At 70.3% G+C, this 85,234-nt stretch carries 82 protein-coding genes, 1 tRNA gene and 1 riboswitch; of the genes, 15 read left to right on the top strand and 68 right to left on the bottom strand.

The genetic code is table 11. The features are described from left to right. Nucleotides 1-411: 411 nt before the first annotated feature. From tyrS to argC, 7 genes are all read right to left on the bottom strand, one after another. A complete protein-coding gene (gene tyrS, locus PROPJV5_RS10335; protein ID WP_119716282.1) occupies nucleotides 412-1,677 on the bottom strand; it encodes a tyrosine--tRNA ligase in 1,266 nt (421 codons plus the stop codon). A 192-nt stretch (nucleotides 1,678-1,869) separates the two neighbouring features. Beyond that, entirely contained in the window at nucleotides 1,870-3,291 is a 1,422-nt protein-coding gene (gene argH, locus PROPJV5_RS10340; RefSeq protein ID WP_119716283.1) for an argininosuccinate lyase, read from the bottom strand. Nucleotides 3,292-3,382: 91 nt separating this feature from the next. Continuing rightward, nucleotides 3,383-3,907 carry an arginine repressor gene (locus PROPJV5_RS10345; RefSeq protein WP_119716284.1) on the bottom strand — a complete coding sequence of 175 codons (525 nt, stop codon included), beginning with the start codon at nucleotides 3,905-3,907 and terminating at the stop codon, nucleotides 3,383-3,385. Further along, nucleotides 3,904-5,115 carry an acetylornithine transaminase gene (locus PROPJV5_RS10350; protein ID WP_275403713.1) on the bottom strand — a complete coding sequence of 404 codons (1,212 nt, stop codon included), beginning with the start codon at nucleotides 5,113-5,115 and terminating at the stop codon, nucleotides 3,904-3,906. The genes PROPJV5_RS10345 and PROPJV5_RS10350 overlap by 4 nt, the downstream gene beginning before the upstream one ends. Next, on the bottom strand, nucleotides 5,112-6,017 hold the full coding sequence (gene argB, locus PROPJV5_RS10355) for an acetylglutamate kinase (protein WP_119716285.1): 906 nt from the start codon (nucleotides 6,015-6,017) through the stop codon (nucleotides 5,112-5,114). The genes PROPJV5_RS10350 and argB overlap by 4 nt, the downstream gene beginning before the upstream one ends. After that, nucleotides 6,014-7,165 carry a bifunctional glutamate N-acetyltransferase/amino-acid acetyltransferase ArgJ gene (gene argJ / locus PROPJV5_RS10360; RefSeq protein WP_119716286.1) on the bottom strand — a complete coding sequence of 384 codons (1,152 nt, stop codon included), beginning with the start codon at nucleotides 7,163-7,165 and terminating at the stop codon, nucleotides 6,014-6,016. The genes argB and argJ overlap by 4 nt, the downstream gene beginning before the upstream one ends. Further along, nucleotides 7,162-8,193, bottom strand: coding sequence for an N-acetyl-gamma-glutamyl-phosphate reductase (gene argC / locus PROPJV5_RS10365; protein WP_119716345.1), 1,032 nt, complete (start codon nucleotides 8,191-8,193; stop codon nucleotides 7,162-7,164). Before argC ends, argJ begins: the two co-directional genes overlap by 4 nt. Nucleotides 8,194-8,294: 101 nt before the next feature. Here argC and PROPJV5_RS10370 point away from each other — a divergent pair, with 101 nt between their 5' ends. Then, complete coding sequence (locus PROPJV5_RS10370) at nucleotides 8,295-9,509, top strand: pyridoxal phosphate-dependent aminotransferase (protein WP_119716287.1); 1,215 nt, start codon at nucleotides 8,295-8,297, stop codon at nucleotides 9,507-9,509. 12 nt (nucleotides 9,510-9,521) lie between these two features. Here PROPJV5_RS10370 and PROPJV5_RS10375 read toward each other — a convergent pair whose 3' ends face one another. From PROPJV5_RS10375 to infC, 13 genes are all read right to left on the bottom strand, one after another. Further along, on the bottom strand, nucleotides 9,522-10,904 hold the full coding sequence (locus tag PROPJV5_RS10375; protein WP_119716288.1) for an MATE family efflux transporter: 1,383 nt from the start codon (nucleotides 10,902-10,904) through the stop codon (nucleotides 9,522-9,524). Continuing rightward, the gene (locus tag PROPJV5_RS10380; RefSeq protein WP_119716289.1) at nucleotides 10,904-11,833 is read right to left on the bottom strand and encodes an ABC transporter ATP-binding protein; all 930 of its coding nucleotides are present in this window, start codon (nucleotides 11,831-11,833) and stop codon (nucleotides 10,904-10,906) included. Before PROPJV5_RS10380 ends, PROPJV5_RS10375 begins: the two co-directional genes overlap by 1 nt. A 10-nt stretch (nucleotides 11,834-11,843) precedes the next feature. After that, nucleotides 11,844-12,674: an ABC transporter ATP-binding protein gene (locus tag PROPJV5_RS10385; protein ID WP_119716290.1), complete on the bottom strand. Its 831-nt coding sequence runs from the start codon at nucleotides 12,672-12,674 to the stop codon at nucleotides 11,844-11,846. Between the two features lie 13 nt (nucleotides 12,675-12,687). Next, nucleotides 12,688-14,292 (bottom strand): ABC transporter substrate-binding protein, encoded by a 1,605-nt coding sequence (locus PROPJV5_RS10390; protein WP_119716291.1) that lies wholly within the window; start codon nucleotides 14,290-14,292, stop codon nucleotides 12,688-12,690. Between the two features lie 49 nt (nucleotides 14,293-14,341). Next, nucleotides 14,342-15,235 (bottom strand): nickel transporter permease, encoded by an 894-nt coding sequence (nikC, locus tag PROPJV5_RS10395; RefSeq protein ID WP_119716292.1) that lies wholly within the window; start codon nucleotides 15,233-15,235, stop codon nucleotides 14,342-14,344. Further along, nucleotides 15,232-16,176: a nickel ABC transporter permease gene (gene nikB, locus PROPJV5_RS10400; RefSeq protein WP_119716293.1), complete on the bottom strand. Its 945-nt coding sequence runs from the start codon at nucleotides 16,174-16,176 to the stop codon at nucleotides 15,232-15,234. Before nikB ends, nikC begins: the two co-directional genes overlap by 4 nt. Nucleotides 16,177-16,272: 96 nt before the next feature. Beyond that, a riboswitch (cobalamin riboswitch) is annotated at nucleotides 16,273-16,487 on the bottom strand. A 185-nt stretch (nucleotides 16,488-16,672) separates the two neighbouring features. Then, nucleotides 16,673-19,201 carry a phenylalanine--tRNA ligase subunit beta gene (gene pheT, locus PROPJV5_RS10405; protein ID WP_119716294.1) on the bottom strand — a complete coding sequence of 843 codons (2,529 nt, stop codon included), beginning with the start codon at nucleotides 19,199-19,201 and terminating at the stop codon, nucleotides 16,673-16,675. Then, nucleotides 19,198-20,292, bottom strand: coding sequence for a phenylalanine--tRNA ligase subunit alpha (pheS, locus tag PROPJV5_RS10410; protein ID WP_119716295.1), 1,095 nt, complete (start codon nucleotides 20,290-20,292; stop codon nucleotides 19,198-19,200). Before pheS ends, pheT begins: the two co-directional genes overlap by 4 nt. A 139-nt stretch (nucleotides 20,293-20,431) precedes the next feature. Then, nucleotides 20,432-20,554 (bottom strand): hypothetical protein, encoded by a 123-nt coding sequence (locus PROPJV5_RS13055; protein ID WP_275403714.1) that lies wholly within the window; start codon nucleotides 20,552-20,554, stop codon nucleotides 20,432-20,434. After that, nucleotides 20,551-21,363 carry a TrmH family RNA methyltransferase gene (locus tag PROPJV5_RS10415; RefSeq protein WP_119716296.1) on the bottom strand — a complete coding sequence of 271 codons (813 nt, stop codon included), beginning with the start codon at nucleotides 21,361-21,363 and terminating at the stop codon, nucleotides 20,551-20,553. Before PROPJV5_RS10415 ends, PROPJV5_RS13055 begins: the two co-directional genes overlap by 4 nt. A gap of 19 nt (nucleotides 21,364-21,382) precedes the next feature. Then, entirely contained in the window at nucleotides 21,383-21,754 is a 372-nt protein-coding gene (gene rplT / locus PROPJV5_RS10420; protein ID WP_119716297.1) for a 50S ribosomal protein L20, read from the bottom strand. 45 nt (nucleotides 21,755-21,799) lie between these two features. Next, nucleotides 21,800-21,994 (bottom strand): 50S ribosomal protein L35, encoded by a 195-nt coding sequence (rpmI, locus tag PROPJV5_RS10425; RefSeq protein ID WP_119716298.1) that lies wholly within the window; start codon nucleotides 21,992-21,994, stop codon nucleotides 21,800-21,802. Between the two features lie 72 nt (nucleotides 21,995-22,066). Next, nucleotides 22,067-22,765, bottom strand: coding sequence for a translation initiation factor IF-3 (gene infC / locus PROPJV5_RS10430; RefSeq protein WP_119716299.1), 699 nt, complete (start codon nucleotides 22,763-22,765; stop codon nucleotides 22,067-22,069). Nucleotides 22,766-23,076: 311 nt separating this feature from the next. On the opposite strand from infC, the gene PROPJV5_RS10435 reads away from it, so the two are divergent. Continuing rightward, nucleotides 23,077-23,559 carry a hypothetical protein gene (locus tag PROPJV5_RS10435; protein ID WP_119716300.1) on the top strand — a complete coding sequence of 161 codons (483 nt, stop codon included), beginning with the start codon at nucleotides 23,077-23,079 and terminating at the stop codon, nucleotides 23,557-23,559. 45 nt (nucleotides 23,560-23,604) lie between these two features. On the opposite strand, the gene hisG is transcribed toward PROPJV5_RS10435, so the two are convergent. Both hisG and PROPJV5_RS10445 read right to left on the bottom strand, forming a co-directional pair. Continuing rightward, entirely contained in the window at nucleotides 23,605-24,483 is an 879-nt protein-coding gene (hisG, locus tag PROPJV5_RS10440; protein ID WP_119716301.1) for an ATP phosphoribosyltransferase, read from the bottom strand. A 49-nt stretch (nucleotides 24,484-24,532) separates the two neighbouring features. Beyond that, a complete protein-coding gene (locus PROPJV5_RS10445; RefSeq protein ID WP_119716302.1) occupies nucleotides 24,533-24,799 on the bottom strand; it encodes a phosphoribosyl-ATP diphosphatase in 267 nt (88 codons plus the stop codon). A 113-nt stretch (nucleotides 24,800-24,912) separates the two neighbouring features. On the opposite strand from PROPJV5_RS10445, the gene ftsH reads away from it, so the two are divergent. After that, complete coding sequence (ftsH, locus tag PROPJV5_RS10450; RefSeq protein WP_119716303.1) at nucleotides 24,913-27,078, top strand: ATP-dependent zinc metalloprotease FtsH; 2,166 nt, start codon at nucleotides 24,913-24,915, stop codon at nucleotides 27,076-27,078. Between the two features lie 124 nt (nucleotides 27,079-27,202). Here the strand turns inward: ftsH and mshC are convergent, their stop codons facing one another. Beyond that, on the bottom strand, nucleotides 27,203-28,465 hold the full coding sequence (gene mshC / locus PROPJV5_RS10455) for a cysteine--1-D-myo-inosityl 2-amino-2-deoxy-alpha-D-glucopyranoside ligase (RefSeq protein ID WP_119716304.1): 1,263 nt from the start codon (nucleotides 28,463-28,465) through the stop codon (nucleotides 27,203-27,205). Between the two features lie 80 nt (nucleotides 28,466-28,545). Here mshC and PROPJV5_RS10460 point away from each other — a divergent pair, with 80 nt between their 5' ends. Then, nucleotides 28,546-29,532 (top strand): aldo/keto reductase, encoded by a 987-nt coding sequence (locus PROPJV5_RS10460; protein WP_119716346.1) that lies wholly within the window; start codon nucleotides 28,546-28,548, stop codon nucleotides 29,530-29,532. A 56-nt stretch (nucleotides 29,533-29,588) separates the two neighbouring features. On the opposite strand, the gene PROPJV5_RS10465 is transcribed toward PROPJV5_RS10460, so the two are convergent. Next, the gene (locus PROPJV5_RS10465) at nucleotides 29,589-29,837 is read right to left on the bottom strand and encodes a DUF5703 family protein (protein ID WP_275403715.1); all 249 of its coding nucleotides are present in this window, start codon (nucleotides 29,835-29,837) and stop codon (nucleotides 29,589-29,591) included. Between the two features lie 164 nt (nucleotides 29,838-30,001). On the opposite strand from PROPJV5_RS10465, the gene PROPJV5_RS10470 reads away from it, so the two are divergent. Beyond that, nucleotides 30,002-30,088: transfer RNA gene (locus PROPJV5_RS10470), tRNA-Leu, on the top strand. A gap of 1,229 nt (nucleotides 30,089-31,317) precedes the next feature. Next, a complete protein-coding gene (locus PROPJV5_RS10475; RefSeq protein WP_119716305.1) occupies nucleotides 31,318-32,172 on the top strand; it encodes an undecaprenyl-diphosphate phosphatase in 855 nt (284 codons plus the stop codon). Nucleotides 32,173-32,245: 73 nt separating this feature from the next. Here PROPJV5_RS10475 and PROPJV5_RS10480 read toward each other — a convergent pair whose 3' ends face one another. The 5 genes from PROPJV5_RS10480 to PROPJV5_RS10500 all read right to left on the bottom strand — a co-directional run bounded on the left by PROPJV5_RS10480 (nucleotide 32,246) and on the right by PROPJV5_RS10500 (nucleotide 37,240). After that, complete coding sequence (locus PROPJV5_RS10480; RefSeq protein WP_182858689.1) at nucleotides 32,246-32,614, bottom strand: NifB/NifX family molybdenum-iron cluster-binding protein; 369 nt, start codon at nucleotides 32,612-32,614, stop codon at nucleotides 32,246-32,248. A 2-nt stretch (nucleotides 32,615-32,616) separates the two neighbouring features. After that, complete coding sequence (locus PROPJV5_RS10485) at nucleotides 32,617-33,939, bottom strand: TrpB-like pyridoxal phosphate-dependent enzyme (RefSeq protein WP_119716349.1); 1,323 nt, start codon at nucleotides 33,937-33,939, stop codon at nucleotides 32,617-32,619. A 228-nt stretch (nucleotides 33,940-34,167) separates the two neighbouring features. Further along, entirely contained in the window at nucleotides 34,168-35,328 is a 1,161-nt protein-coding gene (dprA, locus tag PROPJV5_RS10490) for a DNA-processing protein DprA (protein ID WP_119716306.1), read from the bottom strand. Continuing rightward, entirely contained in the window at nucleotides 35,325-36,860 is a 1,536-nt protein-coding gene (locus PROPJV5_RS10495) for a YifB family Mg chelatase-like AAA ATPase (protein ID WP_119716307.1), read from the bottom strand. The genes dprA and PROPJV5_RS10495 overlap by 4 nt, the downstream gene beginning before the upstream one ends. Then, complete coding sequence (locus tag PROPJV5_RS10500) at nucleotides 36,857-37,240, bottom strand: YraN family protein (protein WP_119716350.1); 384 nt, start codon at nucleotides 37,238-37,240, stop codon at nucleotides 36,857-36,859. Before PROPJV5_RS10500 ends, PROPJV5_RS10495 begins: the two co-directional genes overlap by 4 nt. 95 nt (nucleotides 37,241-37,335) lie before the next feature. Here PROPJV5_RS10500 and PROPJV5_RS10505 point away from each other — a divergent pair, with 95 nt between their 5' ends. The 4 genes from PROPJV5_RS10505 (at nucleotide 37,336) to PROPJV5_RS10520 (ending at nucleotide 41,528) form a co-directional block, all read left to right on the top strand. Next, a complete protein-coding gene (locus tag PROPJV5_RS10505) occupies nucleotides 37,336-38,325 on the top strand; it encodes an ABC transporter substrate-binding protein (protein WP_239018471.1) in 990 nt (329 codons plus the stop codon). A 35-nt stretch (nucleotides 38,326-38,360) separates the two neighbouring features. Next, on the top strand, nucleotides 38,361-39,392 hold the full coding sequence (locus tag PROPJV5_RS10510; protein ID WP_239018472.1) for a FecCD family ABC transporter permease: 1,032 nt from the start codon (nucleotides 38,361-38,363) through the stop codon (nucleotides 39,390-39,392). A gap of 74 nt (nucleotides 39,393-39,466) precedes the next feature. Further along, on the top strand, nucleotides 39,467-40,213 hold the full coding sequence (locus PROPJV5_RS10515) for a heme ABC transporter ATP-binding protein (RefSeq protein WP_239018473.1): 747 nt from the start codon (nucleotides 39,467-39,469) through the stop codon (nucleotides 40,211-40,213). A 40-nt stretch (nucleotides 40,214-40,253) separates the two neighbouring features. Then, entirely contained in the window at nucleotides 40,254-41,528 is a 1,275-nt protein-coding gene (locus tag PROPJV5_RS10520; RefSeq protein ID WP_182858690.1) for an alpha/beta hydrolase-fold protein, read from the top strand. Nucleotides 41,529-41,550: 22 nt separating this feature from the next. Here PROPJV5_RS10520 and PROPJV5_RS10525 read toward each other — a convergent pair whose 3' ends face one another. The 21 genes from PROPJV5_RS10525 to rsmD form a co-directional block, all read right to left on the bottom strand. After that, on the bottom strand, nucleotides 41,551-41,865 hold the full coding sequence (locus tag PROPJV5_RS10525; RefSeq protein ID WP_119716310.1) for a DUF2469 domain-containing protein: 315 nt from the start codon (nucleotides 41,863-41,865) through the stop codon (nucleotides 41,551-41,553). Further along, a complete protein-coding gene (locus PROPJV5_RS10530; RefSeq protein WP_119716311.1) occupies nucleotides 41,862-42,491 on the bottom strand; it encodes a ribonuclease HII in 630 nt (209 codons plus the stop codon). Before PROPJV5_RS10530 ends, PROPJV5_RS10525 begins: the two co-directional genes overlap by 4 nt. Then, nucleotides 42,488-43,294, bottom strand: coding sequence for a signal peptidase I (lepB, locus tag PROPJV5_RS10535; RefSeq protein ID WP_239018474.1), 807 nt, complete (start codon nucleotides 43,292-43,294; stop codon nucleotides 42,488-42,490). Before lepB ends, PROPJV5_RS10530 begins: the two co-directional genes overlap by 4 nt. Next, a complete protein-coding gene (rplS, locus tag PROPJV5_RS10540; RefSeq protein WP_119716312.1) occupies nucleotides 43,291-43,647 on the bottom strand; it encodes a 50S ribosomal protein L19 in 357 nt (118 codons plus the stop codon). Before rplS ends, lepB begins: the two co-directional genes overlap by 4 nt. Before the next feature lie 178 nt (nucleotides 43,648-43,825). Continuing rightward, nucleotides 43,826-44,584 carry a tRNA (guanosine(37)-N1)-methyltransferase TrmD gene (gene trmD / locus PROPJV5_RS10545; RefSeq protein WP_239018475.1) on the bottom strand — a complete coding sequence of 253 codons (759 nt, stop codon included), beginning with the start codon at nucleotides 44,582-44,584 and terminating at the stop codon, nucleotides 43,826-43,828. Beyond that, nucleotides 44,581-45,132, bottom strand: a complete 552-nt coding sequence (gene rimM, locus PROPJV5_RS10550) for a ribosome maturation factor RimM (protein ID WP_119716313.1) — start codon at nucleotides 45,130-45,132, stop codon at nucleotides 44,581-44,583. Before rimM ends, trmD begins: the two co-directional genes overlap by 4 nt. Next, a complete protein-coding gene (locus PROPJV5_RS10555; protein WP_119716314.1) occupies nucleotides 45,132-45,386 on the bottom strand; it encodes an RNA-binding protein in 255 nt (84 codons plus the stop codon). The genes rimM and PROPJV5_RS10555 overlap by 1 nt, the downstream gene beginning before the upstream one ends. 2 nt (nucleotides 45,387-45,388) lie before the next feature. After that, the gene (gene rpsP, locus PROPJV5_RS10560) at nucleotides 45,389-45,835 is read right to left on the bottom strand and encodes a 30S ribosomal protein S16 (protein ID WP_119716315.1); all 447 of its coding nucleotides are present in this window, start codon (nucleotides 45,833-45,835) and stop codon (nucleotides 45,389-45,391) included. A gap of 209 nt (nucleotides 45,836-46,044) precedes the next feature. Next, the gene (locus PROPJV5_RS10565; protein ID WP_119716316.1) at nucleotides 46,045-46,920 is read right to left on the bottom strand and encodes a hypothetical protein; all 876 of its coding nucleotides are present in this window, start codon (nucleotides 46,918-46,920) and stop codon (nucleotides 46,045-46,047) included. A 60-nt stretch (nucleotides 46,921-46,980) separates the two neighbouring features. Beyond that, nucleotides 46,981-48,093 (bottom strand): amidohydrolase family protein, encoded by a 1,113-nt coding sequence (locus tag PROPJV5_RS10570; RefSeq protein ID WP_239018476.1) that lies wholly within the window; start codon nucleotides 48,091-48,093, stop codon nucleotides 46,981-46,983. A gap of 10 nt (nucleotides 48,094-48,103) precedes the next feature. Next, entirely contained in the window at nucleotides 48,104-49,669 is a 1,566-nt protein-coding gene (ffh, locus tag PROPJV5_RS10575; protein ID WP_119716317.1) for a signal recognition particle protein, read from the bottom strand. A 57-nt stretch (nucleotides 49,670-49,726) separates the two neighbouring features. Then, the gene (ftsY, locus tag PROPJV5_RS10580; protein WP_420812731.1) at nucleotides 49,727-50,884 is read right to left on the bottom strand and encodes a signal recognition particle-docking protein FtsY; all 1,158 of its coding nucleotides are present in this window, start codon (nucleotides 50,882-50,884) and stop codon (nucleotides 49,727-49,729) included. Nucleotides 50,885-50,929: 45 nt separating this feature from the next. Then, on the bottom strand, nucleotides 50,930-51,103 hold the full coding sequence (locus PROPJV5_RS12580; RefSeq protein ID WP_182858691.1) for a hypothetical protein: 174 nt from the start codon (nucleotides 51,101-51,103) through the stop codon (nucleotides 50,930-50,932). Nucleotides 51,104-51,192: 89 nt separating this feature from the next. Then, a complete protein-coding gene (smc, locus tag PROPJV5_RS10585) occupies nucleotides 51,193-54,738 on the bottom strand; it encodes a chromosome segregation protein SMC (protein ID WP_119716318.1) in 3,546 nt (1,181 codons plus the stop codon). Nucleotides 54,739-54,805: 67 nt separating this feature from the next. Continuing rightward, complete coding sequence (locus PROPJV5_RS10590; RefSeq protein WP_119716319.1) at nucleotides 54,806-55,429, bottom strand: GtrA family protein; 624 nt, start codon at nucleotides 55,427-55,429, stop codon at nucleotides 54,806-54,808. An 11-nt stretch (nucleotides 55,430-55,440) separates the two neighbouring features. After that, the gene (gene mutM, locus PROPJV5_RS10595) at nucleotides 55,441-56,337 is read right to left on the bottom strand and encodes a bifunctional DNA-formamidopyrimidine glycosylase/DNA-(apurinic or apyrimidinic site) lyase (protein WP_119716320.1); all 897 of its coding nucleotides are present in this window, start codon (nucleotides 56,335-56,337) and stop codon (nucleotides 55,441-55,443) included. Beyond that, nucleotides 56,337-57,083: a ribonuclease III gene (rnc, locus tag PROPJV5_RS10600; RefSeq protein ID WP_119716321.1), complete on the bottom strand. Its 747-nt coding sequence runs from the start codon at nucleotides 57,081-57,083 to the stop codon at nucleotides 56,337-56,339. The genes mutM and rnc overlap by 1 nt, the downstream gene beginning before the upstream one ends. Further along, nucleotides 57,070-57,282, bottom strand: coding sequence for a 50S ribosomal protein L32 (rpmF, locus tag PROPJV5_RS10605; RefSeq protein WP_119716322.1), 213 nt, complete (start codon nucleotides 57,280-57,282; stop codon nucleotides 57,070-57,072). The genes rnc and rpmF overlap by 14 nt, the downstream gene beginning before the upstream one ends. 83 nt (nucleotides 57,283-57,365) lie before the next feature. Beyond that, entirely contained in the window at nucleotides 57,366-57,926 is a 561-nt protein-coding gene (locus PROPJV5_RS10610; protein ID WP_119716323.1) for a YceD family protein, read from the bottom strand. Nucleotides 57,927-58,013: 87 nt separating this feature from the next. Next, entirely contained in the window at nucleotides 58,014-58,499 is a 486-nt protein-coding gene (gene coaD, locus PROPJV5_RS10615) for a pantetheine-phosphate adenylyltransferase (protein WP_119716324.1), read from the bottom strand. Between the two features lie 5 nt (nucleotides 58,500-58,504). Continuing rightward, the gene (gene rsmD / locus PROPJV5_RS10620; protein ID WP_119716325.1) at nucleotides 58,505-59,092 is read right to left on the bottom strand and encodes a 16S rRNA (guanine(966)-N(2))-methyltransferase RsmD; all 588 of its coding nucleotides are present in this window, start codon (nucleotides 59,090-59,092) and stop codon (nucleotides 58,505-58,507) included. Nucleotides 59,093-59,170: 78 nt separating this feature from the next. Here rsmD and PROPJV5_RS10625 point away from each other — a divergent pair, with 78 nt between their 5' ends. Further along, nucleotides 59,171-59,596 carry a pyridoxamine 5'-phosphate oxidase family protein gene (locus PROPJV5_RS10625; protein WP_119716326.1) on the top strand — a complete coding sequence of 142 codons (426 nt, stop codon included), beginning with the start codon at nucleotides 59,171-59,173 and terminating at the stop codon, nucleotides 59,594-59,596. Between the two features lie 85 nt (nucleotides 59,597-59,681). Here the strand turns inward: PROPJV5_RS10625 and PROPJV5_RS10630 are convergent, their stop codons facing one another. From PROPJV5_RS10630 to PROPJV5_RS10640, 3 genes are all read right to left on the bottom strand, one after another. After that, nucleotides 59,682-61,949 carry an ATP-dependent DNA helicase RecG gene (locus tag PROPJV5_RS10630; protein WP_239018477.1) on the bottom strand — a complete coding sequence of 756 codons (2,268 nt, stop codon included), beginning with the start codon at nucleotides 61,947-61,949 and terminating at the stop codon, nucleotides 59,682-59,684. A gap of 125 nt (nucleotides 61,950-62,074) precedes the next feature. After that, entirely contained in the window at nucleotides 62,075-62,260 is a 186-nt protein-coding gene (rpmB, locus tag PROPJV5_RS10635; RefSeq protein ID WP_119716328.1) for a 50S ribosomal protein L28, read from the bottom strand. Between the two features lie 106 nt (nucleotides 62,261-62,366). Then, nucleotides 62,367-64,052 carry a ribonuclease J gene (locus PROPJV5_RS10640; RefSeq protein ID WP_119716329.1) on the bottom strand — a complete coding sequence of 562 codons (1,686 nt, stop codon included), beginning with the start codon at nucleotides 64,050-64,052 and terminating at the stop codon, nucleotides 62,367-62,369. Nucleotides 64,053-64,115: 63 nt separating this feature from the next. On the opposite strand from PROPJV5_RS10640, the gene PROPJV5_RS10645 reads away from it, so the two are divergent. Together PROPJV5_RS10645 and PROPJV5_RS10650 are read left to right on the top strand one after the other, a co-directional pair. Then, nucleotides 64,116-64,673: a GNAT family N-acetyltransferase gene (locus PROPJV5_RS10645; RefSeq protein ID WP_239018478.1), complete on the top strand. Its 558-nt coding sequence runs from the start codon at nucleotides 64,116-64,118 to the stop codon at nucleotides 64,671-64,673. 380 nt (nucleotides 64,674-65,053) lie between these two features. Then, a complete protein-coding gene (locus PROPJV5_RS10650) occupies nucleotides 65,054-66,529 on the top strand; it encodes an MFS transporter (RefSeq protein ID WP_182858692.1) in 1,476 nt (491 codons plus the stop codon). A 386-nt stretch (nucleotides 66,530-66,915) separates the two neighbouring features. Here the strand turns inward: PROPJV5_RS10650 and PROPJV5_RS10655 are convergent, their stop codons facing one another. The 10 genes from PROPJV5_RS10655 to PROPJV5_RS10700 form a co-directional block, all read right to left on the bottom strand. Beyond that, nucleotides 66,916-68,352, bottom strand: coding sequence for a mannitol dehydrogenase family protein (locus PROPJV5_RS10655; RefSeq protein WP_119716331.1), 1,437 nt, complete (start codon nucleotides 68,350-68,352; stop codon nucleotides 66,916-66,918). Between the two features lie 200 nt (nucleotides 68,353-68,552). Continuing rightward, nucleotides 68,553-69,476, bottom strand: a complete 924-nt coding sequence (gene xerD / locus PROPJV5_RS10660; RefSeq protein WP_239018480.1) for a site-specific tyrosine recombinase XerD — start codon at nucleotides 69,474-69,476, stop codon at nucleotides 68,553-68,555. A 19-nt stretch (nucleotides 69,477-69,495) separates the two neighbouring features. Then, complete coding sequence (locus PROPJV5_RS10665; protein ID WP_119716333.1) at nucleotides 69,496-70,158, bottom strand: NUDIX domain-containing protein; 663 nt, start codon at nucleotides 70,156-70,158, stop codon at nucleotides 69,496-69,498. Continuing rightward, nucleotides 70,155-71,828 (bottom strand): CTP synthase, encoded by a 1,674-nt coding sequence (locus PROPJV5_RS10670; protein WP_119716334.1) that lies wholly within the window; start codon nucleotides 71,826-71,828, stop codon nucleotides 70,155-70,157. Before PROPJV5_RS10670 ends, PROPJV5_RS10665 begins: the two co-directional genes overlap by 4 nt. A gap of 65 nt (nucleotides 71,829-71,893) precedes the next feature. Further along, complete coding sequence (recN, locus tag PROPJV5_RS10675; protein ID WP_119716335.1) at nucleotides 71,894-73,582, bottom strand: DNA repair protein RecN; 1,689 nt, start codon at nucleotides 73,580-73,582, stop codon at nucleotides 71,894-71,896. 1 nt (nucleotide 73,583) lies between these two features. Continuing rightward, entirely contained in the window at nucleotides 73,584-74,492 is a 909-nt protein-coding gene (locus PROPJV5_RS10680; RefSeq protein ID WP_119716336.1) for an NAD kinase, read from the bottom strand. Between the two features lie 60 nt (nucleotides 74,493-74,552). Beyond that, nucleotides 74,553-75,296 (bottom strand): TlyA family RNA methyltransferase, encoded by a 744-nt coding sequence (locus tag PROPJV5_RS10685; protein WP_119716337.1) that lies wholly within the window; start codon nucleotides 75,294-75,296, stop codon nucleotides 74,553-74,555. Further along, the gene (locus tag PROPJV5_RS10690; RefSeq protein WP_119716338.1) at nucleotides 75,293-75,541 is read right to left on the bottom strand and encodes a hypothetical protein; all 249 of its coding nucleotides are present in this window, start codon (nucleotides 75,539-75,541) and stop codon (nucleotides 75,293-75,295) included. Before PROPJV5_RS10690 ends, PROPJV5_RS10685 begins: the two co-directional genes overlap by 4 nt. A 61-nt stretch (nucleotides 75,542-75,602) precedes the next feature. Continuing rightward, nucleotides 75,603-76,130: a DNA-binding protein gene (locus tag PROPJV5_RS10695; RefSeq protein WP_119716339.1), complete on the bottom strand. Its 528-nt coding sequence runs from the start codon at nucleotides 76,128-76,130 to the stop codon at nucleotides 75,603-75,605. Between the two features lie 63 nt (nucleotides 76,131-76,193). Continuing rightward, nucleotides 76,194-77,420 (bottom strand): serine/threonine-protein kinase, encoded by a 1,227-nt coding sequence (locus PROPJV5_RS10700; RefSeq protein ID WP_119716340.1) that lies wholly within the window; start codon nucleotides 77,418-77,420, stop codon nucleotides 76,194-76,196. 118 nt (nucleotides 77,421-77,538) lie between these two features. Between PROPJV5_RS10700 and PROPJV5_RS10705 the strand changes: the two genes are divergently transcribed. Then, the gene (locus PROPJV5_RS10705; protein ID WP_119716341.1) at nucleotides 77,539-79,428 is read left to right on the top strand and encodes a vWA domain-containing protein; all 1,890 of its coding nucleotides are present in this window, start codon (nucleotides 77,539-77,541) and stop codon (nucleotides 79,426-79,428) included. A gap of 28 nt (nucleotides 79,429-79,456) precedes the next feature. Here PROPJV5_RS10705 and PROPJV5_RS10710 read toward each other — a convergent pair whose 3' ends face one another. From PROPJV5_RS10710 to PROPJV5_RS10730, 5 genes are all read right to left on the bottom strand, one after another. Then, nucleotides 79,457-80,047: a CbiQ family ECF transporter T component gene (locus PROPJV5_RS10710; protein WP_119716358.1), complete on the bottom strand. Its 591-nt coding sequence runs from the start codon at nucleotides 80,045-80,047 to the stop codon at nucleotides 79,457-79,459. 44 nt (nucleotides 80,048-80,091) lie between these two features. Then, nucleotides 80,092-80,823, bottom strand: coding sequence for an energy-coupling factor ABC transporter ATP-binding protein (locus tag PROPJV5_RS10715; RefSeq protein WP_119716342.1), 732 nt, complete (start codon nucleotides 80,821-80,823; stop codon nucleotides 80,092-80,094). A gap of 7 nt (nucleotides 80,824-80,830) precedes the next feature. Further along, on the bottom strand, nucleotides 80,831-81,439 hold the full coding sequence (locus PROPJV5_RS10720; RefSeq protein WP_119716343.1) for a biotin transporter BioY: 609 nt from the start codon (nucleotides 81,437-81,439) through the stop codon (nucleotides 80,831-80,833). A gap of 219 nt (nucleotides 81,440-81,658) precedes the next feature. Continuing rightward, complete coding sequence (locus tag PROPJV5_RS10725; RefSeq protein WP_119716359.1) at nucleotides 81,659-82,663, bottom strand: HAD-IIA family hydrolase; 1,005 nt, start codon at nucleotides 82,661-82,663, stop codon at nucleotides 81,659-81,661. Nucleotides 82,664-82,671: 8 nt separating this feature from the next. Continuing rightward, nucleotides 82,672-83,718: a hypothetical protein gene (locus PROPJV5_RS10730; RefSeq protein ID WP_182858693.1), complete on the bottom strand. Its 1,047-nt coding sequence runs from the start codon at nucleotides 83,716-83,718 to the stop codon at nucleotides 82,672-82,674. A gap of 30 nt (nucleotides 83,719-83,748) precedes the next feature. Here PROPJV5_RS10730 and PROPJV5_RS12585 point away from each other — a divergent pair, with 30 nt between their 5' ends. Further along, a complete protein-coding gene (locus PROPJV5_RS12585) occupies nucleotides 83,749-84,609 on the top strand; it encodes a hypothetical protein (protein ID WP_220474417.1) in 861 nt (286 codons plus the stop codon). Nucleotides 84,610-85,234: the final 625 nt, after the last annotated feature.

Genomic DNA, 85,234 nt, shown 5'->3' on the forward strand with positions numbered 1-85,234 from the left:
CAAAAAGATTGGCACCCAATCAAAACAAAAAACTAGAAGCACGCTGTTGAGTTATCAAGAAACAACCACACACCACAACACCAGCACAAAACCAGCACCACGGCGGCAGCAGGTTCAGACGGTCACCGGAGACACTCAGTCGAACTGGGTGAGACCAAGGTCAACCATCTGTCGCCACCTTGCGGCAGCTCGATCAACTCTAGTGAGCTGATCGGTGGAAGTCAAATCGACTTCCCATCCTCTCGGCTGGGATCCGTCGTGGCGACGGGCACCCCTTCGATCAGATGACCCCGGTCTCACCGGCCCCTTTCGGAGCCGCCTCGTCCGGAGGCGAGAAAGAACAATACCCCCGGACCGGCCACCGCGCAAGCCCGGGGGTCCTGACCGTCCGCAGAAGGACGTCCAGGCTTGTCAGGGGAGGATCACGCCGCCGACGGTGCGCTTGCCCCGACGTACCAGGGCGTAGCGGCCGGCGAGGAGGTCATCCTCGTCCAAGCGGGCTTCGGTGTCGGTGACCTTCTGGTTGTTCAGGTATGCGCCGCCCTCGGCGATGGCGCGACGGGCCGCGGACTTCGACGGCACGGCCCCGCTGGCGACGAGCGCATCGACGACGAGCGGGAGTCGACCGTCGTCCCTGGGCAGTTCGGCCGCGCCGACCTCGGTCATGACCGCGGTGAGCGTCCGCTCGTCCAGGGCACGCAGATCGCCCCGGCCGAACAGTGCCGCAGCGGCGTCCTCGGCGCTCCTGCGCGCCTCGACGCCGTGGACGAGATCGGTGACGTCGTTGGCCAGGGCCCGCTGGGCCGCCCTCTTGGCCGGCGCCTCGCGGGTCTGGGCCGCGAGATCGTCGATCTCGTCCCGGGTACGGTCGGAGAAGATCTTGAGGTAGTCGATCACCTTGGCGTCCTCGGCGTTCAACCAGAACTGGTGGAAGGCGTAGGGCGAGGTGCGTTCGGGGTCGATCCAGACGGCGCCGCCCTCGGTCTTCCCGAACTTCGTGCCGTCGGTCTTGGTCAGCAGGGGCGTCACCAGGCCGTGGACGACGTCCCCGGTGGTCCGGCGGATGTAGTCGATGCCTGCGGTGATGTTGCCCCACTGGTCCTGGGCGCCGGTCTGGAGGGTGCAGCCGTAGCGCTCGTGCAGAGCCGCGTAGTCGAGGGACTGGAGCAGGACGTAGCTGAACTCGGTGTAGCTGATGCCCTCGTTCAGGCGCCTGGCGACGACGTCGCGGGCCAGCATCCTGTTGACGCTGAAGTGCTTGCCGATGTCGCGCAGGAAGTCGAGGGCCGACAGTGAGGCCGTCCAGTCGAGGTTGTTGACGACCTGGGAGGCGTTCTCGCCCTCGAAGCTCACGAACCGGCTCACCTGGGCCCGCAGCGACTCGACCCAGGCGGCCACGGTCTCCTTGGTGTTCATGACGCGTTCGCCGGTCATCTTGGGGTCGCCGATGAGACCCGTGGCGCCCCCCACGAGCAGGAGCGGCCGGTGACCGGCCTGCTGGAGACGCCGGGCCAGGATGAGCTGCATGAGATGCCCGATGTGAAGGCTCGGGGCCGTGGGGTCGAAGCCCACATAGCTCGTGACCATGCCCTCGTCGAGGTGGGCGGCGAGTGCCGCTTGGTCGGTGGTCGTCGAGATGAAACCACGCCATGTCAGGTCATCGAGCAGTGCATTCATCCGGCCAGTGTAAGGCAGCCGCCGGTAGCGGGCGTGCGGGGAACACGGGGCGAGAGATCCGGCCGGATACCGGGCCCCGCCCCGGAACGCCTCGCGGGTGCCGTGCCCGCCTGAGGTTCGGGTGCCACGGCCCCGACCGCATCGCCGGCGGCCGGGCGCCGGCCGCCTCCCGGCCTGCCCGATGAGCAGGGATCAGGAACGACCACCCCACTGTGCGGCGGCCGTCACCGCGGCCTCGACCGCGGCGAGCTGCTCGGCGACCCGCTCCGGGGCGGTGCCGCCCCGGCCGGTGCGGGAGGCGACCGAACCGGTGACCGTCAGCACGTCGCGGACGCCGGGGGCAAGATGCTCGTCGATGGTCGCGAGCTGCTCGTCGCTCAGATCGGACAGTTCCAGCCCGGCGGCCTCGCAGAACCGGACGGCGCGGCCGGTGATGTCATGGGCCTGGGCGAAGGGAACGCCCTGACGCACGAGCCAGTCGGCCATGTCGGTGGCCAGGGAGAAGCCTCGAGGAGCGGCCTGCGCCATGCGGTCCTCGTCGAACCCGAGGGTACCGACCAGGCCGGCGACGGCCGGTAGCAGGACGTGGAGCTGGTCGATGCCGTCGAACAGCGGCTCCTTGTCCTCCTGAAGGTCGCGGTCGTAGGCGGTGGGCAGGCCCTTGAAGGTCGCCAGCAGGCCCGTGAGATTGCCGATCAGCCGTCCTGCCTTGCCCCTGGCCAGTTCGGCCACGTCGGGGTTCTTCTTCTGCGGCATGATGCTCGAACCCGTGCTCCAGGCGTCATCGAGCCTGGCGAACCCGAACTCGGGGGTCGTCCAGGCGATGATGTCCTCGGACAGGCGCGAGAGGTCGATGCCGATCTGGGCCAGGACATAGGCGCTCTCACTCACCAGGTCGCGGGACGCGGTGCCGTCGATGGAGTTCATCACCGCGTCGTCGAAGCCGAGTTCGTGGGCGACCTGCTCCGGGTCGAGGCCGAGGGATGTGCCGGCGAGGGCGGCCGAACCGTAGGGGCTGACGGCCAGCCGGCGGTCGAGGTCGCGGAACCGTTCGATGTCGCGCAGCAGCGGCCAGGCGTGGGCGAGCAGCTGATGGGCGAGCAGGACGGGCTGCGCGGTCTGCATGTGGGTGCGTCCGGGCAGGACGGCCGACCGGTGGGCCGTGGCCTGGGCGCACAGGGCCGAGACGACGTCGCACACGTCGAGGGTCAGGGCACGGATCTCGCGGCGCAGGTACATGCGGATGAGGGTGGCGATCTGATCGTTGCGGCTGCGGCCGGCGCGCAGGCGACCGCCCAGCTCGGGCCCGACCCGCTCGGTCAGGATCCGTTCGAGGGCGCCGTGGACGTCCTCGTCGGTGGGGGCCGGGCTCAGTTCACCGCCGGCCACCTGCTCGGCCATCTCGGCCAGGGCGGCCTGCATCGTGGCGTGCTCGGCGTCGTCGAGCAGGCCGGCGGCGTGCAGGGCGCGGGCGTGCGCACGGGAGCCTGCGATGTCCTCGGGGGCGAGTCGCCAGTCGAACTGGGTGGAGACGGACAGGGCGAACATCGCCTCGGCCGGGCCGCCCGCGAAGCGGCCTCCCCACAGAAAGCCCTGCTGATGGTCCTGGCTCATGACTGCCTTTCGTGTCGTTCGCGTGGCCGGAGGGGCCGGTTCGCGGCGTCCGGGCATCGGCGGGCTGGCCCCGCTCCCTGCCGGGTTGCCGTCACTTCTCGTCCACGGGATGCCCGGTGCGGGCCATCGACAGGAAGTACGCGGCGAGTTCCTGCCCTCCGTCGGGTTCACGTGAGATGACCATGACCGTGTCATCCCCCGCGATGGTACCCAGAATGGCCGGGAGCGACACGCGGTCGATGGCGGAGGCGAAGTACTGGGCCGCACCCGGCGGTGTCTTGATGACGAGCAGATTGGCCGAGGCCTCGGCCGAGACGAGCACCTCGGCGCAGATCCGGGCCAGCCGCTGTCCGCGCGCGGCGTGGTCCGACGCCGCCTCGACGTTGGGTGGGGCGTACACGAGGACTCCCGTGGCCGCACGCACGCGGACCGCGCCGATGTCGAGCAGGTCCTTGCTGAGCGTGCCCTGGCTGACCCGGATCCCCTGTTCGGCGAGGATGTCGGCCAGTTCGTTCTGGGAGGCGATCTCGCGGTCCTGGATCAGCTCCAGGATGAGCGCCTGGCGAGCGGCCCGGCTGGAACCGGCCCGTTCGGCGGCGGATGCGTTGGTGGTCATGCCCGCCCCTGAGCGGCATCCAGCAGCCCGGGCAGTGCGCGCACGAAGTCGTCGAGCTGCCCGGCGGCGATGATGAGCGGGGGCGCGATGCGCAGCACCTGCGGGCGTGGCGCGTTGATGATCCAGCCCGCGTCGAGGGCCGCGTCGGCCACCCCGGCGGCGATCGGCCGGTTCAGGACGATGCCGCGCAGCAGGCCCTGGCCGCGGACCGTGTCGACGCGGGGATCGTCGAGGGCTGTGACGGCATCGGCCAGGTGGGCGCCCAGCTCGGTCGAACGCTGCGCGAGCCCCTCGTCCTCCATCACCCGGAGCACGGCGCAGCCGGCGGCGCAGGCGATCGGGTTGCCGCCGAATGTCGTGCCGTGCTGGCCCGGCCCGAACAGGTCGGCCGCCTCGCCGAGGGCGAGGCACGCCCCGATCGGGTAGCCGTTGGCCAGCCCCTTGGCGACGGTGATGATGTCGGGCGTGATGCCGCTGCGCTGGTGGGCGAACCATGCGCCGCAGCGGCACAGGCCGGTCTGCACCTCGTCGACCCACAGCAGGGCGCCGTGCTCGGCGGTGATGCGTCGCGCCGCCGGCAGGAAGTCGGCGTCGGGCTCGACGACTCCGTTCTCGCCCTGGATGGGCTCGAGGACGACGGCGGCGACCGTCTCGTCGACGGCCCGGGAGAGCGCCTCGATGTCGCCGTAGGGCACCCAGACGATCTCACCGGGCAGCGGCTCGAAGGGGGCGCGGTAGTGCTCGTTGTGGGTGATCGCCAGGGCACCCATCGTGCGGCCGTGGAAGGAGCCCTCCATGGCGACGATCCTGCGGCGCCCGGTCAGACGGGTCAGTTTGAAGGCGGCCTCGTTGGCCTCGGTGCCCGAGTTCGTGAAGAAGACACGGGCCGCGGTACCGGGCGCATCGAGCGTCGCCAGGGCGACGAGTCGTTCGCCGAGCATGATCTGGGGCGGTGAGGCGAAGAAGTTCGAGATGTGCCCGAGGGTGCCGGCCTGCTCGCTGATCGCCTCGATGACGGCCGGATGGGCGTGGCCGAGGGCGTGCACGGCGAGGCCGGCGAGCAGATCGGTGTAGTGGTTGCCGTCGGCGTCCCAGACGTCGGCGCCGCGCCCGCGTACCAGGACGCGCTTGGGGTGCCCGAAGGTGTTCATCAGGGTCGCGTCGTAGCGTTCGCCCCAGGTCTTCTGGTCGATCAGCTGATCGCTCACAGTTCGTCCTCCTCGGCCCGGACCAGTGTGCCGAAGCCCTCGTTCGTGAAGATCTCAAGCAGCAGCGAGTGCTCGACCCGGCCGTCGATGACGGTGGCGCGGCTCACCCCGCCCTGCACGGCCCGCAGGCAGGCCTCCATCTTGGGTCGCATGCCCGAGACCAGCCCGGGCAGCATGTCCTGCAGCTCGCGCGCGCTGATCTGGGTGATGACGTCCTCGCTGTTGGGCCAGTCCGAGTACAGGCCGGCCACGTCGGTCAGCATGACGAGACGTTCGGCGCCCAGCGCGACGGCCAGCGCCGCGGCCGCGGTGTCCGCGTTGACGTTGAAGACCTCCTCGTGCTCGCCGGGGGCGACCGTGGCGACGACGGGGATGCGGCCGGCGTCCATGAGGTCCTGGACGGCCTGGGGCTGCACGGCGGTGACCTCGCCGACCTGGCCGAGCTCCATCGGGGTGCCGTCGACCATGACCTTCTTCGGCACGGCGGTGAACAGCCGGGCGTCCTCGCCCGACAGGCCCACCGCGTAGGGGCCGTGGTCGTTGATCATGTTGACGAGTTCACGCCCGACCTTGCCGACCAGCACCATGCGGACGACGTCCATGGCCTCGGGCGTGGTGACGCGCAGTCCCCCGCGGAACTCGCTGTGGATGTCGAGGCGTTTGAGCATGCGACTGATCTGGGGGCCGCCACCGTGGACGACCACGGGCTTGATCCCGCAGCGGCGCATGAAGACGATGTCCTGGGCGAAGGCGCGTTTGAGGTCGTCGTCGATCATGGCGTTGCCGCCGTACTTGATGACGACGATCCTGCCCGCGTACTGCTCGAGCCAGGGCAGGGCCTCGATGAGGGTACTGGCCTTGCTGATGGCCGCATCACGGTCGAGACTGCGCACCCGGCTCATGAGGAGTACTCCGCGTTCTCCTTGACGTAGTCGTACGTCAGGTCGTTGGTCCAGATCGTGGCCTGCTCGCCCCCGGCGTGCAGATCGACGACGACGCTCACCTCGCGCGGGTGCAGGTCGACCAGGGAACGATCCTCGCCGATCGCCCCGCCCCGGCACACCATGACGCCGTTGAACGAGACGTCGAGCTCGTCGGGGTCGAAGACGGCACTCGTCGTACCGACCGTGGACAGCACGCGCCCCCAGTTGGGGTCGTTGCCGAAGATGGCGCACTTGAACAGGTTCGAGCGGGCGATCGCGCGTCCCACCTCGAGGGCGTCGGCCTCGCTGGCGGCTCCCCTGACGAGGATCGCTATGTCGTGGGAACTGCCCTCGGCGTCGCCGAGCAGCTGGGAGCCGAGGTCGAGGCAGACGGTGGTGAGTGCCGCCGCGAACGTCCTGGTGTCGAGCTCGACCCCGGAGGCCCCCGAGCTCAGCAGCAGGACGGTGTCGTTCGTCGACTGGCAGCCGTCGGAGTCGAGCCGGTTGAGGGAGACCTCGGTGGCCGCACGCAGCGCGGTGTCCGCCTGCTCGGGCGTGATGACGGCGTCCGTCGTGACGACGACGAGCATCGTTGCCAGGGCCGGGGCCAGCATGCCGGCGCCCTTGGCCATGGCGCCGATCGACCAGCCCCCGCCGTTGAAGACGGCGGTCTTGGGACGCGTGTCGGTGGTCATGATGGCGCGCGCGGCGTCGGCGTCGCCGTGAGCGGACAGGCCTGCGACGGCGCTGTCGACGCCGGCGAGGAGCGGCTCCATGGGCAGGCGCTCACCGATCAGGCCGGTGGAGCAGACGGCGACGTCGTGGCAGGCGACGCCGAGCAGATCGGCCAGCCTGTCGGCCGTGGTGGCCGTGTCGGCCATCCCCTCCTCACCAGTGCAGGCATTGGCGCCTCCCGAGTTGAGGACGACGGCTCTCAGCGCGCCGTCGGCCACGGCCTCACGAGACCAGATGACAGGTGCCGCGCAGACCCGGTTCGAGGTGAAGACGCCGGCGGCGACATCGGCCGGGCCATCGTTGACGACGACCGCCAGGTCGAGACTGCCGCCGTCCTTGATGCCGGCGGCGACCCCGGCGGCGCGGAAGCCCTTGGGTGCGGTGACGCTCACGGTGCGACTCCAATCGTGGACAGGCCGATCGTCTCGTCCAGGCCCAGCGCGAGATTCATGGACTGCACGGCGCTGCCGGCAGTGCCCTTGGTGAGGTTGTCGAGGACGGCCACGGCGACGAGCCGCCCGGCCGCCCGGTCGACGGTCGCGTTGACGACGACCGCGTTCGAGCCGAGCACCGACTGGCTGGCCGGCCACACGCCCTCGGGAAGCACGTGGACGAAGGGTTCGTCCGCATAGGCCGCCAGGTAGGCCTGCCGCACTCGTTCCGGCGGGATCGCCGGGTCGATCGGAGCGGTGATGACGGCCAGGATGCCGCGCTGCATCGGGGCGAGCAGCGGGGTGAAACTGATCGACGGGGACTCGGCGCCCAGTGCCTCGAGGTTCTGCAGGATCTCGGGGACGTGCCGGTGCGTGCCGCCCACCCCGTAGGCGCTGACCGAGCCGGCCGTCTCGGAGCCGAGCAGGTTCGGTTTGGGGCTGCGCCCGCCACCACTGGTGCCGGAGGCCGCGGTGATGGTGATGTCGTGACCATCGATGAGCCCGCCGGTGATCGCCGGCAGCAGGCCGAGTGTGCTGGTGGCGACGTAGCACCCGCAGACGGCGACGCGTTTCGTGCTGCGCAACCGTTCACGCTGCCCCGGCATCTCGGGCAGCCCGTAGGGCCAGGACCCGGCATAGGGGGTTCCGTAGAAGGCGTCCCACCGTTCGGCGCTCGTGAGGCGGTGGTCGGCGCCGCAGTCGATGACGAGGGTGTCGGGGGGCAGCTGGGCGGCGATGGCCGTCGAGGCGCCGTGCGGCAGGGCCAGGAAGACGACGTCATGGCCCGCCAGGTTCTCCGCGGTGGTCTCGACCACTCGCCGGTCGTACAGGCTGATCAGGTTGGGGTGGTGCTCGCCCAGGACGGTTCCCGCACTGGAACCGGCGGTGAGCGCGCCGATCTCGATCCGCGGGTGCCCGGCCAGGAGCCGAAGGATCTCGCCTCCTGCGTAACCGGTGCACCCGGCGACTGCTGCTGTGTACGACATGAGCATAAGTATGCCATGGAGAAAATAAATATGTTATTTGCTCGCATTCGAGCGGGCTAGTGTTGTGCACGATGCGTGATGACTATTCGAGAGGTGCTCCGATGACAAGCTACACACAGTCCTCCAGGCTGCGGGGCGTGCGTTACGACGTGCGAGGCAAGAACATGGTCGAGGCCCAGCGCATGGAGGCGGCGGGGCAGCGCATCCTCAAGCTCAACATCGGCAACCTCGCCCCGTTCGGTTTCGAGACACCGGACTCGGTGGTCCGCTCCATGGTCGCCCACCTCCCCGAGTCCGAGGGCTACTCCGACGCCCACGGCGTCTACTCGGCGCGGACCGCCGTGGCGAACTACTACCAGTCCAAGGGCCTGGACGTCGACGTCGACCAGGTGATGCTCGGCAACGGCGTCAGCGAGTTGATCTCGATCGTCCTGCAATCCCTGCTGAACGCCGACGACGAGGTGCTCATCCCCAGCCCCGACTACCCGCTGTGGACTGCCCAGACGACCCTGTGCGGCGGCCGCGCCGTGCACTATCTCGCCGACGAGAGCAACGGCTGGAACCCGGACCTGGAGGACATCGCCTCGCGGATCACGCCCAGGACCAAGGCGATCGTCATCATCAACCCGAACAACCCGACCGGCGCCGTGTACAGCGCCGAGATCATTCGCGGCATCATCGACCTGGCCCGCGAGCACGGGCTCATCGTCCTGGCGGACGAGATCTACGAGAAGATCATCTACTCAGGCAACCACGTCTACGCGGCGAACCTGGCCGGCGATGACGTGCTGTGCCTCACCTTCTCCGGCCTGTCGAAGGCCTACCGGGCCTGCGGGTTCCGGGCCGGCTGGCTGGTCATCACCGGCCCGCTGGCAGCTGCCGAGGACCTGCGTGAGGGACTCGATCTGCTCGCCAACATGCGCATGTGCGCGAACGTGCCGGGCCAGCACGCCATCCAGACCTGCCTCGGCGGTCACCAGTCGATCGACGAGCTGGTGACCCCCGGGGGCCGGTTCCACGACCAGATCATGTTGTCGTCCCGGCTGCTCAACGAGATCGAGGGAGTCAGCTGCGTGCCGGCGAGCGGCGCGCTGTACCTGTTCCCGCGCCTCGACCCGGAGCGCTTCCCCATCGAGGACGACGAGGAGTGGGCGCTCGGCCTGCTGCGGCACAAGAAGATCCTGGTCAGCCACGGGCGCGGCTTCAACTGGCCGAACCCCGACCACTTCCGCCTTGTCGCCCTGCCCGAGGAGAAGGTGCTGCGCGAGGCCCTCGCCCGCCTGGCCGAGTACTGCGAGGAGACGCGCCGGGACTGACCGCCCTCGATCTCAGTCCCGCGGCTCGCCCCACAGCACGGCCCTGCGGATCAGCAGATAGGCGAGCAGCAGCGCATTGGTCACCACCCACGACAGGGGGTACAGCATCGCCACGCGGGTGACGGCCCCGAAGACCTGCGGCAGCGCCGCAAGGAGTACCACGCGCAGGCCGCACAGGGCGCTGACGATGATGATCATCGGGGGCAGGGCGTGGCCCGCACCGCGGATCGAGGACGAGAGGACCTCCATCAGGGCGAAGAGCAGGTAGCAGGGACCGATGATGCGCGCGATGCTCGTGGTCAGCGCGATGACCTGTGGGTCGGCGGTGAACATGCCGAGGATCGGGCCCGAGGCCACGAGCAGGGCGACGGCCAGGACCGACGTGACGGCCACGCCGATGAGGCAGCAGACGCGGACGGCTCGGCGGGTTCGCGCCCGGTCCTCGGCGCCGAGGTTCTGGGCCACACTGGTCGAGGCGGCCTGGCCGAGGGCCATGACCGGCATGTACAGGAAGTTCTCGACCCGGAACCACACGGTGAAGGCCGCGATGTCGGGGATACCCAGCCCGTTGATGCGGTACTGGACCGCCACATTGCTCAGCGTGATGACGAGGGCCTGGACGCCGGCCGGCAGGCCGATGGCGAGGATCTCGCGGAGGGTGACCCGGTGCAGGTGGAAGCGCGTCAGACGCAGCCGGTAGCGCTCGTCGAGGCGGCGCAGGGCGAGCAGCACCAGCACCGCGCAGAGCGTCTGCGAGGTGAGGGTCGCCGCCGCCGCGCCGACGATCCCCCACCGGAAGACGACGATGAACAGCGCGTCGACCAGGACGTTCACCACCCCGCCCAGCAGCTGGCAGAGCATCGGCGTGAGCGAGTCGCCCACCGCGCGCAGGACCCCGGCCCCCATGTTGAACAGGACGACGCTCACCAGCCCGAGCAGGTAGATGCGCACGTAGACGACGGCCATGGCCAGGATCTCGTCCGGGGTGTTGAGCCAGGCGAGCAGGGTGGGGGCGATGAGGATCATCGCGGGGATGAGCAGCGTTCCACCGGCCAGTCCGAAGGCGAGGGCGGTGTGCATGACCCGATCGACCTGACTGTGCCGCCCGGCCCCGAAATGTCGGGCGACGAGCACGCCGGTGCCGGTACCGAGCCCGGTGAACATGCCGATGAGGCAGGTGACGATGAGTCCGCTGGCACCGACCGCGGCGGCCGCCTCGGTGCCCAGGGCGTGGCCGACGAACATGAGGTCGACCGTGCTGTAGAGCAGCTGGACGAGGGCGGCCCCGAGCAGCGGCAGGGCGAAGACGATGATCCCGCGGCCCAGGGGGCCGGTGGTCAGGTCGGTGGTACGGCTGCGTCCGCGGCGTGCGGCGGTGCCCGGGGCGGCTGTCATCAGCTCACCTTGGCGCCCTGTTCCACACCGGCCCGGGCCACGAGATGTCCCGGGGAGAGTTCGACGAGCGGGGCCGTCTCGTCCTCACCGGCCCAGCCGCCGTCCTGGAGACCGGCGGCCCCGGCAGGAGCCGGCCGGTCGAGCCTGCCGTCCCGGTTGCGGGGGTCGAGTACGGAGTCCAGCAGCATCCGGGTGTAGGGGTGCCGGGCCTGCGCGACGAGTTCGTCGGCGGGCAGCTGCTCGACGACCCGCCCGTGGTACATGACGACGATCGTCTGCGCGAAGTGCGTGACCAGCGCCAGGTCGTGGCAGACGAATCCGATGGTGATGCCGCGTTCGGCCTGCAGGCGGGCGAGCAGGGCGATGATCTCGGCCTGGGCGCTGACGTCCAGGGCGCTGGTTGCCTCGTCGCACAGGAGCACCTGCGGGTCGAGGGTGAGTGCCCGGGCGATGGCGCAGCGCTGGAGCTGGCCGCCGGACAGCTGGTGGGGGTAGCGCACCACGAAGTGACCGGGCAGTCCGACCATGCGGAGCATCTCGCGGGCCCGGGGGATCACCTCGTCGCGTCCGATGAGCCCGTAGCCGATGAGCGGCGCGCAGATCGCCTCGGCCATGCGCATGCGTGGGGCGAAGGAGCCCAGCGGGTCCTGGAAGACCATCTGCACCTGACGCCGTACCTCGCGCAGGCGCGCGCCCCTGAGCCCCTGGATCGGCCGGTCGCCGAGGAGCACCCGCCCGCTGGTCGGCTCCTCGAGGCCGATGAGCATGCGCAGCAGGGTGCTCTTGCCCGAACCGGACTCGCCGACGACGGCGACCGTCTGTCCCCTGGGCAGGGTGACGGTGACGTTGCTGCACGCCGTCAATCGACTGCCGTCGGGCAGCCGGAAGATCTTGGTGAGCCCCTCGGCCCTCATCACCGGTTCGGTCATGTTCGGCTCCTCACAGCGAAGGCATGCTGGCCAGCAGCGATGCCGTGTACTCGTGGGTCGGGTGGTCGATGATCTGGTCGGTGGGGCCGAGTTCGAGGACGTGTCCTGCGCGCATGACCATGATCGTGTCGGCCATGTGGGCCGCCACACCGAGGTTGTGGGTGACGATCATGATCGCCGTGCCCTCCTGGCGGCGCAGCGCGAGCATCTGGCGAACGATCTGGGCCTGCATGGTCACGTCCAGGGCGCTGGTCGGCTCATCGGCGAGCAGCAGGGCCGGTTGGAAGGTCATCGCCATGGCGATGCCGACTCTCTGACGCATGCCGCCCGACAGTTCGAAGGCGTAGGAGTCCATGACGCGGCGCGGATCCGGCAGCGCCATGCGTTCGAGCATGGCCTCGGCTCGTTCGCGGGCCTGTGCCCTGGTGACGTCCGGTTCGGCGGTGCGGATGTATTCGACGAACTGGGCGCCGATGCGCCGCACGGGGTTGAGCATGGCGCCGGTGTCCTGGAAGACCATCGACATGCGGTGGCGGCGCAGGTCGAGCCATTGCGCCTGGTCCAGGTCGAGCAGCGAACGCCCCTCGTAGCGGATGTCGCCGCTGCTGACCTGCCCGCTCGACGGCAGCAGACCGAGGACGGCGCGGATCACCGTGGTCTTACCCGAACCGGACTCCCCCACGATCGCCACGATCTCGCCCGGGGTCACGTCCAGGCTGACGTCGCTGACGGCGGGGGTGCCGTCGTAGCTGACGGTCATCCGCTGGACGCTGAGCAGGGGCGTGCCGTCCACCTGGTTCTTCTCAGGGGGGTCCTCCCGCCCCGGTCTGCTGCCCGTCATCCTCGTCCTCAGTTCACTGCACCGGCTTGAAGGCGTTCGTGATCCAGTAGTAGTCCGCGGTGGCAACGGTTGCGCCGCTCACGGTCTTCGCATTGGAGCACATGTTGCTGTTGTAGTAACCATGGACGAGGACCGCCGCGTCGTCGATGAGGATCTGCTGCAGGCGGACGAAGATCTTCTTGCGCTCCTCGGTGTCCAGTTCCGTCTCCAACTGCTCGTAGAGGGAGTCGTACTCGTCATTCCTGTAACCGCAGTAGTTGGCGTCGCTCTTGGAGTACCAGTTGGCGAGGTAGCTGTAGGGGTCGCCCTCCTGGGCGGTCATCCAGTTGCTGGAGTTCATGTCGTACTCGCCGGCCACGAGCCGGTCCCACTCGGTGTCGGCGTCGAGCTTGGTGACCGTCGCCTGGATGCCGATCTCGGCGAGCTGGGTGGACACGGCCTCGGCCATGACCGACAGGTTCCGCGAGTCGTAGGTGACGTAGTCCAGGTCGATCTTCGTGCCGTCCAGCTCACGGAAGCCGTCGCCGTCGGAATCGACGATGCCGGCGTCGTCGAGGATCTTCTTGGCCCTCTCCACGTCGTGGGGGGTGGCGTCGGTCAGCTGGTCGTAGCCGAAGTCGAGCGAGGAGGGCACGACCGAGCAGCCCTCGCTGTAGAGGCCGCCGGTCGTGGTCCCGGTGATCGTGGCGTCGTCGACCGCCATGCAGATGGCGGTGCGCAGGTCCTTGTTCGCCAGCGGGCGGCCCTCGGCGGCATTGAGGTAGGAGAAGCCCGTGCGCATGCTGATGGTCTGCGAGACCGAGTAGTCCGGATCGTCCTTGAGCTTCTCGAGGTCGGACATGGCCGTGATGTTCTCGGTGACGTCGACGTCGCCGGACTGCAGGGCCATGGACTTGGTCAGGCTCGAGGCGTCGTCGATGAAGATGACGTCCACACTCTCGTAGGGCACCTCGCCGTTCCAGTAGTGCTCGTTGCGGGTGAGTTTGACGTCCTGGCCGCTGTTGAACTCGCTCACCGCGTAGGGGCCGGTGCCGATCGGCTTCTCGGCGAGGTTCTCGCTGCCGGCGATGTCGAGGATCTCGAACAGCGGGTTGGCCAGGACGGCCGGCAGGTCGGCGTAAGGGGTCTGGGTCACGATCGTGACGGTGCGGGCCTCATCGTCGGGCGTGATCGAGGCCGGTTTCATGAAGTTCGACGGTGAGGACGACCCCTCGACGCCCTCCTTGTCGTACATGTGCTGGAGGGACTCGGCGACCTTGGTGGCGGTGACCTCGGTGCCGGTGGAGAACATCAGGCCCTCCCTGATGTGGAACTGCCAGTTCGTGTGCTCGTCGTCGACCGTGTAGGTGTCGGACAGTTGGGGCTGAGCGACCATGTGTTCGTCGAACTTGAACAACGACTCGCCCACCCCGTAACGCATGCAGGCCCAGGCCGCGTTCGGCTGGTTCGACGGGTCGAGGGACTCCTTGGAGAAGTTCGTGCAACCGAACTTCAGCTCCGTGCTGGAACCGCCCGAGCCCGAGCCCGAGGAACAGCCGGCCAGGCCGAGGCCGGCGACAGCGGCACCGGCGGCGGAGGCGGTCAGCAGACCGCGGCGGGTGACGATGATTCCCTGCATTGTTGTTACTCGCTTTCCTCGTGGTTGGAGTGCGTGGGATGGGAGGGGTTCAGGACAGCGGGGCCGGGACGAGCTCGACGACGTCCTCGTCCTGGCCGGCGTGGCGGGGGTCGAGGATGTCGCGCAGGGCGTCGCCCAGCAGATTGAAGACGATGACGGTGACGCTGATCGCCGCGCCGGGGAAGATCATGAGCCACGGCGAGTCGAGCAGGTAGGCGCGGCCCTCGTTGAGCATGAGGCCCCACTCGGCCTGCGGCGGCTGGGCGCCGAAGCCGAGGAAGGACAGGCCGGCAAGTTCGAGCATCATCGTGCCGATGTCGGTGGCTGCCGTGATGACCAGTGTCGGAAGGGCGCTCGGCAGCAGGTAGCGGCGCATGAGACGGCCGGGCCGGGTGCCGCTGAGTTCGGCGGCCGTCACGAAGTCCGAGTGCCGGATCTTGAGCACCAGGCTGCGCGCCAGGCGGGCGTACTTCGTCCAGCTGACGACGGCCAGGGCGATGATCGCGTTGCGAATGCTCGCCCCGAGCAGACCGGCCACGGCGATGGCCAGGACGATGCCGGGAAAGGAGATCATCATGTCACTGATGCGCATGATGACCGCGTCGACGAGCCCGCCGAAGTGTCCGGCGATGACACCCAGGAACGAGCCGACGACGGAGATCGTGAGGACGAGGATGATCGCCGAGGTGAGCGAGATGCGGGTGCCGTAGACGATCCGCGAGGCGATGTCGCGGCCGAGCTTGTCGGTACCGAACCAGTGCTCGGCGCTCGGCGGCTGGAAGGCGTCCGAAAGGTTCGCCGCATAGGGGTCCATCGGCGCGATCTGCTTGGCGAAGACCGCGACGAGGATGATCACGACGACCAGCGCCACGTAGACGCCGAAGATCCTGCGCCCGCCGATGGCGCGGCGGGTGTTCCTCCAGATGCTGCGCAGTGCGCTCATGAGCGGGCTCCTCGTCGTACGCGCGGGTCGAGCCGGGCGTAGGAGATGTCGACCAGCAGGTTGATGACCATGTAGATGAGTGCGATCCACAGCACGTAGGTCTGCACCAGCGGGTAGTCGTACGAGGTGACCGCCGAGACAGCCATGTTGCCCAGACCCGGGTAGGAGAAGACGACCTCGACGACGGCCGTGCCGCCCAGCAGCGAGCCGAGGGACAGGCCGAGCAGGGTGAGCAGGGGGAGCTGCGCGTTCGGCAGGACGTGCCGCCACAAGATGGTGCGCTCCGACATGCCGCGGGCCCGGGCACCGATGACGTAGTCCTGGTTGAGTTCCTCGAGGACGGCGGTGCGGACCTGGCGGGTGTACCTGCCGATCATGGCGAAGGCCAGCGTGACGGCCGGCATGATGAGCTGGTCGAGGCCCTTCCCCGTCGAGACCACCGGCAGCAGCCCGAGCTTGAGGGCGACGGCCCAGATGAGCAGCAGACCGAACCAGAAGTTCGGCATTGAGACGCCGAGGAAGCTGAAGCCGCGTGCGAGGTGGTCGATGACGCTGCCCTGGCGCACCGCGGCCGCCATGCCCAGGGGGACGGCGACGAGGAGCATGAGGACCAGGGACGCCAGCGCGAGCTTGATGGTCGGCCACAGGCGGGCCAGCATCAGGTCTGTGACGGGCTTGTTCAGGGAATAGGACGTGCCGAAGTTCCCGTGCAGGCAGTTGCCGAGCCAGGTGACGTACTGGGTGAGGAAGGGCTTGTCGAGGCCGAGCCGGGCGCGCATCTCCTCGACCATCTCGGGTGTCGGCGTGATGCCCTGGCTGGTGTACATGGCCTGCGCCGGGTCGCCCGGGGCGAGCCAGACGAGCACGAAGGTGATGAAGCTGATGCCCACCAGCACGACAAGAATCTGACCCAGCCTCCGGGCCAGCCATCGAGCGTCCACGAGCCGCAACCACCTCACGATCATGACGGATGTCGTTCGTCACAACCGGATTCTTGCGACTCTCCGCTCGGGCCCCGTGATCACCAAGTACCGCAGTGACGAGGAGGTTCCCAGGCAGGTCTTCTGACTCGCGTCCCGGGGCGGTTGCCCCGACGGACCCTCTGCCTTCCCGGTTGCCCAGTGGCCGGCTCACGCCGATGAGGGTCCGGGACGCTCACAGCGGCGGTCCCGTCCGCGATTCGCACGCGGTTCCCTGTTGCTCCGACCAGCCCGACGGGGTTGATCGGACACCTGGGGATGCTGCGCGCTCAGCACGCGCAGCGCCCTTGCTTCGCTGGGAGCATAGCAGTACCTAACTGATGCGACGCAATCTCATCTGGCAACTTACGCAGCAAAGGCTCGCCTTCTTGCGTTTCCGTCGGCCGGTGGGCCGGCACGGCAGCGCCGCGGCCCCGAGAGACCGCGGCGCAGACCGGTCGCGTCGGATGCTGGTTGTTCAGGCCTCGCGCCAGACTGCGTCGAACCGCTCAACGACGAGGCCAATTGCGTTGTCACGGGCGACCGCGACATCGGAGTGGGTGAGTGTGCGACCATCGCCGCGGAACCTCAGGTTGTAGGCGAGCGACTTGCGGCCCTCGCCGATCTGCGGACCGCGGAAGACGTCGAACAACGCGATCGACTCGAGCAGCTCGCCGGCCCCCTCGACCAGGGCGGCCTCGACATCGGATGCCGCGACCTTCTCACTGACGATGAGGGCGACGTCCTCCTTGGCGAGGGGGAAGCCGCTCAACGCCGCGATCTGCCCGCCGTCGGGGGCGCAGGACACGAGCCGGTCGAGGTTGATCTCGACGGCGCAAGTGCGGGCCGGCAGACCATAGGTCCTGATGACGTCCGGGTGCAGCTCGCCGGCGGCACCGATGACGACCGGCTCGCCGGCGGCGTCGCGTACCGCCAGCTCGGCGCAGCGGCCGGGATGCCATGGCGCGATCGCCGCGGCGCGACGCTCCAGGCGAAGACCGAGCGCGTGCGCCGCGGTCTGGGCGAAGTGCACGGCATGGGTCCAGTCGGCCTGGACGGCGGCCCGGTTCCAGGTGGCGGGCAGCCACTGGCCGGTGAGGACGGCGGCGATCATACGGGGCTGTGCGGGCAGGGACTCCTCGATCGCGGCGATCTCGGCGTCGCTGGGACGATGGGTGACCTCGGGCATCGGGGCGGTGGCGTCCGAGCCGGCCCAGAAGACCGAGCCGGCCTCGAAGAGGGCCAGGTCGTCGTGTCCGCGCGACGTGTTGCGCACGACGGCCGAGAACAGGCCGGGCAGCAGCCCGGTGCGCAGATTCGGGGCGGTGTCGGCCAGTGGGTTGGCGAGCCGCACCAGACGGCGCTGGTCGCTGTCGGCGGGCAGTCCGAGCCGGTCGGGCTCGTCGTCGGCGACGAACGGCAGCGTGATGACCTCGACGAAACCGGCCTGGGCCACCGCGGCGTTGACCGCACGGCGGGCGCGCTGGGCCGGGCTGAGGCCGCGGCCGGCGGCGGCGCGCGGCACCCTGGGTTCGATGATGTCCAGACCGAGCTTGCGGCCGATCTCCTCGACGTAGTCGTAGGGGTCGCGCAGATCCGTGCGCCACGTGGGCGGGGTCAGTTCCAGCATCTCGTTCTTCTTGCGCCTGACCGTGATGCCGGCCTTCTCGAAGACCTCGACGACGCGGTCCGGGTCGATGCGGGCGCCCAGGATGCGGGCGGGCAGGTTGACGTCGATCGTCTGGGTCGGCGTGGCCGGCACCTGCCCGGCCACGGTGGTGCCCTCGGCGATCGTGCCGCCGGCGAGTTCGGCGAACAGACGGGCCGCCATGCGGGCCGCGGCGCAGGCCACACCGGGGTCCACTGTGCGCTCGAAGCGCCTGGAGGCCTCCGAGGGCAGCTTGTGGAGGCGGTAGGTGCGTCCGATCGTGCCCGGCGAGAAGTGAGCCGCCTCGATGACCACATTCGTCGTCGTGTCGCTCAGCTCGGTGGTCTGTCCTCCCATGACGCCGGCCAGGCCGATGGGGCCCGAGTCGTCGGTGATGAGCAGGTCGTCGGTGGACAGGGCGCGCTCGACGTCGTCGAGGGTCGTGAGCCTCTCACCGTCATGGGCCTTGCGCACGACGATCGGGCCGAGCAGGGCGTCGGCGTCGTATCCGTGCAGCGGCTGACCGGACTCGAGCATCACGTAGTTGGTGATGTCGACCGGCAGGCTGATCGACCGCATGCCGCTGGCCTCCAGCCGGTGCCGCATCCACATCGGGGTGGGGGCGTGGGAGTCGATGCCGTTGACGCACAGGGTGACGAACAGCTGGCAGTCCTGCGAGTCGATGCGCACCGGGTAGGCGCCCTGGGCCTGCTCCGGAACACGGCGCGAGTACAGGTCGTTGTAGGGCACGTCGAAGGCCTGCGCGGCCTCACGGGCCAGGCCGCGCATCGACAGGGCGTAACCGAGGTCGGGGGTCACGTCGATGTCGAGGACGTCGTCGGGCAGCCCGAGCAGCGGCAGCGCATCCGAGCCGAGACCGGCCCTGGCGGCCTCGGCGGGCGGCAGCACGATGATGCCGGCGTGGTCCTCCCCCGTGCCGAGTTCATCGGCGGCGCAGATCATGCCGTCACTCATGTGACCGTAGGTCTTTCGGGCGCTGATCGTGAAGCCGCCCGCCAGCACGGCGCCGGGCAGGGAGACCACCACGTAGTCGCCCTTGGCGAAGTTCAGGGCGCCGCAGACGATGCCGCGCGCGCCGGTGATCTCGGGATTGGCGTCGGACTCGTTCAGCGGGCCCACGTCGACGCGGCACCAGCGGATGGTCTTGCCGTTCTTCTGGGGCTCCTCGACGAAGTCCAGGACCCGGCCGATGACGATCGGGCCGGCGAGGTCGACGCCGACGGTCTCGACGTGCTCGACCTGCAGGCCCAGGCGCGTGAAGACATCCGCCACCTGGGACGTGGTCACGCCGTGCGGGAACTCCACGAGGTCGCGGAGCCAGCTCATCGGCACCCTCATCGTGCACCTCCCAGCAGCGAACGGCTGAATCTGACGTCGCCCTCGACGAAGTCGCGAAGATCGGGGGCGTTGTTGCGGAACATGACGGTACGGTCGACGCCTATCCCGAAGGCGAAGCCGGAGTAGACGTTCGTATTGATGCCGGCGGCCGCCAGCACGCGCGGGTTGACGACGCCGCAGCCGACCCATTCGATCCAGCCCTCGCTGCGGCAGGTCCGGCAGGGGCGGTCGGGGTTGCCGACCGAGTCGCCGTGGCAGACGTAGCACTCCAGGTCGACCTCGGCGCTGGGTTCGGTGAATGGGAAGTAGTGGGGGCGCAGCCGAGTCCGGGTGTCGCCGAACATGGCCTTGGCGAGGTGGTCGAGGGTGCCCTTGAGATCGCCCATCGTGAGGCCCTTGTCGACGGCCAGGCCCTCCAACTGGTGGAAGACCGGCAGGTGGGTCGCGTCGTACTCGTCGGCGCGGAAGACCTTGCCCGGGCTGACGACGTAGACCGGCAACTCGCGTTCGAGCAGGGCCCGTACCTGGACCGGCGAGGTCTGGGTGCGCAGGATCTTGTGGGCGGACGGCGGGTCGACGAAGAGGGTGTCGCTCTGGAACCGTGCCGGGTGGTCGGGGGTGAAGTTCAGCGCGTCGAAGTTGAGCCACTCGGCCTCGAGCTCGGGTCCTTCGGCCACCTCCCAGCCCATGGCGACGAAGACATCGCACATGCGGTTGATGAGGGCGGTCAGCGGGTGCTCGGCACCCACCGGGTGCTCCGCCACCGGGAGGGTCACGTCGACGCGCTCGGCCTCGAGACGCGCGGCGAGTTCGGCGGCCTCGAGTTCGGCCGCGCGGGCGGCGAGGGCCTGGTTGACACGGCCTCGGGCCTGGCCGATGAGTTTCCCGGCGTCCCTGCGCTGGTCCTTCGGCATGGTGCCGATGCGGCGGTTGGCGAGCGCCAGCGGCGACTTGTCCGCGGCGTGCGCCAGGCGCACCGTTTTGAGTTCGGCCGAATCGGCTGCGGCGGCGATGGCCTCGAGGGCATCGCTCACCATCTGCTCGACCTGGCTCTGGTCCAGCGGCTCACTGGCGCTGTCTGGCCCTGACATGGACTTCCCCTCTTTCACTCTGCGGGGTCGGCCCGCGGCCGGCCTCACCCGACAAGTCTAGGGGCCGGTCGGCCCGTCCCCGCCCTCACGTCAGAGGGCGGGACTCGGCCGACGGGCCTGGCCCGGCCCTTCGCGGACGTCACGTCCCGTCGCCGCCCCGGCCTCGATGCGACTGCCGGCGCCCGAGCCAGAACAGTCCTCCCGCTGCGACGGCAGCGGCACTCATGAGAACGATCATGAGCACGTCGACGAGGGTGGTCACCGGGACGGCTCCCTCCGCTGGGCGCTGGCCGTGGCGTACAGGCAGATCGCCGCCGCGGTCGACACGTTGAGGCTCTCGGCCTGGCCCCACATCGGCACGGCCGCCACCTGGTCGGCGACGGCGAGCTGCTCATCGGGCAGCCCCCAGGCCTCGTTCCCCATCAGCCACGCGACCGGACGGGCCAGGTCGCCCCGGGCGTCGAGCTCGTCGAGGGCGGTCCCGCCGCCGTCGGCGGCCAGCACCGTCATGGCCTGGGCATGGGCCCATTCGATCGTCTCGCCGAGGTCCGCGTCGGTGATGACGGGCAGGTGGAAGAGGCTGCCGACCGAGGCGCGCACCGTCTTGGGGTTGGTGACGTCGACCGACCCGCGGGTGCAGATCACGGCGTCCGCGCCGAAGGCGTCGGCGCACCGCACGATGGTGCCGGCGTTACCGGGATCACGCACTTGGGCGCAGATGACGACGAGGCGGGGGCGCTGCACCTGCTCCAGGCGCGCCCGGGGCCAGCGGCAGACCGCCACGACGCCCTGCGGCGTGACCGTGTCGCACAGGGTGCGCAGATCCTCGGGGGCTGCGCGCACCACCTCGACGCCGCCGGCCATCTGGATGAGTTCACCGTGATGCTCCGGGTCGTCGACGACGAGCGTGACGACCACGCCGGGGCGCTTCAGCGCCTCACGCACGACCTGGGCGCCCTCGGCGAGGAACAGGCCCGTCTCGGCGCGGGTCTTCCGTCGCAGCAGACGACGAGCCGAACCCAGCGCCCTTCTCGAGATGAGGGGGACGTCCGGGTCCGACTCGACCTTCATGGTTTCGTCCGCAGCCGGATCAGGCTGCGCCGGCGGCGGGCTGGTTCTCCTTGGCGACCTTCACCAGGGCCGAGAACGCGTTCGGATCACTGACGGCGAGATCGGCCAGGATCTTGCGGTCGACCTCGACCCCGGCGTTCTTCAGACCGTTGATGAAACGGTTGTAGGTCATGCCCTCGGCCCGTGACGCGGCGTTGATGCGCTGGATCCACAGCGAACGGAAATCGCCCTTCCTGGCCTTGCGGTCACGGAACGAGTAGGTGCCAGAGTGAAGCACCTGCTCCTTGGCCTTGCGGTAGAGGCGGGACCGCTGGCCGCGGTATCCCGATGCCTGCTCAAGGATCTCGCGGCGCTTCTTCTTCGCATTCACTGCGCGCTTGACGCGTGCCATGGTTGTACTCCTTGGATTGAACGAACGGTGAGGGAGCCCGTCGGCTCAGATGCCGAGCATCCTGCGGGCCTTCTTGGCGTCGGCCTTGCCGAGCGGTGCGTCCACCGAGAGACGCCGGGTGCGCCTGGTGGGCTTGTGCTCGTTCAGGTGGGCCTTGCCGGCGCGGGCGTGCATGAGCTTGCCGCTACCGGTCACCTTGAAACGCTTCTTGGCACCGGAGTGCGTCTTCATCTTGGGCATCTGTCGCTCCATTCACTATCGTCCGACGTCCACCGACGTCAGCTGGTTTTCGAGGTCTCGGCGATCTGCGGGTCACAGATCGACATCGGGGTCCATGTTGTCGGCCGGGCCCCGCTTCTTCTTCTTGGGCTGCTTCCTGGCCTCGGCGCGCAGCCGGGCCTCCTCGGCCTTCTCGGCGGCCGCCTCGTCGGCGCGCCGGGCCTGTTTGCGGGCCTTCTCCGCCTCCTGCTCGGTACGGGCCTCGCTCTTCTTGCGCGTGGGGGTCAGCACCATGTGCATGTTGCGCCCCTCCTGCCTCGGGCTCTGCTCGACGACACCGTCCTCGACGACGTCATCGGCCAGGCGCTTGAGCAGGGTGAGACCGAGTTCTGGGCGCGACTGCTCGCGGCCCCTGAACATGATGGTGATCTTGACCTTGTCGCCGCCGCGGAGGAAGCGGACGACGTGGCCCTTCTTGGTCTCGTAGTCGTGCTCGTCGATCTTGGGACGGAGCTTCATCTCCTTGACGACGGTGTTGGACTGGTTGCGGCGGGACTCGCGGGCCTTCTGAGCGTTCTCGTACTTGAACTTGCCGTAGTCCATGAGTTTGCAGACGGGCGGGCGCGCATTCGCCGCGACCTCCACGAGGTCGAGGTCCTGTTCGCGGGCAAGCTGCATCGCCTGCTCGACGCGGACGATGCCGATCTGCTCGCCATTGGGTCCGACGAGGCGAACCTCGGGAACACGGATGCGCTCGTTGATGCGCAGTTCGTTGCTGATTATGTCCTCCAATGATGTGACCGTCGTGACCGGTGGACGAAGAAGGCCTTCACCCGCGGGTGAAGGCCTGGACGTGTCCGGACCGGACGCCGTCGGGGGAAGGGCCCCGGCCGGGCTGCTCGGGCAGCCGCGCGTCCTGCACTGGAACTGACCCGCCACGCACCGCGCGGCAAGGTGGGAGATCAGGCCTCCACTTGCGTACTGATGGTGTCCTCGGACACCGGTCAACTCCTCAAGTCTAGATGACACCGACCCGGGAACGAAATCGACCGGCCACCGCACGGGCTCGGGCCACGGGAACGTTCGTGTGACAGTCTTGAGTCATGAATGCCCAGACCCTTGCTCTCGTCGTCTCGGCCGCGCTGGTCGTCCTCGGCCTGTTGTACGCCGTCCTCGGATGGCGGAGCCGCCGCAGCGGCCGTGCCCTGCTGCGCGGTCTCGCCGTCTCGGTCTTCTTCGTCGGCGCCTGGCTGACCGGCGTGATGGAACTCCTGGCCGATGCCGCCCGCGGCCTCGTGGACTGGGCGCGCGGACAGGACCTGGACACCATGATGTGGGCCGGCATCATCTGCGCAGGCCTGGGTGTGCTCCTCTACGTCATCGCCTCGTTCATGAGCGGCGTCAGCCGCGCCGAGGGAAAACGACGCCGTGAGGCCGCCATGCAGAAGCGCCTGGGTGTCACCACGGGCGCTTCGGCCACGACCCCCGCCGTCCCGTCGGGCTCGACCCCGGGCAGTGAGCCGGCTCCGAGCGACCTGGACGAGGACGAGATCACCACGATCCTGGAGCGCCGCGGCATCACGTGAGGGCGGTCCCGTCCTCGATCGACCCGTCCGGGTTCGACCGCCCATTCAGAGCCGGCAGGCCCCGAGTTCGGTCACGAGGATCGCGCGGGCGCCGAGGTCCCACAGCTCGTCCATGAGCCGCTGAGCATCACCGCGGCGCACCATGGCACGCACCGCGACCCAATGGGGGCGCGCCAGTTCGGTGATGGTCGGGGCGGCGTAGCCGGGTGTCAGTTCGGTGGCCCTGTCGAGCACCCCGGTCGGGCAGTCATAATCCATGAGGACGTAGTCACGGGCCACGAGGACGCTCGACAGCCGACGGGTGAAGTGGTCGAGGGCCGTGGCGTCGATCTCACCGGAGTTGCGGCGGATGAGGATGCCCTCGCTCTTGAGGATCGGTTCGCCGAAGAGTTCCAGCCCCGCCTTGCGCAGCGTCGTGCCCGTCTCGACGACGTCGGCGATCGCGTCGGCGACGCCGAGCGCGATGCTCGACTCGACCGCACCATCCAGGTGGACGAGACGGGCCTCGATGCCGTGCTCGGCGAGGTAGCGGCTGAGCAGACCCGGGTAGCTGGTGGCGATGCGTTTGCCCTGCAGATCGGTCAGCCGGTAGCCGGCCTCCTTCGGGGCGGCGAAGCGGAAACGGCTGACACCGAAACCGAGCGAGAGGATCTCGCTGGCGGCGGCCCCGGAGTCGACGAGCATGTCACGGCCGGTGATGCCCAGGTCGAGGGTGCCCTCCCCCACGTAGACGGCGATGTCGCGCGGGCGCAGGTAGTAGAACTCGACGCCGTTCTCCTCATCGGCCAGGACGAGTTCCTTGGAGTCGCTGCGCTGCACGTACCCGGCCTCGTGGAGCATCTGCGCCGCAGCGGCTGCCAGGGCGCCCTTGTTGGGCACGGCGATGCGCATCAGTGTGTCTTCACTCACAACGGGATCCTTCATCGGTGGTCGCGGCCCCGCGGCCGCGGGGAGAGGTCTTCGAGCAGGCCTGTCACAGGTAACGGTAGACGTCGTCCAGGGCGAGTCCCTTGTCGATCATCATGACCTGCGCCCAGTACAGGAGCTGGCTGATCTCCTCGGCCAGCTGCTCACGTGACTGGTACTCGGCGGCCATCCAGACCTCGGACGCCTCCTCGACCACCTTCTTGCCGATGGCGTGGGTGCCCTCGTCCAGCTTGGCGACGGTACCGGAGCCCGCCGGGCGCTGGGCAGCCGTCCGTGTCAGTTCGGCGAACAGCTGATCAAAACTCTTGCTCACCGCGCCAGCCTAGCCCAGCCCCAGACGAGGCCCGGACGAGGCCGCTGTGCGGCGGCGACGGGATTTTGTCGGCCGACGCACCTACTATCGATATGCATTGACAGGAGGTGTTCATGGCACGAGAGTCGTCGCCCTCCCCTGAACGCGTGGGCCGAGGCGGGCAGAACGGTCTGTCCGCTCAGGATCCTCCGCGCGACAAGGACACGTCCCGGAAGAAATGGCGGAGCGAGGCGCCTTCCGGCCCCCCGCCGCTCGACTCGCCCAAGCCGTGGCACACCGAGGGTCTGCCCGGCGATGACGGTGAGCGGCCCAAGCGACCGCTGTGGGTCCGCATCGCGCCGTGGCTCGTGCTGCTCGCCATCATGCTGGCCGCCGTCAGCTGGTACAACGAGTCGCGCAAGCCGCCGCAGATCAGCTACAACGAGTTCGTCACCCAGGTCAAAGAGGGCAACGTCGAGATCGTCCACGCCACCGGTGACACGATCGACGGCAAGCTGAAGGAGTCCCGCACCGTTCCGGAGGACTCCGAGGCCAAGGCCGGCCAGCAGTACACGCAGTTCACCACCGAACGCCCGACCTGGGCCGAGGACAACCTGCTCGCCCTGCTCAACGCGTACGGAGTCACCGTCTCGGCGAGTTCCACGGTCGAGAGCATGAGCCCACTGGCGAGCATCCTCATGGCCTTCGGCCCATGGCTACTGCTCATCGGCATCTACCTGTGGTTCATGAATCGCATGTCCAAGGGCGGTGGCCTGGGCGGGCTCGGCGGCATGGGCCGTGACGTGAAGCCGGTCCGCAAGGACGTCGTCAGGGTGAACTTCTCCGACGTCGCAGGCATCGACGAGGTCCAGGAAGAGGTCAGCCAGATCGTCGACTTCCTGCGCAATCCCGAGAAGTACCGCCGGGTCGGTGCCCGGGCCCCCAAGGGCGTCCTGCTCGAGGGCGAGCCGGGCACGGGCAAGACGCTGCTGGCCCGCGCCACCGCCGGTGAGGCCGATGTGCCCTTCTACTCGGCCTCGGCCTCGGAGTTCATCGAGATGATCGTCGGCGTGGGCGCCCAGCGCGTGCGGCAGTTGTTCGACGAGGCGCGCAAGACGGCGCCCTCGATCATCTTCATCGACGAGATCGATGCGATCGGCCGGTCGCGCGCCTCCAACCGCGCGATGGGCGGTAACGACGAACGCGAGCAGACGCTGAACCAGATCCTCACCGAGATGGACGGCTTCGACGGCACCGAGGGCGTCATCGTCATGGGGGCGACCAACCGCGCCGACGTGCTCGATCCCGCGCTCACCCGTCCGGGCCGCTTCGACCGTGTCATCACGGTCAGCGCCCCCGACCAGAAGGGCCGCGAGTCGATCCTCAAGGTGCACACTCGCGAGATCCCGATGGCCCCCGACGTCGACCTGTCACGGATCGCCGCCTCGACACCCGGCATGACCGGCGCAGACCTGGCCAACCTCGCCAACGAGGCCGCCCTCCAGGCCGCTCGCCGCTCGGACCAGGCCGTCTACCAGCGCGACTTCACCAATGCGCTCGAGCAGATCCAGCTCGGCGTCGCCCGTTCGGTGGTCATCCCCGATGACGAGAAGCGCCGGACGGCCTACCACGAGGGCGGGCACGCCCTGCTCGGCATGCTCCAGAAGGGCGCGGACCCGGTGCGCAAGGTCTCGATCATCCCGCGCGGCCAGGCCCTCGGCGTCACGCTGTCGACGCCCGACACCGACAAGTACGGCTACGACGAGGAGTACCTGCGCGGCCGCATCGTCGGCGCGCTGGGCGGCATGGCGGCCGAGGACGCGGTCTTCGGCGTCACCACCACCGGAGCCGAGTCCGACCTCACCCAGGCCACCAACATCGCCCGGCAGATGGTCGGTCGCTGGGGTATGAGCGAGAAGGTCGGCCCGGTGACGGTGCTCCCGCAGGACGCCGACCCGCACCAGCTCGGCATCTCCGATGCGACACTCGCGACGGTCGACGAGGAGGTTCGTCGCATCATCGAGGAGTGCCACGAGCAGGCCGTCACGCTTCTGCGTGAGCACCGCTCGCAGCTCGACGCGATCGCCGGCCAGCTGCTCCTGAGGGAGACCCTTGACGAGGCCGAGGTCTACGCGGCCGCCGGTATCGAGCACCCGACCAAGGACGCACCGGCGGACAAGGCGGCCGCTCGTCCCAGCGACGATGAGCTGGCCACGCTGCCCCCGCCGCAGCCGTCGGACGGACCGTCCGGGTTCGGCGGCGATGACTCCGGCCGGGGTCCGCTACCGCCGATCGGTTGACGCACGCGCCCCGACCCATGAGTGGGCCCGGCCCTTCTGGGCCGGGCCCACTTCGGCAAGTGCCCCGGTGTCGCACCGGCCCGGCGGGCACCCACCGCGGTGGGTTCGCCAGGCGGTCGGCCTGTCAGCGGATCAGTTCCACGCCCAGCAGGGCATCGACGGCCGCCGCCACCTGACCGGGGGCCTCCTCGTCCTGCCCGTCACCGGCGAGCACCGCCGAGCTCCACTCATCGATGACCGCCAGGGCGGTCGGGGTGTCCAGGTCATTGCGCAGCGAACGGCGCAGGTCGGCGATGACCGGCACGGCGCTCGTGCCGCGATCGGCCCGGACCGCAGCGCGCCAGGCGTCCAGGCGGCGCTGGGCAGCGCCGAGCTGCTCGGCGGTCCATTCCCAGTCGCCACGGTAGTGATGGCTGAGCAGCGCCAACCGGATGGCCATCGGATCGGCGCCGCCGGCCGTCAGGCGGCTGACGAGCTCAAGATTGCCGAGCGACTTGCTCATCTTCTCGCCATCCATGCCGACCATTCCGACGTGGGCATAGGCCTCGGCGAATGGTTTCCCGGTGGCGGCGATGGCTTCGGCCGCGCACATCTCATGGTGCGGGAAGGCCAGGTCGCGACCGCCACCCTGGACGGCGAAGGCCGCGCCGAGCCGGTTCAGCGCGATGGCCGTGCACTCGATGTGCCAGCCGGGACGGCCGCGGCCCAGGGAGGAGTCCCACGCCGGTTCCCCGGGTCGCTCGAGCCGCCAGACGAGGCAGTCGAGGGCGTCCTTCTTGCCCGGCCGCTCGGGGTCGCCGCCGTGCTCGGCGAACTCGGTGAGCATGGCGGCGCGTCCGAGATGGCTCTCGGTGCCGAACCCGGGAGCCTCGGCGGTACGGAAGTACCAGTCGGGGTGCTCGGGGTCATCGACCTGGTAGATGAGCCCGGATTCGGCGAGCCTGTCCACCAGGGTGGTGACCTCCTCGATGATGGAGGTGGCGGGCACGTACCAGTCGGGGGGCAGGACTCGCAGCGCGGTCATGTCGGAGCGGAACAGGTCGATCTGGTCGACTGCCAGTTCACGCCAGTCGACGCCGGTCGCGGCGGCGCGTTCCAGCAGTGGGTCGTCCACATCGGTGACGTTCTGGGCGTACCGGACCGTGAGCCCGGCATCGCGCCACGCACGGTTCAGCACGTCGAACATGACATAGGTGAACGCGTGCCCGAGGTGGGTCGCGTCATACGGGGTGATGCCGCACACGTACAGGCCGGCGACACCATGCTCGGGACCGACCGGGGTCAGCGCCCTGTCATTCGTGGTGACCAGACTCACCCGCTCCGGCACCCGGTAACTGCTCGGAGTGTCAGGGATCGTGGGGACCTCAACGGTTGGCCATGCGTACATGCCCTCAAAATACCTGTGCCCACTAGGCTGTCGCCTGGAGGCACACATGACGGGCATCAGCCAGGCCCGTGGGGCAGGAGATTTCGGTGAAGACGCGCACGGTGGGGGCCTCGGGGCTGGTGGTCAGCAGGCTGGGGCTCGGCACCATGACCTGGGGCGCCGACACCGACCTGCACACGGCCGAGAGCCTCGTCGAACGCTTCGTCGAGGCCGGTGGCACCCTCATCGACACGGCACCGGCCTACGGCGGCGGAGCGGCCGAGAAGATGCTCGGCCGGATCGTCCGGACCCGCGTGCGACGGGACGACCTGGTCATCGCGACCAAGGCCGGTTTCGGTTTCCGTGACGGCCGCCAGCTGGTCGACACCTCGCGCAAGGCGATGCTCGATGACCTGGCCGGTTCCCTGCGTCGTCTCCGCACCGATCACGTCGACCTGTGGCAGGTGCACGCGTGGGGGCAGACCCCGTACGAGGAGACACTGACCGCGCTCGACACCGCCGTGAGTTCTGGCATGGCGCGCTATGTCGGTGTCTGCAACTACATCGGCTGGCAGGTGGGCACAGCGGCCGCATGGCAGAAGGCCGTGCCCGGGCGCGCCCCTCTCGTGAGCGGCCAGGTCGAGTACTCGCTCCTGGCCCGGCGGGCCGAGGTCGAGGTGGTCCCGGCGCTCGTCGCACACGACATGGGCCTCTTCGCATGGTCCCCCATCGGCCGGGGCGTGCTCACGGGCAAGTACCGCAGGAGCGTTCCGCGCGACTCCCGTGGGGCCAAGGACCACTTCAGCTGGTTCGTCGAGCCCTACCTCGAGTCACGCAGCCGCATCGTCGTCGACGCAGTGGCCCGGGCCGCGGATGGCCTGGGGCTCACCCCCGCCCAGACCGCGTTGCTGTGGGTGCGCGACGCCCCAGGCGTCACCGCGCCCCTGCTCGGTGCGCGCACCGTCGACCAGCTCGAGCCGTATCTCGACCTTGAATCCGTCACCCTGCCCGAACCGATCGTCTCCGCTCTCGATGACGTGACGGGCGGACCCAATCAGGCCCGGACCCGCCAGGGGGCGGGCGACTGAACCTACCCGTCCCGTCGGCGCCCGCCGAGCCGAGGAAGCAGGCCGCCCCGGCTGGTTCACACGAAAACGGTGAGGCGGGCGCGGATGATCTTTCGTCGCAGCCAGACCTCGCGTGAACCGTCCCGGTAGCGGCGCAGCCGCCACAGCTCCCAGCCGTTGTGCTGGGCCTGCTCGGTGAGGATGCGTCGCGTCTGGTTCCGGGTCACCCAACGGGCGAGCCTGATCTGCTGCACCTCGTACTCGACCCCGCCGCGCATCTGCCGGGTCAGCTTCACCGAGGTGATGTGGTCCGTACCGCCGTCCACGAAGACCCCCTGTCCGTTCTCGAACCACGATGCTCTGATCGTATTCAGCTGGTCAACGCCCGCCGATCATGGCCGGCGTGGAGCGCAAACCCACGGACCCCTGATTCGCGTTCAACCCCGAGACTCTGGTAACATTCATTTTCGTTGCGGTCAGCCGCGACGATGTCCGGGTGGCGGAATTGGTAGACGCGCTAGCTTGAGGTGCTAGTGGCCGCTTTTAGGCCATGGAGGTTCAAGTCCTCTCTCGGACACTCGCTGGGACCCCTAGTCAGACCCAATCGACTAGGGGTTTTACTGTTCTCGGTGTACTGCCGGACCATGTCGAATCGAGCCACATCGCGCCATGTTCGACGCATGGTCGGTGCACGCCGCAGCCCACAGCCCGGCCTCACGAGTCCACACCGATCCAGACCTGAGTCACCCACACCACACCGGAGCGACAGAACCGATCATGCGGGACACCCCGGAGCGTCGCGATCACGTCGCCGGCGGACGCCCCGGCTTGCGGGTGATCCGGTCCGTCATCGTGTCGATGCCATCCATCGGGAGGATCCGGTCGAGCCGTGCCTTCACTCGCTCACGCCACTACGCCGGGGCATCATGCTGCCCTCCCTCTCCACTCGGTCCTCCGCCGAGCAGCCCTGCCAGCCCAGGACACATGCTCGTCGCCGTCCCCGATCTGCGACTGCAGTGGCGCATGCTCTCTCCCGAGAACCGCCGCCGGCCGATCCGGCCGATGCGACCTTGGCACCAACGATGCGCCGCCGGCCGCGCTGCCAGGGACACCCGCAGCCAGGGCACACCAGCCGGCCGTCACGGACCTCACCGAACACCCGCCCCGTGACGCCTTCCCGCGCCAGACCCCGGCAAAGCTGTGAAGGTACTCACAGCATTCCCCTACTGGATCACCCTGTCCCCAAGGCTGCTCACAGAAAATTTATCACGAATAATTTCGGCCTAACCCCCTTGACGCCGAATATTTTTTTGATCCAATTGGGGAACAACCCTGATTCTCGAGAGATTTACCCTTATTGAACCCTAGGACTTGCAGGATCGACTGGTTTTCACTCAGAGGATCGTCTACACTGTTTTCTGTGGTTTTCGTTAGAAAGCCGCAACCTGAAGCTGTGAACGGTGCTTGGCATTGTGCCACCCACCCCCATATCCGCCGCGCATGGGTCTGAGAGGAACCGGCGCCCGGCAGATCGTCGCAGTGCTGGTCGGTGACACCCCCGCCGTCAGCACCACCCCTCGGCGAGAGGTCGGGATCCTCCAGAGGCCCACCCCCAGCGGCGGATTGGCCAGGCCCACCCCCATGCCGAGCACTGTTCACAGCTGGGCCTCCCCGCGCACCCCCAGGCGGGTTGAGGACGTCCGGCCCGGGTCGCGCACATGGTGCGGGCCCGGGCCGACTGGCTCCAGCGGCTAGGCTGGGACGGCGCCCGGCCAGCTCCATGGCACCCCGATCGCAAAGGAATCCATGAACCTTCTTCACGCAATCCTTCTCGGCATCGTCGAGGGCATCACCGAGTTCCTGCCCGTATCCAGCACCGGTCACCTTCGCATCGTGGAGAAGCTGCTCGGCTATGACATCCAAGGTGTCGGCATCACCGCCTTCACCGCCATCATCCAGGTCGGTGCGATCCTCGCGGCGATCATCTACTTCTGGAAGGACATCGTCCGCATCATCGCCGCGTGGTTCCGTGGTCTCACCCACAAGGAGAGTCGCGAGGATCCCGATTACACGCTCGGCTGGGGCATCATCATCGGCTCCATCCCCGTCGCCGTCGTCGGGCTGCTGTTCAAGGACTTCATCGAGGGGGCCCTGAGCTCGCTGTGGGTCATCGCGGCGGCTCTGCTGCTGTGGAGCATCGCCATGGCCGCGGCCGACCGGCGCAAGGACCTGACCCGCGAGATGAAGGACGTCGGCATCAAGGATGCTCTCGTCATCGGCCTGTTCCAGGCCCTCGCACCCCTGTTCCCCGGCATCTCCCGTTCGGGGGCGACGATCTCCGCGGGCCTCTTCCGCGGATACACCCGCGAGACGGCCACCCGCCTGTCGTTCTACATGGGCATCCCGGCTCTCGTGGCCGCCGGCATCTACGAAGCCATCACCGCGGCCTCCGACATCACGACGGCCAGCCCAGGCGGCACGGCCATCGGCTGGACGCCCACCATCGTGGCAACCCTGGTCTCGCTCGTCGTGGCCTACTTCTCGATCGCCTGGCTGCTGAAGTTCGTCTCGAGCAACAAGTTCACCGGTTTCATCGTCTACCGCGTCATCCTGGCCGCGGTGATCATCGTCCTGCTCATGCTGGGCGTGGTCACGGCCTGACGCCCAAAGACCCACGCATGATGAGGCCGGCCCCCATAGCGGGGCCGGCCCCATCACGGTTCTCGTAGGAGATTCAGTCGCCCTGGGCAAGCGCCTCGACGGCGGCCACGACGGCCTGTCGTGGAGCCATGTCGGCGGGGACACCGACCACGACGGACACCCCCAGCTTGTCGAGCGTGTTCACCATGGGCTGGCCCATGTGCCCGGCGGCAACGACGTCGACACCGTTGTCGCGCATGAAACGCACGATGCGGGCATGGTGCTGCCCGTGCCCGCCTTGATCGTGGAGGACGTCCCAGTTGGTCTCCTCGACACGCCAGTCAGTGAGCCTGCCGTTCTCGACGATGGCGACGGCCATGCGTGGGGCCCGGCCGAGCCCACAGGGCGCGTCGGCGGGGTCCATGGCGAGGGCGACGACGAGGCGATCGGTGGCATTGGTCATGGTCAGAACTTACCGTCATAGGCGGCCAGGTCCAGGACGCCGTTGCCGGAGACGCCGATGACGATGACCTCGCCGTCCCTCGCCTCGCTGACCGCATAGTCCAGGGCCCCGGCGATGGCGTGCGTGGACTCCGGGGCCGGGATGATGCCCTCGGTGCGGGCGAAGGTGATGCCCGCGTCGAAGGAGCGGTCCTGCTCGACAGCGGTCGGCTCGATGAGCCCGAGGTGTACGGCATGACTGACCATGGGGCTCATGCCGTGGTAGCGTAGGCCACCGGCGTGGATGGCCGGGGGCACGAAGTCGGTGCCGAGCGTGTACATCTTGAGCTTGGGGGTCATGCCGGCGACATCACCGAAGTCGTACCGGTACTCGCCCTTGGTCATCGACGGGCAGGCGGCCGGTTCGACGGCGACGAAACGCGTCGTCGAACCCTCCCGCAGGTTCTGGCCGAGGAGGGGGAAGATGATGCCCGCAGCGTTCGAGCCGCCGCCGGCACAGGCGAAGACGACGTCGGCCTGTTCCTCACCGGCTTGGCTGAGCTGGTCGAGCAGTTCGAGACCGATGACGCTCTGGTGGATCATGACGTGGTTGAGCACGCTCCCCAGCGCATAGTGGGTGCCCGGGTCGTTGGCGGCTACCTCGACGGCCTCGGAGATCGCCATCCCGAGCGAACCGGTGGTGTCGGGGAACTGCTCACGCATCCGGCGACCGGACTCGGTCAGTTCGGAGGGCGAGGAGTAGCACTGGGAGCCATAGACCCCCATCTGGATGTGCCGGTAGGGCTTCTGCTCGTACGAGGTGCGCACCTGCCAGGTCTGTGAGGTCATGCCGAACAGGGCGCAGGCGAAGGCCAGCGAGGCGCCCCACTGGCCCGCCCCGGTCTCGGTGGTCAGGCGCTCGATGCCCTCGATCTTGTTGAAGTAGGCCTGCGGCACGGAGCTGTTGGGCTTGTGAGAGCCGCAGGGGCTCACGCCCTCGTACTTGTAGTAGATCTTCGCCCTGGTGCCCAGGGCGCGCTCCAGACGGACGGCGCGGCGCAGCGGGCTGGGGCGCCACAGGGCGTAGACCTCGCGGACCGGCTGGGGGATCTCGAGGTAGCGCTCGGTGCTGAGCTCCTGGGCGATGAGGGACCTGGCGAACAGCGGCTCAAGATCTTCGGGCACGACGGGCTCATCGGTGGCCGGGTTGAGGGCCGGCGGCAGGGGCTCTGGGAAATCGGCGTTCATGTTGTACCAGTGCGTCGGCACCTGCGCGGGAACGTCGATGCCGAGGCTGGGCACAGCTGCGTGATCGAACTCAGCTGGTCCTCCGGTGTTCTGACTCACGTGGCGCTCCTCCTTGGTCACCCGTCGACGAGACCGCAGGGCACGGACTCCGTCGTCCTGGTGCGGCTCTGCGCACCTGACGGTTCATCCTAACCAGTGGGCCGTGCCCCGCCTCATCCGCGTCCACGCGGACGTGTGGTCCGGCGCCCGGGCCCTCAGCGCTTGGCCCCTCCACGCCCCCGGGGGGGGGACGTCCGTGCTCCAGAGCACGGGGCGGCTTCAGGGGCCTCACCGGGCAGACCGGGCGGGCCTGCTGAGCCTCCACCGGCCGGGCGCCTGCTGCTCGACCAGGCCGAGCAGTTCCAGTTCGACCAGTGCCCCGGCGCACGTGCGGCTCGTGCACCGTGCCCGTGCGGCCAGTTCGTCGACGGTGAGGCTCCCCCGCCCCGGCAGCGCCTCACGGACGGCCAGAAGTCCGGGGTCGAGGCCATCGAGCAGCCTGGCCGGCGTGCTGGGGAGCGGCTCCGGCTGCTCGCCGGGGTCGCAGAGCAGCGCTCTCACGTCATCGGCTCCTGCGACGAGTTCGGCCTCGTGATCGCGGATGAGCCGGTGCGGGGTCTCACTCATACCCGACGTGACCGGCCCGGGGACGGCCATGACAATTCGCCCGAGGGCTCCCGCCCAGCGCGCCGTGTTGACCGCCCCGGAGCGGGCTGCGGCTTCGACGACGACCACGCCGGCGGCCAGGGCCGCGATGAGCCTGTTGCGGGCGAGGAAGCCCGGGCGGGTGGGGCGCATCCCGGGCGGCAACTCGGAAATGACCGCCCACTGGTCGAGGATCTGCTCGAAGATCTTGGTGTTGCCCCTCGGGTACCACTCGTCGAGACCGCCGGCCATGACGGCCAGCGTCGGCGCGTTCGCGGTGAGCGCCCCCTTGTGGGCCGCGATGTCGATGCCGTAGGCGCCGCCGCTGACGATGGGGAACCGGCCGGCCAGCTGGAAGGCGAGGTCGGTGGCGGCGACCTGCCCGTACCGCGTGCACGCCCTCGCCCCGACGACCGCCAGGGCCTTGCCGTCGGCGGGCAGGACCTCGTCGAGCCTCCGGCGACCCCTGACCCACAGGGCCAGTGGTGCTCCGCACATGCCGCCGACGGGTTCCACGCGGTCCAGCCCTGCCAGGCCCGGGGGCCACTCGTCGTCACCGGGAATGACCAGCCGCGCGCCGATGTCCTGCGCGCGGGCGATGAGGGCGTCGAGGTCGAGGGAACGGGCCCGTCGGGTCCACACCGCACCGTCGCTCGCCGAGACGAGTGCCTCGACAACGGCCGGGGCGCCCTGTTCCGCGACGAGCCGGGACAGGTCGGGTTTGCCCGGCTCGCAGATGAACGTGAGCGCGGCCCTGGCGCGCCGTTCGGGAGTCCAGGAGGTCGTCGTGGTGCCGCCGGTCATGCCGCGGCCCCCGCCCAGAGTTCACCGCTGCGCAGACCCACGGCTGCCGCGACATCGTCTCGGGTGACCCTGTCGTGCCCTGCGAGATCGGCGATGGTCCATGCGATGCGCAGGATCTTGTCGATACCGCGGGCCGAGACGATGCCCCTGGCCAGCGCGCGGTCGAGGAGTTCGCCGTCGTCGACCGGAGGCAGTTCCCGACGCAGGTGGGAGCCGGGGACGTGGGCGTTCAGGGCCCAGGGCGTGCCGGCCAGCCGCTCGGTCTGGCGGTGACGCGCCTCGATGACCCTACCGAGGACGCACGCGGAGCTCTCGCCCTGCTGCCCGCTCATCGCCAGTGTCATGGGCAGGGTGTCCTCGCCCGTGACCTGGACGTGGAGGTCGATGCGGTCGAGCACCGGCCCGCTGATCCGCTGGGCGTACCGGCGCACCGCCATGGGCGTGCACCGGCACTCGGCCCCGGGCACGCCGTGGTTGCCACACGGGCAGGGGTTGGCTGCCAGGACCAGCTGGAATCGCGCCGGATAGGTGACCGACATCACCGAACGCGCGATGGTGATACGACCGGACTCCAGCGGCGTGCGCAGGGCGTCGAGCACCTGCGGGGAGAACTCCGGCGCCTCGTCGAGGAAGAGGACCCCCTGGTGGGCCAGCGAGATGGCTCCGGGGCGTGCGACGCGTGAGCCTCCGCCGACCATGGCCGCGACGGTCGCACCGTGGTGCGGGTCCGCGAACGGGGCACGCCGGATGAGGCCCCCGGGCAGTTCCTCGCCGGCGAGCGAGTGGATGGCCGAGACCTCGAGGGCCTGTTCGTCGTCGAGGACCGGCAGGATTCCGGGCAGACGCCGGGCGAGCATCGTCTTGCCGGTGCCCGGCGGCCCGTGGAGGAAGAGATGGTGCCCGCCCGCCGCCGAGACCTCAAGGGCCCACCGGGCGTGGCCCTGGCCGAGCACATCGACTAGATCCGGCTGGGCGGCGGGTTCGTCCGGGGTCCGTTGACGCGCATCGTGGAGCACGGGGCGCCCGTGGAGCGCCTCGACCAGATCGGCCAGGTCGCGAACGCCCCAGACGGTCATGCCGCTGACGAGTTCGGCCTCGCCGATCTGATCCGCCGGGACGATGGCACGCTCGATTCCCGCCGTGCGGGCGGCCAGGAGCGCCGGCAGGACGCCTCGCACGGCCCGGACCCGACCGTCCAGACCCAGTTCCCCGAGGAGCACCGACGATGACGCGACCGTGCGGGGAACCAGCTCGGAGCAGGCCAGTACGGCCGCGACGATCGCCACGTCGTAGTGGCTGCCGGATTTGGGCAGGCTGGCGGGGGTGAGGTTGATCGTCAGGAGCCTGTCGGGCCATGGCAGTCCGGCACCGGCCACGGCCGCCCGGCAGCGGTCCCGGGCCTCGTACAGGGCCGAGTCGGGGAGCCCGACGAGCACGGTACGGGGCAGTCCGGCCCCCAGCGCCGCCTCGACCTCGACGAGGGTGCCCTGGACGCCGATGAGGGCGATGGACCATGCCGATGCGGTGCTCATGACAGCCCCCGCACATGGGTGAACTCGGCCCGGCGGCCGGGCGCCTTGACGATGCCGAGGGCGTCGACCCGCACCTGCGTGCCGGCAGCCAGCCACGGCCGGTGCTCTCGCAGCCAGGCACCGCAGACGGCCCGAAGATGCCTGCGCTTGGTGTGCGTGATGGCCTCGAGCGGGGACCCGTAGCCGGTACCGGTGCGGTACTTCACCTCGACGAGGACGACGGCGTCATCACCGGGATCGTGGGCCACCAGATCGACCTCGCCGGCGCTGCACCGCCAGTTCCGGTCGATGATGCGCCACCCGAGCCGCTCGAGGTACTCGGCGGCGAGGTCCTCGCCACGGCGCCCCACCGACCTGGTGTCCAGCGATCCAGCGCTCATCGTCACCACCTCCGGCAGGAGTGTGATCCGTCCCCGCACCCCGTATCAGTTGTCCACAGGGAACCGCGACCGACCGGCGCGAGGATGCCACGGCCATGGGGCTGGTCCTGTCCATGACGTTGCTGAGCGGCTGCAGTTCATCCGACACGTCGTCGGGCGATGATTCGGCGAACGCCTCACCGACGCCCACGTCCACGCACATGGCGCTGCCCGAGGGCTGGTCATGGGTCGAGGGCACGGACATCCCCAGCGTCACCGCCGACCCGCAGCTTCCCACGAGCGTCACCGTCACCGACGTCTCGAAGGTGATCGTGGGTGGTGAGGACATCGCCGACATCATGGCGGCCATGGGCCTCGCGGACGATGTCTACGCCGCACCGACGAACAGCGTCGCCGAGGCGGCGACCAGCGCACCGGTCCAGTACGAGTACAGCCAGAAGACCGGCACGGAGGGCCTGCTGTCCGTCGACGGTTCGCTCTTCATCGGCAACCAGCTGCAGCGCCACTCCGGTGTCGCCGGGCAGTTCCGGGACGCCGGCGTCCCAGCGGTCGTCGTGGACAACAAGTTGTCGGTGCCGGACAAGATCCGGGCCGTCGGCAGCTACATCGGGGACGCCGAGGCCGGTGAGCAGCTCGCCGACGCCGTCCAGACCCAGCTCGACGAGGCGAATGCCTCGGCGGCCGACTCGTCCGCGCAGGGCCTTCGCGTGCTCGTCGTCACGGCCACCGGGGCCGGCGGGCAGAACTCCGTGGTCGGCAGCGGCACGGCGGCGGCGGACATCGTCTCCGCGGTGGGCGCGATCGACGTGGGTGTCGAGATGGGGCTGACCGGGTACTCGGTGGAGTACAGCGATGAGGGACTGCTCCAGGCGGCGCCGGACGTCATCGTCATGGGTGACGGTGACCTCGAGGCCTGGGGCGGCATCGAAGGATTCGAGGCGGCGTTCCCGACACTGGCCACCACGCCCGCGGGCCAGTCCAACCGCTACATCGTGATGCCCAGCGAGCAGATCAAGGTGAGCGGCGCGGGCACGGGAGCCGGGGCGCAGGCGCTCGCCGAGGCATTGGCCGCCATCGAGAAGTGAACGAGCCCGCGCCGCCCCGGGGCGGGGTCCACGAAGTGCATCGTCTCTCCCTCGCCCTGGGGCTGCCGGTCGGCATCGCGGTACTCGTCATCGCGGTCGTGGCGTCCATCGGCACGGGCCCGATCTCCTTGCCACCGGCAACGGTCCTCGGGGTTCTTCGCCACGAACTGCTGCACAGCGGACCGCCGCTGCCCCAACTGGAGACCTCCGTGGTGATGGACCTGAGGATGCCCCGGGTGCTGTTCGGGGTGCTCACCGGCGCGGCACTGGCCGTCTCCGGAGCCGCGCTGCAGAGTCTCTTCCGGAACCCTCTGACCGATCCCGGGATCATCGGCGTGAGCAGCGGCGCCTCGGCGGGCGCGGTCGGAGCCATCGTGGTGCTTCCACCGCTCTCGGTGGGGGTGACCGCATGGGTGGTCCCGATCTGTGCCTTCGCCGGGGGCATCGTGGCCACGACACTCATCTACGCCCTGGCCAGACCCGCCACGCATCCGGGTACTGCCCGGCTGCTGCTGGTGGGGATCGCGATGGGTTCTGCGTTCAGCGCTCTCACCGGGTTCTTCACGTTCGTCGCCGACGATGACGAACTGCACTCTGTCGTCTTCTGGCAGATGGGGTCGTTGGGCAGCATCGACATGCTGCGTCTGGGTGTTGCCGCGCCGATGGTCCTGCTCGGGCTCGTCGCGATGTTCTGCACCGCCCCATCGCTCGACCTCATGACTCTTGGTGAACGGCAGGCCCATCACCTCGGGGTCGATGTGAACCGGACCCGCATCGTCATCGTGACGACGACCGCCCTCCTCACCGGCACCTGCGTCGCCTTCGCGGGATCCATCGGTTTCATCGGCCTGGTCGTCCCACACATCGCACGTCTGCTGTGCGGGCCGGGCCACCGAGCCCTCATCCCCATGTCGGCCGTGCTCGGAGCCATCCTCATCGTCGTGGCCGACACGCTCTCACGAACGATCGCGCCCCCGTCCGAGATCCCCATCGGGCTGTTCACCGCGGCGATGGGCGCGCCCTTCTTCCTGCTGCTCATTCTTCGTTCTCCGGAGGTGCGCGTATGAGCCGAGGCGGAGTCCGGCGTGCGCGACGTCGGCCCGGGGGAACCGGCGCCGGCCCACTAGGGGCTGAGCCGTGGGTGCGGGTCGAAACCCTGAGCTACCGGATCGGGGAGAGTCAACTCCTCAACCACGTATCGTTCACCGCCGGCAGCGGGGAACTCCTCGCCCTGGTGGGACCGAATGGGGCCGGGAAATCCACCATGCTCGCGCTCCAGTCCGGGGACCTGCACCCCACCGAGGGACGCATCACCCTGTTCGGCGCCGAACCGCAGGACTGGCGGCCGCTCCACCTGGCGCGCCTGCGCTCGGTCATGACCCAGCACAACAGCCAGGCGTTCTCCTTCACGGTGGAGGAGATGGTCCGTATGGGGCGGGCCCCCTACCCGGCCTCCGACGATGATCCGCGGATCATCCGTGCCGCGCTGGAGGCCGGGGAGATCACGCACCTGTCCGCGCGCGACATCACCACCCTGTCGGGCGGGGAGATCGCCCGCACCGTGTTCGCCCGCGTCGTGGCCCAGGACGCCAGGATCGTTCTTCTCGACGAGCCAACGGCCCCGCTGGACCTCAAGCACCAGGAGAAACTACTCGCCCACGCACGGTCCATGACAGACGCGGGCGCATGCGTGATCGTCGTCCTCCACGACCTGTCGCTGGCCGCCCGGCACTGCGATTCCATCGCCATCTTCAACCGCGGCGAGCTGGAGGCCATGGGACCTCCTCATGAGGTCCTCATGGCCGAGCGGATCGCACGCGTCTACGGTCAGGAGGTTGAGATCATCCCGCATCCCAGGAGCGGACGCCCCCTGGTCGTCCCGGTATGACCGGCCGTGGCCCCGCTGGTTCGCCCGCCCCGCCCTCCCCATGAATGCACGAGTCGGAACGGAGACGATCGAGATGCCGCCGCACACCTCGCCACCCGGCACGGCCGGGGGCCCTGCTCCTTCCCGCGTCCGGGCATGGCTGAGCGCCTCCGGCTCCCGCACCGGCGGGAGCCCGTGGCACGACGTCCGGGCCGCGGGAACACCACTCGTCACCGCGGCGCCGCATCACCCGGATCTGCGGTCGGTCACCTTCGTGTGGCGGTCCGGGGCCAAACTGGATGGCGTCCACCTTCAGCTGAACCGCGTGACGGACAAGAGCGACGCCCGCAAGGGGCTCATGACGCGGGTCGGCGAGGACGCGTGGGCCCTCACCCTGCTCCTGCCCGCCACGTACCGCGGGTCCTACACGTTCTCGGAGATCCCCCGGGGAATGCTCGCCGAGTGTCTCCCCCGGCTCGGGACGCGATGGTCAGGTCTGGAGAACCATCCCGACCCGTTCAACACGGCACCACGGCTGCACGGCAGGGGAACCCGCGAGGCCTCCGTCCTGGCCCTCGACCAGGCCCCGGCGCAGGACGAATGGGCCGGCAGCGTCGCTCGCCCGGCAGGACATCTCTTCTGCGACAGCCTCGTCGTCGCCGGGCGGGAACGCCGGGTTCGTCTCTACCTGCCCCCGGTCGACAGATCGAGGCCGCTCGGCCTGCTCGTCGTCACCGACGCCGAGGTCTGGCTGGACCGCATGGGGCTGCTGGGCGCCATCGACAGCGCGACCGAGTCTGGACGGATCCGGCCATTCGCCGTCCTGGGCATCGACAATCTCGACATCCCCGACCGCATCGCGATCCTGGGTGGGCGCAGTCGCCTTGTCGAGGAGACGGCGCGCCGCCTCATACCCCAGGTGCGCGGCGATCATCCGGGGCCGGCGTGGGCCGGGCGGGAACGTACCGTGATGGCGGGCCAGAGGCTCGGTGGGGTCACGGCCCTCATGGCGGCGATCACGGCCCCGGACGTGTTCGGCGCGGTCCTCGCGCATTCGCCCTCCATGTGGTGGACGCCCGATGCCAGGCGCCGGCCGGCCGACCTGACCGAGCACGGCGCCTCGTGGGTGACCCGACGTGTCCTGGCCGACCCGCCCGCGGACGTCCGGGTGCGGCTGGGCGTCGGATCGCTGGAGGGGCCGATGGTGTCCCACGTACGGCGGCTGCACGACGGTCTCGTCTCGGCCGGTGTCGACAGCGAACTGACGACCTACACCGGCGGGCACGACCTCGCGTGGTGGCGCGGCGCGCTCATCGACGGCCTCGCGGCGCTGTGAACCACGGCCCGGCCGACCGGGCTCACTTGGAGTCGGGGACCTCCAGGTCCGTGTGCTGGATCTCCTCGATGGAGACGTCGCGGAAGGTCAGGACCTTGGCGGATTTCACGAACCGGCTGGGACGGTACATGTCCCACACCCAGGCGTCGGCCAGGGACACCTCGTAGTAGACGTCACCGCCCTCGGTGCGCACCTTGAGATCGACGGCGTTGCACAGGTAGAAGCGCCGCTCGGTCTCGACGGCGTAGGTGAATATGTTCACCACGTCCTTGTACTCGCGGTACAGATCGAGTTCGAGCTTGCTCTCGTAGGCATCAAGATCATCGGCGCTGCTCATGATTGAACCAGCCTAGTCGCTGCCCGGACATTCGCGTAGCTGAGCCGGTGGATGGCGCATGGCCCGAGCCGCTCCAGTCGTTCGCGGTGCGCCGCGGTGGCATAGCCCTTGTGCCCGGCGAACCCGTAGCCCGGGTACTGCTCGTCATAGTCGGCCATGATGCGGTCCCTGGTGACCTTGGCGACGATCGAGGCGGCCATGATGCAGGCGCACACCTGATCGCCCTTCCACAGCCCCAGCCCCGGGACCGGCAGACCGGGAACCGGGAAGCCATCGGTGAGGGCGAAGCGGGGCGCGGGATCCAGGCGCAGCAGGGCACGGCGCAGTCCCTGGAGGTCGGCCTCTGCCATCCCGAGGCGGTCGCACTCGCCGGGTTCGACCCGCACGCACGACCAGGCCAGGGCCTTGGTCGTGATCTCGGTGTACAGACGCTCGCGGGCCATGGCGGTGAGTCTCTTGGAGTCGTCCAGGCCCTCGATGCGGCCCTCGGGAACATCGTCGAGGATGACGGCGGCGGCGACCAGCGGCCCTGCGCAGGCGCCGCGGCCCGCCTCATCGGCTCCGGCGACCGGGCCCAGCCCCGCCTCGGCCAGAGCGCGCTCGTAGCCGTAGCGGCGACCGGTCACGATGAGGTGCAGGGGCTGAGGGTGATGATCGGGTCCTCGGGCGCGGGATCGGCGTCCGGGACGGACTCGAAGGTCTCCGGGGTGTGCAGCCTGGTCGTCCGCGAGAACGGCAACGCGATGGCCACGACCGGCCCCGTCACGTCCGCCACCGGCACGAAGGCCGCGGAGCCCTCGGCCCCGCCATCGGTGGCATCGCACAGGTGGTAGCGCGAGTCGCGGGAGTCGTTGCGGTGGTCGCCCATGACGAAGATGTGGTCGGCCGGCACGACGACGTCGAAGGGGATGTCGCTCGGCGAGGACATCACCCCATTGGTCTGGTAGAGGTACGAGGTCTCGTCGAGAGCGGTGCCGTTCACCTCCACCTGGCCGTTCTGGTTGCAGCAGGTGACGTGGTCGCCGGGCATGCCGATGACCCGTTTGACCAGGTGATCGGCGGAGGAGGCCGGCATGACCCCGAGGAACTCGAAGACCTTGCGGGCCGGGCTCGTGGTGACCGTGCTGCCGGCGAGCCAGTCTCCGGGGTCCCTGAAGACGACGACGTCGCCGCGCTGGAAGTCCACTGGTTTGACGACCACCGCCCGGTCGCCGATGTCGAGAGTGTGCTCCATCGACGAGGAGGGGATGACGAACAGCTGCACGAGGAAGGTGCGCAGCAGCGCGGACAGAATCAGCGCAATGACGACGATGAGCCCGAACTCACCGAGGAAACCCAGGAAACCAGACCTGCCGGAACGGGTGTTCTTGTCGGCGGAGGCGTCCGGCGAGTCCGCGGTGTCACCCAAGCCCTTGCCCTGCGTTCTCACGCGTTGTCGCGCTTTTCCTTGATCTTGGCGGCCTTGCCGTGCAGGCCGCGCAGGTAGTACAGCTTGGCGCGCCGCACGTCGCCGCGACGCTCGACCTCGATGTGATCGATGATCGGGCTGTGCAGCGGGAAGGTGCGTTCGACGCCGCACCCGTAGGAGACCTTGCGCACCGTGAAGGACTCCTGAACGCCGGCCCCCGTGCGGGAGATGACGACACCGGCGAACACCTGGACGCGGGACTTGTTGCCCTCGACGACCTTGACGTGGACGCGGAGCGAATCGCCCACCCTGAACTCGGGGATGTCCTCGCGCAACGACGCCTGGTCGATGCTGCTGATGAGACTGTTGGTCATGCTCTCGTCCTCGCCGGCGCCACAGGTCGCCTCGCCATGAAAACCGATAGGGCACCTGGACCGGGCGATCCCCCCGTGGCAGGAGCCGGGCCAGACGCAACAGCACACAATTGTGTCACATGCACGGCCCATCAACAAAGACGCGGCCCATGGCCGTTGTCCGGCTCGGGGCGGCGGGTCAGTCGCCTCCGGCGGGTTCGTCGAGCAGGTCGGGGCGCCGCTCGCGGGTGAGTTCCGCCGACCGCTCGGCACGCCACGCCGCGACCCTGCCGTGGTCGCCGGACAGCAGGACCGGTGGCACGTCGAGCCCCCGCCAGCTGGCCGGTTTCGTGTAGACGGGGTACTCCAGCAGGCCTCCGCCGGCACTCGCGTAGGACTCCTCGCGCAGCGAGTCGGGGTTGCCGATGACGCCCGGGACGAGGCGGGCTATGGCCTCGATCATGGCGAGTGCCGCGACCTCGCCGCCATTGAGTACGTAGTCGCCCAGGCTGAGTTCGCGGACATCGAAGTGTTCGCCGGCCCAGTCGAGGACGCGGCGGTCGATTCCCTCGTAGCGGCCGCAGGCGAAGGCGAGCGTGGGACAGGTGGCGAGTTCGTCGGCGAGGCCCTGCGTGAACGGCAGCCCCGACGGGGTGGTGAAGATCAGGACCGGCCGGTCCGAACGCGGGCCGTAGCCGTCCAGCAGCGCGTCGAGGGCCTCGCCCCAGGGCTCGGGTTTCATGACCATGCCCGCTCCCCCGCCGTACGGGGTGTCGTCGACGGTGCGGTGGCGGTCGTGCGTGTAGTCGCGCAGGTCGTGGGTGCGCAGGTCGAGCAGGCCCCTCTCGATGGCCCGGCCGATGAGGCTCAGGCGGAGGGGCGCGAAGTACTCGGGGAAGATCGTGATGGCGTCGATGCGCATGACCGGCCGCGGGCCCTGGCCGGGGGCGGTCGTCATTGGTGGTTCTCCGCCTCGACGGCGGCGTCGTCGACCAGACCCGGCACCTCGGCCAGCCGGAGCCTCCCGGCCTCGAGGTCGATCTCGGGCACGAGTTCGGCGACGAAGGGGACCAGCCGCTCACCGCCGGCGGTGCGCACGGCCAGCAGGTCCTGCGCCGGCAGGTGGAGGACCTCCGTGACCTCGCCGAGAGGTTCGCCGTCGGCGCCGATGACGCTCAGGCCCACCAGCTGGCGGTCGTAGTACTCGTCCTCGCCGACCGGCCGTTCGGTGGCGGGCACGTCGGTGACGAGTTCGGCGCCGCGCAGTTCCTCGGCGGCATTGCGGTCGGGCACCTCGTCGAAGGTCACGACGAACCTGTCGCCGATCCACCGCGTGGTCCGCACCGTGAGCAGGCGTCCGTCGTCGGGCACACGACAGGACGAGCCCGGCGCCAGCCGGCGCTCGGGCTCGTCGGTGTGCAGGCGCAGGACGAGTTCGCCGCGCACACCGCGGGGCTTGCCCACGGTGGCGACGGTGATCTCGACGGTCGCCGCGGGATCGGTCATCAGTGGCGACGGAAGCCGCGTCGATCGACGTCGACGAAGTCGATGCGCACCTGCTCGGGCCCGGACAGGGCGGACATGACGGTGCGCAGCGCCGTCGCGGTGCGGCCCTGACGGCCGATCACCTTGCCGATGTCCTCGGGATTGACACGAACCTCGAGCATGCGGCCGCGCCGGAGTGTCCTGTCACGGACGTCCACGTCGTCGGGATGCGCGACGATCCCCTGAACCAGGTGCTCCAGTGCGTCGGCGAGCACGATCAGGCCTCGGCTTCGGCGTCGGTCGCCTCGTCGGCGGAGTCCGCAGCCGGCTCGTCGGCGCTCTTGGTCTTCTTGGCGGTGACCGCGCTGGCGACGGGTTCACCATCGGCCTCGGCGAGGGCGGCGTTGAACAGTTCGAGCTTGTCGGCCTTGGAGGGCTTCTCGTCGACGCCGGACGGGATCGAGGTGTCGCCGGTGAACTTCTGCCAGTCGCCGGTGTGCTTGAGCAGGGCGAGAACGGCCTCAGTGGGCTGGGCGCCCACGGACAGCCAGTACTGGGCGCGCTCGGAGTCGATGATGATGACCGACGGGTCGTCCTTCGGATGGTACTGGCCGATCTCCTCGATGGAGCGGCCGTCGCGCTTCTTGCGCGAGTCCATGACGACGACGCGATAGTGCGGTTCGCGGATCTTGCCGAGTCTCTTCAGACGAATCTTGGTGGCCACGGTGTGTGGTTTCTCCTGTACGAATACCCAGGACGTGCCTGGGACAGACGGATGAGCGCACCTCGCACGCGTGGGGACACGACGATGCCGCTCGGTGGGATCTTCGAAGCGGCGTGAGAGGGCACCGCGACGCAGACGCACCCTCCATTGTGCCAGATCGGCCGGCGGCGGTGAAAACGTGCGCTGTCCGTGACCGCCCCGGGCCGAGGTCACATGCGTGCCTGGGAGGCGATCACCTGGGCCTGCTGCACCTGCTGGGCCCAGGCGTAGACCTGCGACTGGCTGCTGACCGGCACCGTCAGATAGTAGGCGCCCTCACCACCGGTCACCGAGACGATGACCTGGCCGGTGGTCTGCTCCTCCTGGATGATGAGCAGCAGCAGCGAGAGCAGGAAGAACCAGCACAGGACGATGGCGACGACGATCGCCCACGTCGGCGTCCGCTTCGTGGTCTGGGACATGTCCTGGAAGGTGAACTGGGCCATCGACAGCGGGATCGTGCCGGTGGGCGTGATCACCTGGTCACCGCGGATGAGGATCGGGCCGAGATCGTAGTAGGGGCCCGAGGCCGCCGGCGTCGGCACGGCGGGCAGGTTCTGCGGCTGGGCCGCGTAACCCGGCTGGCCGTACGGGTAGCCCTGGGCCGTCTGGAAATCCGTCGAGACGGCCTGCTGCGGCTGCCAGTAGTTCCCCTGCGGCGCCGACGGCGCACTGTACGGGCCGGCCGCCGGCTGCGGAGCCGAGGGTGCGCTGTATGGCATCGACGGCTGCTGCCCGGGCTGGGTGGGGGTCACATAGTTGCTCGCGCCGGGGAAGGGCTGGGCCGTCCGGGGCTGCGCCGGCGGCTCCGCGTACCCGGCGCCGGGGGCCTGACGGGCCGGGGGAACCGGGGGGACGCTCGGGGCGTGGTCACCGGATGGGTCCTGGCGGGGGGCGAGGATGGTGGCGGGCATCTCGTTCTCGTCCACCGGTGGCCGGGCGCCCTGCGATGATGGGTCCTGCCCGCCCTGGGAGAAGACGGACTCCTGGGGCTGTCCGGGCCTCTGAGGGTCCGTGGAGTCGATGAAGTCGGGGCGCTCAGTCATGAACCGATCCTCTCACGGACGATCAATTCCCGGGCCGGACCCACCATGCGGACACCCTGCTCAGGGCCGGTGGGGCACGCCGCGCAGCATGATGAGCTCGGGGTCGGCGCACACGCCCACGTCGGTGCGCGGATCGGCGCCGAGGACGACGAGATCGGCGCTGGCCCCGTACTGGAGCCCGGAGCGACCCAACCAGGACCGGGCGCGCCAGCTGGCCGCCCCGACGGCGAACTCGGCGGGGCCGATGGTGGCCAGCGCCGCTATCTCGTCGCTGATGCGTCCGTGCCTGATGGTGCCGCCCGCGTCGGTGCCCGCATAGATCGGCACCCCGGCCTCGCGGGCAGTAGCGAGCACCTGACGGTGGCGGGCGCCGAGCGCACGCATGTGGGCGGCGTAGACGGGGTACTTCACCTGCCCGGCGTCCGCGATCCGGTCGAAGGTGGCCAGGTTGATCATGGTGGGCACCAGGGCGACGCCGCGGGCGGCCATCTGGTCGATGACGGTCTCGCTCATGCCGGTGCCGTGCTCGATGCCGTCGATGCCCGCCTCGACGAGCTGGGCGACGGACTCCTCGGCGAAGCAGTGGGCCGTGACGCGCGCACCGAGCTGGTGGGCGCGGGCGATGGCCGCGGCCGCCTCGTCCGGGCTCCACAGGGGCGCGAGGTCGCCGAGGGAACGATCGATCCAGTCGCCGACGATCTTCACCCAGCCGTCCCCGGCCCGCGCCTGGCGTTCGACCTCCGCGACGAGCTCGCCGGGTTCGATCTCGGCGGCGTAGCCGGCGATGTAGCGCTTGGGGCGGGCGATGTGGCGTCCGGCGCGGATGATGCGGGGCAGCTGCGGGTCGCGGTCGAACGCGTGGGTGTCGATGGGTGAGCCGGCGTCACGGATGAGCAGGGTGCCGCCGTCCCGGTCGGTGGTGGCCTGCTCACGGGCGACGTCCAGGGTGACGGCGCCGCCGTGACCCAGGCCGATGTGGCAGTGGGCGTCGACGAAGCCGGGCATGATCCAGCCGCCGGAACCGATGGTCGTGGCACCACGCAGCGGGCCGGGGACGATCATGCCGCCGGCGACCCACAGGTCGGCGGGTTCGCCGGCGGGCAGCAGCACCCCGCGCAGGTGCCAGGGGCCGCCGGTGCCCGGCGGCGCGTCATGGCCGTGGTACTCGCTCACCGGGCGTCCCTCACTCGTCGAACATGCCCCGCAGGTTCTCGGGCAGTTCGAAGCCGCCGGCTGCCGCGTCGGGCAGCTGCGGACCGGCCTTGGCGAAGGGGTTCTGCGCTCCCCCGGCCAGCTGCGTGGGCACCTGCCGGCCGGTGCCCTTCTTCTTGCCCTTGTTCTTCTTGCCCTTCTTCTTGGCGGAACGGTCCATGGCCAGCGCCGACCGTTCGACCTTGGGCGGGCGCGGCTTCCTGGCGCCCCCGCCGCCCATGCCCATCATCGGCCCCATCGACTGCATCATCGCGCGGGCGTCGACGAAGCGGTTGACCAGCGAGTTGACGTCGTGCACCTGGACCCCGGCGCCCTTGGCGATACGGGCGCGGCGCGATCCGTTGAGGATGCTCACGTCGGCGCGCTCGGCCGGGGTCATCGACAAGATGATGGCCTCGAGCCGGTCGACCTCGCGTTCGTCGAGATTGTCCAGGGCGGCCTTCATCTGGCCGCCCATGCCCGGCAGCATGCCGAAGATCTTGGTGAGCGGACCCATCGAGCGCAGCTGCTTGAGCTGGTCGAGGAAGTCCTGCAGCCCGAACTCGCCCCTGCCGGCGAGCAGTTTCTCGGCGCTCGCCCTGGCCTGCTCCTCGTCGAAGGCCTTCTCGGCCTGCTCGATGAGGGTGAGCATGTCGCCCATGCCGAGGATCCGGCTGGCCATCCGGTCGGGGTGGAACAGGTCGAAGTCGGTGAGCTGCTCGCCGTTGGAGGCGAACATGATCGGCTTGCCGAGCACGCGGGCGATGGACAGTGCGGCGCCGCCGCGCGCGTCGCCGTCGAGCTTGGACAGGACGACGGCGTCGATGTTCACGCCGTCCTCGAAGGCCCGCGCCGTGTTGACGGCGTCCTGGCCGATCATGGCGTCGACGACGAACAGGGTCTCGTCGGGGTTGACGGCCGCCTTGATGTCGCGGGCCTGGGCCATCATCTCCTCGTCGATGCCCAGCCGGCCCGCGGTGTCGACGATGACGACGTCGTAGAGCTTGCGGCGGGCCTCGTCGAGGGAGTCGCGGGCCACCTGCACGGGGTCGCCCACACCATTGCCGGGCTGAGGGGCGTAGACCGGCACGCCCGCGCGCTCGCCGACGACCTGGAGCTGCTGGACGGCGTTCGGGCGCTGGAGGTCGGCGGCGACCAGGACCGGGGAGTGGCCCTGCTCGGAGAGCCAGTGACCGAGTTTGCCCGCCAGGGTGGTCTTGCCGGCACCCTGCAGGCCGGCGAGCATGATGACCGTCGGATGGGGCGACTTGGCGAACCGGATCGGCCGTTCCTGGCCGCCGAGAATCGAGATGAGTTCCTCGTTGACGATCTTGACGATCTGCTGGGTCGGGTTGAGGACCTTCGACAGTTCGGCGTCCTTGGCGCGGTCGCGCACGTGGGAGACGAACTCCTTGACGACGGGCAGGGCGACATCGGCCTCGAGCAGCGCGATGCGGATCTCGCGTGTCGTGGCGTCGATGTCGGCGTCCGTGAGGCGGCCCTTGCCGCGCAGCGACTTGAAGGTTGCGGCAAGGCGGTCTTGCAGGGTGTCGAACACAGGCTTTCCCTCGGTCGAAGAAGGTGTGGGGTCAACAATACGTGGGCCCCGCGAGAGCTACTCGCCCAGCAGGCCGTCCACGAAGCCCTCGGGGTCGAAGGGGGCCAGGTCGTCCGCGCCCTCACCCAGGCCGATGAACTTGACCGGCACGCCCAGTTCGCGCTGGACCTGGACGACGATGCCGCCCTTGGCCGAGCCGTCGAGCTTGGTCAGGACGATCCCCGTCACGTCGACGACCTCGGCGAAGATGCGGGCCTGGGCGAGGCCGTTCTGGCCGGTCGTGGCGTCGAGGACGAGCAGCACCTCGTTGACGGGGGCCTTCTTCTCGATGACGCGCTTGACCTTGCCGAGTTCGTCCATGAGCCCGACCTTGGTGTGCAGCCGGCCGGCGGTGTCGACCAGGACGACGTCGGCTCCGGTGGCGATGCCCTCGTCGACGGCGTTGAAGGCGACCGAGGCGGGGTCGGCGCCCTCATCGCCGCGGACGGTGCGCACGCCGACACGCTCACCCCAGGTACCGAGCTGCTCGGCCGCGGCGGCGCGGAAGGTGTCGGCGGCACCGAACAGGACGCTGCGGCCCTGGGCGACGAGCATGCGGCCGAGCTTGCCGACGGTGGTGGTCTTCCCGGTGCCGTTGACGCCGACCATCATGATGACCGCGGGCCGGCCCTCGGCGTGGTCGAGGTTGAGGCCCCGGTCGAGATTCGGGTCGACGAGCCCGACGAGTTCGGTGCGCAGCAGCTGCCTGGCCCTGGCCGGTTCGCTGATGCCCTCGATCGCCAGCTCGCTGCGGAGTTTCTCGACGAGCTCCGTGGCGGGGGCGACCCCCAGGTCCGAGGTGATGAGCGTGGTCTCGAAGTCGTCCCAGACGTCCTCGTCGATGCGGTCGGCGCTCAGCAGTTCGGCGAGGGCGCGGGCCAGGTGGTTGTTGGAGCCGGCCAGCCGGCGACGCAGCCGCACCATGCGGGTGGCGGGGGCCTCGGGCACCTCGAGCGCCGGGGCGGGGGGCTCGGCCGCGGGCTCGGCGGCCTCGGCCGGCCGCTCCGGGGCGGCGGTCGGCTCGGCGGGGGTCTTGGGCGGCGCCTGGATCTGGGCGGGCTCGGCCCCGGGGGCCAGTTCGCCACGGGTCCGGCGCGCATGGACGATCCCGCCGATGACGCCGCCGACGAGCGCGCAGGCGGCGAGGACAATGATGACCCAGATGGTTGTGCTCACGCGACGAGTCTACTGACCGCAGGCCCGCCCGGGCCGGGTGCGGCGTCAGGGCTGGTCACGGGGAACATCGCCGTTCATCCGCACGGCGATCCGGTTCAGACGCCGGTAGAGCTTCTTGTTCTCCTCGCGACGGTAGCCCTGCATGCCCACGACGACGATCAGCCCGATGCACAGGGCGACGAGGAGGATCAGGACTGTGGCGATGACGAACAGGAACACGGCGGGCTCCAGGACTGGTCGGAGGATCGGGCGCGTCCCCATTATGGCGCGCCGGCCAGGCCGCCCGGCGGCACCGGGCCGGCGGGGGTTCAGTCGGCCAGGCTCTGGGAGATGACGGTGGTGACACCGTCGCCGCGCATCGTCATGCCGTAGAGCGCGTCGGCCTTCTCCATCGTGCGTTTCTGGTGGGTGATGACCAGCAGCTGGGAGTCCTTGCGCAGGCCCTCGTAGATGCCGAGCAGGCGTGACAGGTTCGTGTCGTCCAGTGCCGCCTCGACCTCGTCGAGGATGTAGAAGGGGCTGGGCCTGGCGATGAACAGGCTGAACAGGAAGGCGACGGCCACCAGTGAGCGTTCGCCGCCGGACAGCAGCGACATGCGCTTGACTTTCTTGCCGGCCGGGCGCGCCTCGATGTCGATGCCCGTGGTGAGCATGTCGTCGGGGTCGGTGAGGACGAGACGGCCCTCGCCGCCGGGGAACAGGCGCAGGAAGACCTCGCCGAAGGTGCGTTCCACGTCGGCGTAGGCCTGGGTGAAGACCTCCTGGACGCGGTCGTCGATCTCGTTGATGATGTCCTGCAGGTCCTTGCGGGTCTTCTTCAGGTCCTCGAGCTGGGTGGCGAGGAACTGGTGGCGCTCGTTGAGCGCGTCGAACTCCTCCAGCGCCAGCGGGTTGATCCTGCCCAGCTGGTCGAGGGTGCGCTGAGCCCGCCGGGCGCGCCGGGTCTGCTCCTCGCGGTCGAAGGGCACCGGGTCGGGCACCTCGTCGTCCTCGGTGAGCGCGGTGCCGTCGGGGCGGGTGAGCACCGGGACGAGTTTGTCGGGGCCGTACTCGTCCATGAGGGTCTCGGCCTCCAGACCGAGCTCGGCCATGGCCTTCTCGGTGAGCTGCTCCAGGCGCATCCGCTGCTCGATCCGGGCCATCTCGTCACGGTGGGATCCCTCGACGAGTTCGTCGAGTTCCTTGGCCCGCTCGCTCACCTCCCGGCGGGCCTGCGCCAGGGCGGTCTCGGCGGTGACGCGCTCGGCATCGGCCCGCTGGCGTTCGGCGTCGGCCGCGGCACGGGTCTCCTCGACGCGTTCGGCCAGCCACTGGGCGGCCTCGTTGACGCAGGCTGCGACGGCGGCCTCGCGTCGGGCCTTCTCGGCGCGGGCCGCGGCCTCGGCGCGACTGCGGCGCTCGCGGGCGGCGGCGCGGCTCAGGGAATCGGCCCGCCCGGCCAGGGAACGGGCTCTTTCCTCACTGGTGCGCAGCGCCAGGCGGGCGTCCATCTCGTTCTGGCGGGCGAGCCGGGCGGCCACGGCGAGTTCGTCCCGGCGAGCCGGGTCGGGGTCGGTGAGGTCCGTCTCGTCCTGGGCGCGGGCCAGGCGTTCCTCGAGTGCGGCCAGCTCGTTCTGGGCGGCCTCACGGCCGGCGCGGGTCTTCTCGATCGTCGCGGCCAGCCGTTCGGCCTCCGCGCGGGCGCCCCTGGCGTCCTGCCCGGCCTGGGAGATCTGCTCTGCGAGAGCGGCCATGGCCGCGTCGGACTCGTTGAGCCTGGCGAGCGCCTCACCGGCCGCCTGCTCGGCGTCGGCGAGCGCCTCCGAGGCGCTCGCCGCGGCGAAGCGGATCTGCTCGGCCTCGTGCTGGGCGCCGGAGAGCTCATCACGGGCCGCCTCGACGGCGGCCTGCAGTTCGATGGGGCTCTGCTGGGCGCCCGATCCCCCCGCGGCGAACCAGTTGCTCAGCAGGTCGCCCGCGCGGGTGACGGCCCGCAGCCGGGGCTGGTCCTCGATGACGGTCCTGGCCGCCGCGAGGTCCTCGACGGCCACGACATCGGACAGCAACCGGCGCAGCGAGCCGTCCACCGCGGGATCCGGGCTGACCAGTTCGTCGAGATAGCGCGCCGGCGGATCCACGGCGGGTCGTTCCCGGCCGGTGGGCTGGGAACCGGCGACGAGCAGCGCTGCGGCGCCGAGCTCCTCCTCGCCCAGCAGGACCAAGGCCCGCTGGGCGTCGTCGAGTCCGGTGACCGCCAGCGACTCGGCCGCGGCGCCGAGGGCGGCCGCCAGCGCGGCCTCCCAGCCGGGCTCGACGCGGACAAGCTGCGCCAGCGGGCCGAGGACGCCGAGCCCGTCGCGCCCGGTGAGCGCGGCGGCGCCGTCCTTGCGTTCGAGCCCCAGTTCGAGGGCCTCGATGCGGGCGCTGAGCGTGGCGACCTGCTGGTCCAGCCTGACCCGCTCGGTCTCGCAGCGTTCGATCCGGGCGCGGGCGGCATCGACCTCATCGGTCGCCTCCTCGTAGCGGGCGTCGAGGTCCGACTCCCCCTCGCCCAGGCCGGTGATCCGCGCCTCGAGGGCGACGTACTGGCGGTCGGCCTCGGCGGCCCGCGCGAGCGCCTCGTCCCGGCGGGTCTCCAGCCGATCGGTCTCCTCGCCGCCCGCCTCGAGCCGGGAGCGCAGCGAGGAGACCTGGCCGCCCAGCCGCGCCAGGCCCTCACGGCGGTCGGCGATGGCCCGCAACCGGGCGGCGTACTCCTTCTCCGCCTCGGCGTGCTCGCGTTCGAGGCGGGTGCGGTCGGCCCCGGCGGCCTCGAGCCGGGCCTGGGCCGTCTCGATCTCGGCGCGCAGCCCCTCCTCCTGCTCACGGAACTCGGCGGCCTCGGCATCCAGCTCGTCGGGGTCCCTGCCGTTCGCCCCGGGATTGTCGTCGACCCGGTGCCGCATGCGTTCGGCGCTGATCGAGACGACGGTGGAGACCCGCTCACGCAGGGCCCTGGCCGCGTACCACTGCTCCTGGGCCCTGGTCAGGGCGGGCTGGGCGGCCGCCGCGTCGCTCTCCGCCCGGGCCTGGAGGCGGCGGGCGGCGTCCAGGCGTTCCTGGGCGCGGGCCTTCTGCTCCTCGCGGGTGGCGGCCGAGGCCATCTCCGACTCGAGGGCCAGTGTGGCGGCGGTCAGGTCGTCGGCCATGAGCCGGGCCCGGGCGTCACGCAGCTCGGCCTGGACGACCGCGGCCTTGCGGGCCACCGCGGCCTGGCGGCCGAGCGGTTTGAGCTGGCGGCGGATCTCGGAGATGAGATCCCCCAGCCGGTCGAGGTTCGCCGAGGTGGAGTTGAGCTTGCGGACGGCCTTCTCCTTGCGGCGGCGGTGCTTGAGGACCCCGGCGGCCTCCTCGACGAAGCCGCGGCGCATCTCCGGGGTGGCCTGCAGGATCTGGTCGAGCTGCCCCTGCCCGACGATGACGTGCATCTCACGGCCCATGCCCGTGTCGGACAGCAGCTCCTGCACGTCGAGCAGCCGGGCCGTCTGCCCGTTGATCGCGTACTCCGAGCCGCCCGCCCGGAACAGGGTGCGCGAGATCGTCACCTCGGTGTAGTCGATGGGCAGTGTGCCGTCGGTGTTGTCGATCGTCAGGGTGACCTCCGCCCGGCCCAGGGGGGCGCGCCCCGCGGTGCCGGCGAAGATGACGTCGTCCATCCTGCTGCCGCGCAGGTGCTTGGCGCCCTGCTCGCCCATGACCCATGCCAGGGCGTCGACGACATTGGACTTGCCCGAACCGTTGGGGCCGACGATGGCGGTGATGCCCGGCTCGAAGTTGAGGGTGGTTGCCGAGGCGAAGGACTTGAAACCCTTCAGCGTGAGCGATTTCAGGTACATGCCGTCCCGATCCCCCGGGGAGGACGGAGCCCGACGCCGCCCATGGGGCCTCCGGCACCGGCCGCGTTCACGGGTGCTCCTGACGGGCCGGGTCGCCGGAGGGGGCGTCCGACGGTGCGGCGGGCTTCTTGCCGCGGAAGGTCCACAGCTTGTTGACGACGAAGTTGATCGGCATGGTGACGAGCACCGACAGGGCGTGCGCGACGTACTCGGGCGAATGGCAGGCGTCCTCGAGCTGCGCGAGGATGCTGCCGCCGTGGCGCCACGTCCAGGCGTCGAACCATTCCCCGCGCAGGGTGATGGCATTTCCCGGACTCATCATGAGGGCCTTGAGGATCATGCCGATGAGGGCCGCGACCGCGCCGATGGACAGGAACTGCCAGAAACCCTTCCACCAGCCGCGGGACGTGCCGCGAAAGGTCCAGCTGCGGTTCAGCTGGTAGTTGTAGGTGTTCGCGACGAGGAAGGCGACGACCCACACCAGCGAGCTGAACCGGAAGTTGAAGCTCGTGCCGGGGATGGGGAACAGGATCTGCGTGGCGTTGGCCGAGCCGCCGTTCAGCTTGTTCAGGACGACGGCGACGGCCATGTTGACGATGACACCCGATCCGCCGACGACGGCGAACCGGACGAACTGGCCGATCAGCCTGCCCCACCGGCCGCCACGAGCGCCCATGGTCTGCTCACTCATGGTTGACCAACCTACCCTTCCGTCGCCTCGTCCGTGCCGCGATTGCTCTTTCCTGCCCCGGGAACGTCCGAGCGGGGAGGACGCTGGCATCGGGGGCAGAGGTAACTCGAGCGGTTCATGAACCGCTCGCGGACGATGGGTGTGCCGCAGCGCGGGCAGGGCTCCCCGGCCCGCCCGTAGACGGCCAGGGCGCGGTCGAAGTAGCCGCTGTCGCCGTTGACCTGGACGTACAGCTCGTCGAAGCTCGTGCCGCCGCAGGCCAGGGCCTCGCACATCACCTGCTGGGCGGCGCGCAGCACCGCGCGGGCCCGGCGGGTGCTGAGCGCCGGGGTGGGGAGGTCGTAGTGGGAGCGGGCGCGCCACAGGGCCTCGTCGGCGTAGATGTTCCCGATGCCCGAGACGAGGGTCTGATCGAGCAGGGCGCGTTTGAGGGTGGATCGCCTGGCCCGCATGGCCCGGGCGACACCGGGCACGTCGAAGCGTTCGTCGAAGGGGTCGAGCGCGATGTGGGCGATCTCGTCGGGCAGCTCCGCGCCGCCGGGACTGAACGAGAGACCACCGAAGAGGCGCTGGTCGACGAACCGCACCTGGGTGCCGTCGTCGAGGTCGAGCAGGATGCGGGTGTGGCGCACCGGCGGATCGTCGGGCGAGCCGACACGGAACTGCCCGCTCATGCCCAGGTGCGCCACGATGGCGTCACCGCCGGTGGTGGGGAACCACAGGTACTTGCCGCGGCGCGCCGGACGGGTCAGGTCGAGGCCGGTCAGCCGCTGGGTGAAGTCGGCGGCGCCCGCCGCGTGCCGGCGCACTGCCCGCTCGTCGAGAACCCTGACACGGGTGATGCGCCGGCCGGTCAGGTAGGGTTCGAGCCCGGCCCTGACGACCTCCACCTCGGGCAGCTCGGGCATCAGCTCCGACTCGTCTCGGCCTGCTGGTCCAGGTCGTCCTGCTGGCGGTCGCGTTCCCGTTCGAGTGCCTTGAATGCGTACTCGGCGGCGCGTTGTTCGGCCTGTTTCTTGTTGTGGCCCTTGCCCGCGTTGAAACGGCGTCCGGCCGCGAGGGCCGTGGCGACGAAGTGCTTGTTGTGGTCGGGCCCGAACTCCTCGATCTCGTACTCCGGGGGGTCCACGCCCAGCCAGGCGCAGATCTCCTGCAGGGAGGTCTTCCAGTCCAGACCGGCGCCGGTGCGAATGGCCTGGTCGACGAGCGGGTCGAAGATGTGGTGCACGAAGGTGGCCGCGCCGGCCGGGTCCGTGAGGTACATGGCGCCGATGAGCGCCTCGGTCGTGTCGGCCAGGATGCTCGTCTTGTCACGTCCGCCGGTGGTCAGTTCACCGTGACCGAGCTTGACCAGCTGGCCGATGGACAGCGCCCGGGCCACCTTGGCGAGACTCACCGCGCTCACCACGGAGGCACGGACCTTCGCCAGGCGTCCCTCGGGGAAGTCCGGGAACCCCCGGTACAGGTAGTCGGTGACGTTGACACCGAGCACCGAGTCGCCGAGGAACTCGAGCCGCTCGTTGTGGGGGATCTGCCCGTTCTCGTACGCATAGGAACGATGCGTCAGGGCAAGCTCAAGGAGCTCGGCGTCCAGCGGGATGCCGAGCTCCTTGATCAGCGCGTTGAATTGGTTCGCAGGTTTACTCGAACTCACGAGTGTTCAGGCTCCCCACCACCGTGCGAGTGCTCTCGCCAGTGCCGTACTGGTGGCACTTCGGGCACGCGGTGTGGGGCAGGTGCTGGGTTCGGCACGCGGGGTTCGGGCAGGTCACCAGCGTCACTGGCGCAGCCTTCCACTGCGAGCGGCGCGACCGCGTGTTGCTGCGGGACATCTTCCGCTTCGGGACAGCCACGTTAGTTCTCCTCGATCATGGTCTCTCGGCACGCCTTGCACGGGCACGCAACGTATAAGCATACCCCCTGACCCTGCCAGCGCCTAATCCTCGTTGTCAGGGCCGCCTGGGGTCATGTCGCCGCCGAGACCGGCGAGTTTGCTCCACCGCGGGTCGATGGCGGCCTCGTGCCGGTGGTCGGGGTTCTCGTTGAGGTTGGCGCCGCAGGTGGGGCACAGGCCCCGGCAGTCGGGGCGGCACAGCGGGCTGAACGGCAGTTCGAGGACGATGGCCGCGCGGAGGGCGGGATCGAGGTCGAGCAGGTCGTCCTCGAGGAAGAGCTCGTCCTCGGCGGCCTGCCGGCCGGGGTAGTTGTACAGCTCGGTGACCCGGTACGTGCCCCGGTCGCTGAGGGGGGTGAGGCAGCGCGCGCACTCCCCCGCCAGCGGCACCTCGACCGTCCCGGTCACCAGCACGCCCTCCACGACGGACTCGAGGGTGAGATCGAGCTGCATCGGGGCGCCCTCGGGCACGCCGATGAGTTCGATGCCCAGGTCGGCCGGGGCCTCGATGGTGTCGCGGAGCCGCCTCAGCGCACCTGCCTGGCGGGCCAGCTCGTGCGTGTCGACGACGAGCGGGTCACGGGCGTCCAAGTGGGTACTCACGCCACCAGCCTATGGCCCCGCCCAACCCCCTCAACGCGGATCGGGTGCAGCACCCGGCGGGGTCGGCGCGGGTGCCACCAGCCGGGCCTATGGCCTGTTCTTCCGCTTGACCGCCTCGTGAACCGCCGGCGTCACGAACCGGCTGATGTCCCCGTTGTTGGCGGCCACCTCGCGCAGCAGCGTGCTGGAGATGGTGCCGTAGTCGTGACCGGCCGGCAGGAGAACGGTCTCGACGCCCGAGAGCATGCGGTTGAGCTGGCTCATCTGCAGTTCGTAGTCGAAGTCGGACCCGAAGCGCACGCCCTTGACGATGATGGCGGCACCGTGCTCGCGGCAGAAGTCGACGAGCAGCGCATCGATGGGCTCGACGCTCACGCCGTCCAGCCCCGAGACGGCGTCACGCACGAGCGCCAGACGCTCGTCGAGGTCGAAGAGGTAGTTCTTGGTGGTGTTGCGGCCCACGGCGACGATGACCTCGCTGAAGACGTCATGGGCCCGGGTGATGATGTCGAGGTGGCCGAGGGTGATCGGGTCGAAGGATCCGGGGACGACGGCACGGACCGGGTCGGGCATCGGGTTCACCTTCCTGCTGGCCGGCAGAAGTACAGGGCTGTCTCACCGTAGTCCCGGCGGCCGCTCAACTCGAATCCGCCGGGCCAGGTCGGCTCAGGATCGCGCCGGGACCGCTCGACGACGAGCAGGCCGTCGGGGGCGAGGAAGCCCCCGTCGACGGCGGCCCGGAGCAGGCCGGTCAGTTCGTCGTTGGGCATGCCATAGGGCGGGTCGGCGACGATGACGTCGAAGACGACCGGCGGCGGGCCGGCCAGGAAGGCTGCCGCGTCGCGCACGTGCAGGTGCGCGCCCAGGCCCGTCGAGGCGATGTTGCGTCGGATGACCTGGGCCGCCCTGCGGTCCCGCTCGACCAGGTGGACGGGGGCGGCGCCCCGGCTGGCGGCCTCCAGGCCGATGGCGCCGGAGCCGGCGAAGACGTCGAGGACGGCCAGGCCCGCGCACTGCGTCTCGACGGGTTCACCCGCCGTGCCGCTCCAAGTGGCGAGGGCGCTGAACAGGGCCTCACGGACCCGGTCGGTGGTGGGGCGAGTCGTCGTACCGGCAAGAGCGGCCAGCCTGGCGCCGCGTGCCCGGCCCGCGATGATTCTGCCCACAGCTCAAGACTAGCGATCCGGCATTTTGGGGGTGGCTTTCCACAGGCCACCGGGCGGATTGTGAGGTTAGATAGGCCCATGGCTGACACTGAAACCACGAGCCCGATTTCTGAGATCCCGGAGGAGAGCGCCTGGGGTTACCTCGCCAGCGTCGACGTGGGCCGCATCGCCGTGGCCTCCGAGGGCATTCCCGAGATCTACCCGGTGAACTTCTGCCTGGATGGCGAGAGCGTCGTCTTCCGCAGCGCCCCGGGCAGCAAGCTCGAGAAGCTGGCCCTCAACTCGCACGTCGCGTTCGAGGCAGACGCCTGGACCGATGACGGCGGCTGGAGCGTGCTGCTGCGCGGCACGGCCATGCTGATCGAGGACGCCGACGAGCTGGCGCGCCTGGCGAAGGCCCCGCTGCGCCCGTGGGTGCCCACCCTGAAGAACAACTGGGTGCGCATCGTTCCCTCCCAGCTCACCGCCCGCCACTTCGAGTTCGGCCCTGAACCCACGCAGTGAAACGGGCCCGGTAGCCGGCCCGCGCCCCACCGCCCCACTGCCAGATGCGGGCGGTGGGGCGCGGCAGGCCGGATGAGGCGGCCGGTCAGTCGCGTTCGAGCCACTCGGCCGCGCTGAGCCGCTGTCCCCGGCGCAGCATGTCGGCCGGCCCTGCGGGCAGGTTCTCAGCCGGTGTTCCGGCGAGTGTCTCGGCGATGACGCGGGCCCTGGTGATGACGTCGGCGTCATCAAGCACCCGGAGCAGCCGCAGGGAGCTGCGTGACCCCGACTGTTCCGCGCCGAGTACGTCGCCTTCCCGACGCTGTGCCAGGTCGAGTTCGGCCAGGACGAAGCCGTCCCGGGTCGCCGCGACGTCACGCAGGCGCTGGGCGGCAGGTGTCCGCGGATCGGTGGCGCTCAGCAGCAGGCAGATGCCCGGGTACCCGCCACGGCCGATGCGTCCGCGCAGCTGGTGCAGCTGACTGACCCCGAAACGGTCGGCGTCCAGGACGACCATGGCGCTGGCATTGGGCACGTCGACGCCCACCTCGATGATGGTGGTCGTCACGAGGACGTCGATCTCGCCTGCGATGAAGGACGCCATCGTCGCCGCCTTGGCCTCGTTGCCCTGCCGCCCGTGCAGGAGCCCCAGCCGCAGGCCCGCCAGTTCGTTGCCGGCGAGCCTGGCGTAGGTCTCCTCGGCGCCGGCGGTCTCCGGCGCGTCCTCAGCCCCGGCCGATGCTGGCCCGTCTGAGCCACCGATGCGCGGGCAGACGACGAAGCCCTGGCGGCCGGCCCGGACCTCCTCGCGCAGCCGCGCCCAGACCCTGCCCGTCCAGGTCGGGTGCTCCGCGGTGAGGACCGCCGTGGTCTGCACGTCGGCGCGACCGCCGGGAAGGTCCTGGAGGGTGGAGACCTCGAGGTCGCCGAAGACGGTCATGGCGACCGACCTGGGGATCGGTGTCGCGGTGAGCACGAGTTCGTGGGGGCGCAGCCTGCTGCCGGCGGTCAGCCTGGCCCGCTGTTCGACGCCGAAGCGGTGCTGCTCGTCGATGACGACGAGACCGAGCCCCGCGAAGCGGACGTCGTCTCCGAGCAGGGCGTGCGTGCCGACGACGATGCCCGCCTCGCCCGAGGCGATCCGGTCGAGGATCTCCCGGCGCCTGGCGGTGGGCACCGAGCCGGTGAGCAGTTCGACGCGGGTGGCGTGCTCGGGGGCTGCGAGGGTGCCGCCGGCGGCGAGGTCGCCCATGAGGGAGTCGACGGTGGCCGCGTGCTGGGTGGCGAGCACCTCCGTGGGGGCCAGCAGGACGGCCTGGCGCCCGGCGTCGACGGCGGCGAGCATGGCGCGCAGGGCGACGACGGTCTTCCCGGAGCCGACCTCGCCCTGCAGCAGTCGCTGCATGGGCCGTTCGGAGGCCATGTCGGCTCCGATCTCGGCGCTGACCCGCTGCTGGGCGTCGGTGAGTTCGAAGGGGAGCCGGGCGTCGAAGGCCGCCAGGAGGCCGTCTGTCCGGGGGACGACGGCGGCCGCCTCGTGCGTGGCGGCCTCACGGCGCCGGTAGGCCATGGTGAGCTGCAGGCCGAGTGCCTCGTCGAACTTGAGGCGGCGCATGCCGGACTCGACGTCCTGCCTGCTGCGGGGCTGGTGGACCATGGTGAAGGCCTCGAGCAGGCCGGGCAGCTCCTCGCCGGAGCGGATCTGCTCGGGCAGCGGGTCGTCGATGCCGGTGAGCATGTCGAGGCCCATGGCGACGCATTCGGCGATCTGCCAGGTCGGCAGGGCGGCCCGCGCCGGGTAGATGCCGATCACCTCGCCCCGGCTGACGACCTGGGCCATCTGGGTCTTCTTCTCGTCGGCGGCCCCGACGATGCGGCCGTCGCCGTCGAGCATGACGAAGTCGGGATGGCTCATCTGCAGCTCGCCCCGGAACTCGCCGATCTTGCCGACGAAGATGCCCCTGACCCCCATCGAGAGCTGGCGGCGCCAGTAGTCGACGAGGTGTTTCTTCCCGAAGAAGATGAGTTTGAGCTGCCCCCGCCCGTCCGTGAGCACCGCCTCGAGGCGCCAGCGCCGGGCGTCGCCCTTGAACGGCTGGGCGCCGACAAACTCGACCCCGGCCAGGACGGCGGCCCGCTCCCCCGGCAGGAGCGCGCTCAGGTCGCTGCGCTGGGTGCCGTAGAGGTAGTCGCGGGGCGTGTAGTGCATGAGGTCGTCGAGGGTGCGCACGCCGACCGCGGCGAGGGCCTTCGCCGTCCGCGCGCCGAACACCCCCGACAGCGGCTCGGACAGCCGCCGGTAGGCCCGGGTGCGGAACGGGCTCGCCACCTGGCCGGGACGTGCTCCCCGGCCTGCTGTTCTGGTCCCACTCACCACGTGTCCGAGACTAGCGGGGCGGGCGGACAGTTCCCGGCGCCGACCTGGCCCGCGCCGTCAGGCGACGGCGGACAGGACGAAGGGCCCGCTCATTAGAGCGGGCCCTTCGCAGAACCTGGGACTCAGCGGCTGACCTTGCCGGCCTTCAGGCAGGAAGTGCAGACGTTCAGGCGCTTCGACGTGCCGTTGACGACGGCACGGACGCGCTGGATGTTGGGATTCCAACGACGATTCGTCTTCTTCTTCGACCACGGCACGTTGTGCCCGAAGCCGGGGCCCTTGCCGCAGATCTCGCACACGGCAGCCATGGCGACTCCTTGACCTCTTCGATGACAGTGAACTGCACCCGCGGGGGCGCAACTTGGTGATCATATCCCGCCGGGAAGGCGTTCCCCAAATCCCGCCGGGCCGGGCTCAGACGGCGATGACGACCGGGACGATCATCGGACGGCGACGGTAGGTGCTGGACACCCACTGGCCGACCGTCCGGCGAACCACCTGCTGAAGGCGGTGTTCGTCGTCGACGCCCTCGGCGAGCGCCGCGTCGAGCGCCGCGGCGATCTTCGTCGTCACGTCGTCGAAGACGGTGGGGGCCTCGAGGAAGCCACGCGCCGAGACGTCCGGGCCGGCCACGACCTCGCCCTTGCGCAGGTCGACGGCGGCGACGATGGAGATGAAACCCTCCTCGCCGAGGATGCGCCGGTCGGTCAGGCTCGACTCGGAGACGTCGCCGACTGTCGAGCCGTCGACGAAGATGTACGAGGCGTCGACGCGGCCGACCGGCTTTGCGACCCCGTCGCGCAGGTCGACGACGTCGCCGTCGTGGGCGACGATGGCGCGTTCGCGCGGCACACCGGTGGCGACGGCCAGTTCGGCATTGGCGACGAGGTGGCGCTCCTCGCCGTGGATGGGCATCACGTTGCCGGGCTGGACGATGTTGTACAGGTAGAGCAGCTCCCCGGAGGCCGAGTGGCCCGAGACGTGCACGAAGGCGTTGCCGCGGTGCACGACCCTGGCCCCGAGCCGGGTCAGGCCGTTGACGACGCGGTAGACGGAGTTCTCGTTGCCGGGGATGAGGGAGCTGGCGAACAGCACGGTGTCGCCGGGGTTGATGCCGATGACCGGGTGGTCCCGGTTGGCGATCCGGCTCAGCGCCGCCAGGGGCTCGCCCTGCGAGCCCGTGCAGACCACCACGACCCTGTCGTCGGGGTAGTCGTTGAGCTGGGACAGCTCGATGAGGATGTCTCCGGGCACGTGCAGATAGCCGAGATCGCGGGCGACCGCCATGTTGCGGACCATGGAGCGCCCGACGTAGCAGACCTTCCGGCCGTGCCGGGCCGCCAGGTCGAGGATCTCCTGGACGCGGTGGACGTGGGAGGCGAAGCAGGCCACGACGAGTTTGCCGGTGGCCTCGGCGAAGACGCGTTCGAGGTTCGGCAGGATGTCGCGTTCCAGCGGCGTGAACCCCTTGACCTCGGCGTTCGTCGAGTCGGCCATGACCAGGTCGATGCCCTCGGCGCCGGCGCGGGCGAATCCGCGCAGGTCGGTGATCCGCCCGTCGAGGGGCAGCTGGTCCATCTTGAAGTCGCCGGTGTGCAGGACGGAACCGGCCGAGGTGCGGACGACCACGGCCAGGGCGTCCGGGATCGAGTGCGTGACGGCGAAGAACTCGAGCCCGAACTCGTCGACGTCGACCCGCTCGCCCTCGGCGACGGTGTGCAGCACGGCATCGCGCAGGCGGTGCTCCCGCAGCTTGGCCTCGACGAAGGCCAGGGTCAGGCGGCTCCCGTAGACGGGGATGTCCTGGCGCTGGCGCAGCAGATAGGGCACGCCGCCGATGTGGTCCTCGTGGCCGTGAGTGAGCACCAGGGCCACCACGTCGTCGAGGCGGTCGGCGAGGTAGTCCAGGCCGGGCAGGATGAGGTCGACGCCCGGCTGGCTCTCCTCGGGGAAGAGCACGCCGCAGTCGACGATGAGGATCTTCCCGTTGAGCTCGAAGCAGGTCATGTTGCGCCCCACGTCGCCCAGGCCGCCGAGCGGGATGACACGCAGGGTGTCGGGGTCCAGTGCGGGAGGAGTCTTCGAACCGTCATGTGTCACGGGCTCAGCCTAGCGGTGCCGGCCGGCTGGGGCCGCCCGCGCCGCGGCCGTAGGCTGTGAACCGTGAGCGAGCACCCGCACGACGACGCCGCCCGGCGTCACGCCCATGGCCCGGAGCCGGGTTTCGCCCGGCTCGCCATGGCGGACGAGGCCGAACGCATCGCCGAGCTTCAGGCCGGGGCCTGGGCCAGGGCCGGGCTCGCCGCGCAGCTGCCCGATCCGGCCGCCATGTCCGCCGCGTGGCTGTCGGCGATCGTCGCTCCCCCGCTGGCGACCTACCGGGTGCTCGTCGCGACGGCCCAGGACCACCGGACGGTGCTCGGCTTCGCCGCCATCGGCCCCAGCGAGGACCCGGATGCCGACCCGACCGACGCGGTCGTCGGCGAGTTCGTCATCGGGCGGACCGGACGCGGGCACGGCTCGCGTCTGCTGAACGCCGTCGTCGACACGCTGAGGGCCGACGGCTTCGAACGCGCCACCTGGTGGGTGCCCACCACCGACGACGACCTGCGCGCCTTTCTCACCGGTTCCGGATGGGCCCCGGACGGCGCGCACCGCGAGATCGGCCCCGAGGACGGTTCGACGAGCCTGCGCCAGGTGCGTCTGCACACCGCCATCTGAGGGCGACGACCGAGGACCGCGAGGTGGGCCGCGGCGCCGGTCATGGCTGTGGCCATCACCGCAACGCGGTGTTGCATTCAGTTGCGAACTGCTGCTTCTCGTGTTGCCTAATGTCCGGACATGTGTGCTAACGTCGTTCAGCGTTGTCCGAGAACACCGCACATGTGATTCACCACGGCGCGATGTCCCCGGATCGAGACCACTGGCCCGCCGAGCGGCGGGCCGTTCTCCCGAGCAGCACGTCGCCGCCGTCTGCGCGGCCCTGGGCGAGTCGCTGTTCACCAAGCACACCGTCGCGCACCGGATCCGCACCGGGGCCATGCCCCGGGATCCGGTGCGCCCTCGCGTGTGACAAGCACGAAGAAAGAGTTGTTCGTCGAATGTCCTCCCGCAAGAGCCGCAGCGTTGGTGCGGTGATCTTCGTCGTGGCCTACACGACCTTCCTCGCCACGTTCAACGAGACCTTCCTGAACGTGGCACTGACCCCGATGATGACCGACCTGGGTGTCGGCTCGGGCACCATCCAGTGGGTCACGACCGCTTACATGCTGGCCGCAGCGATCATGGTGCCGGTCACCGGTTTCCTGTACCGCTCGGTGCGCACCCACGGCCTGCTCATGCTCGCCCTGAGCCTGCTGCTGGCCGGTACCGTCGTCGGCGCCATCGCCCCGAGCTTCGTAGTCGTCCTCGCGGCCCGCGTCGTGCAGGCGCTGGGCACCGGCATGATCGTGCCCATCGGCATGAACCTGACGCTGGCCGTCTCGCCGCGCGAGAAGCTCGGCACCAACATGGGCATCGTCTCGGCGATGACCACCCTCGGGCCGGCCTTCGGCCCGATCATCGCCGGCTCGATCCTGCAGTTCGGCAACTGGCACACGCTCTTCGTCTGCTTCGCCGCGCTCATCGCCGTGGCCTGGGCGATCGCCTTCGTCAGCGTCGGCGACGAGGCGGAGCTCACCAGGCCGAGGCTCGACACCCTGTCGACCACGCTCATCTCGCTCGCCCTCATCGGCATGCTGTACGGCATCTCGACGATCTTCGCCGGGCCCGTCGGCGTCGCCGTCGCCTGCCTGGTCGCCGGCGTCGTCGCCCTGGCCGCCTTCGTGGTCCGTCAGGGCCGGATCGCCGAGCCCCTCATCGACCTGCGCCCGTTCGGCAACAGGGGCTTCACCCTCGGCCTGTGCGTCATCTTCCTGTCGCTCATGATCGTGTTCTCGATGAACATCCTGCTGCCGATGTTCATGCAGAGCGCCCTGGGCTTCTCGGCCTTCGGCGCGGCCCTCACGCTGCTGCCCGCCTGCATCCTGTCGTGCATCCTGGCGCCGGTCGCCGGCAGGCTGTACGACCGTCATGGCCTGCGCGTCTCGCTGCCGATCGCCCTGGTGGTCGTCACCGTCTTCACCATCGCCCTGTCGATGCTCGGTGAGGGCGCGAGCTCCTGGCAGATCATGGCCTGCTACGCGCCGGTCATCGCGGGGACGGCCTTCACGATGGGCCCGGCCCAGACCTTCGCGCTGGCCAGCCTCGAGAAGCCGATGTACTCCCACGGCACGACGATCGTCTCGACCGCCTTCCAGGTGGCCGGCTGCATCGGCTCCTCGCTGTTCATGGGCGTCCTGTCCGGCGTCCAGGCCGGCCGGCTGTCTGGCGGCGCCTCGATGGCCTCGGCCACCGCTGCCGGTTTCCACGTCGCGGCTCTGGTCGCGGTGGGTGTCGCGGCCGCGGCGCTGGTGCTGTCGTTCGCGCTCGCCCGGATCGAGCACTCGCGCCGCAAGGAGCTGCTCACCCTCGTCGAGCCACAGCCCGAGCGCGAGCGCATCGACGCCGACGAGGCCGAGCACATCGTCATCGACTGACCTCGGCACCGGCCCCGCGCCATCTGGCATGACGCAGGCCCCGGTCCCCCACCAGGGGGCCGGGGCCTGCTCGCGTCCCCGGCGTCGAGGGCGCGGGGCCATGGGCGCCCGCGCCGAGCAGCCGACGAGTCCCCCGCCGGCACGAGGCGGACTCCTTGTCGAAGACCGGCGACGGCGACACGGATGGACAAGCCCTGCTGGCATGGACCGGGCACCATGTAGCAGGGCTTCCTGCCCTTGGTGCGGGGACAGGTCCCGCCGGACAGCGCGAGCCAGTTCCTCGGGTCCGTTCGGGCCGGGGTCGTAACCACACGTGCCCCCGCCGGCTGCTGCCGGGCGGGGGCACGTGGATTCGGCGAGTGGCGCGGGCCGCGCTCAGCGGATGATCAGGGCAGCAACGCCGTGACGGCGTCCACGAGCTGGTCGTGCACCGAGGTGTTGCCGGGCAGGTCGGTGCCGAAGATGTCCTCGATGCCCATGAGGTTCTCGACGATGCCCAGGGCGTCCTTCGAACCGCGGACGGCGGCCAGCCGGTCGGCCATCGGGTCGTCGATGGGCAGGGGCAGGCCGTTGGCCTCGGGGGTGGCGACGTAGGCCATCCACGCGGCGACGCCGGTGATGGCGTGGGCCGGGTTGCGTCCGGCGGCCAGGTTGTCGCGGATCGTGCTGAGCAGGCGCAGCGGGATCTTCTGCGAGCCGTCCATGGCGATCTGGGTGGTCTTGTGGGCCAGGGCCGGGTTGGAGAAGCGCTTGAGCACCTCGGCGCCGTAGGCGGGCAGGTCCTCGCCGGGCGGGCACTCCAGCACGGGGATGACGTCCTCGGTGATGAGTCCGGCGGCGAGCTCGGCGAGCTCGGGGTCGGCCATGGTGCGGGTGATCGTCGGGTAGCCGCGCAGGGCCCCGGCGTAGGCGAGCGTGGAGTGCGTGCCGTTGAGGATCCGCAGCTTCATGTTCTCGAAGGGCTCGACGTCGTCGGTGAGCTGGGCGCCGGCCTTCTCCCAGGCCGGGCGCTCGGCGACGAAGTCGTCCTCGATGACCCACTGCTTGAACAGTTCGGCGGTGACCAGGCCCTCGTCGTGCAGTCCGAGGATCTGCTCGCCCAGGGCCCAGTCGGCGTCGGTGGTTGCCGGGGCGATGCGGTCGACCATGGTGCAAGGGAAGGTGACCTTCGAGGCGATCCAGGCGGTGAGGTCGTCGTCGCCGAGCGCGGCGCAGAAGTCGTCGACGAGGCGTTTGAGGACGCGGCCGTTGCTCGCGAGGTTGTCGCAGCAGACGACGGTGATGGGTTCGGCGCCGGCGCGCTGGCGGGCCTGCAGGCCGCGGACGAGCCGGCCGACGGCGCTGACCGGTTCGCCGCCGGCCAGGTCGGCGGCGACGGCCGGGTCGGCCAGGTCGAGGCCGCCCTGGCCGTTGCGGCGGTAGCCCTTCTCGGTGACGGTCAGCGTGATGACCCGGGTGGCGGGGTCGACGATGCGGGCCATGAGCTCGGCGTTCTGCTCGGCGGGGAAGAGCACCTCGCGCACCTGGCCGACGACGCGCACCCCGGTGTGGTCGACAGCGCGTTCGAGCACGCCGTAGAGCCCGTCCTGCCCGGCAAGCTGGCGCTTGACCGTGTCGGAGCGCTGGGTGACGCCGCAGATGCCCCAGCGGTCGTCGCCGGTGGCGGCGAAGGCGTCCTGGGTGTAGACCGCCTGGTGGGCGCGGTGGAAGGCGCCGATACCCATGTGCACGATGCCGGTGCGCTGGGTGTCCCAGCCGCTCGGCGGCAGGGTGACCCCGTCGGTGTGGGCGGCTGGCAGTGTTGCCTTGGAGAGTCGTTCCATCACGTCCTCATCTTTCTGGACCGCGTCGGATCATGTGGCCGTCATCGAACCGCGCACGACCGCAGCGGCCGTGCTGCAATGTCTTCCCCGATGATGGTGCACCCACGTCCCACCGCCCCATGCGCTGCCATCGGTTGCCACGGGGCGTCCGGATGGGCCGGCCGGGGCGAGGAGATCCTCCTCCCGGCCAGGTCAGGCCCTCACCTGGCTCGCGGGTGCGCGCTCGCATAGACCTCACGCAGGTGCTGGGCGGTGACCTCGGTGTAGATCTGGGTGGTCGTCACCGAGGCGTGGCCGAGCAGTTCCTGGACGACGCGCACGTCGGCGCCGCCCTCGAGCAGGTGAGTGGCGAAGGAGTGGCGCAGGGAGTGCGGGCCGATCTGCTCGGTGATGCCGGCCGCCCGGGCCCGGGTCTGCAGGATCTCCCAGGCGCTCTGACGGCTGAGCCTGGCCCCGCGGGTGTTGAGCAGCAGCGCCGGGGTCGCCTGGCGGGCCCTGGCGGCCAGGGCGGGGCGCCCGCGCACCAGCCAGGCGTCGACGGCCTGCCGGGCGTAGCCGCCCAGCGGCACGATGCGCTGCTTGTTGCCCTTGCCGACGACCCGCAGCCCGGCGTCCGGGTCGTCGAGCACGCGGGTGAGGTCGTCGACGTCCCAGGCCAGTGCCTCGCTGATGCGCGCCCCGGTGCCGTACAGGAGTTCCAGCAGCGCGGCGTCGCGCAGGCCGACGGGGGTCTCGCGCTCGACGGCGTCGATGAGGGCGGCGACCTGCTCGGTGGTGAGGGTGCGCGGCAGCCGCCTGCCGGGCTTGGGCGGGCGGATGGCCGACGAGACGTCCTCGGCGACCAAGCCCTCGGTGGCGGCGAAGCCGTGCAGGCTGCGCACGGCCACGACGGCGCGGGCCACGCTCGACGGCGCCAGCGGCCGGTGCTCCTCGTCGCCGGCGGACAGGTGCTGCTCGTAGTCGGCGAGCACGGCGGCGCTCACCTGCGCGGGCCCGCCGATCCCGCGGGCCTGCAGGTAGTCGGTGTAGCGGCTCAGGTCGCGGCGGTAGGCGGCGATGGTGTTGGCCGACAGGCCGCGCTCCACGGTGAGGTGGTCGAGGTAGCCCTCGACCCAGTCCCGCAGCGCGTCGGCCCCGGTGGCCTCAGCCAAGTTCGTCGATCTCCGCGTCGCGGGCGGCCTGGTTGTCGCGCGCCGGCCACGGCGCGTCGGCCGGGCGCAGCGAGTCGAGACGGTCCTGGGCGATGGCGAGGGCCAGCGCGAGGGTGCCGTAGATCATCGACGGGTTGTGGACCCGGCCGGCGTAGACGTCCTCGACGAGTTCGTCGAGGGGTTTCCAGCTGATCCCCATGTCGATCTCCTCGGCCTCGACGACGAAGCCGTCGGGTCGGGGGACCCGGTGCAGGCCGCGGGCCAGGTAGATGCGGATGGACTCCTGCAGGCCGCCCGGGGACGTGAACGGGTCGACGAGCACCCGCCAGTCGTCGGCGGACAGCATGGCCTCCTCCGCCAGTTCCCGCCTGGCAGCGGCCAGCGGGTCCTCGTCGGCCACGTCGAGCAGGCCGGCAGGCGGCTCGACGAGCCGGGCCGCCACCGGGTGCCGGTACTGGTGCACGACGGCGACGCGCCGGCGCTCGTCGAGCGCCATGATGGCGACGGCGCCGGGGTGGGTGACCCACTGGCGTCGCATCGTGCTGCCGTCTGGCAGGCGCACCTCGTCCTCGACGAAGGAGCAGACCCGTCCGACGGCCTGCACCTCGTGGCTGAGGATCGGCCAGTGCTCCGCCCCGTCGACCAGCCCGCTCACTGCTGCTCCCCCGTCTCGGGGGCCGTGCGGTGGGTGGCCCGGTGGCGTTCGATGGCGGCCTGGACGAGGCCGGCGAACAGCGGGTTCGCGCTGGTCGGGCGCGAGGTGAACTCGGGGTGGGCCTGGGTGGCCACGAAGAAGGGATGCTGGTCGGCGGGCAGTTCGATGAACTCCACGAGGTTGCGGTCCGGGGACAGGCCCGAGAAGACGATGCCTGCCTTCTCCAGCTGCTCGCGGTAGGCGTTGTTCACCTCGTAGCGGTGCCGGTGGCGTTCGGAGACCTTCGTCGTGCCGTACAGCCCGGCGACGATCGAGCCCGGCTCCAGTTCGGCGGGGTAGGCGCCGAGCCGCATCGAGCCGCCCATGTCGCCCTCGCCCGAGACGATGGAGCGCTGCTCGGCCATCGTGGCGATGACCGGGTCGGGGGTGTCGGGGTCGAACTCGCTGGAGGCGGCGCCGGTGATGCCGGCGACGTCGCGGGCCACCTCGATGACCATGCACTGCAGGCCGAGGCACAGGCCGAGGATCGGGATCTTCTTCTCGCGGGCGAACCTGATGGCCCCGAGCTTGCCCTCGACGCCGCGGATGCCGAAGCCGCCGGGGATGACGACCCCGTCGACGTCGCCGAGCTTGTCGGCCGCCCCCTCGTCGGTCTCGCAGTCGTCGGAGGCGACCCAGCGGATCCGCACCCGGGCCCAGTTGGCGAAGCCGCCGGCCCGGATGGCCTCGACGACGGACAGGTAGGCGTCGGGCAGGTCGATGTACTTGCCGACCAGCGCGATGGTGACCTCCTCGCTGGGGCGGTTGACGCGGGCCAGCAGGTCGTCCCACGAGGTCCAGTCCACGTCGTGGAAGGGCAGGTTGAGGATGCGCACGACGTAGGCGTCCAGGCCCTCGTGGTGGAGCACCTTCGGGATGGCGTAGATGCTGGGGGCGTCGGGGCAGGCCACGACGCCGCCGGTGTCGACGTCGCAGCTGAAGGCGATCTTGCGCTTGATGGCCTCGGGCAGGTCCATCGCGGAGCGGCAGACGAGGGCGTCGGGCTGGATGCCGACGCTGCGCAGCGCGGCGACCGAGTGCTGGGTCGGCTTGGTCTTCAGCTCGTGGCTCGGGCCGATGTAGGGCACGAGCGAGACGTGGATGTAGAAGGTGTTCTCACGGCCGATGTCGTGGCGGACCTGGCGGGCCGCCTCGAGGAAGGGCTGGGACTCGATGTCGCCGACGGTGCCGCCGATCTCGTGGATCACGACGTCGTCGCCCGGCTGCGCGACGTCCAGCATGCGGCGCTTGATCTCGTCGGTGATGTGCGGGATGACCTGCACGCACTCGCCCAGGTAGTCGCCGCGGCGCTCCTTGGCGATGACCGCCGAGTACACCTGCCCGGTCGTCACATTGGCGCGGGCCGACAGGGAGCGCCCCAGGAAACGCTCGTAGTGGCCGATGTCGAGGTCGGTCTCGGCGCCGTCGTCGGTGACGAAGACCTCGCCGTGCTGGAACGGGTTCATCGTCCCGGGGTCGACGTTGAGGTACGGGTCGAGTTTCTGCATCGTCACGGACAGCCCGCGCGCCACGAGAAGACTGCCGAGGCTGGAGGCCGTCAGGCCCTTGCCGAGAGAGGAGGCGACGCCTCCGGTAACGAAGATGTGCTTTGTCTGCTTGGCGTTCCCCACGGGCCTCCAGCATAGGCGACGACGGGGCGGTTGCCCACGTGGGGCTCCCTCCCGGGCGGGGCGCCTCAGCCCCGGGCGGCCTGAGAGAGCAGCTCGCGGGCGTGTCGCAGCGCGGTGTCCGAGACCGTCCCGGCCATGAGCCGGGCGATCTCGGCCTCGCGGTCGGCGCCCTCGACGCGGTGCACGTCGGAGCTGGTGACCTGGCCGTCCGTCGACTTGGCGACCACCAGGTGCGTGTCGGCGAAGGCGGCCACCTGCGCGAGGTGGGTGACGACGATGACCTGCGAGTGGGCCGCCAGGCGTTTGAGCCGACGTCCGATCTCGAGGGCGACCTGGCCGCCGACGCCGGCGTCGACCTCGTCGAAGACGAAGGTGTGTCCCTGCGCGCCACCGGCCAGTACCACCTCGAGGGCCAGGCGGACGCGTGAGAGCTCACCGCCGGAGGCCACCCTGGCGAGCGGCGCCGGGGCGGTACCGGGGTTGGCGCTGAACAGCAGGCGAACCTGGTCGCCGCCGTGCGGGCCGAGTTCGGGCAGCCGCTCGATGTCGAACATCAGGCGCGCGTGCGGCATCGCCAGGGCGGCGAGTTCGGCGCCGGCGGCCTCGGCGAGGGCGGCGGCCGCCTCGGCGCGCAGCGCGTGGATCCGGTCGGCCCGGGCGGTGAGCGCGGCGTCGAGGTCGGCGCGTCGGGCGCGCAGCTGCTCGATGCGTTCGTCGTCGCCCGACAGGTCGGCCAGGCGTTCGCCGGCCTCGGCGGCCCAGGCGAGCACCTCGTCGGCGTCGGCGCCGTACTTGCGGGTGAGGGCCGCCAGGGCGGCCCGGCGCGCGGTGATGGCCTCGAGCTGTCCGGGGTCGGCGTCGAGGTCGGCCAGGTAACCGGCCAGGTCGACGGCCGCCTCCTGGACGAGGACGGCGAGCTGGTCGAGCTGGGCGGCCAGCGGTTCGGCCTGGGTGTCGGTGTCGGCCATGCGGCGCACCTGCCGGCGCGCCTCGCCGACGAGCCCGAGCGCACCGGGGTCGTCGGTGTCGCCGTCGGCGGCGCCGGCCAGGGCGTGGCCGGCGCTCTCGGCGAGCATGCGCAGGTCGTCGAGCCCCTGAAGGCGGTCGGCCTGGGCGGCGAGCCGGGCGTCCTCGCCCGGCTGGGGGTCGACGGCCGAGATCTCGTCGAGGCCGAAGGCGAGCATGTCACGTTCCTGGGCGCGCTCGCGGGCGTGCCGGACGCGCTCGTCGAGTTCGGCGATCACCCGCCGGCGTTCCTCGAAGGCCGCGCGGTAGTCCTGGAGCTGCTGGGCCAGTTCGGCGCCGCCGGCCGCGTCGAGCACCTCGCGCTGGCGTTCGGGGGTGCCGAGGCGGACCTGCTCGGACTGCCCGTGGATGGTGGCGAGCTCGCCGGTGATCTGGCCGACGACGCCGAGGGGCGCGGGGATCCCGCCCAGCCATGTCCGGGAGCGTCCGGTACCACCCGAGACCCTGCGGGCGACGATGAGTTCCCCGTCGTCGGTCTCGGCCCCGAGCTCGCCGAGCCGGTCGGCGACGGGCCCGATGCCGGTGAAGACGCCTTCGACCTGCGCGCGGTCGGCGCCGCGCCGCACGATCCCCGCCGTGGCGCGTTCGCCGAGCAGCAGGCCGAGGCCTGTGACGATCATCGTCTTGCCGGCGCCGGTCTCGCCGGTGACGGCGGTGAGGCCGGGGGCCGGCTCGATCTCGGAGGCACCGATGACGCCGAGCGATGAGATGCGCAGACTGGTGAGCACGTCAGCCCCCCTGGCGTCTGGGCGCGCGCCAGCCCTCGACGTCGAGCCCGAACTTCCTGACGAGCCGGGTGGTGAAGGGCTGCTCGGACAGGCGGGCGATCTGCAGGTCCTGCGGGTAGCGTTCGACGACGATCGAGTAGCCGGGCCGCAGCTCGAAGCTGCGTCGCCCGTCGCACCAGACGATGGCCGAGGACGTCAGGTCGCCCAGGAGCTGGAGCTCCACCTGTGAGCTCGGGGCGACGACGCAGGCCTGCGAGAACAGGGCGTGAGCGGCGATCGGGACGACCTCGAAGGCCTCGGTGTTCGGCCAGATGACCGGGCCGCCGGCGCTGAAGCCGTACGCTGTGGAACCGGACGCGGAGGCGACGAGCACGCCGTCGCAGGCCCACCGTGACAGCGGCCGCCCGTCGATGAGGACCATGAGGTCGGCCATCCTGCGCCGCGAGGCCTTCTCGGTGCTGACCTCGTTGACGGCGAAGGAGGTCCACACCGCGGTGCCCTCGGTGTCGAAGACGCGTACTCGCAACGTGAGGCGCTTCTCGATCACGTAGTCGCGGGCGGCGACCTTCTCGATGAGCTCGCCGATCTCGGAGGCCTCGAGCTCGGCGAGGAAACCGACGTGGCCGAGGTTCACGCCGAGCAGCGGGATGCCGCGCGGCAGCGCCCACTCGGAGGCTCGCAGGATGGAGCCGTCCCCGCCGAAGACGGCGATGAGTTCGACCTTCGAGTCGATGGACAGCGGGTCGATGCGCACGTCGGGCAGCTGGGCGCGCACGTCGTCGAGATGGGTGGCCTCGACCATGCATTCGATGCCGTGCCGGTGCATCCCGCCGATGAACTCGACCGCGCTGGTGACCGCCTCCTGGCGGGTCGGATGGATGACGACGGCGACACGACGAGTTTCTTCCACGCCGGCAAGCCTAGCGACCGCTGCTGTCGGCCCCGGGGTGTTTCGTCGTCCGCACCCGGGTCAGCGGGCGCGGCGCAGGCCGATGAAGAACTCGATCGTGCCGGCGGGCCCGGGCAGCCGGCTCGGCGCCTGCCAGAAGCAGTTCCAGCCCAGCCGGGTGGCCTCGTCGAGGACCTGGTGGACGGCCCATTCGCGGTCGGCCTCGCGGGTCACCACTCCCCCGGCCCCCAGCCGCTGGCGCCCCACCTCGAACTGGGGTTTGACCAGGAGCAGCGCCGTGGCCTCGGGGGTGAGGACGTTGAGGATGGGCGCGAGGACGAGGCGCAGCGAGATGAACGAGACGTCCCCGACGGCCATGTCGACGGGTCGGGCGTCGACATGGCCGAGCGTGAGTTCGCGCAGGTTGACGCCCTGCAGGTCACGGACCCGCGGATCGGTGCGCAACTGCCGGGCGAGCTGGTCGTGGCCGACGTCGACCGCGTAGACCTGCCGTGCCCCGCGGGCCAGGAGCACCTGGGTGAACCCGCCGGTGGAGGCGCCGGCGTCGAGGACCCTGTCCGGCACCTGCACGCCGGACTCGTCGAGGGCACCGAGGAGTTTGTGGGCGGCCCGGGAGACCCACGGGTCGGTCTCGACGTGGATCTGGTCGTCGGGGCCGACCGGCGTCGACGTCTTCGTGACGACGGCGCCGCCGACGCGCACGCGGCCGGACCGGATCAGCTCGGTTGCCTGTGAGCGCGACCGGGCCAGGCCGCGGGCCGGGAGCGCCTGGTCGAGCCGGCTCCGGGCGGGGCCCTCGCTCATGCCTGCCCGCCGGGTCTGGGCAGCCGGCCGCGGGTGCCGTCGAGGATCTCGGTGAGGCCCTGCTGGGCGGCGGTCAGTTTCTCCAGGCGTTCGCCGACGGGCAGGGCGTCGAGGTCGCCCAGCTCGGCGAGCACCTCGTCGACGAGCCGGTTCCCGGTCGCCGGGGGCTGCCGGTCGGCGGCGCTCCCGGGTTCGGGCGCCCCGTCGCTCTGGTCGGCGGGGGTGTTCTTCGGGAGCTCACTCATGGCGCCGAGCCTAGGCCACGCGGCGGGAGGGGCTCAAAGGCCGGTGGGGTCCGGCTGCCGGTCAGCCGAGGCCCCGGGACCGGACGAAGGCCTCGGCCCGGTCGAGGCGCTCGGCGCCGAAGACCTGGAGCAGGTCGGCGATCTCCGCGCTGAGCGGGCGGACGAGTTCGGCCGCCCGCAGGTAGTCCGAGGCCGAGGCGGTGGCGCGGAAGAGTTCCTGCACCTGGCTGGCCGTCGTCCGGTGCAGGTGGGTGGTCAGTGTCGTGGCGGAGATCTCGGTGGCGTTGTCGGCCTCCAGCTGCCCGAGTGCGGCGGCGACGGTGAGGCGCCCCTCGCGCACGTCGGAGGCCAGCGTGACCATGCGGGTCAGGCGGGCGGCGGCGACCGGGTTCGCGATCTTGATGCGGCGGGCGTTGATGAGCTGGGAGAGCATGGGGGCCGAGATGCCCAGCAGCCGGGCGAGCCCGGCCTGGTTCAGCCCCAGCGTCGCCCCGCACTGGCCGAGTACGTCGGCCAGTGGCGCCCCGTAGAGGGCGGCCTGCTGGGCGCGGACCTCCTCCTGCGTGCGGACTTCCTCGGGACCGGCCATGCGGTCATCATAGCGGCAATTTGCTGCAAAGTGCAGCGGGGCGTTCGCTCGTGGCGGCGGATCTCACAGGGCCAGGATGATGGCGGCCACGATGCACAGCACGCCGCCGGCGACCACCAGGATCGGGGCGATGCGCGCCGCACCGGATCTCGTGCCGGAAGCCGAGTGGGCGGGGACGGTTGCCGGGGTCTGTGCCGCTCCCGCCGGGGGCCCGCCCATGGGCGGCATCGCCTCGGGCGCCGGGCCCGGCGGAACGGGCGCGGGAGCAGGGGGGTAGGCGGGCGCGGGCATGGGCTCCGGCGTGGGGCCCGTGACCCACTGGGCAGGCACGCCGACCTGCCGCCCCTGGTCGGATGGCGGCTCGACCTCGGCCCTGGCCGGGGGCGGGGAGTAGAACTCGTCCAGGCCGCCAGGGCTCTGGGGGCTCGGCGGGCCCGGGTCCTGGACGCCGGCCCCGATGGGGCCCTGGGGCCCCCATCCCGCCGGCAGGGGCCCGATCTGGTCGAAGACCTCGACGGGTTCACCGGTCGAGGTCTCGGGGATGACGGCCGCGAGCTCCTGCCAGGCCTGGGCGGCGCTGGGGACCCTGGCCGGGAGCTCGGCGAGCAGGTGCGCCATGACCTCCCCCAGCGGGGTGCCGGCGAACCGGGCGGGCACCCGGGCCGCCTCTTCCTGGTCGGGACGCTCCCCGGTGAGCAGTTCGATGAGAACGGTGCCCACCGCGTAGAGGTCCTGGGCGGGTTCGGGGTCGGCGCCGTAGCGTGCCTCGGGCGACATGTAGCCGGGTGTGCCGATCACCTGCGTCACCCGGGTCAGGCGGGGTTCGGCAATGGGGGCGGCGGTGCCGAAGTCGGACAGGACGATGTCGGGCACGACGCCGGGGCGCAGCAGGATGTTGGCCGGTTTCACGTCGCGGTGCACGAGCCCGGCCGAGTGGATGACGTGGAGGGCCTCGAGCAACTGGCCGATGGCCGGCAGCACCCAGGCCTGCGGCAGCGGGCCGTAGTCGCGCAGCAGGCCCGCCGCCGAACCGCCGTGCACCAGCGGCATGGCGAAGATGATGCGGTCGTCCTCTCCCGCCCAGCCGCTCGGCGCGAGGACGTGCGGGTGCTCGAAGCGCCAGCGGGCCTCGCGCATGAATCGCAGCAGCGAGGTCGAGTCGGACTGGCGGAGCACCTTCCCGGCACGGTAGCCGCCGTCCCGGTGGTCCCAGACGCGCCAGACGTCACCCATGCCACCCGTCCCGAGCAGGTCGACGAGTTCATAGCGTCCGGCGAAGATCTCTCCCATAACCGGTTCAGTATCCCATAGCGCCGGTAGGGTTGACAGGTCCTGACCCAACATGAGAGCTTTGCAATAGCAAAGTGCTATTTGCAGTTCTCTGTTGCACCCACCCGAAGGAAGAAGAATGAACCCCAGACTGCGACATCCCCTCGTCGCACTCACCGCGCTGGCGATGATCGCCGCCCCGGCGGCCACGACGCTTCCGGTGGCGGTCGCCGACCCGGGCACGACGAGCATGATGCTCGTCCTCGACGCCTCGGGTTCGATGGCGGCCGACGACGGCACCGGCACCCCCAAGATCGACTCGGCCCGCAAGTCGCTGACCTCCCTGGTTAACTCGCTGCCCACCGAGGCGAAGGTCGGCATGCGCGTGCTCGGCGCCACGGTCGAGGGCACCGAGCCGATGCCCGACGAGGCCTGCGACGACACCCAGCGGGTCGTCGACCTCGCCCAGAACAACCAGGCCGAGCTCATCTCGGCCATCGGCCACTACTCGCCCTACGGCTGGACGCCCATCCCCAAGGCGCTCGAGGAGGCCGGTAAGGACCTGGGCAATGACGGCAAGCGCTCCATCGTCCTCGTCTCGGACGGCGAGTCCACCTGCGGCGATCCCTGCCCCACCGCCGAGTCCCTGGCCTCCTCCGGCGTCGACCTGACGATCGACGTCGTGGGCCTGTCGGTCGACGCGACGACGCGCGAGCAGCTGCAGTGCATCGCCGACAAGGGCAAGGGCAAGTACTACGACGCCGACAACACCGAGGACCTCACCAAGGCCCTGCAGCAGTCGACCACCGACCGCGACGTGCGCTCCTTCGACTACGACGGCACCGCCGTCACCGGCACCTCCAACGCCGGCAGCGCCCCCGAGCTCACCCCGGGCTACTGGAAGGACACCATCCCGGCCACCGGCAACGAGTCCGACACCCTCACCCGCTACTACGTGGTGAAGCGCAGCGCCAAGCAGACCGACATCAGCGCCTCGGTACTCGTGACGAGCACGGCCCACGAGCAGGAACTCGAGTACACGAAGATCATGAGCACACAGCTGCTCACCGGTAACAAGACGTGCACGTCGGGCGACAGCGACTACGCGGGTTCGACCTACCCCGAGCCCTACTACCTCTCCGGCGCCATGGCGACCGGCCACGACTACAGCGACGACTGCAACGACGCCGAGCAGCTGATCCTCAAGGTCGACCTGGAGAACTTCGACCTCAGCAGTGACCGCACACTCCAGCTCAAGGTCGGCGAGTGGCCGCGCGTCGGTGACGTCAACGAGCAGGCCTCGGCGGCCGAGACCGCCGACGAGGGCGACTTCCAGGACACGACGGGCAAGTTCGGCGGCAGCCCCACCCAGATCACCGGCGGCAGCTCGCTCGCCTCGGCGACGGGCATCGAGCAGAACAAGCTCTACCAGGCCACCATCGTGCCCGGCGAGGTGCAGACCTTCAGCGTCCCCGTCGGTTGGGGCCAGTCGGTCTCGAGCAGCGTCAGTGTCATGCCCACCGGCGGCGAACAGGGGAAGAAACTCGACGAGCTCGACAAGAGCAACAACGAGCCGCTCATGAGTACGAACATCATCACCGGCGCGGGCAACAAGCGGGACAAGTCGACCTGCGAGGTCAGGAGCGATGGCTGCACCGCCGAGATGTCACAGCTCACCAGACCTGCGACCTATGACATGGAAAGCTCCAGTTCGAGCTCCCAGGCCGGCGCCTACACGGTGACCGTCGCCATGTCCGACGAGGAGGCCCTGGCCGGCTCGGAGTTCTCCTACCAGCTCTACGTGCAGACGGTCGGCGAGATCCTGCCGGCGCCGAACTACCAGACCTACGAGGAGTCGCTCACCGCCTCGCCGTCGCCCTCCGGCTCGTCGGCGACGGCCTCCAGCAGCGCGTCCGGCTCGTCCGGGTCCTCGCGCCACTCCCTGCTGGCCGCGGCCCTGGGCAGCGTCGGCGTGCTGCTCCTCGCCGGCGGCGGCGTCGGCATCTGGTACACCCGCCGGCACCGCTGAGCGATGCCACGCGACAACTGAACACACCTCAGACCCGAGGCCTGGCCGGCTCCTCCTCGTCGGCCAGGCCTCGCGCATGCAGGGCCTCGCCCATCGCCAGGGCACGGCCCACGGCGCCGATGACGATCGGCGTGACGAGCCGCCAGCCGGCGCGCTCGACCCCGCGCGCACGGGCGGCGTCGCGCACCTGGCGGACGCTGAGCAGCAGGCCGGGCACCGCGTTCCACATGATGGCGATGGTCAGGGCGAACTTCTCGGGTTTGGCCCCGAGGAAGCGGAACGGGCGGGCCAGGGCGGCCATGGCGTCCATGAGCACCGAGGCCGGTGTCGTGCCGGTGAGCGTGCGCGCCAGCCACAGGCACGAGAGCATGCCGGCGCAGAAGATGACGCCGTTGCGCCAGTTGAGGAAGAGACTGTCGTAGACGAGGATGAGCGCGTTCATGACGATGACGCCCAGCATCGGGTTGAGTTCGCGCGGGGGGCGCCCGGCACCGAGCACGAGGACGAGCCCGGACACGACGGCGGCCGCCACCGAGACCGGCCAGCGGCCGGCGAAGAAGGGCACGACGCCGAGTACGACGAGCAGCAGGTACTTCACCGCCACCGGCGTCCGGTGCATGAGCGAGTGGCCGGCGCGGTAGACGCCCAGGTAGTTCTCGAGCCTCACCGCCGCCCGCCCTCCTGGGCCGGCTCGGCCGTCATCTGAGCGCGGTAGCGGGCGATGATCTCGGCCGGCGGCCCGTCGGCGACAACCCGGCCGTCGTCGACGAGCAGCGCCCGGTCCATGCCGGCCGCCAGGTCCAGGTCGTGGGTGGAGCAGACGAGCTGCTGGTCCAGGGCGTCGAAGGCCCGTTCCAGGAGGATCCTGTTGCGCAGGTCGAGCAGCGTGGTCGGCTCGTCGGCGATGACGATGGACGGCTCGACGGCCAGCACCGAGGCGAGCGCGACGAGCTGGCGCTCCCCGCCCGACAGGGTGTGGACGGAACGGTTCGCCAGGTGGGCGAGGCCGTGCTCGGCGAGCACGGCCAGCGCCCGGGTCTTCCGCTCTGCGCGGCCCTTGACGCTCGCGCGCAGGCTCAGCTCGATCTCCTCCAGGGGCGTCGCCATGACCAGCTGGGCGCCGGGATCGGTGAACACGTGCCCCACTCTGCGACGCACTGCCCTGCCGTCCTCTGCCGGGTCGATGCCTTCGACGAGTACCTGCCCGGTGGTGGCCCTCACGAGCCCGTTGACGAGCTTGAGCAGGGTGGACTTGCCCGAGCCGTTGGCCCCGATGACGGCGATCCGACGTTCGGTCAGGCTCAGCGTGACGTCGCGCAGGATCTGAGTGGCCACCGAGGCGCCGTCGATGTCGTAGCCCTCGACGGTGACGCCTACCCCGCGGTACTCGATCATCCGGCCCTCACCTGCTCGCGGGCATGAGCCGCGGGAAGGCCGAGAGCACGGCGACGGCGAGCAGGGCCGCGATGAGGGCCTTGACGACGTCGAACGGCAGGAACGGGGCAGTGGCGAGCAGGGCGGGACCGAGGCTCATGCGCAGATTGGGTGAGGCCATGAACCAGGCGACGCCGAAGGCGTGGATGATGACGACGCCGACGAGCGCGGCGACGAACAGCCACGCGGTGAACGCGGCCTTCGAGGGCCTGCGCCGGGCAGCGGCGGTGCGGATCGCGCCGGAGGCGAGGGCGGCGAAGATCCAGCCGATGAGGTAGCCGCCGGTGGCGCCGATGAGCACGGCCGGGCCGGACGATCCGCCGCTGAACACGGGAAGCCCCGCGACGCCGACGAGCAGGTAGAGCAGGATGGTCGCGGCCCCCCGCGTCGCGCCGAGCACGAGCGGGGCCAGCAGGACGATGATGAGATGCAGCGCGAAGGGCACGGCACCGACCGTGAAGAGGGCCGGGATGAGGGCGAAGACGGCGATGAGGGCGGCGAAGACCGCGATGAGGGCCAAGTCGGATGCGGCGAAGCCACTGCGCCGCGCGGTGCGATTCTCAGTCCTGGTGGTCATTGCTGATGAACTCCTGCATGGTCTGGGCGCCCCACTGTGGTGACGCGCGACCGATCGTACCCGACAACCCTGAACAGTGTTCAATCGAGTTTCAGGCCATGTCCCCGCCCCGGAGGGGAACACGCGCCGCGGACCTGGATGCGCACCGTGACGCCGTCCTCGGCCCGAATGAGGCCGTCCTCGGCGCAGGTGCAGGCCATGAGCGCCTCGCGAGGGCAGTCAGTGCAGCTGGTCGAGCGCCTCGATCACTGGGCCGGGGTCAGCGCCGGACCCGCGGTCCGCGGCGCGCCAGACCAGCTGCAGCGCGGCCCAGAGCGCGTCGAGCTGGCTCTCGCGCTCAGTGCCGTGGCCGCTGATCTGCACCCGGGCGTCGTCGATCCGGGCGACTGCCGCCCCGCAGCGCGCGGTGTCGTCGCTGATCTCGACGGTGCGGGCCGGTTTCAGCAGGGCCCTGATGTCGTAGCCCACATGGGTGGGGCGCCACGAGGGATCGGCGGCGAACAGGTCCCGCATGCCGTGGGCGCCGGTGAACACGAACAGCGAGTCCATCCCGGCGTTGAAGGCGCCCTCGATGTCGGTGTCGAGCCGGTCGCCGACGAAGATCGGGTGCTCGGCGGACAGCCGGCGGACGGTCTCGCGCAGCAGGGGCGGGAACGGTTTGCCCGCCATCTCGGGCTCGGCCCCCGGCTCCAGGCAGACCCTCAGGGTGGCGATCTGGGTGCCCAGACCCGGTTCGAGTCCGAGATCGGTCGGGCGGGTCATGTCGGGGTTGGTGGCATACCAGCGGGCACCGCCCTGCACGGCGTGCGCGGCGTCGGTGACACGCGGCCAAGTCATCTCGGGATCGTAGCCCTGGATGACGGCGACCGGCCCGTCCTGGCTGCTCCACACCGGGGTGAGCCCGACGGCTTCGATCTCGGCGGCCAGCGCCGGGGTGCCGCAGATGAGCACCTTGGCCGCTGGCGGCAGTGCCTCGGCGAGCATGCGCGCCGAGGCCTGGGCGCTCGTCACGACGTCGGCGAGCCCGCAGTCGATGCCCAGTCTCGTCAGGTGGTCGGCGACGGTCTGGGGGGTGCGCGCGGCGTTGTTGGTGACGAAACCCACGGTGACGCCCTCGGCTCGCAGCCCCTCGACCCCCTCCGGCGCGCCCTCGACGGATCGCGGGCCTAGGTAGATGACGCCGTCCAGGTCGAAAAGCGCCGCGTCGTACCGGCCGCACAGCATGTCCCTGGTCACTCGTCCTCCTCGGTCTCGTCAGTCTGGAGATCCTGCGGCTCGGGCACGGTCTCGATCTCAACGGTGGCGGGGCCGGCCTCGGGTTCGGCTGCTGCCTTGGGCTCGTCGGGGGTGCCCCCAGCGTCCCATCCTGCTACCGGGGCACCCGCACCACCCGGTGCCTCATCGGCCAACCCCGGTTCCGGCTCCACGGGGACGTCGGAGTGGAACGTGATGGCGCCCTCGGGCAGCTCATCGCCATCTGCATCTGCCTCGCCGTCCGCCGGCTCCTGCTCGGGTTCGGGCTCCTGCTCCTCGACGTAGAGGTCCTCGTCGGTCTCGTCGATCGAGGCCCGGAAGTCGTCGGGTACCTCGGCCCCCAGGCTCTCCAGGCGCTCGGCGATGTCGAGGCTGTGCGCCTTGTCGAGCCGTCCCGCCGCCATGAACCACGTGATGGCGCCGCCGGTGTCCCCGCCGGCGGCGAGCAGGTCCGCGTAGGCGTACCGGAGTCTGGCCTGCGATGCGGCCTTGCCGATCTTGCTCTCGATGGCGCTGCGGAGCACGCGGAGGGCCTCGTCGTCTTGGCCCATGTCGTGTCGCAGCCCCGCCTCGACGAGGATCAGTTCGACGCGCTGGGTGACGCCCAGACGCGCCTCGTGGCCCTGGCGGATGGTGCGCAGCGCGTGGTCATGGCGGCCGATGGCCCGCTCGCAGTCTGCGATGACGGGCAGGTACTCGTCGTTGCCGGTCATGCGGGCCACGGCACGGTATTCGGTGAGTGCGGTCGCGTAGTCCTCCGCCGCGTAGGCGGTCTCAGCCGCCGCCTCGCGGACGATGGGCAGCCTGGCGGCCCGACGCCGGGCCGCCTGGGCGTGCCGGTTGGCCAGCTCCGGGTCCTCCTCGATCAGCTCGCCGGCGGCGATGAGATGGGCCATCACCTCACGGGCGAGCTCCTTCGGCAGACCACGGAGCTCGGCGCGCACTGGCGCCGACAGCAGACGGTCGTCGAAGTCGAGGCTGACCTCCGGTTCGTCCGCGGGACGCTCCAGCCCGGGGGCAGGCACCCGGGCGTCCTGGCGCGCACGCGCATCGTCATGCCCGCTGTCACGACGGCCGTCCCACTGCCGACGGTCGGAACGAGCCCCCCGCCGGTCGGTGCGGGCATTGTCGCCCCGGTCACGGCCGGTGCCCCACTGCCTGCGGCCAGAGCGTTCACCGCGTTCGTCCCCATGCCGGTCGGTGCGGCCGTTGCCGCCCCGGTCACGACCGGTGCCCCACTGCCTGCGGCCAGAGCGCTCACCGCGTTCGTCCCCATGCCGGTCGGTGCGGCCGTTGCCGCCCCGGTCACGACCGCTGCCCCACTGCCTGCGGCCAGAGCGGCCATCACGGTCATCTGCACGACGGTCGCGTCGACCGTCGTCGTGCCAGGAACGGTCTCCCCGGCCGCGGCCGTCCGAGCTGTTGGAGAACTCTCGTTTCCCGCCCCGGTCGGCTCCGTCGCGCGGCCGGCCATCGTCGTACCAGCGACGGTCGCCCCGGTCACGGCCACCGCGCTGGCCGCTGTCCCGCTCGTCACGACGACGGTCGTCACGGCGCGAGTCATCGCGGCGGTTCCCACCACGCTGGGTCCAACCATCGCGAGTGCGCCCTCCTCGCTCCGCTCGGCGATCGTCACCGGCCCAGCGACGCTCTGTGCGCCCAGGACGGCGATCGCCCCAGGCGCTCCGTTCGCCGCGCTCCTGACGGTCGTTCCAGCCGCCGCGGTTCTCGCGGCGTTCGCCCGCATCCCAGCGGCGCCCCGTGCTCTCGCCGGCCCGGTTCTGGCTGGGGCGCCGTCCACGGTCGGACCAGGAGACGGGGCCTCGACGCTCTCGCCGGCCCTCACCCGCACCTGTCGCACGGCCTCGATCGTTGCTGTACCGGCTGTCCCAGCCGTTGGCACCCTCGCGGGCTGAACCCGTACCGCTCTCACGGCTGTCCCAGCCGGCACGCCGGGAATCGCGGCCCCCACGCGGTGCTGAGCCATCGCGGCTCCGGCCTGTGCCGGCCCCGCGGCCACGCCATGTGTCGCGTCCGTTGGAGCGCCGATCGGAGGAACGCTCCCCCCGGCCGGTCTGAGGCCGGGTGCGTCGGCCGTCTCGCCCTCGGGAGGGGCCTCGCGAGCCCGAGTGATCCGATGAATTGTCCATGATTCCGTCCTACTCCGGCTGCGATACGACGCTATTGATGAGTGAAGAGTCAATGATGATTGAGAAGGGCGGCCGTCACCGCCTCGGGCAAGCTTACCTGCTCGCCGGCCGCCCGTGAGAATGGACCGGTCAGAGACCCGCTGGTGTGCACGTGCCGGTCTTGCCCGTGTTGGTTCTCAGCAGGCCCGCCGAGACCCACCCCGGCTACTGCGCTGAGGACGCGGACACCGTCTTTCGCGTCGGCCCCATCAAGCAGTGTCCCGTGGCCGAACAGTGCCCCGTGTTAAATGGTGGTGTCCCCGGCCAGCATGTGGCCGGGGACACTCGTTGTGGAATGTGTGCGGCGGTTTCCTACTCTCCCACACGCTCCCGCGTGCAGTACCATCGGCGC

Source organism: Propionibacterium ruminifibrarum (genome assembly GCF_900289195.1).
Taxonomy (GTDB): domain Bacteria; phylum Actinomycetota; class Actinomycetes; order Propionibacteriales; family Propionibacteriaceae; genus Propionibacterium; species Propionibacterium ruminifibrarum.

Excerpts from the sequence above, each read along its gene's own strand:
- PROPJV5_RS10500 (WP_119716350.1), bottom strand. The coding sequence starts at position 37,240 with ATGAGCGCTGGATCGCTGGACACCAGGTCGGTGGGGCGCCGTGGCGAG.
- PROPJV5_RS10700 (WP_119716340.1), bottom strand. The coding sequence starts at position 77,420 with ATGGGAGAGATCTTCGCCGGACGCTATGAACTCGTCGACCTGCTCGGG.
- pheT (WP_119716294.1), bottom strand. The coding sequence starts at position 19,201 with ATGAGGGTGCCGATGAGCTGGCTCCGCGACCTCGTGGAGTTCCCGCAC.
- PROPJV5_RS10380 (WP_119716289.1), bottom strand. The coding sequence starts at position 11,833 with ATGACCGAACCGGTGATGAGGGCCGAGGGGCTCACCAAGATCTTCCGG.
- PROPJV5_RS10390 (WP_119716291.1), bottom strand. The coding sequence starts at position 14,292 with ATGCAGGGAATCATCGTCACCCGCCGCGGTCTGCTGACCGCCTCCGCC.
- PROPJV5_RS10655 (WP_119716331.1), bottom strand. The coding sequence starts at position 68,352 with ATGGAACGACTCTCCAAGGCAACACTGCCAGCCGCCCACACCGACGGG.
- mshC (WP_119716304.1), bottom strand. The coding sequence starts at position 28,465 with ATGTACGCATGGCCAACCGTTGAGGTCCCCACGATCCCTGACACTCCG.
- PROPJV5_RS10685 (WP_119716337.1), bottom strand. The coding sequence starts at position 75,296 with ATGAGCGAGGGCCCCGCCCGGAGCCGGCTCGACCAGGCGCTCCCGGCC.
- PROPJV5_RS10370 (WP_119716287.1), top strand. The coding sequence starts at position 8,295 with ATGACAAGCTACACACAGTCCTCCAGGCTGCGGGGCGTGCGTTACGAC.
- mutM (WP_119716320.1), bottom strand. The coding sequence starts at position 56,337 with ATGCCCGAGCTGCCCGAGGTGGAGGTCGTCAGGGCCGGGCTCGAACCC.
- rimM (WP_119716313.1), bottom strand. The coding sequence starts at position 45,132 with ATGACCGATCCCGCGGCGACCGTCGAGATCACCGTCGCCACCGTGGGC.
- smc (WP_119716318.1), bottom strand. The coding sequence starts at position 54,738 with ATGTACCTGAAATCGCTCACGCTGAAGGGTTTCAAGTCCTTCGCCTCG.
- rpmI (WP_119716298.1), bottom strand. The coding sequence starts at position 21,994 with ATGCCCAAGATGAAGACGCACTCCGGTGCCAAGAAGCGTTTCAAGGTG.
- PROPJV5_RS10495 (WP_119716307.1), bottom strand. The coding sequence starts at position 36,860 with ATGAGCACCGCATCGGCATGGTCCATCGCCCTCATCGGCGTCCAGGGC.
- dprA (WP_119716306.1), bottom strand. The coding sequence starts at position 35,328 with ATGACCGGCGGCACCACGACGACCTCCTGGACTCCCGAACGGCGCGCC.
- PROPJV5_RS10625 (WP_119716326.1), top strand. The coding sequence starts at position 59,171 with ATGGCTGACACTGAAACCACGAGCCCGATTTCTGAGATCCCGGAGGAG.
- hisG (WP_119716301.1), bottom strand. The coding sequence starts at position 24,483 with ATGAAGGATCCCGTTGTGAGTGAAGACACACTGATGCGCATCGCCGTG.
- PROPJV5_RS10375 (WP_119716288.1), bottom strand. The coding sequence starts at position 10,904 with ATGACAGCCGCCCCGGGCACCGCCGCACGCCGCGGACGCAGCCGTACC.
- PROPJV5_RS10695 (WP_119716339.1), bottom strand. The coding sequence starts at position 76,130 with ATGGCCGGTCCCGAGGAAGTCCGCACGCAGGAGGAGGTCCGCGCCCAG.
- PROPJV5_RS10475 (WP_119716305.1), top strand. The coding sequence starts at position 31,318 with ATGAACCTTCTTCACGCAATCCTTCTCGGCATCGTCGAGGGCATCACC.
- trmD (WP_239018475.1), bottom strand. The coding sequence starts at position 44,584 with ATGACGACCGCCCCCGGCCAGGGCCCGCGGCCGGTCATGCGCATCGAC.
- argH (WP_119716283.1), bottom strand. The coding sequence starts at position 3,291 with ATGAGCCAGGACCATCAGCAGGGCTTTCTGTGGGGAGGCCGCTTCGCG.
- PROPJV5_RS10505 (WP_239018471.1), top strand. The coding sequence starts at position 37,336 with ATGGGGCTGGTCCTGTCCATGACGTTGCTGAGCGGCTGCAGTTCATCC.
- tyrS (WP_119716282.1), bottom strand. The coding sequence starts at position 1,677 with ATGAATGCACTGCTCGATGACCTGACATGGCGTGGTTTCATCTCGACG.
- rpmB (WP_119716328.1), bottom strand. The coding sequence starts at position 62,260 with ATGGCTGCCGTGTGCGAGATCTGCGGCAAGGGCCCCGGCTTCGGGCAC.
- PROPJV5_RS10720 (WP_119716343.1), bottom strand. The coding sequence starts at position 81,439 with ATGACCACCAGGACTGAGAATCGCACCGCGCGGCGCAGTGGCTTCGCC.
- rplS (WP_119716312.1), bottom strand. The coding sequence starts at position 43,647 with ATGACCAACAGTCTCATCAGCAGCATCGACCAGGCGTCGTTGCGCGAG.
- PROPJV5_RS10385 (WP_119716290.1), bottom strand. The coding sequence starts at position 12,674 with ATGACGGGCAGCAGACCGGGGCGGGAGGACCCCCCTGAGAAGAACCAG.
- argB (WP_119716285.1), bottom strand. The coding sequence starts at position 6,017 with ATGAGCCGGGTGCGCAGTCTCGACCGTGATGCGGCCATCAGCAAGGCC.
- nikC (WP_119716292.1), bottom strand. The coding sequence starts at position 15,235 with ATGAGCGCACTGCGCAGCATCTGGAGGAACACCCGCCGCGCCATCGGC.
- coaD (WP_119716324.1), bottom strand. The coding sequence starts at position 58,499 with ATGCCCGACCCGGTCCGTGCCGTCGTCCCCGGATCCTTCGACCCGATC.
- PROPJV5_RS10435 (WP_119716300.1), top strand. The coding sequence starts at position 23,077 with ATGAATGCCCAGACCCTTGCTCTCGTCGTCTCGGCCGCGCTGGTCGTC.
- PROPJV5_RS10710 (WP_119716358.1), bottom strand. The coding sequence starts at position 80,047 with ATGCACCGGACGCCGGTGGCGGTGAAGTACCTGCTGCTCGTCGTACTC.
- PROPJV5_RS10590 (WP_119716319.1), bottom strand. The coding sequence starts at position 55,429 with ATGAGTGAGCAGACCATGGGCGCTCGTGGCGGCCGGTGGGGCAGGCTG.
- argC (WP_119716345.1), bottom strand. The coding sequence starts at position 8,193 with ATGTCGTACACAGCAGCAGTCGCCGGGTGCACCGGTTACGCAGGAGGC.
- ftsH (WP_119716303.1), top strand. The coding sequence starts at position 24,913 with ATGGCACGAGAGTCGTCGCCCTCCCCTGAACGCGTGGGCCGAGGCGGG.
- PROPJV5_RS10480 (WP_182858689.1), bottom strand. The coding sequence starts at position 32,614 with ATGACCAATGCCACCGATCGCCTCGTCGTCGCCCTCGCCATGGACCCC.
- pheS (WP_119716295.1), bottom strand. The coding sequence starts at position 20,292 with ATGTCAGGGCCAGACAGCGCCAGTGAGCCGCTGGACCAGAGCCAGGTC.
- PROPJV5_RS10690 (WP_119716338.1), bottom strand. The coding sequence starts at position 75,541 with ATGAGTGAGCTCCCGAAGAACACCCCCGCCGACCAGAGCGACGGGGCG.
- PROPJV5_RS10725 (WP_119716359.1), bottom strand. The coding sequence starts at position 82,663 with ATGCTGTGCGGCCGGTACGACGCGGCGCTTTTCGACCTGGACGGCGTC.
- PROPJV5_RS10345 (WP_119716284.1), bottom strand. The coding sequence starts at position 3,907 with ATGACCACCAACGCATCCGCCGCCGAACGGGCCGGTTCCAGCCGGGCC.
- PROPJV5_RS10715 (WP_119716342.1), bottom strand. The coding sequence starts at position 80,823 with ATGATCGAGTACCGCGGGGTAGGCGTCACCGTCGAGGGCTACGACATC.
- PROPJV5_RS10705 (WP_119716341.1), top strand. The coding sequence starts at position 77,539 with ATGAACCCCAGACTGCGACATCCCCTCGTCGCACTCACCGCGCTGGCG.
- PROPJV5_RS10565 (WP_119716316.1), bottom strand. The coding sequence starts at position 46,920 with ATGACTGAGCGCCCCGACTTCATCGACTCCACGGACCCTCAGAGGCCC.
- rplT (WP_119716297.1), bottom strand. The coding sequence starts at position 21,754 with ATGGCACGCGTCAAGCGCGCAGTGAATGCGAAGAAGAAGCGCCGCGAG.
- PROPJV5_RS10520 (WP_182858690.1), top strand. The coding sequence starts at position 40,254 with ATGAATGCACGAGTCGGAACGGAGACGATCGAGATGCCGCCGCACACC.
- PROPJV5_RS10650 (WP_182858692.1), top strand. The coding sequence starts at position 65,054 with ATGTCCTCCCGCAAGAGCCGCAGCGTTGGTGCGGTGATCTTCGTCGTG.
- PROPJV5_RS10415 (WP_119716296.1), bottom strand. The coding sequence starts at position 21,363 with ATGAAGGTCGAGTCGGACCCGGACGTCCCCCTCATCTCGAGAAGGGCG.
- PROPJV5_RS10525 (WP_119716310.1), bottom strand. The coding sequence starts at position 41,865 with ATGAGCAGCGCCGATGATCTTGATGCCTACGAGAGCAAGCTCGAACTC.
- PROPJV5_RS12585 (WP_220474417.1), top strand. The coding sequence starts at position 83,749 with ATGCCCGCTGTCACGACGGCCGTCCCACTGCCGACGGTCGGAACGAGC.